95 protein-coding genes, 2 tRNA genes and 2 pseudogenes (1 of these 99 cut by a window edge) are annotated in these 115343 nt (G+C 57.8%); 42 read left to right on the plus strand and 57 right to left on the minus strand.

Features of this window, described 5'->3' with window-relative positions:
• The gene (locus tag A8B84_RS07185; RefSeq protein WP_064227512.1) at positions 1-1122 is read right to left on the minus strand and encodes a CaiB/BaiF CoA transferase family protein; all 1122 of its coding nucleotides are present in this window, start codon (positions 1120-1122) and stop codon (positions 1-3) included.
• Positions 1123-1317: 195 nt separating this feature from the next.
• Between A8B84_RS07185 and A8B84_RS07190 the strand changes: the two genes are divergently transcribed.
• A complete protein-coding gene (locus A8B84_RS07190; protein ID WP_064227386.1) occupies positions 1318-2337 on the plus strand; it encodes an AraC family transcriptional regulator in 1020 nt (339 codons plus the stop codon).
• Between the two features lies 1 nt (position 2338).
• Here the strand turns inward: A8B84_RS07190 and A8B84_RS07195 are convergent, their stop codons facing one another.
• Both A8B84_RS07195 and rmuC read right to left on the minus strand, forming a co-directional pair.
• Positions 2339-3193 (minus strand): hypothetical protein, encoded by an 855-nt coding sequence (locus A8B84_RS07195; protein ID WP_064227385.1) that lies wholly within the window; start codon positions 3191-3193, stop codon positions 2339-2341.
• A gap of 5 nt (positions 3194-3198) precedes the next feature.
• On the minus strand, positions 3199-4674 hold the full coding sequence (rmuC, locus tag A8B84_RS07200; protein ID WP_064227384.1) for a DNA recombination protein RmuC: 1476 nt from the start codon (positions 4672-4674) through the stop codon (positions 3199-3201).
• A gap of 288 nt (positions 4675-4962) precedes the next feature.
• Between rmuC and A8B84_RS07205 the strand changes: the two genes are divergently transcribed.
• The 4 genes from A8B84_RS07205 (at position 4963) to A8B84_RS07220 (ending at position 8759) form a co-directional block, all read left to right on the plus strand.
• Positions 4963-5352, plus strand: a complete 390-nt coding sequence (locus A8B84_RS07205) for a hypothetical protein (RefSeq protein ID WP_064227383.1) — start codon at positions 4963-4965, stop codon at positions 5350-5352.
• Between the two features lie 146 nt (positions 5353-5498).
• Positions 5499-6296 (plus strand): ATP-dependent zinc protease, encoded by a 798-nt coding sequence (locus A8B84_RS07210; protein WP_064227382.1) that lies wholly within the window; start codon positions 5499-5501, stop codon positions 6294-6296.
• Complete coding sequence (locus tag A8B84_RS07215; protein WP_064227381.1) at positions 6293-7810, plus strand: inactive transglutaminase family protein; 1518 nt, start codon at positions 6293-6295, stop codon at positions 7808-7810. Before A8B84_RS07210 ends, A8B84_RS07215 begins: the two co-directional genes overlap by 4 nt.
• A gap of 1 nt (position 7811) precedes the next feature.
• Positions 7812-8759, plus strand: coding sequence for an alpha-L-glutamate ligase-like protein (locus A8B84_RS07220; RefSeq protein WP_064227380.1), 948 nt, complete (start codon positions 7812-7814; stop codon positions 8757-8759).
• Positions 8760-8820: 61 nt separating this feature from the next.
• Here A8B84_RS07220 and A8B84_RS07225 read toward each other — a convergent pair whose 3' ends face one another.
• Positions 8821-10413: a BCCT family transporter gene (locus tag A8B84_RS07225; protein ID WP_064227379.1), complete on the minus strand. Its 1593-nt coding sequence runs from the start codon at positions 10411-10413 to the stop codon at positions 8821-8823.
• Between the two features lie 260 nt (positions 10414-10673).
• On the opposite strand from A8B84_RS07225, the gene A8B84_RS07230 reads away from it, so the two are divergent.
• Positions 10674-12317, plus strand: a complete 1644-nt coding sequence (locus tag A8B84_RS07230) for an FMN-binding glutamate synthase family protein (protein ID WP_064227378.1) — start codon at positions 10674-10676, stop codon at positions 12315-12317.
• Positions 12318-12434: 117 nt separating this feature from the next.
• Positions 12435-12511: transfer RNA gene (locus tag A8B84_RS07235), tRNA-Pro, on the plus strand.
• A 52-nt stretch (positions 12512-12563) separates the two neighbouring features.
• Here A8B84_RS07235 and A8B84_RS07240 read toward each other — a convergent pair.
• A complete protein-coding gene (locus tag A8B84_RS07240; RefSeq protein ID WP_064227377.1) occupies positions 12564-13187 on the minus strand; it encodes a Crp/Fnr family transcriptional regulator in 624 nt (207 codons plus the stop codon).
• Positions 13188-13315: 128 nt separating this feature from the next.
• Here A8B84_RS07240 and A8B84_RS07245 point away from each other — a divergent pair, with 128 nt between their 5' ends.
• Positions 13316-13504, plus strand: coding sequence for a DUF2892 domain-containing protein (locus A8B84_RS07245; RefSeq protein WP_064227376.1), 189 nt, complete (start codon positions 13316-13318; stop codon positions 13502-13504).
• Positions 13505-13572: 68 nt separating this feature from the next.
• Here the strand turns inward: A8B84_RS07245 and A8B84_RS07250 are convergent, their stop codons facing one another.
• From A8B84_RS07250 to A8B84_RS07350, 21 genes are all read right to left on the minus strand, one after another.
• Positions 13573-13938, minus strand: a complete 366-nt coding sequence (locus A8B84_RS07250) for a MerR family transcriptional regulator (RefSeq protein WP_064227375.1) — start codon at positions 13936-13938, stop codon at positions 13573-13575.
• Entirely contained in the window at positions 13919-14221 is a 303-nt protein-coding gene (ihfA, locus tag A8B84_RS07255) for an integration host factor subunit alpha (RefSeq protein WP_007151838.1), read from the minus strand. The genes A8B84_RS07250 and ihfA overlap by 20 nt, the downstream gene beginning before the upstream one ends.
• 3 nt (positions 14222-14224) lie before the next feature.
• Positions 14225-16597: a phenylalanine--tRNA ligase subunit beta gene (pheT, locus tag A8B84_RS07260; protein ID WP_064227374.1), complete on the minus strand. Its 2373-nt coding sequence runs from the start codon at positions 16595-16597 to the stop codon at positions 14225-14227.
• Positions 16598-16657: 60 nt separating this feature from the next.
• Positions 16658-17656, minus strand: coding sequence for a phenylalanine--tRNA ligase subunit alpha (gene pheS, locus A8B84_RS07265; RefSeq protein ID WP_064227373.1), 999 nt, complete (start codon positions 17654-17656; stop codon positions 16658-16660).
• 152 nt (positions 17657-17808) lie between these two features.
• A complete protein-coding gene (gene rplT, locus A8B84_RS07270; protein WP_008170485.1) occupies positions 17809-18162 on the minus strand; it encodes a 50S ribosomal protein L20 in 354 nt (117 codons plus the stop codon).
• Between the two features lie 50 nt (positions 18163-18212).
• On the minus strand, positions 18213-18404 hold the full coding sequence (rpmI, locus tag A8B84_RS07275) for a 50S ribosomal protein L35 (RefSeq protein ID WP_007151842.1): 192 nt from the start codon (positions 18402-18404) through the stop codon (positions 18213-18215).
• Positions 18405-18499: 95 nt separating this feature from the next.
• Positions 18500-19045, minus strand: a complete 546-nt coding sequence (infC, locus tag A8B84_RS07280) for a translation initiation factor IF-3 (protein ID WP_082905111.1) — start codon at positions 19043-19045, stop codon at positions 18500-18502.
• Positions 19042-20967, minus strand: coding sequence for a threonine--tRNA ligase (gene thrS, locus A8B84_RS07285; protein WP_064227372.1), 1926 nt, complete (start codon positions 20965-20967; stop codon positions 19042-19044). Before thrS ends, infC begins: the two co-directional genes overlap by 4 nt.
• 154 nt (positions 20968-21121) lie before the next feature.
• Positions 21122-23725: a TRAP transporter permease gene (locus A8B84_RS07290; protein WP_064227371.1), complete on the minus strand. Its 2604-nt coding sequence runs from the start codon at positions 23723-23725 to the stop codon at positions 21122-21124.
• 82 nt (positions 23726-23807) lie between these two features.
• Positions 23808-24791, minus strand: coding sequence for a TAXI family TRAP transporter solute-binding subunit (locus A8B84_RS07295; protein ID WP_064227370.1), 984 nt, complete (start codon positions 24789-24791; stop codon positions 23808-23810).
• Between the two features lie 185 nt (positions 24792-24976).
• Positions 24977-27361 (minus strand): efflux RND transporter permease subunit, encoded by a 2385-nt coding sequence (locus tag A8B84_RS07300; protein WP_064227369.1) that lies wholly within the window; start codon positions 27359-27361, stop codon positions 24977-24979.
• Positions 27362-27407: 46 nt separating this feature from the next.
• A complete protein-coding gene (locus A8B84_RS07305; RefSeq protein WP_227512647.1) occupies positions 27408-28556 on the minus strand; it encodes a WD40/YVTN/BNR-like repeat-containing protein in 1149 nt (382 codons plus the stop codon).
• Positions 28557-28702: 146 nt separating this feature from the next.
• Positions 28703-30091, minus strand: a complete 1389-nt coding sequence (locus A8B84_RS07310) for a DUF1329 domain-containing protein (protein WP_064227367.1) — start codon at positions 30089-30091, stop codon at positions 28703-28705.
• Between the two features lie 136 nt (positions 30092-30227).
• Positions 30228-32870 carry an aminopeptidase N gene (pepN, locus tag A8B84_RS07315; protein WP_064227366.1) on the minus strand — a complete coding sequence of 881 codons (2643 nt, stop codon included), beginning with the start codon at positions 32868-32870 and terminating at the stop codon, positions 30228-30230.
• 82 nt (positions 32871-32952) lie between these two features.
• Positions 32953-33792 (minus strand): DUF2797 domain-containing protein, encoded by an 840-nt coding sequence (locus A8B84_RS07320; RefSeq protein WP_064227365.1) that lies wholly within the window; start codon positions 33790-33792, stop codon positions 32953-32955.
• A complete protein-coding gene (locus tag A8B84_RS07325; RefSeq protein WP_064227364.1) occupies positions 33789-34079 on the minus strand; it encodes a YeaC family protein in 291 nt (96 codons plus the stop codon). The genes A8B84_RS07320 and A8B84_RS07325 overlap by 4 nt, the downstream gene beginning before the upstream one ends.
• Before the next feature lie 165 nt (positions 34080-34244).
• On the minus strand, positions 34245-35108 hold the full coding sequence (locus A8B84_RS07330; protein WP_064227363.1) for a rhomboid family intramembrane serine protease: 864 nt from the start codon (positions 35106-35108) through the stop codon (positions 34245-34247).
• Between the two features lie 43 nt (positions 35109-35151).
• Positions 35152-36165 (minus strand): metallophosphoesterase, encoded by a 1014-nt coding sequence (locus tag A8B84_RS07335; RefSeq protein WP_064227362.1) that lies wholly within the window; start codon positions 36163-36165, stop codon positions 35152-35154.
• Positions 36166-36167: 2 nt separating this feature from the next.
• Entirely contained in the window at positions 36168-37052 is an 885-nt protein-coding gene (locus tag A8B84_RS07340) for an NAD(+) kinase (RefSeq protein WP_064227361.1), read from the minus strand.
• 111 nt (positions 37053-37163) lie between these two features.
• A complete protein-coding gene (locus A8B84_RS07345) occupies positions 37164-38411 on the minus strand; it encodes a hypothetical protein (RefSeq protein ID WP_064227360.1) in 1248 nt (415 codons plus the stop codon).
• Between the two features lie 205 nt (positions 38412-38616).
• A complete protein-coding gene (locus tag A8B84_RS07350) occupies positions 38617-40686 on the minus strand; it encodes an NADPH-dependent 2,4-dienoyl-CoA reductase (protein WP_064227359.1) in 2070 nt (689 codons plus the stop codon).
• A gap of 154 nt (positions 40687-40840) precedes the next feature.
• Between A8B84_RS07350 and A8B84_RS07355 the strand changes: the two genes are divergently transcribed.
• Positions 40841-41890 (plus strand): AraC family transcriptional regulator, encoded by a 1050-nt coding sequence (locus tag A8B84_RS07355; protein WP_064227358.1) that lies wholly within the window; start codon positions 40841-40843, stop codon positions 41888-41890.
• A 2-nt stretch (positions 41891-41892) separates the two neighbouring features.
• On the opposite strand, the gene A8B84_RS21580 is transcribed toward A8B84_RS07355, so the two are convergent.
• The 3 genes from A8B84_RS21580 to A8B84_RS07365 all read right to left on the minus strand — a co-directional run bounded on the left by A8B84_RS21580 (position 41893) and on the right by A8B84_RS07365 (position 43369).
• Positions 41893-42045, minus strand: coding sequence for a hypothetical protein (locus A8B84_RS21580; RefSeq protein ID WP_161487078.1), 153 nt, complete (start codon positions 42043-42045; stop codon positions 41893-41895).
• A gap of 77 nt (positions 42046-42122) precedes the next feature.
• A tRNA-Asp gene (locus tag A8B84_RS07360) sits at positions 42123-42199 on the minus strand.
• A gap of 138 nt (positions 42200-42337) precedes the next feature.
• A complete protein-coding gene (locus A8B84_RS07365; RefSeq protein WP_064227357.1) occupies positions 42338-43369 on the minus strand; it encodes an AraC family transcriptional regulator in 1032 nt (343 codons plus the stop codon).
• Positions 43370-43651: 282 nt separating this feature from the next.
• On the opposite strand from A8B84_RS07365, the gene A8B84_RS07370 reads away from it, so the two are divergent.
• Positions 43652-44524, plus strand: coding sequence for a MaoC family dehydratase (locus A8B84_RS07370; protein ID WP_064227356.1), 873 nt, complete (start codon positions 43652-43654; stop codon positions 44522-44524).
• Here A8B84_RS07370 and A8B84_RS07375 read toward each other — a convergent pair.
• From A8B84_RS07375 to A8B84_RS07385, 3 genes are read right to left on the minus strand one after another with little or no spacing between them, the layout of a single operon-like run.
• The gene (locus A8B84_RS07375) at positions 44521-46104 is read right to left on the minus strand and encodes a response regulator (RefSeq protein ID WP_064227355.1); all 1584 of its coding nucleotides are present in this window, start codon (positions 46102-46104) and stop codon (positions 44521-44523) included. The genes A8B84_RS07370 and A8B84_RS07375 overlap by 4 nt on opposite strands.
• A gap of 45 nt (positions 46105-46149) precedes the next feature.
• Positions 46150-46776, minus strand: coding sequence for a response regulator FixJ (gene fixJ, locus A8B84_RS07380; RefSeq protein WP_008170525.1), 627 nt, complete (start codon positions 46774-46776; stop codon positions 46150-46152).
• 39 nt (positions 46777-46815) lie between these two features.
• Positions 46816-49224 (minus strand): ATP-binding protein, encoded by a 2409-nt coding sequence (locus tag A8B84_RS07385; RefSeq protein ID WP_064227354.1) that lies wholly within the window; start codon positions 49222-49224, stop codon positions 46816-46818.
• A gap of 217 nt (positions 49225-49441) precedes the next feature.
• Here A8B84_RS07385 and A8B84_RS07390 point away from each other — a divergent pair, with 217 nt between their 5' ends.
• Entirely contained in the window at positions 49442-49819 is a 378-nt protein-coding gene (locus tag A8B84_RS07390) for a PilZ domain-containing protein (protein ID WP_064227353.1), read from the plus strand.
• A gap of 7 nt (positions 49820-49826) precedes the next feature.
• Here A8B84_RS07390 and A8B84_RS07395 read toward each other — a convergent pair whose 3' ends face one another.
• Complete coding sequence (locus A8B84_RS07395) at positions 49827-50297, minus strand: flavodoxin family protein (protein ID WP_064227352.1); 471 nt, start codon at positions 50295-50297, stop codon at positions 49827-49829.
• Positions 50298-50531: 234 nt separating this feature from the next.
• Between A8B84_RS07395 and A8B84_RS07400 the strand changes: the two genes are divergently transcribed.
• Complete coding sequence (locus A8B84_RS07400; protein ID WP_064227351.1) at positions 50532-50789, plus strand: hypothetical protein; 258 nt, start codon at positions 50532-50534, stop codon at positions 50787-50789.
• On the opposite strand, the gene recA is transcribed toward A8B84_RS07400, so the two are convergent.
• Both recA and pncC read right to left on the minus strand, forming a co-directional pair.
• Positions 50786-51832, minus strand: a complete 1047-nt coding sequence (gene recA, locus A8B84_RS07405) for a recombinase RecA (RefSeq protein ID WP_064227350.1) — start codon at positions 51830-51832, stop codon at positions 50786-50788. The two genes, A8B84_RS07400 and recA, sit on opposite strands and share 4 nt — an antisense overlap.
• A 164-nt stretch (positions 51833-51996) precedes the next feature.
• Positions 51997-52497 carry a nicotinamide-nucleotide amidase gene (gene pncC / locus A8B84_RS07410; protein WP_064227349.1) on the minus strand — a complete coding sequence of 167 codons (501 nt, stop codon included), beginning with the start codon at positions 52495-52497 and terminating at the stop codon, positions 51997-51999.
• A gap of 82 nt (positions 52498-52579) precedes the next feature.
• Between pncC and mutS the strand changes: the two genes are divergently transcribed.
• Together mutS and fdxA are read left to right on the plus strand one after the other, a co-directional pair.
• Positions 52580-55210 (plus strand): DNA mismatch repair protein MutS, encoded by a 2631-nt coding sequence (gene mutS / locus A8B84_RS07415; protein ID WP_064227348.1) that lies wholly within the window; start codon positions 52580-52582, stop codon positions 55208-55210.
• Between the two features lie 149 nt (positions 55211-55359).
• On the plus strand, positions 55360-55683 hold the full coding sequence (gene fdxA, locus A8B84_RS07420) for a ferredoxin FdxA (protein ID WP_064227347.1): 324 nt from the start codon (positions 55360-55362) through the stop codon (positions 55681-55683).
• 71 nt (positions 55684-55754) lie between these two features.
• Here fdxA and A8B84_RS07425 read toward each other — a convergent pair whose 3' ends face one another.
• From A8B84_RS07425 to A8B84_RS07450, 6 genes are all read right to left on the minus strand, one after another.
• Positions 55755-56393: a LysE family translocator gene (locus A8B84_RS07425; RefSeq protein ID WP_064227346.1), complete on the minus strand. Its 639-nt coding sequence runs from the start codon at positions 56391-56393 to the stop codon at positions 55755-55757.
• 24 nt (positions 56394-56417) lie between these two features.
• Positions 56418-57452, minus strand: coding sequence for a hypothetical protein (locus A8B84_RS07430; RefSeq protein ID WP_064227345.1), 1035 nt, complete (start codon positions 57450-57452; stop codon positions 56418-56420).
• A 139-nt stretch (positions 57453-57591) separates the two neighbouring features.
• Positions 57592-58542: a DegV family protein gene (locus tag A8B84_RS07435; RefSeq protein WP_064227344.1), complete on the minus strand. Its 951-nt coding sequence runs from the start codon at positions 58540-58542 to the stop codon at positions 57592-57594.
• A gap of 110 nt (positions 58543-58652) precedes the next feature.
• Positions 58653-59486, minus strand: a complete 834-nt coding sequence (locus A8B84_RS07440) for a metal-dependent hydrolase (protein WP_064227343.1) — start codon at positions 59484-59486, stop codon at positions 58653-58655.
• 256 nt (positions 59487-59742) lie between these two features.
• Positions 59743-61119 carry a solute carrier family 23 protein gene (locus A8B84_RS07445; RefSeq protein ID WP_064227342.1) on the minus strand — a complete coding sequence of 459 codons (1377 nt, stop codon included), beginning with the start codon at positions 61117-61119 and terminating at the stop codon, positions 59743-59745.
• Positions 61120-61214: 95 nt separating this feature from the next.
• Entirely contained in the window at positions 61215-62843 is a 1629-nt protein-coding gene (locus A8B84_RS07450; protein WP_064227341.1) for an acyl-CoA synthetase, read from the minus strand.
• Between the two features lie 152 nt (positions 62844-62995).
• Here A8B84_RS07450 and A8B84_RS07455 point away from each other — a divergent pair, with 152 nt between their 5' ends.
• Positions 62996-64498, plus strand: coding sequence for a sensor histidine kinase (locus tag A8B84_RS07455; protein WP_064227340.1), 1503 nt, complete (start codon positions 62996-62998; stop codon positions 64496-64498).
• Complete coding sequence (locus A8B84_RS07460) at positions 64491-65147, plus strand: response regulator transcription factor (RefSeq protein ID WP_064227339.1); 657 nt, start codon at positions 64491-64493, stop codon at positions 65145-65147. Before A8B84_RS07455 ends, A8B84_RS07460 begins: the two co-directional genes overlap by 8 nt.
• A gap of 6 nt (positions 65148-65153) precedes the next feature.
• Here A8B84_RS07460 and A8B84_RS07465 read toward each other — a convergent pair whose 3' ends face one another.
• Positions 65154-66569: a PLP-dependent aminotransferase family protein gene (locus A8B84_RS07465; protein ID WP_064227338.1), complete on the minus strand. Its 1416-nt coding sequence runs from the start codon at positions 66567-66569 to the stop codon at positions 65154-65156.
• A 213-nt stretch (positions 66570-66782) separates the two neighbouring features.
• On the opposite strand from A8B84_RS07465, the gene A8B84_RS07470 reads away from it, so the two are divergent.
• From A8B84_RS07470 to A8B84_RS07480, 3 genes are read left to right on the plus strand one after another with little or no spacing between them, the layout of a single operon-like run.
• A complete protein-coding gene (locus tag A8B84_RS07470; RefSeq protein WP_064227337.1) occupies positions 66783-67067 on the plus strand; it encodes a hypothetical protein in 285 nt (94 codons plus the stop codon).
• Positions 67064-67870 (plus strand): PhzF family phenazine biosynthesis protein, encoded by an 807-nt coding sequence (locus A8B84_RS07475; RefSeq protein ID WP_064227336.1) that lies wholly within the window; start codon positions 67064-67066, stop codon positions 67868-67870. The genes A8B84_RS07470 and A8B84_RS07475 overlap by 4 nt, the downstream gene beginning before the upstream one ends.
• A 43-nt stretch (positions 67871-67913) precedes the next feature.
• Positions 67914-69107 (plus strand): NAD(P)/FAD-dependent oxidoreductase, encoded by a 1194-nt coding sequence (locus A8B84_RS07480; protein ID WP_064227335.1) that lies wholly within the window; start codon positions 67914-67916, stop codon positions 69105-69107.
• Positions 69108-69164: 57 nt separating this feature from the next.
• Here the strand turns inward: A8B84_RS07480 and A8B84_RS07485 are convergent, their stop codons facing one another.
• Together A8B84_RS07485 and A8B84_RS07490 are read right to left on the minus strand one after the other, a co-directional pair.
• The gene (locus A8B84_RS07485; protein WP_064227334.1) at positions 69165-70091 is read right to left on the minus strand and encodes a universal stress protein; all 927 of its coding nucleotides are present in this window, start codon (positions 70089-70091) and stop codon (positions 69165-69167) included.
• 1 nt (position 70092) lies between these two features.
• On the minus strand, positions 70093-71580 hold the full coding sequence (locus A8B84_RS07490; protein ID WP_064227333.1) for a SulP family inorganic anion transporter: 1488 nt from the start codon (positions 71578-71580) through the stop codon (positions 70093-70095).
• Between the two features lie 333 nt (positions 71581-71913).
• Here A8B84_RS07490 and A8B84_RS07495 point away from each other — a divergent pair, with 333 nt between their 5' ends.
• Positions 71914-73194 (plus strand): MgtC/SapB family protein, encoded by a 1281-nt coding sequence (locus tag A8B84_RS07495; protein ID WP_064227332.1) that lies wholly within the window; start codon positions 71914-71916, stop codon positions 73192-73194.
• A 4-nt stretch (positions 73195-73198) separates the two neighbouring features.
• On the opposite strand, the gene alkB is transcribed toward A8B84_RS07495, so the two are convergent.
• Complete coding sequence (alkB, locus tag A8B84_RS07500; RefSeq protein ID WP_064227331.1) at positions 73199-73849, minus strand: DNA oxidative demethylase AlkB; 651 nt, start codon at positions 73847-73849, stop codon at positions 73199-73201.
• A gap of 114 nt (positions 73850-73963) precedes the next feature.
• Here alkB and A8B84_RS07505 point away from each other — a divergent pair, with 114 nt between their 5' ends.
• Positions 73964-76789 carry an HD domain-containing phosphohydrolase gene (locus tag A8B84_RS07505; protein WP_064227330.1) on the plus strand — a complete coding sequence of 942 codons (2826 nt, stop codon included), beginning with the start codon at positions 73964-73966 and terminating at the stop codon, positions 76787-76789.
• 49 nt (positions 76790-76838) lie between these two features.
• Positions 76839-77618, plus strand: a complete 780-nt coding sequence (gene djlA / locus A8B84_RS07510; RefSeq protein WP_064227329.1) for a co-chaperone DjlA — start codon at positions 76839-76841, stop codon at positions 77616-77618.
• Between the two features lie 20 nt (positions 77619-77638).
• Here djlA and A8B84_RS07515 read toward each other — a convergent pair whose 3' ends face one another.
• Positions 77639-78247 carry a methyltransferase family protein gene (locus A8B84_RS07515; protein WP_064227328.1) on the minus strand — a complete coding sequence of 203 codons (609 nt, stop codon included), beginning with the start codon at positions 78245-78247 and terminating at the stop codon, positions 77639-77641.
• A gap of 161 nt (positions 78248-78408) precedes the next feature.
• On the opposite strand from A8B84_RS07515, the gene A8B84_RS07520 reads away from it, so the two are divergent.
• The gene (locus A8B84_RS07520; RefSeq protein ID WP_064227327.1) at positions 78409-79914 is read left to right on the plus strand and encodes an amidase; all 1506 of its coding nucleotides are present in this window, start codon (positions 78409-78411) and stop codon (positions 79912-79914) included.
• Positions 79915-80041: 127 nt separating this feature from the next.
• A complete protein-coding gene (locus tag A8B84_RS07525) occupies positions 80042-81898 on the plus strand; it encodes a GGDEF domain-containing protein (RefSeq protein WP_064227326.1) in 1857 nt (618 codons plus the stop codon).
• On the opposite strand, the gene A8B84_RS07530 is transcribed toward A8B84_RS07525, so the two are convergent.
• The 3 genes from A8B84_RS07530 to A8B84_RS07540 are packed head-to-tail and all read right to left on the minus strand — an operon-like array spanning position 81883 to position 86803.
• The gene (locus A8B84_RS07530; protein ID WP_064227510.1) at positions 81883-82626 is read right to left on the minus strand and encodes a pseudouridine synthase; all 744 of its coding nucleotides are present in this window, start codon (positions 82624-82626) and stop codon (positions 81883-81885) included. The two genes, A8B84_RS07525 and A8B84_RS07530, sit on opposite strands and share 16 nt — an antisense overlap.
• Positions 82627-82631: 5 nt before the next feature.
• A complete protein-coding gene (locus A8B84_RS07535; RefSeq protein WP_064227325.1) occupies positions 82632-85715 on the minus strand; it encodes an efflux RND transporter permease subunit in 3084 nt (1027 codons plus the stop codon).
• 5 nt (positions 85716-85720) lie between these two features.
• Positions 85721-86803: an efflux RND transporter periplasmic adaptor subunit gene (locus A8B84_RS07540; protein ID WP_064227324.1), complete on the minus strand. Its 1083-nt coding sequence runs from the start codon at positions 86801-86803 to the stop codon at positions 85721-85723.
• Between the two features lie 311 nt (positions 86804-87114).
• Here A8B84_RS07540 and ilvG point away from each other — a divergent pair, with 311 nt between their 5' ends.
• Both ilvG and A8B84_RS07550 read left to right on the plus strand, forming a co-directional pair.
• A complete protein-coding gene (gene ilvG / locus A8B84_RS07545; protein ID WP_064227323.1) occupies positions 87115-88815 on the plus strand; it encodes an acetolactate synthase 2 catalytic subunit in 1701 nt (566 codons plus the stop codon).
• Positions 88812-89090, plus strand: a complete 279-nt coding sequence (locus A8B84_RS07550) for an ACT domain-containing protein (protein ID WP_064227322.1) — start codon at positions 88812-88814, stop codon at positions 89088-89090. Before ilvG ends, A8B84_RS07550 begins: the two co-directional genes overlap by 4 nt.
• A gap of 492 nt (positions 89091-89582) precedes the next feature.
• Here A8B84_RS07550 and cynS read toward each other — a convergent pair whose 3' ends face one another.
• Genes cynS through A8B84_RS07570 form a run of 4 tightly spaced genes read right to left on the minus strand, consistent with a single transcriptional unit; the run spans position 89583 to position 93269 of the window.
• On the minus strand, positions 89583-90026 hold the full coding sequence (gene cynS, locus A8B84_RS07555) for a cyanase (RefSeq protein WP_064227321.1): 444 nt from the start codon (positions 90024-90026) through the stop codon (positions 89583-89585).
• 27 nt (positions 90027-90053) lie between these two features.
• Positions 90054-90962 carry an ABC transporter ATP-binding protein gene (locus A8B84_RS07560; RefSeq protein WP_062785271.1) on the minus strand — a complete coding sequence of 303 codons (909 nt, stop codon included), beginning with the start codon at positions 90960-90962 and terminating at the stop codon, positions 90054-90056.
• Between the two features lie 55 nt (positions 90963-91017).
• On the minus strand, positions 91018-91845 hold the full coding sequence (ntrB, locus tag A8B84_RS07565) for a nitrate ABC transporter permease (RefSeq protein WP_008170590.1): 828 nt from the start codon (positions 91843-91845) through the stop codon (positions 91018-91020).
• 2 nt (positions 91846-91847) lie between these two features.
• Entirely contained in the window at positions 91848-93269 is a 1422-nt protein-coding gene (locus A8B84_RS07570; protein ID WP_064227320.1) for an ABC transporter substrate-binding protein, read from the minus strand.
• A 313-nt stretch (positions 93270-93582) separates the two neighbouring features.
• Between A8B84_RS07570 and A8B84_RS07575 the strand changes: the two genes are divergently transcribed.
• Positions 93583-95499 (plus strand): sigma 54-interacting transcriptional regulator, encoded by a 1917-nt coding sequence (locus A8B84_RS07575; RefSeq protein WP_064227319.1) that lies wholly within the window; start codon positions 93583-93585, stop codon positions 95497-95499.
• Here A8B84_RS07575 and A8B84_RS07580 read toward each other — a convergent pair.
• The 4 genes from A8B84_RS07580 to A8B84_RS07595 all read right to left on the minus strand — a co-directional run bounded on the left by A8B84_RS07580 (position 95486) and on the right by A8B84_RS07595 (position 100376).
• Positions 95486-96823, minus strand: a complete 1338-nt coding sequence (locus tag A8B84_RS07580; protein ID WP_064227318.1) for a sodium-dependent transporter — start codon at positions 96821-96823, stop codon at positions 95486-95488. The two genes, A8B84_RS07575 and A8B84_RS07580, sit on opposite strands and share 14 nt — an antisense overlap.
• 417 nt (positions 96824-97240) lie before the next feature.
• Positions 97241-98422 carry a thiolase family protein gene (locus A8B84_RS07585; RefSeq protein WP_064227317.1) on the minus strand — a complete coding sequence of 394 codons (1182 nt, stop codon included), beginning with the start codon at positions 98420-98422 and terminating at the stop codon, positions 97241-97243.
• 16 nt (positions 98423-98438) lie between these two features.
• A complete protein-coding gene (locus tag A8B84_RS07590; RefSeq protein ID WP_064227316.1) occupies positions 98439-99590 on the minus strand; it encodes an acyl-CoA dehydrogenase family protein in 1152 nt (383 codons plus the stop codon).
• Between the two features lie 24 nt (positions 99591-99614).
• Positions 99615-100376 carry an SDR family NAD(P)-dependent oxidoreductase gene (locus tag A8B84_RS07595; protein ID WP_008170601.1) on the minus strand — a complete coding sequence of 254 codons (762 nt, stop codon included), beginning with the start codon at positions 100374-100376 and terminating at the stop codon, positions 99615-99617.
• A gap of 104 nt (positions 100377-100480) precedes the next feature.
• On the opposite strand from A8B84_RS07595, the gene A8B84_RS07600 reads away from it, so the two are divergent.
• From A8B84_RS07600 to A8B84_RS07665, 15 genes and pseudogenes are all read left to right on the plus strand, one after another.
• Complete coding sequence (locus tag A8B84_RS07600) at positions 100481-100924, plus strand: MerR family transcriptional regulator (RefSeq protein WP_064227315.1); 444 nt, start codon at positions 100481-100483, stop codon at positions 100922-100924.
• Between the two features lie 29 nt (positions 100925-100953).
• Positions 100954-102123 carry an isovaleryl-CoA dehydrogenase gene (locus A8B84_RS07605; RefSeq protein ID WP_064227314.1) on the plus strand — a complete coding sequence of 390 codons (1170 nt, stop codon included), beginning with the start codon at positions 100954-100956 and terminating at the stop codon, positions 102121-102123.
• 188 nt (positions 102124-102311) lie between these two features.
• A complete protein-coding gene (locus tag A8B84_RS07610) occupies positions 102312-103919 on the plus strand; it encodes a carboxyl transferase domain-containing protein (protein ID WP_064227313.1) in 1608 nt (535 codons plus the stop codon).
• Positions 103920-103933: 14 nt separating this feature from the next.
• Positions 103934-104740, plus strand: a complete 807-nt coding sequence (locus tag A8B84_RS07615) for an enoyl-CoA hydratase-related protein (RefSeq protein ID WP_064227312.1) — start codon at positions 103934-103936, stop codon at positions 104738-104740.
• A 2-nt stretch (positions 104741-104742) separates the two neighbouring features.
• A complete protein-coding gene (locus tag A8B84_RS07620; protein ID WP_064227311.1) occupies positions 104743-106752 on the plus strand; it encodes an acetyl/propionyl/methylcrotonyl-CoA carboxylase subunit alpha in 2010 nt (669 codons plus the stop codon).
• On the plus strand, positions 106752-107660 hold the full coding sequence (locus A8B84_RS07625) for a hydroxymethylglutaryl-CoA lyase (protein WP_064227310.1): 909 nt from the start codon (positions 106752-106754) through the stop codon (positions 107658-107660). The genes A8B84_RS07620 and A8B84_RS07625 overlap by 1 nt, the downstream gene beginning before the upstream one ends.
• Positions 107661-107803: 143 nt before the next feature.
• The gene (locus A8B84_RS07630) at positions 107804-108379 is read left to right on the plus strand and encodes a peroxidase-related enzyme (protein WP_064227309.1); all 576 of its coding nucleotides are present in this window, start codon (positions 107804-107806) and stop codon (positions 108377-108379) included.
• Positions 108380-108431: 52 nt separating this feature from the next.
• On the plus strand, positions 108432-110120 hold the full coding sequence (locus A8B84_RS07635) for an AMP-binding protein (protein ID WP_082905112.1): 1689 nt from the start codon (positions 108432-108434) through the stop codon (positions 110118-110120).
• 232 nt (positions 110121-110352) lie between these two features.
• Entirely contained in the window at positions 110353-110745 is a 393-nt protein-coding gene (locus tag A8B84_RS07640; RefSeq protein WP_064227308.1) for a YciI family protein, read from the plus strand.
• A 35-nt stretch (positions 110746-110780) separates the two neighbouring features.
• Positions 110781-111086 (plus strand): annotated as a pseudogene (locus tag A8B84_RS07645) (aldo/keto reductase); the annotation flags it as partial.
• A gap of 57 nt (positions 111087-111143) precedes the next feature.
• Positions 111144-111266: pseudogene (locus A8B84_RS22150) on the plus strand (DUF2959 family protein); the annotation flags it as partial.
• A gap of 234 nt (positions 111267-111500) precedes the next feature.
• The gene (locus A8B84_RS07650) at positions 111501-112061 is read left to right on the plus strand and encodes a LemA family protein (RefSeq protein ID WP_227512657.1); all 561 of its coding nucleotides are present in this window, start codon (positions 111501-111503) and stop codon (positions 112059-112061) included.
• A complete protein-coding gene (locus A8B84_RS07655; RefSeq protein WP_064227305.1) occupies positions 112061-112819 on the plus strand; it encodes a TPM domain-containing protein in 759 nt (252 codons plus the stop codon). The genes A8B84_RS07650 and A8B84_RS07655 overlap by 1 nt, the downstream gene beginning before the upstream one ends.
• 60 nt (positions 112820-112879) lie before the next feature.
• Positions 112880-113497, plus strand: coding sequence for a TPM domain-containing protein (locus A8B84_RS07660; protein WP_064227304.1), 618 nt, complete (start codon positions 112880-112882; stop codon positions 113495-113497).
• Positions 113498-113517: 20 nt separating this feature from the next.
• Positions 113518-115343, plus strand: the 5' portion of a protein-coding gene (locus tag A8B84_RS07665; RefSeq protein ID WP_064227303.1) for a hypothetical protein. It continues 160 nt past the right edge of the window; the window shows 1826 of its 1986 coding nt (coding positions 1-1826); the start codon lies at positions 113518-113520; its stop codon lies beyond the right edge, outside the window.

Raw genomic sequence — 115343 nt, forward strand, 5'->3', positions numbered from 1 at the left:
CTAAAGAAACTGATCGTTATCAGCCCCAAGCATTTTCCCGATCCGGGACGTTTCCGATGGCGTTTTCTCGAACTTGATCGGAAACCCGATCTGCGGCTGCTGCGTGCCGTCCCCCCTATCAACGCCAATCACCATGTCTCTGGCCTTCAGCTGGGGGTGCTCGGCGGCCTCCGAAATGGTCAGAACCGGCTCCACGCAGGCATCCTGATCGGCAAAAACCTCCTGCCAATCGGCCAGCGGCTTCGCGGCAATTTTTTCCTTTATCGCGGCTTTGAGTTGCTGCTGATGCTCGGGCTTCTGGCTCATGGCCAGGCTTTTCATGTCCGGAATCCCCAGGGTGTCGCAAAGACGAGCAGAGAACTGGGGTTCGAGGCTGCCCACCGAGAGCCAGCGGCCATCGCTGGTCTGGTAGTAGTCGTAAAAGGAGCCGCCATTGAGCAACGCGCTCTCTGGCTTCTGCTCCTGGCCACCGGCCAGGCAGGCTGCCCCGGCCATGGCGTTCAGCGCAAAGGCTGCGTCGGTCATGCTGATATCTACGAACTGCCCTTCGCCGGTCTGCTGCCGGTGGATCACCGCAGCCAGTATGCCCATAACGGCATGGTGCGAACCGCCAGCAACATCAGCAATCTGGATACCCATGGGTGGCGGGCCGCTGTCGGCTCGGCCACAGTGGCTGCTGACGCCCGCCAGTGAGAGGTAGTTGATATCGTGGCCTGCGCGGTCTTTGTAGGGGCCGGTCTGGCCATAACCAGTAATTGAGCAGTAGATGAGGCGAGGGTTTACGGCCTTCAGGGCCTCATAGCCAATACCAAGGCGGTCCATCACCCCAGGGCGAAACTGCTCAACAACAACATCGTAGTCCTTGACCAGTTCCAGAACTTTCTCCCGGCTCCCCTGCTCCTTGAGGTTGAGCCCGAGAGACTTCTTACCGCGGTTCAGAAAACCGTGGGCGGTGCTCACGCCGGCATCGTGGGGTGGCATAACCCGGGTCAGATCCACTCTGTCCGGTGCTTCCACACGCAATACATCTGCCCCCATGTCTGCCAGCAGCATGGTGGCGTAGGGGCCGGGCAACAAGGTACTGAAATCCAGAACTTTCAGCGAAGTCAGAGGACCCGCCATGATGATCTCCTTTTTATTGTCAGAGTTGTCCGAGTAGCGTTCGCTTCCTTCATGCTGCCCGGTTTTGCCAATGGGGCCAACTGCCGGTTCCGTCATTCCGATTGGCCGTTTCTACCAGTCCGACCGAACGGCTTCGGTTGCATTGTGCTGCCGGGGTTTTATGATGGGTTTCGTTTTTATGGAATGGCGAGCGTGATGTCCGATCTGACGGTTTCGAAGCACTTTGTTCAGGCCGCCCTTGTGGGTGCCGAGAGACTTGGTTTTGATACCCGCGAAATGCTCCGGGAGGCAGGAATCTCTCCCGATCTGTTACGTATCGAGATGGCCCGGGTCAGCAGCGACCAGTTCAGTCATCTGATGCAGGTGCTCTGGAACCGGATGGGGGATGAATTCATGGGGCTGGGGCCCAGAAAGGCCCGAACAGGGACTTTTGCCACCATGTGCGCGCTGGTGATTGACTGCCCCAATCTGGAATCGGTCTACCGGCAGGCCTTCCAGTTTTCCCGTCTATTTGAGCCCATGGTGTCGATGGAACTGGAGGTTGGCGAAGACAAGGCCCAGCTGGTGGCCCGAATGGAAGGCGAAATCAACGACCCGAGTTTTTTCCTGAGGGAGAGCATTCTGGTGATCTGGCACCGCTTGGGTAGTTGGCTGATCGGCCAACCCATCGAGCTGGAGAAGGCCGAATTCGATTACCCCCGGCCGGCCCACGGCGACGAATACCGGCACATTTTTCACTGCCCCCTGGCGTTCGAGTCCGACAAAATCGCCCTCACCTTCGATAAACGCTTCCTGTCTGCACCAGTGATTCGGGACAAGCCGGAGATGCGACAGTTCCTGAAGACCTCCCCGGCAGACCTGCTGTCCCGCCCAGACGAGAGCAATACATTCACGGGGCGCATCCGGGCCCTGATCGGAAGGGATTTATCAAAGCCGTTGCCGGATTTTGAATGGATTGCTGCGGAACTGCACACCAGCCCGCAAACACTGCGTCGCCGGCTGAAGCAGGAAAATACCTCGTTCCAGGAAATCAAGGATCTGTTGCGCCGGGATATGGCAATTTACTACCTGAGCCGACAGGAACTTCCCATTAACGACATCGCCGCCAAGGTCGGTTTCACCGAGCCATCAACCTTCCACCGGGCCTTCAAGAAGTGGACGGGCGTAACGCCCGGCGCATACCGGGAAGGCGAGCGTGGCGCCCCCTCCGACTGATTCAGGACCCCGACGGTACCTGGAGCGCACGGATCAGTTGCCCGAGCGTCTCGGCAATTTCCTGGGCCCGCTCCCGATTGGCGGCCAGCTGGAGCAAGCGGGAACCGTCCCTGGGATCGTAGACCCAGCAGGTTGAAACAGCCGCCTCGCAACGCCATTCAACCCTGGGGTTAATGCCAAACACCGACATCGGCTCCGTGCTTCGCAGTATCCGGCCGTCCTCGGCGCGATTGATTTCCTGAATCTGTATCTCGTCTCCCTGGGTTCCAATGCGATATTCCACATCCGCCGGTCGGTCGAGCCGCACTACCGCCTGATCACGGCGCCAGCCAGCCAATTCGAGCAGACTGTTGATATGAAGGGTCAACGCCTCACGATCTGAATCTGCCAGATATAGCTTTCGCAAGGACTCAACACGGCCTTCACCCGCAGGCTCAATGACCGCAACCTGTTCACTTTCACCGGCTGCCTGGGGCGCCAGGGCGTTCTGCTTTCTGGTCTTTTCAATAGAGGTGATGAGCTGCAACGATTCCTGATAATGGGCACCCTCAGCGCCGGCGCGGCTCACATAGGTTTCAAGAGCAGACTGGGCTTCGTTCAGGTGGGAAGACTGCAACATCACCCGGCCCCGGTAAAAGAAGTAATCCTCTGGTTTTTCCCCTTCCAGTTGCTGCAAGCGGTTCAGATACTCGGCAGCCTCGCCCCAGTTCTCGGCAACAACTGCCTCCTCGGTAGCCAACATCAATCTGCGGGTTTCGTGCTCGGGCGCCAGCGCCAACGCGGGTCCTGCCAGGAGCGCGGAAGCCAGTACGACCCCCAGGGCAAAACAGCGACCTGTTCCAAATAATACTGCCATGGCATCTACTCCTGCTCGTTATCTGCACCAATCGCCTGTTCCTCTGAATCAGGCCGGTCGTTGTCCCCGGGATGATGGAAATCCTCAGTGTCGTCTACTTCAGCCTGATCCATTATCCCCTTCGGCAATTCCTTTTTCACCCGAACACCCAACTCTACAAAACGATTCGCCTGGGAGATCAGGTTGCCGCGCCCACGGGTCAGAGTGTTCATGGCCGAATCATAGGTTCCCTGGGCGGTATGCAACTGTGTGCCCAGACGTTCCATTGCCTCCACAAACACCCTGAGTTTGTCATAGACGGCACCAGCCCGCTCAGCGATTTGCCGGGCGTTCTGGCTCTGGCGCTCGTACCGCCAGATGTTCTCAATGGTTCGCAGTGTTGCCAATAGCGTAGTTGGAGTTACCACAATAATCTTTCGCTCAAAGGCTTCTGCGAAAAGGTTCTCGTCCTGCTGAAATGCTGCCACAAAAGCAGGTTCAATCGGCATGAACAGTAGCACGAAATCCGGGGAATGGAGGCCGTGGAGCTGGCTGTAATCCTTTTCGCTGAGAGTGCGGATGTGATTTCTCACGGCTTCAACGTGTTGCTTGAGAGCCTCCTCTTTGACCCCGGAATCCTCGTCTTCCGTCACCCACTGCTGGTAGGCCACCAGTGAGACCTTGGAATCGATAATCAGGTTGCGGCTGTCCGGCAGATGGACAATGACATCCGGCCGATAGAGCTGGTTGTCGCTGTCGCGATAGCTGCCCTGGGTGCCGTATTCCACCCCCTTACGCAGACCGGACTTCTCCAGTACCCGCTCGAGTATCAGCTCGCCCCAGTTGCCCTGAATCTTCTTGTCGCCCTTCAGCGCCCGGGTCAGATTGGATGCTTCCTCGGTGATTTGACGGTTCAGGTCCTGCAGTGACTTGATCTCACTACGGAGCGCCTGGCGGTCACGGGTTTCGGTGGTATACACGTCCTCAACCCGTTTGCGGAAGTCCTGCAACTGGTCCCTGAATGGATTGAGCAGGGTATCAAGGCTGGTGCGGGTCTGCTGGCTGAAACGCTCGCTTTTCTGCTCGAAAATCTTATTGGCCAGATTCTCGAACTCCTGCTTCAAGGCATCACGGTTGCGCTCCAATAGCTCCAGCTTTTCATTGGCGGATCGGCGCTCCTTATCAATCGTCACTTCCTGCTCCCGGAGCGAAACACGGGCCTCGCCCAGCGCCCCGGAAAGCTCATCCGCCTTTGCCTGCAGGCTCTGACGCTCACTTTCCAGCTGCGCCAGGCGCTCCTTCCGGCTCTCCAGGTCCGAATCAAGCCCGGCCAGCCTGTTCTCGAGGCTTGCGGCGTGCTGACGCCAATGCTCGACGTCCTGCTCAAGCCGACTATTCCTGCCCCAAAGCCCTTTCAGAATTACCAGGAGTATTAATACAACCATCAATCCCGCCACCAGATCAGGTCGGGACAAGATCAGTTCTGTGATGGCTTCAGGCACCTGGTACTACTCCTGTTGAGGTTCTGTGTTTGATTAAACAGCCAGTATCTATCTGTTGCAGAACAGTCTACCCCACGAAAGGAACCTTTTGCCCGGTGCGCCGTCAATCTGATTGGCACCGCCGATAAGGACCTCGACTGTTTGGCAATATTTTAAAGCCCGGGCATCTGTCTCTGGACGGCAAACGTAATATCGTCTAAAAGGGTAAAATGTTCACTCGCCAAGTGGTTATTACCCTTTGTTAACCGCATGTCGGGTTCGAACCAGATCAGAAACGGATAACAGATCATGCTGAAAGAACTGTGGCGAAAACTGGAGGCGGAGTTTCTGCACAATGACTGCTCCGGCCAGGACAGCCAGGCAGGCTTGTTCGGCACCCGCTCGACCGGTAGCAAGGAAGGATTCAGAATCCTGCCACACATCACTCACACGGGCGAGTTTCACCTCGAGCGTCTTACCAATCTGCTAAAAGCCCGTTATGGCAAGAGTTTCGGGATGCCCTCCAGCAAATCTGAAAGTGACGAGGAAATCCGGGAACTGATCAGTTTTGCTGCTCGAATTCAGGACCAGGATGTACAGCGCGAGCTGCTGCTGTTCTACCTCAATTGCTCGCCGGTTATTCAGGAATACCTGCGCGCTGAGACCGTTCTTGGTGAAGGGAATTTTCTGTCACGGTAAACACTACCGCCCCTTAACCATCTGTAAATCAACCACACAGGTTGGATGTTGTATACTCCCGTTCCGTATTAATTCGGTTTCACACGCACAGACCGTCACGGTAGCCCGAAATCGGGCGTGACAGGCTGCCAGCTCAGGGGTTCTTCATGGGTTTTAAATGGTATCGGGCTGGACTGCCTAAGCTTACCGTCACCGCACTTGCAGGCATTCTTCTGCTGACGGGATGCTCGGCAGACCGCTATTTGATGGTTCCCAAAACTGATCTGAATGAACTCCAGGGTTCCATCAAGAGTCAGCGTGCGACGCTCGTTACCATGGAAAACAACGCAGCAGTCAGGCACGAGCAAGCCATCGCCCAGAACCGCTCATCTACTCAGACCATACTGGACGCGATTGCAACCCAGGTGGAAAAACCCGAGTGCCCGCCGGTGCAGGCCCAGAAGCAATGCCCCACGATAGACGATTCGAAAGGCCGTGCAGATCGACTCAAGGGCAAAGTCATTGTCGGCGAGGTCGAAAACTTCTACCTCGCAGGCCCCGGCCTGATTTACAAGGCTCGAATTGACAGCGGTGCCGAAACCTCCTCCATAGACGCACGTAACATTACTCGGTTTGAGCGGGACGGCAACAACTGGGTGCGGTTTGATGTACCTGTTCCCGGTGCCGACAAGTTCGTAACTCTTGAAAAAGAGATCTCCCGCCGGGTTCGCGTCATCCAGGCCAGCGCTGACGAAGCAGAGCGCCGTGTCGTCGTCGAGCTTCAGTTTTTTATTGGCGACCACCAACAGGTCGCGGAGTTTACACTTGCGGACAGAACCAACCTCACTTACGAAGTTCTTATCGGCCGCAATATTCTGCGTGACGTGATGCTGGTCGATGTCGGCAAGGAGTACGCAACCGAGTTGCCCGAATCCATCCGTAACAACAACGGGAACGAATCGTGACCACCCGCTCGCGCCTGCCCTTTTACATCGCCGTTTTTCTCCTGATCGCCGCAGGCATCTCCCTCGCCGTCTGGCGGCACGTTGAGCTTGGCATCCCCTGGCTGACGGGTGAGCAGCGACCTGTCTGGATGGTCGAGGCAAGGATTGATTTTGACGCAGGCGACGGATCGGTGCTTGCCAGCCTCAATATCCCCGAGCAGCCCCCGGGTTTCCGGATCCTGACCGAACAGGCGGCATCACCTGGCTACGGCTTTTCCATCATCGACAGCTCCGGCAGTCGGCGGGCGGAGTGGAGCAAGCGTGAAGTCTCCGGGCCACAAACCCTGTACTTCAAAGCTCAGTTTATTCCGGATCCCAACGCCCAGCCGGAGATCCCGGCCCGTGAACCCAGAACGCCGAGGACTTTTTGGGAAGAGCCCGAAGCAACCGCCGTTCAGGAAATTCTGGACCAGGCAAAGGCCCGCTCAAGCACCCCGGAAAGCATGACCCGCGAACTGATCCGGCTTATGCAGCCAGATACACGGACCCAGAACACAACCCTGCTGGTCTCGGAAGAGAACTATCTGGATCTGCTGGTCGACATGCTCAATCACAGCGGTATTGCCGCCAGAATAGCGGATGGACTGAGACTTGAGGATGCTCGTCGCCGGCAACAGCTGATGCCCTATCTGCAAATCTACAACGGCGAACGCTGGCTCACCTTCAACCCCAAAACGGCCGAACAGGGCGTGCCTGACGATCTCCTGCTTTGGCGCCAGGGCGCGGCCTCATTGCTTGATGTGGTGGGTGGCGAAAACTCAGAAGTGAGCTTCTCAATGCTCAGACAAACGGTTCCCGCCCTTCAGCTGGCAACCATGGAGTCCGCCTCCAACGGCCTCGGTTTCCTGAGTTTTTATGAGTTGCCCATAGAAGAACAAAGCATGTTCCGCATGCTGCTCTTGCTGCCATTGGGGGCACTGATGGTCGCTTTCATGCGAATTGTCATCGGTATTCGCACCTCTGGCACCTTCATGCCCGTGTTGATCGCGGTGGCGTTCGTCCAGACGACTCTGGTGCCGGGATTGATAGCCTTCCTCTCGGTCGTATCCATTGGTCTGCTTATGCGCGGCTACCTTTCCAGTCTCAACCTGTTGCTGGTATCACGAATTTCCGCTCTGATCATCCTGGTTATTTTTATTACTGCGGGCCTGAGCATCATCGGCTATCAGATGGGATTCAACACCGGTATGACGGTGACCTTCTTCCCGATGGTGATCATTGCCTGGACCATCGAGCGTATGTCCATCCTCTGGGAGGAAGAGGGTGCGCACGAGGTCATGGTCCAGGGCGCCGGGAGTCTGTTTGTGGCCATCTGCGCCTATTTGCTGATGAGCGCACCATTGGCCGGCCATCTCACCTTCAACTTCCCGGAGCTGCACCTTGTGATCCTCGGCTTGATCCTGTTGATGGGTCAGTACACCGGCTACAAGCTCAGCGAGCTGAGGCGCTTCACGCCAATGAAGGCGTACGACTGACATGGACTGGATATCGCCGCGATCACTCAAGAGACTGGGAATGCTGAATATGAACCGGCGCAATGTAGACTACATTGCCCGGTACAATGAGCGTTCATCCTACCCTCTGGTCGACAACAAACTGAAGACCAAACTGGTGGTTGCCGAGTACGGCGTAAACACCCCGAAACTGCTTCAGGTTGTTCGCCAGCAGCATGAAATATCGCACTTCCGGGAAATGGCAGAGGATCTGGCCGGTTTTGCCATCAAACCGGCGAAAGGCTCCGGCGGCAAGGGCATTACCGTCATAACCGGTCGGGATGGCGATGAATACATCAAAGCTTCCGGTTCGCGCGTCGATTCCCCATTCCTGGAACGTCATCTGACCAACATTCTGGCCGGGCTCTACTCACTCGCCGGCACGCCGGACGTGGCGATCGTGGAAAACCTGGTGGAGTCTGCGCCATCACTGGCGAAGTATTCCCATCAGGGTGTGCCCGACATCCGGATTATCGTCTTCCAGGGTTACCCCGTGATGGCCATGCTGAGACTGGCCACAACCGCATCTGACGGTAAGGCAAACCTCCATCAGGGCGCCGTGGGTGTTGGCCTGGATATTGGCTCTGGAAGAGGCCTGAATGCGGTTCAGTTCAACCGCCCTATTACGCTGCACCCCGACACTGGCCTGGCACTGGAGAACATCCAGATTGAAGCCTGGGACGAAATGCTGGAAATGGCCTCACGGTGCTACGAGGCGACCGGCCTTGGCTACATGGGAGTCGATCTGGTGGTGGATGCCAACGAAGGGCCACTGCTGCTGGAATTGAACGCCCGACCCGGGCTGGCAATCCAGATGGCAAATGGTCGCGGCCTGCTGCCCCGACTCCGGGCCATTGAAGCGCTTAAACGGCCACACTTTACGCCGTCGGAGCGCTCACGTTTCGCCATGGAAACGTTCGCCAGTTCCTGAGTTTTTACCAGGCACAAAAAAACCGGGGCCGAAGCCCCGGTTTTTTATTTTCAGATCACTGTTACGTGAGCTCGCCCCGTGCGATCAGTAGTTGACGCTCGTGACTGAGCCCCTTCAGCAGACCCCAGGTCATGACCAGGAGAACCACCGTAAACGGCAGACCAGCACTGATTGCGGTTGCTTGAATCGCGCCAAGTGCATCTTCACCGCCGCCAAAGATCAGGGCTGCAGCAATGGCACCCTCAGCAACAACCCAGAACACACGCTGAGCGGTCGGTGCGTCGGTCTTGCCACCGGCAGTAATGCTGTCGATTACCAGCGAGCCCGAATCCGAGGAAGTCACGAAGAACACCAGAACCAGAACGATACCGACGAATGACAGGATTCCAGTCAGCGGCAGGTTCGCAAACATCTGGAACGTCGCGAGGGAAACTTCAGTCAGACCGTTCTCAGCCAACTCACCAATGCCTTGCTGGATCTGTTCGATAGCGGCGCCACCGAAAGCACTCATCCACACGACCGTGATCACAGTCGGAACAATCAACACTGCGGTAACAAATTCTCGAACTGTGCGTCCCTTGGACACGCGCGCGATGAACATGCCAACGAACGGTGACCAGGAAATCCACCATGCCCAGTAGAACACAGTCCAGCCCTGGAACCAGGCTTCGTCTTCACGACCAAACGGATTACTGAGCTGCAAAGCATTGCCAACATAGTTGGAAGAAGTAACCCACAGGGTTTCAAGAATGGTCATGGTTGGACCAGCGAAAATAACGAATAACAGCAGAATGGCTGCAACGCCCATGTTGATGTTACTCAGGACTTTCACGCCGCCATCGAGGCCCCTGAGCACTGAGATCAACGCAAGCGCTGTAACGCCGACGATGATCGCCATCTGAATATTCGTTCCAGCGCCAACGTCAAACAGATAGTTCAGGCCGGAAGCCGCTTGCTGAGCGCCGAAACCGAGAGATGTGGCAAGGCCAAAAATGGTGGCTACGACCGCCAGAACATCAATAATGTGGCCAGGCCAGCCCCACACTTTATCTCGAAGCAAAGGGAAAAAGGCGGAGCGGATGGTTAGCGGCATGTTTTTATTGAAGGCAAAGAATGCCAGGGACAGCGCAACGATCGCATAGATGCCCCAGGGGTGCAGGCCCCAGTGGTACATCGTCGCGCCCATCGCAAGATTGCGGGCTTCATTCGTGCCCGCTTCTACGTTGAGTGGTGTCTCATACCATCCTGTGTAGTAGGCCACCGGCTCGGCCACGGCCCAGAACATGAGACCAATACCCATGCCCGCCGCGAACAGCATGCAGAACCAGGAAATCGTAGAGAATTCAGGTTTGCAGTCCTGGCCGCCAATACGGATCTTACCCATTGGCAGGAAGATCAAGGCCAAACAAACCACTACGAAGATGTTGGCACTGATCAGGAAAAACCAGTCAAAGGTCGCAATAATGTCCCATTTCGCTCCATCAAGCAGCTCTTTGGCCTGCCCGGGGAACATCAGGGTTCCTATCACGAACGCAACAACCAGTATCGCCGTAATCGGAAATACCGGTGCGTGAAGATCCAGCCCGAACGGTGTGATATTGTCCTGGCCAGCCACGTAGTCCGTCGAATATTCGTCTTTCACTACCTCGCCCACGTTATGGCGCCTCCTGGGTTGATAAGTCGTTTATTCAGAATCGGAGTTCAAACATTACAAGCGCGTTATCATAATGTTTTGAGCTCAAAACATCAAAACTACGATTATTTTAGCCGCCTTGATAATTATCATAGACCATGATCGACAACGGACCAGCCAAAGTCCGGACCAATCGAGGCGGAATCCCGCGTCGTACGACTAAACTCTTCTTTAATCACCTCGCCGGTCGAGCCGGTTTTGGGAGACAACCAGAGGATTCCATGGAAAAAACAAAGACCTTCCCGCTTCGCTATACTGCCTATGTGCTCAGCATTGTCGGCTTTCTTGTCTCGCTTGGACTGGCCCTGGCTCTGAATGCGGGTTATGTCTTTCCACTGATTTTCGGTGCTTTCGCGGCCCTGGGCACCTACGATCTGCTGCAGCGGAAGCACACGGTGAGTCGAAATTATCCCATCATGGCCAACTTCCGGTACCTGCTCGAATCCGTCGGGCCTGAAATCCGGCAATATTTCATCCAGTCAGACACTGAAGAGCGCCCCTTCTCACGGGAACAGCGCACGATAGTGTATCAGCGCGCGAAGAATGTCCTCGACAAGCGCCCTTTCGGCTCCCAACTTGGCATGTATGAGGAAGGATTCGAGTGGATGAACCACTCGCTCGCTCCCACTCGGCTGAGCGGCAGCGACTTCCGGATTCTGATCGGCAGAAATTGCGACCAGCCCTACAACGCAAGCGTGTTCAACATCTCCGCCATGAGTTTCGGCTCACTCTCGGCCAACGCCATTCTCAGCCTTAACACCGGAGCCAGGATGGGCGGCTTTTATCACGATACCGGCGAAGGCTCCATATCCCGTTATCACCGTCAGCCCGGGGGAGACCTGGTCTGGGAGATAGGCTCCGGGTATTTCGGCTGCCGCCACAAAGATGGTTCTTTCAACGAGGACATGTTTCGCCAGAATGCCACACTTGATCAGGTCAAAATGATAGAACTCAAACTATCCCAGGGCGCCAAACCCGGTCATGGCGGGATTTTGCCAGGAGCCAAGGTGACGCCTGAGATCGCCGAGGCACGAGGCGTTTCGGTTGGCGAGGATTGTGTCTCTCCTGCCAGCCATTCGGCGTTCTCAACACCAATAGGAATGCTGGAATTTATTGACCGGCTGCGTGAATTGTCTGGCGGCAAGCCTGTAGGCTTCAAGCTCGCCATTGGTCACCCCTGGGAATGGTTCGCGATCGTCAAAGCCATGCTGGAAACCGGGCGAAAACCTGATTTCATAGTCGTTGATGGAGGCGAAGGCGGCACTGGGGCTGCACCGCTGGAGTTTATCAACCGGCTGGGCATGCCGATGACGGAAGCGCTTTTACTGGTTCACAACACCCTAGTTGGCACAAACCTTCGGGAAGACATCGCCATTGGAGCCGCAGGCAAGATTACCTCGGCCTTCAATATTGCCCGAACCCTGGCCCTCGGCGCCGACTGGTGCAACGCCGCCCGGGGCTATATGTTTGCACTGGGCTGCATACAGGCGCTCAATTGCCATACCGGGCGATGCCCCAGCGGTGTGGCCACCCAGGACCCCCGGCGCGGCAACAAGCTCGATGTGGAGCACAAGAGCCAGAGGGTGTACAACTACCACAAGAATACCCTGGATGCCCTGCAGAACCTGCTTGAGGCCTCTGGCCTGAAACACCCATCCGAACTCGGCCCCGAGCACATCGTACGGCGGGTTTCGAAAACAGAGGTGCACTCCTACATGGACCTGTTCCCTTTCCTGGAACCGGGCGCCCTGCTTGAGGGGAAAACCGGACTGACGATCTTCGATAAATACTGGGAATTCGCCCGGTCAGACACCTTCGAACCACCCGAATTTATCCTTAAACTCCGGGAGACCAAGCTACGCTAAAAAACAGGCATCAAAATCGCCATCGGATGTTTATTTTTTCCATAGGCTCGTGTAGACTTCGCTCCCGCTAAGCCACTGAGAATACTCCCAAGTTTCTTCCGGTGGCAGAGAGCGAATCGGGGCGTAGCGCAGCTTGGTAGCGCACTTGCATGGGGTGCAAGGGGTCGTAGGTTCAAATCCTACCGTCCCGACCAGATTCCGACAAAAAGCCCGGCCCGAGAGGCCCGGGCTTTTTGTTTTCCGGGCTTACCGGGGAAACGAACCGGTGAATTCGATCTTTCCTCGGGCGAGCCGCAGCATGCCTTTGCGTTCAAACTCTTTCAGCAGCCGGCTAACCACTTCCCTGGCGGTTCCCAACTCCACGGCAAGTTCCTGATGGGTAATCGTGATTATTCCCTGCCTGACCCTGGCCTCGAGCCACTGAAACAGCCGCTCATCCATGCGCCTGAACGCGACCTCTTCCACCAGTAACATCAGGTCATTCAAGCGGCGTCCGTAGGATTCCATAATGCCAAGCCTGAAATCAGCAGACTGATCCATCAGCCGGTCAAACAGCCCCCTGGGCACCATAAACACCTCGGCATCATCCTCAACCACTGCTTCTGCGCGAAAGCCATCGCCTGTCATCAGACAGCCGATAGACAATGTGCAAATGTCATCAGCCCCCATCCGATATAGCACGATGCTGTGACCGGACAAGCCGGTCATCTGGACCTTAACGCTTCCATTCAGCACCAGAGGGAGTCCCTGACAGGGATCCCCGGCCCGGAAGAGAATCCTTCCATGCTCGAAGTGAAGAGGCTGCAGGCCGCTCAGGACTTCTCTGCGAAGAGGCTCAGGCAATGTTTCAAGAATGCTGTGTTGCAACATCGGCTTTTCCATAGGTCGTTAGATTAGCCTACCGGGCGGCCAGGCCTGTGTGACTTTATCACTGAACCGTCAGCGAACAGGGGCTAAAGTCCGTACTGTCATCGCATATCAAGCAAGGAGAAAGGATCATGAGCATCAATATGGGATCTGCAGACCGTATCATTCGCGCCATTGTCGGCATTGTACTGCTGGCACTCGTATTTGTGGGCCCGCAAACAGCCTGGGGCTGGATTGGCATAGTGCCTCTGGCAACTGCCTTGGTAGGCAACTGCCCTGCCTACTCTTTGCTGGGAATCAAGACATGCAAGAAGCAGTAACCGTGCAGGCATAAAAAAACCGGGGCAGCTTCTCGCTATCCCGGTTTTTCTTCAAAGCTTCGGAAGCACTATTTGACCGGCGCGTTGAGCACCTCGAGCACCTCTTCCAGCTCTGTAATCATCTGCCGGATCAGCTGCTTGTACTGGGAGGTATCGTCTTTCACCTCGTGGCTGCTCAGCTTCTGCTTCGCGCCACCGATAGTGTAGCCCTGGTCATACAGAAGGCTACGAATCTGGCGAATGGTAATAACGTCCGCCCGTTGATAATACCGACGGTTGCCCCGACGCTTTACCGGCGACAGCTGCGGAAACTCCTGTTCCCAATACCGCAGTACGTGTGCTTTCACATCACACAGTTCCGCTACCTCACCTATGGTGAAATAACGCTTCCCCGGAATTGTGGGAAGTTCGTTGTTATGACTGGGTTCCAGCATACGCTTCTACTTTTTGCTTTAGTTTTTGTCCCGGGCGAAACGTAACGACACGCCGTGCACTGATTGGAATCTCTTCACCGGTTTTCGGGTTCCGTCCCGGCCGCTGCTTCTTGTCCCGCAGATCGAAGTTACCGAAACCCGACAGCTTCACCTGCTCGTTATGGCTGAGAGCGCCTCTGATCTCATCGAAAAAAGCTTCCACCATTTCCTTGGCTTCGCGTTTGTTCAGACCCAACTCCTCGTACAACCGCTCCGCCATTTCCGCTTTCGTCAAAGCCGCCATCTCTCAACTCCTCAGTGTTGCCCCCAGCTCTTCTTTCAATGCGTCGATCACACCGTTGAAGAGCGAGTGCACTTCATCCTCGTTCAATGTACGTTCGGGGTGCTGCCAGAACAGACTCAGAGCCAGGCTTCGGTTACCCTCACCCAGACTCTCGCCCTCATAGACATCGAACGCACGCAACGCTGTCAGCTGCTCGCCGGCATGCTTTCTCGCTACACGCTCCACATCGGCGAACGCTACCTCGCTTCCGATAATAATAGCCAAATCCCGACGAACTTCCGGGAATTTTGAAATTTCTTTGAAATTAGGCACATATCCGGTAACGATTGAATTCAAGAATAGCTCAAACATCAGGATCGTGCCATTAAGTTCAAGATTTTTCTGAACTTGTGGGTGTAGAGTCCCCAACCAGCCCACGTGCTCGCCGTCACGCATCAGTTCCGCAGTCTGTCCTGGATGCAACGCAGGGTGCTTGTTGCCAATAAATTGAATCTCAATGCCCAGCAACCTGAACAGACTCTCCAGATCCCCTTTTACATCAAAGAAATCCGCGGTTCTGCGACCGTTTGCCCAGTTTTCTGGATACTGGCTGCCAACCACCACACCGGCCAGCATCGGTTGCTGATCAATCCGCTCGCCCTCCTGAAGGAAGCGCAGACCGGTTTCGAACAGTCGTATGCGGGGCTGCTGACGATTCTGGTTGTAGGCCACGGTTTTCAGCAGGCCGCTCCACAGGCTGGTACGCATCACCGACAGATCCGAGGAAATCGGATTGGCCAACGCGATGCCCTGACGATCGGGATCCACCAGTTGCTGAACCTTCGGATCAACAAAGCTGTAGGTCACCGCCTCCTGGTATCCATGATCCACAAAGAAGTTGCGGATGGCCGATACAGGGCGAACAGCCTCCTGCTCAGGTCGCAGACCGAGAGAGCCCGTGGGCTCGGTTACGGGCAGATTGTTGTAACCATAAATTCGACCGACTTCTTCGATCAGGTCTTCTTCAATAGAGATATCCGGGCGGAAGCTGGGCACACTGACCCGCCAGCCGTCTTTCAGGAGCTTTTCCACCCGCAGGCCAAGGCGGGTCAGGATTTCCTCGACGGTAGTGCGATCAATTTCCATGCCCAGAACATCGTTAAGTCGGCGGGCTCGCAGGTCAACAACCCGATCCTCGGGAATATCCTCATCGCTGGCAACTTCGACGATTTCGCCAGGTTCACCACCAACGATGTCCATCAGCAACCGGGTGGCCCGCTCCATGGCATCGCGCGCCAACTTGTAGTCAACGCCCCGCTCGAACCGGTGCGATGCGTCTGTATGCAGTCCATAGTGACGGGCCTTACCCGCCAGCGTAATCGGATCGAAGTAGGCCGATTCAAGCACCAGATCCCGTGTTTTCGGACTGACTCCGGAATGCTCACCGCCCATGACACCGGCGATGGCGATCGGCTTCTCATGATCCGCGATCACCAGCGTTCCCTGGGTGAGTTCGACCTTTTGACCATCCAGCAGAACCAGCTTTTCACCAATTCGAGCCATCCGGACAATGATCCCGCCCTGAATTTCATCACGATCGAAGGCGTGCATGGGCTGGCCAAGCTCCAGCATGACGTAATTGGTGACATCCACGGCGGCATCAATGGAACGAATACCTGAACGGCGAAGCTTTTCCTGCATCCACAGAGGCGACTCCGCCTGCAGGTTCACATTCCGGAGAATACGGCCAAGATACCTCGGGCACCCTGCCGGCGCTTCCACCCGGATATCAGGGACTTCAGAGTGCACCGATTCCACGGGCTCGATTACTGGGCTGTTGACCAGCATGCTGTTCAGGACGCCCACTTCACGGGCGATACCCTTGATAGACAGGCAGTCGGCGCGATTCGGAGTCAGATCCACATCAATAGTGACGTCGTTCAGCTTCAGGTAATCGGCCACGTCCTGCCCCACCGGTGCGTCCGCCGGGAGCTCCATCAGGCCATCGTGATTGTCCGAGAGCCCAAGCTCTGATTCGGAACAAAGCATCCCCTCGGAGGGCTGACCGCGAAGTTTGGCCTTCTTGATTTTGAAATCACCCGGCAGAACCGCACCCACCACGGCAAAAGGAACCTTCATACCTTCGCGAACATTGGGAGCGCCACAGACCACCTGAACCTCGGAGGCACCATCACTGACTTGGCAAACCCGCAGCTTGTCTGCGTCAGGATGTGGCCCTACTGACTGAACCTCTCCAACGACCACGCCGCTGAATTGACCGGCCACCGGCTCGAAACCGTCCACTTCCAGACCTGCCATGGTGATCTGGTCCATTAATTCCTGGGTATCGATTTGCGGGTTAACCCACTCGCGCAGCCACTGTTCACTGAATTTCATGGTTATTGCCTTGTCCTGATGCGGTTATGCCTGTTTGGTTGGATGCCTTGATCTTGCCTGTTAACGGAACTGTCGCAGGAAGCGCAGATCGTTCTCAAAGAACATGCGCAGATCGTTAACGCCATAACGAAGCATGGCCAGGCGCTCTACACCCAGACCGAATGCAAAGCCACGGTATTCCTCGGCATCGATTCCGCAGTATTCAAATACTTTCGGGTGCACCATTCCGCAACCCATAACCTCGAGCCACTTGATGCTGCCATCGGCTTCCCGCCCCCATTCAATGTCCACTTCTGCGGAGGGCTCGGTAAACGGGAAATAGGAGGGCCGAAAGCGGACCTGAAGGTCCCGCTCAAAGAAGACTCGCAGGAATTCTTCAACAGTACTTTTAAGATCCGCGAAGCTGACGTTTTTCTCGACCAGCAACCCCTCCACCTGGTGGAACATGGGGGTGTGCGTCATATCCGAATCACAGCGGTAAACCCGGCCTGGGCAGATCATCCGGAATGGCGGCTTGCCGGCTTCCATGGTCCGAATCTGTACCGGTGAAGTGTGAGTTCGCAGCAGTGTGCCCGGGTTGAAATAGAAAGTGTCGTGCATCGCTCGAGCCGGGTGATGACCAGGGATGTTGAGGGCCTCGAAGTTATGGTAATCGTCTTCGATCTCGGGCCCCTGCTCGACGGTATAACCGGCCCTGGCAAAGAAATGCTCGATTCGCTGCAGAGTGCGGGTAACCGGGTGCAATCCACCCAGGTCCTGGCCTCGGCCGGGCAAAGTCACATCAATGGATTCGCTGGCAAGTTTCTGCTCAATGGCGGCACGCTCGAGATCGCTTCTCCGGGCATTGATGGCTTGCTCTACCTGACCCTTGGCTTCATTGATTTTCTGGCCGGCGGCAGGGCGCTCCTCAGCAGAAAGCTTGCCCAGAGTTTTCGCTTGCTGGGTAATCACACCCTTCTTGCCAAGATACTCAACACGAATTTGATCAAGTGCCTGCAGGCTGTCGGCGCTATCAACTGCTGCCAGACCGTCCTGAACCAGTTGCTCCAGGTTTTCCATTGACCCTGCTCCAAACCAGAAATGGAAGTGCTTAAAAACGTAACTGCAAAAACAAAAATAGGGGAAGAGCGTGCCCTTCCCCTATCAGGAGGCGCCATCACGAAATCATGAGACGCCCGTATCGATCAGCAATCGATGAAAGAGCTAAGCAATCACAGGGACGCTTTGGCCTTCTCAACAACAGCGGCAAACGCCTGCTGCTCGTTCATAGCCAGATCGGCCAGAACCTTACGATCGATTTCAACGTTAGCCTTTTTCAGACCAGCGATCAGGCGGCTGTAAGACAGACCGTTAGCGCGGGCACCAGCATTGATACGGGCAATCCACAGAGCGCGGAAAGCACGCTTGCGGTTACGACGGTCACGGTAAGCGTACTGACCAGCCTTGATAACCGCTTGCTTGGCTACACGGAATACCCGGCTACGAGCGCCGTAGTAACCTTTGGCCTGATTGAGAATCTTTTTGTGACGACGGCGTGCGACCACACCACGTTTTACACGAGCCATACTTTAATCCTTCTACCTGTACTTTCTAAGGAATGATACTCGCGGCTGGATCAGCACGCGGTCATACGCTTGATAGATGCAACATCCGACTTGGCGATGAGCTTGGTGCCGCGCAGCTGACGCTTACGCTTCGGGCTCTTCTTGGTCAGGATGTGACTGGTGAAGGACTGCTTGTGCTTGAAGCCGGTGGCGGTTTTCTTGAACCGCTTGGTGGCTCCGCTTTTGGTTTTCATCTTAGGCATTTTTTAAAACTCCGCATTCTATTTTTAAATAAACAATGACGTGCCCCTGAACGACAAATCCCCCGCATGCGCGGGGGACAAGCACCCGATCAGGTTCACTTCTTCTTGCGGGGCGCCACTACCATGGTCATCTGCCGGCCTTCCATTTTCGGCCGCATCTCAACCTGGGCAAGCTCTTCCACGTCTGCTTCAATACGCTGCATGAGCTGCATACCAATTTCCTGGTGTGCCATCTCACGGCCACGGAAGCGGATCGTGATTTTGCCGCGGTCCCCGTTTTCAAGGAAACGTATCAGGTTGCGTAGTTTGACCTGATAATCCCCTTCTTCAGTTCCTGGACGGAACTTAAGCTCTTTGACCTGCGTCTGCTTCTGCTTTTTCTTGGCAGCCGCCTTCGCTTTCTTCTCTTCGAAGATCTTCTTGCCGTAGTCCATTATCTTACAGACGATCGGATCGGAATCCGTAACCTGCACCAGATCAAGGGTGGCCTCTTCGGCCTGCTTCAGAGCGTCCTCAATTGGCACAATTCCGACCTGGTTGCCTTCGGCATCGATCAGGCGGACTTCAGTTGCGTCAATATTCTCATTGATAGGCGCTTTAGGAGTACGCCCACCCCGATTCGTTCGCTGTTTAATAATCAGATCTCCGTCTTTGTTTTGCCCTTGCGTTCAACATCTTCACTTAAGAGTTGCTCAAACGCTTCAAGCGATAAAGTTCCCAAATCTTCGCCCTTGCGGGTTCTCACCGCAACGGCGTTGTTGTCGACTTCTTTGTCACCGACAACGACAAGGTAGGGAACCTTGTTAAGAGTATGCTCGCGGATTTTAAAGCCGATCTTCTCGTTTCTCAAGTCAGCATTAACCCTATAGCCCAAAGAATCCCACTTTTTCGCCAGATTCTGACAATAATCACGCTGATTATCGGTAATATTGAGGATCGCCACCTGAGTCGGCGCGAGCCAAGTCGGGAATGCACCTTCGTATTCCTCGATCAGAATACCAATAAAACGTTCGAAGGAACCCAATACCGCCCGGTGGAGCATAACCGGGGTCTTCCGCTCTGAATTGTCGGCAACATACTGCGCACCGAGACGACCCGGCATCGAGAAGTCCACCTGAATAGTGCCACACTGCCATACCCGTCCGATACAGTCTTTCAGCGAGAACTCGATCTTGGGCCCGTAGAAGGCGCCTTCGCCTGGCAGCAATTCCCAGTCTACACCCTCGCGATTCAGGGCCTCTTCCAGCGCGGCTTCCGCCTTGTCCCAGACCTCGTCGGAGCCAACCCGCTTTTCTGGACGGGTTGAGAGTTTGTACAGGATTTCGGTAAACCCGAAGTCTGTGTAGATTTCGTGCAGCATTCCGATAAAGGACGACACTTCCTGCTGAATGGAGTCTTCTTCACAGAAAATATGGGCGTCATCCTGGGTAAAGCCACGAACCCGCATCAGTCCATGCAGCGCCCCGGAAGCCTCATTCCGGTGGCAGGAACCGAATTCCGCCAGTCTCAGAGGCAGATCCTTGTAGCTTTTAAGCCCCTGATTGAAGACCTGCACGTGGCACGGACAGTTCATGGGCTTGATCGCGTAGTCGTGTTTCTCCGACTCGGTGGTGAACATGTCGTCCTTGAACTTATCCCAGTGTCCTGACTTCTCCCACAGGGTCCGTGACACCACCTGTGGTGTCTTGATCTCCTTGTAGCCATGCTCCTGCTGCTTGCGGCGCATGTATTGCTCAACTTCCTGATACAGCGACCAGCCATCCGGATGCCAGAAAACCATGCCCGGTGCTTCTTCCTGCATATGGAACAAGCCAAGCTTCTTGCCGACCTTGCGGTGATCCCGCTTCTCGGCCTCCTCCAGACGGTGCAAATAGGCCTTGAGATCCTTCTTGTTACCCCAGGCGGTTCCGTACACGCGCTGAAGCTGTTCATTGCTGGTGTCACCACGCCAGTAGGCTCCGGCTACTTTGGTCAGCTTGAAGGCTTTCAGTTTGCCGGTGCTCGGAACGTGGGGACCGCGGCACAGATCGATAAAATCGCCCTGGCTGTAAAACGAAAGGTCCTCATCGCCCGGAATGTCCTGAATGATACGGACCTTATATTCTTCGCCCATATCCTCGAAGAGTTTGATCGCCTCATCGCGAGACATGACAGAGCGAGAAACCGGCAAGTCCTGTTTGGAGAGCTCTTCCATCCGCTTCTCGATCCGCGCCAGATCCTCATTGGTGAACGGGCGGTCGTACTTGAAGTCGTAGTAAAAGCCATTGTCGATGACCGGGCCAATGGTGACCTGGGCCCCTGGAAACAGTTCCTGGACAGCCATGGCCATCAAGTGAGCCGTAGAATGGCGAATGATATCAACGCCCTCTTCATCACGCTCCGTGACGATTGCCAGCTCGGCATCGTTTTCGATGCGATAACTGGTGTCCACGAGCTGGCCATCCACCTTCCCGGCAAGGGCGGCTTTGGCAAGGCCAGCGCCGATATCGGCGGCAACATCATGAACGGTTACGGGTTCGGCAAAACTGCGATGGCTACCATCGGGCAGGGTTACGACGGGCATGAAAGGCTCCTGTTGGTTACTCAGCGGTGATCTATACCAGAGACCACATGGTGACGGCACGGCGCGATACAAACCGCGGGCCGTTTCGAGCGGAAGTCTAACAGAAAAAAACCCGGCAGGTTAATGCCGGGTTTTCACAGACACAGACTTGACATCAGGCTGGCTGGCCAGCGGCCTCCTCCCGGGCCCGTCGACGCAACTGACCAAACGCCAGAAGCCCGAGGAGAGCCAGCGCGGGAATGAACATCAGCTCCTTGGGCGGGCGTTCGAGGTCAACCTGCACCGCGTCGATGGTCCAGCCAAACTGGATACCGGCATCTTCTGCAGGGCTACCGAACCCGACGAAGTCGACGGCCATCTTTTCGCCATCCGGGCTGAGCTCCAGCCCCGCGTCCATAAGACGCTGCTCAGGCGAATCGCCAGCCGGAATCTCGAGCCTTACGTAAGTGGTCACCTCGTCGCCGTCGATTGTCATTCCGGATGCCTTCAACACAATGGGCTTGTCAGCGGGCACATCCTCGACGTACTCCATCATCTGCGCACCCGGCTGATCCTCTGTTGGCGGGTAGATCATGTCCCACCAAAAACCCGGCCGGAACATGGTGAAGGTAATCAACAGCAACAGCAGTGATTCCCACTTGTAGCTTTTGGTAAACCAGAAGCCCTGAGTGGCCGCGGAAAAGACCAACATGGCGGTTACCGCGCTGAAGATCGTTACCAGCAAATCGAACCAGCCCGTCAGACCAATCAACAACAACTGCGTGTTGAAGATGAACATGAACGGAAGGATCGCTGTCCGGATGTCGTAGGTAAAGCCCTGAATACCCGTTCGTATGGGATCGGCACCGGATATGGCGGCGGCGGCATAAGCCGCCAACCCCACGGGCGGCGTATCGTCCGCCAGAATGCCGAAGTAGAACACGAACAGGTGCACCGCAATCAGCGGCACGATCAACCCATTCTGGGCGCCCAGAGTTACGATTACCGGCGCCATCAGCGTGGACACAACGATGTAGTTGGCAGTGGTCGGCAAACCCATGCCGAGGATCAGGCTGATAATGGCCGTGAAGATCAGCATCAGCAGCAGGTTGCCGCCAGACAGGAACTCGACAAATTCGGTCATCACCAGGCCAATACCGGTCAGGGTAACCGTACCCACCACGATACCGGCGGTGGCAGTTGCCACGCCGATACCCACCATGTTCCGGGCACCGGTGGCGAGCGAATGCGCAAGATCAAACACGCCGTCCTTGAACGCAGTGAGGAAGTTGCCGTGCTTGTAGAAAAAGGCCTTCAACGGTCGCTGCGTAACCACAATGAAAATCATGAACAGCGTGGCCCAGAACGCCGACAGCTGGGGCGAGAAACGCTCAACAGTAAGGCACCACACGAGCACCACAACGGGCAGAAGAAAATACAACCCGGTCTTTACAGTTGGGCCAACCGGCGGCAATTCGCCCATGTCCTTTTCCGGATCGTCTTCCTCTAGTTCCGGGAATCGGGTGGCATAGCCAACCAGGCCGATATAGATCAGCACCAGCAAAGGTGCCAAAACCCACATCGCCGCTTCACCGAAAAGCGTTTTCGTCCAGCCAATCCCGTAATACACCACCAGGGTCAGCACACTCAGGCCAATGAGGATAACGACCCAGTTCAGCATCCGCTGGGCAAGAGTCGGCTTGTTGAGACGCTCAATGCCCTGCATGTTCAGCTTACAGGCCTCAAGGTGCACGATATAAATCAGTGCCACATAGGAAATCATCGCCGGCAGGATGGCGTGCTTGATGACCTCCAGGTAGGAGATACCCACATATTCGACCATCAGGAAAGCGGCCGCGCCCATGATTGGGGGTGTCAGCTGGCCGTTGGTGGATGCGGCCACTTCCACTGCGCCGGCCTTGGTGGCCGGAAAACCAACTCGCTTCATCAGTGGAATGGTAAACGTGCCGGTAGTGACGACGTTGGCAATAGACGAACCGGAAATGACGCCGCTCAAACCACTGGAAACCACTGCAGCTTTGGCGGGACCACCACGCATATGCCCCAGCATTGCATAGGCGACTTTAATAAAGTAATTCCCGGCGCCTGCTCGCTCAAGCAGCGCACCAAACAACACGAACAGGAAAACAAAGCTCGTGGAAACCCCGAGTGCAACACCAAACACACCCTCGGTACCCAGCCACTGGTGCGACGCCAGTTTGCTCAGACTCACGCCTTTATGGGCAATCACATCCGGCATGTAGGGGCCGGCAATCGAGTATGTGATAAAGACAGCGGCGACGATGGTCAGTGGCAAACCCAGTGAGCGACGGGTCGCTTCAAGCAACAGCACGAGCCCGATAAGCGCAACCCACAGATCCTGGGTGATGGGAGCGCCGGGGCGAGTCGACAACTCTTCGTAAAAAACATAAAGGTATGAGGCGCAAAAAGCCGCAACGAGCGCCAGAATCCAGTCGTAGATGGGCACGACATTCACGTGCCGCCCCTTGATCATGGGGAAGGCGGAAAACGCCAGGAAAACCGCAAACGCGAGATGGATAGAACGCGCTTCCGTGGAATTGAAGATGGCAAAGTTGAAAATGTAAGGGAGCGGTGACGCAATCCAGAGCTGAAACAGCGACCACACCAAGGGAATGACAAACAGAATGACCGCGGCATACCCGCTGGTCGCCCTGCCCCCGGTTTCAGTCTGCAGGATCTGGTCTACATTACTGCTACCACCAGCACCAGCTCCGTTTGCCGGATCGCTCGTCGCCATAAATTAGTCCCGTACTTAAAAGATGGTTCTCTGAAAGGACGACACAGCGGACCGGGGCCCGCTGTGTCGGAGTGCAGACAGATCAGTCGATCAGACCGGCTTCCTTGTAGTACTTGGCAGCACCCGGGTGCAACGGCGCACTCAGGGCATCGGAGACCATTTCTTCCTTGTTCAGGTTGGCAAACGCCGGATGCAGACGCTTGAAGCTGTCAAAGTTCTCGAAAACAGCCTTCACAACGGCGTAGACAACATCATCGGGGACATCGGTGGATGACACGAAGGTCGCCGCAACACCAAAGGTGGTTACGTCTTCGTCACTGCCACGATACATACCGCCAGGAATCACCGCTTTACGATAGTACGGGTTATCGTCAATCAGCTTCTGGGTGGCGGCGTTATCCACGTTGACCAGGGCACTGTCACAGGAAGTTGTCGCTTCCTTGATCGCACCGGACGGGTGGCCAACGGTGTAGAAGAAGGCATCAATATTGCCATCACAAAGAGCCTGGGACTGTTCTGCAGCCTTGATTTCGGCAGCCAGAGAGAATTTGTCCAGTGTCCAGCCCATCTCATCCATCAGGACTTCAGCAGTGGCGCGCTGCCCTGAACCAGGGTTGCCGACAGATACCCGCTTGCCTTCCAGGTCTTCAAAGGTTTTGATGCCTGAGCCCTTGCTGGCAACAACGGTGAACGGTTCCGGATGCAGCGAAAAGACAGCGCGGAGATCTTTGTTAGCGCCATCATCCTTGAACTGGCTGGTGCCATTGTAGGCATGGTACTGCCAGTCTGACTGGGCAACTGCCAGATCGAGCTCGCCCTGGCGAATGGCATTCAGGTTGTAGACGGAACCACCGGTACTCTCGACAGAGCACCGAATTCCGTGCTCTTTACGGTCCATGTTCACCAGACGACAGATAGCACCGCCAGCCGGATAATAAACGCCGGTTACACCGCCGGTGCCGATGGTCACAAAGCGCTGCTCCTGAGCGGAAACGGAGGTTGAAGCAGCACCCAGGCTGACTGCGGCGGCGACAGCGAATGCGGAGGCTTTGAGTTTCAGTGTCATGTGAGTTCTTCCTTTTTTCTGTTCATTGTAATTCGGCGCCCGCTTCAAGAGCGGGCAAGACGTACGATCACCATAAAACATAGACCACTTCACACCATAAATAAAGTATGGATTAGCTCGCTAACCGGTTGACCAGACAACAAAAAAGCCCGCAATGCGGGCTTTTTTGCAGGTCGGCGCTAATGTTATTTCGCAGCTCGGGCCTTGGCAAGCATCTGATCCGGCCGCAGCAGGAACCGGGCCAGAGCCGGCAACAGCCAGATGGCTCCCACCATGTTCCAGAGGAACATGAAAAACAGCAGGAAGCCCATGTCGGCCTGGAACTTGATGGGCGAGAATATCCAGGTGACAACACCCAAGCCCAGAGTCACGCCGGTAAACATGACCGCCTTACCAGTCGAACGCAGAGTCTCGTAGTAAGCCTCCTGAAGCGTTTTTCCTTCAAGCAGGTATTTCTCCAGCTTGCTGTAGATATAAATGCCGTAGTCGACACCGATACCGACACCCAAGGCAATAACCGGCAAAGTCGCCACTTTGATACCAATGCCGGATACCGCCATGATCGCCTCACATAGGACTGAAGTCAGACCCAGTGGTATCACGATACACAGCACCGCACGGATCGAACGGAAGGTCGCGAAGCACAGCAAACTCACGACACTGTAAACGAGGATCAGCATCTTATCCTTGGCGCCGGAGATAACCTCGTTAGTAGCGGCCTCGACACCGGCGTTACCCGCCGCCAGCAGGAACCTGTGCTCATCACTGCTGTTGTTCCCGGCAAACTGTTCGACGCGCTCAACGACGGTTTCCAGGGTTTCTGCCTTGTGATCCTCAAGGAACACCAAAACCGGAGTCAGGCTGCAGTCTGTATTAATCAACCCGGCAGGCGCCTCACGAATGGACGCATTGATAATGGTCTGGTTGCGGGAGATCTCATACCACTTCCAGTTGCCCTCGTTCAGCGCCTTGGTCACCATCTTGGAAACATCTGCAAGTGATACCGAAGACTGAACGCCCGGCGTGTTCTGAAGCTCCCACTGCAGAGTATCCATGGCCCGCAGCACATTATACTGCGTGCACTGCTCTTCCGGCGTTTTGACCATCACCACCAATACATCAGCACTGGTCGAGTAATTATTGATGATGTAGGCATTGTCCTTGTTGTAGCGGGAATCCGCACGAAGCTCAGGCGCACCCTGATCCAGGTCGCCAATCTTCAGGTCCTGCTTGTAATAAAGACCAAGCCCAAGCCCGATTACAGCAATCAACAACGAGATGGGCGCTACGCCCGGATGAGAGAAGTAGGACAAAACGCGCCACTTCCGATCCTGTTTTTCTCCGTGATTCTGCACGTGACGGATCCCCCCCTTGGAGATACCGACATAAGACATAATCAGTACATGCAACACCAGGTTGGTGAAGATCACGAACGCCACACCAATACCTGCGGCAACGGCCAGGTCCCGGATAACGTCGATCTCGATAAAGAACAGGGTCAGGAAACCAAAGGCATCCGAAATCAGAGCCAACATGCCCGGTATGTATAGTGCACGGAAAGCCAGGCGCGCAGCGGTCACGGCATCAAAGCCCTTGGCAGCCTCAACGGCCATGGCATTCACAATCTGAACGCCATGACTGATACCAATCGCAAACACCAGGAATGGCACCAGCACCGAATAAGGGTCCAGCCCGTAGCCCAGCAACCGAAGAGTTCCCAGCTGCAGGAACACCGCAATGATTGAGGTAAAGACAGGAACCAGGGTGCCGGCAATAGCCCGCGAGTACCAGAACAGCAACAGCGTGGTCAGCAGGATGGTAATACCTGCGAACCAGGCGATAGAACCAATCCCCTCAATCAGATCGCCGACCTTCTTGGCGAAACCGACAATATGAATCTTGATGTTCGGGTTCTGTTCTTCGTACTTTTCACGAATCTTTTCTTCAAGCTGACGGGAAAATTCGCCGTAGTCCAGAGCCTCACCGGTCTCCGGATTCTTCTCGTAGAGCGGCGCGTAAACGATCGTTGATTGGAAGTTATCAGAGATCAGGCGCCCGACTTCGTTAGAACGAAGAACGTTCTGGCGAAGCTTCTCCAGACTGTCCCGGGAGCCGTCATAGCCGTCCGGTATGACAGTGCCACCCTGAAAACCCTGTTCGGTAACCTCAACCCAGCGGACATTCGACGTCCAGAGGGATTTGAGACCCGAGCGATCCACGCCGTTGAGATAGAAAACCTCGTCGGTGATCTGCTTCAGAGTTTCCATGTACTCCTGGGTGAAAATATCGCCCTCTTCGACCTCGACGGCGATACGAACGAAGTTACCGAGGTTTTCAAGATCATCCCGGTGATCAAGCATATTTACAATGTAGGGATGCTCAAGCGGAATCATCCGCTCGAAGCTGGCATCCGGTTGGATCTTGACGGCGTTATATCCCAGGAACAGCGTCAACACGGCGAAGACGACAAGAATGATTGGCCGATTATTGAAGATCAGCCTTTCGAGAAAGGGTTCGGCCTTGGGCGTGGTCAGATAGTGCTCGCCCTTGTCATGCTTAGGGTTGGACATTCAAAAGCCCCTCTATTGTTCGTTCGGTTGTTGCCACATCAGGGCGTTATTGAAGGTTTCTTCCACGGGCGTCTGTGATCTTTACCCCACCTTCGCCGACAATCAGCAGGTCTGTTCCTGAAATAGGCACCGCGCTCATGACACCTTCACGATCACTTCGGAAATACTCGCGGAAGGTTTCGGCGCCATTGGTGCTCATCAGTACCGCACCACTATTGCCTACCAGGGTGATACGACCATCCTCCGAAACGACGCCGTCGTTGAGCGTAGCCCCGGCCGAATTGGGAACCATCCGCCAGCTTTTGCCGAGGTCTGAAGAGAACAGCATATTGCCACGAAGGCCAAAGGCGAGAATCTCGTTAACCTGGCCTGTGCCGATAACACCGAACAGGGAGCCTTCATAAGGCGCCTCACGGCGCTCAAAGGTCTCACCACCGTCTACGGAGACATGTATCTGACCGGCTTCACCAACGACCACCAGGGCACCACCCGTGATCCGGGTAATGCCATTGAGGTGGAAGTTCTGCCGGTTATCAATTCTTGGCGCCCAGTCTTTCCAGGTCTCACCGCCGTCCATGGTGCGCAGGAACATACCGTAGGCGCCCACCACAAAACCGCGGTTCTCGTTTTCAAACCAGACATCCAGCAGCGGGTTAACTGGGCCGATATCCATATCCGCCTGAATGTTCTCGAGGGCGAAGTAGAGGTCATCGAGCGCCCACTCGAGATCTTCTTTCTCTTCTTCGGGCGCTTCTTCGATTCGCTCCTCCATGGCGGCAATCTGCTCTTCCCGGCTCTCAATGGCCAGTTCCATGGCGCGGATACCGTCAATCTGAAGGCTCCAGGTGGCCCCGGCATCGCTGGTATGGAGGACAACGCCGCTGTGGCCCACTGCCCAGCCATGGCTGTCGGAGCCAAAATCGATCCCTGTCAGGGTCACAGAAACAGGTACCTCACCCTGAACCCAGGTTTTCCCCTCATCATCCGAGTAAATGATATGGCCACGTTCTCCCACGGCCACAATGCGATCCCCAACCCGGGTCGCATCGGTGAGAAGATTTTCCGGGGCCAGATCCGTCGGCCGGGCCGGGGTTTCGATGATATCTGCAAGCGCAAACGCTGCAGGGGCAGACCAGACCATGGAAAGTCCAAGGCAGGCAGCGCCCAGAGTCTTGCACATCAACCTTTTAGCCATTCAGATTGCCTATTATGTTGTATTGAACTGTGTCTCTGACCGGCAAAGCCGGGAATAACTGTAAACATACCGGCAACCTTACGGTTGCCGGTATGTCGGGTCGCCACTTCCTGTGGGCGGGGACGCATCCCTCGGCCAACAGTGCGTTAGCGAACACTCCTGCGGCGCAGGGAAGCCGGCGAGAAGTAACGCCTGTTCGGGACCTCGTCGGTGAACACGCGGGTATTGGCCTCTTCTGTGTCCAGACCGAGTACATGATAACGACGGGCCTGAAGGTCATGATAGACGTCAAGAACCGTCCACACACCCGGAAGTTCATAATAATTTTTCGGCAGCCCCATCGTTACACGCCAGAGTTCGCCGCGACCGTCGTACTGATCCAGCAGAACCGTGTTCCAGCTGTCCTCGTCGATATAGAAGCGGCGCTTGCCATAGATATGGCGCTCACCGTCCTTCAGTGTGGCTTCAACCACGTGCACACGGTGAAGCTCCCAACGGGTGAGGTCCGGATTCAGATGGGAGATACCGAGGATTTCCTCGTAAGGAAGACCTTTTTCCCCAATTCGGTAGTTGTTGTAGGGGATGTAGATTTCCCGCTTGCCTTCGTAATTCCAGTTATAGCGATCCAAGGCCCCGTTGAAGATATCGGTATCATCTGCAGTCCGGAGGTTGTCAGCCGCTGCAATCGGGGAGTCGTACCCCAGGTTTGGCGCCCGACGTACCCGACGCTGGCCGGCATTGTAGCCCCAACCATTCCGGGGATTGATGATCTGGTTCAGGGTCTCATGAATCAGAATGGCGCCACCGGCAAGGCGGGGTGGTGACTGGGTAAACGACAGGTAGTAGAAGATCACGTTATCCAGATCTTCTTCACCACCTTCCGGATTGTAAAAATTGAAGAAGGCTTCCTGCTGGGAAGTAACCAGCGAATAGTCGCCGTTGGTCTGGACCGCCACCTCACTGGAGCGCCGTGTTACAGACACACCGCGCCAGCGGGTCAGATGGTTCCAGACCGCCTGCCAGGCCTTCTGCTCGTCATTGCCGTGCAGGATCGGGAATGGGTATCCACCAAAGGCTCCATCCAGCCCTTCGCCCTGACCAACAATCTCCGCGCTTACCGCGTTTTCACGGGTATTCTCTGCCACCCAATCTGGGACCGCATGGGTACGACGAGACTGGTAAACGGGCACCCGGAATGTGGTCGGGTAGGTTTCGAGCATCGCCTTCACACCGTCAGTGAGGTACTCCTCATACTGATCCATATTGGCGGGCGTAATGGTAAAAAGGACTTCATCATCCGGGAACGGATTAATGTGGTGCTGTCCGCTGCCCTCATAGCCGGGAGGCGGTTCTGTCAGCCCTCCGGTCCAGGCCGGGATGGTACCGGCACTGTTACCGGCCTTGGGCGAGCCAAAGGGTGTCAACTCCTGGCCCAGACGGGCCGCTTCACTGGCGGAGACCGCCGCCCACGCAGGCGCTGATGCCACGGAGAGAGCCAGCAGGCCGCCGAGAATCGCATTTTTGTTATACATCATTGTGAAACCTTAAGTGCGTCTGGAAGCCTCTGCGGAGGCTTTTTTATTGTCGTCTGATGGAATTACAGACCTTACTCCAGATTACCCGATCCCAGACTAAAGTCTATCGACCGAAAGTGCGATTTTGTATCTGACTTCACTCCGCAAGGCTCTTGTGCACCACCTCATAAACGTCCCGGGACAGTCCGGATTTGTCGCGAATCCGCTCCAGAGCGGATTTCATCTGAGCGCTGTACGCGGGCGCAAACTTTCTCCATCGGGTGAGCGGCGTCACCAGGCGCGCAGCAATCTGCGGGTTGCTGTCGTCCAGGCGGCAGACCTGATCCGCCAGGAATTCGTAACCGGAACCGTCAGGCTTGTGGAACGCAGCCAGATTCTGACCCGCAAACGCACCCACCACAGAGCGAATCTTGTTGGGGTTTTTCCAGTCAAAGGCCGGATGCTCCAGAAGTTTATGGATGTCCGGGAGCTGGCCGGCCTGATCACTGGCTGCCTGCACAGAGAACCATTGCTCAACAACCTGTGGGTCGCTTTGGAACCGGTCATAGAAGTCATCCAGCGCGTGCTGGCGATCAGCCTCAAAGCCCGAATTGACGAGCGCACGCAAGGCACCCATGCGATCGGTCATATTGTCAGCCGAGTTCAACTGGCTCACAGCCAGGCCCCGGCCTTCCTCGTCATCAATCATCAGCAACCAGGCCAAAGAGGTATTGCGCAGGCTACGACGAGCAATGGCCTCCGGCCTCACCTCGTAGGGGCCACTGTCCTGCTGGCGCTGGTAGCAATCAATGAGCTCGCCTTTCAGGGCACCGGCCAGATGCCGGAGTACCGCGTCACGGGCCTGATGGATGGCCGGCACATCGGCGTTATCAGCCAGCTCAATCAGATAGGCCTCAGAGGGAAGCTGTAGCATTTTGGCCACCAGGGCCTGGTCGAGATTGGTGTCGGAAATCAGTTTGCGATAAGCCTCCACCAGTCTCGGTTCGATTTCCGCATCGTCCGGCGCACCGAACAGCGATTGAATAACATCGACCGCCAGTCTCTGACCCGCATCCCAACGATTGAACCCGTCCGGATCATGGCTCATCAGGAAGAGCAGCTGCTCGCGGGTCCAGTTGTAGCGAACCCGAACCGGCGCGGAGAAATGCCGCAAAAGTGATGGCACGGGTCTGGACTCGACGCCATGGAATTCGAAAGTGTGGACGGCTTCGGTTAGCTCAAGCACCCGCTCCGTCGGCGCACCCGAATCTCCGGATTCAAGCTGCAACGGCAGCGCCTGTCCATCCGGTCCAAGCAGACCAAGCGCAAACGGTATGTGCTGCGGTTTTTTGTTGGTCTGTCCCGGGGTATCCGGAATGCTCTGCTCAATAGTAAGGCGATACACACCTTTCCCGGCGTCATAGTCATCCGAAACATTCAGCACTGGCGTGCCTGCCTGCTCATACCAGAGACGGAACTGACCCAGATCACGACCGGAAGCATCCTCCATGGCTTTTACAAAGTCATCAGTTGTTACCGCCTGACCATCGTGGCGCTCAAAATACAGATCGCTGCCCTTACGGAACATGTCCGGCCCCAGCAGGGTGTGGATCATGCGCACGACTTCTGCACCTTTTTCGTAAATGGTCAGGGTGTAGAAGTTGGAGATTTCCATGTAGGAAGCCGGCCGCACCGGATGCGCCATGGGGCCTCCGTCCTCAGCAAACTGGGCCGTACGCAGCAGCGTTACATCCTCAATCCGCTTGACTGTCGGAGATCCCATATCCGCAGAGAACTGGGAATCCCGGAATACCGTGAAGCCTTCTTTCAGGCTGAGCTGGAACCAGTCGCGGCAGGTAACCCGGTTGCCGGACCAGTTGTGGAAATATTCGTGGGCAACGATGGCCTCGATTCGCTGGAACGCCATGTCCGTGGCGGTTTCCTGGCTGGCCAGCACACAGGAGGAGTTGAAGATGTTAAGCCCCTTGTTCTCCATGGCGCCCATGTTGAAGTCATCCACCGCCACAATCATGAAGATATCGAGGTCGTACTCACGACCATAGACTTCCTCATCCCAGCGCATGGAACGCTTCAGGGAATCCATGGCGTGGTCGCACTTCTCGGCATTTCGAGGCTCCACGTACATGCGCAGATCAATGTCACGGCCCGAGCACGTGGAAAAGGTATCCCGTTTCTCTACCAGGTCTCCGGCCACCAGGGCGAACAGGTAGCAGGGCTTGGGGAACGGGTCTTCCCAGGTGACAAAATGCCGGCCGTTTTCCAACTCGCCTTTTTCCACATCGTTGCCGTTAGAGAGAAGGACAGGATAGGCGTCCTTGTTGGCTTCGATGCGGGTTCGGAAACGTGCCATCACGTCCGGACGGTCCGGGAAGAAAGTAATGCACCGGAAGCCTTCTGCCTCACACTGGGTACAGAACATGCCGGAGGATTTGTACAGACCTTCCAGACGGGTATTATTCTGTGGCTCAATCCAGGTCACCACGGTCAACGTGAACTGCTCCGGTACGGAGCGGACCACAAGCTGATCGCCCCGGTCCTCATAGTCACCCTCTGCCAGCTCGGCGCCATCCAGGGCGACGGATTCCAGCGTCAGACTGTCGCCATCAAGCTCCAGGGGTGCAGACACTTCACCAGATTCCGGGTTGCGGCGAACCTCAAGCGTGCTGTGCACACGTGCCCCGTCTTCAAAAAGCTCGAACCTCAGGTCTACGGTGTCGACCAGATACGCCGGTACCTTGTAATCGCTCAGATAAATGCTCTGTGGCTGGCTGGTACGCATTGGTTTTCTCCAGAGTTCGCGGCCAGCGGGCGCTGGAATTCAGGGCCCGCTGGCGTGAAAAGATGGGCCGGGCAAGGCGCTGTCAGCCTTCCATGACCCGGAAACGGACTTCATAACCGGTGAATTTCCGAATATTGATCACACCGGTATCCAGGATAAGGTACTGCCCCTTTATGCCCTCGAGCACGCCCTCCACTTCCGGCGTTTTGTCGAGGTTATGGGTTTTGATCTTTTCTGGCCAGACCTTGACGGGATAGCTCAGGCCAAGGCCCTGCTCGTCAACTTCCCGGATCGAATCCTGACCGTGGGTCTGCCGAAGCGCCTCAAGATCGTCAGCGATCAGCCCAAGCATGCGCTGACGCTCCCGTGCCAGATCGAGCTCAGGAACATCGCCCTTGAGCATCGCCCGCCAGTTGGTCCGGTCAGCGACATGGGCCTTGCAGGCGACTTCCACCAGGCCGGCAATATACCTCGTTGCAACACGGACCATCGGTATGGCGTCTACTGCCCCCTGATCAATCCAGCGTGTTGGCACCTGGGATCCGCGGGTAATGCCCACCTTCAAACCCGATGAATTGGCCAGATACACCATGTGTTCGACCATGCAATGGGTTTCTCCCCATTCCGGCTCCCGACAGGTACCAAGGTGATAGTGGCACTTCTCCGGACTCATGATGCAACTGTCACAGGCCGCCAGCTTACGAAAACAGGGAAAACAGAAGCCCTGATTGAAGCTCTTGTTGGTTTTCCGGTCGCAGTGGATGCACCGGATCACACCATCGAAATCCAGACGCAACGGCCTACCGATCAAGTCGTTCAGAGGAATGCGGGTGTCGCCCACAGCAATGGAGTACGCCACCGGGCCACCCACCTCCGCAGGCATTTTGCGCAGCCGGCCGGTGACATCAATCAGCTCGCTCAAGACTTGACCTCAACATACTGGTCTGGATCGACGTCACCGTTACCCTGCGTGCGCTGAACCGACGGATCACAGGCGGTCCCCGCCTTGCTGCCCCGGTCGAGGTAGCCTGTGCGCTCCTCTTCCGGAATGTTGTGCAGATTCTCGTAGTAGATCACCGCCTCCAGGCTTATTTCACGCTGTTCGGGCGTCAGTTTACGGCCATCGGGCCATTTACCGAGTTCAATTGACTGCCGGAGACTCCGGTAGACATTCGGATCCAGCCGCTCGATCAGTTCTTCGTAGGTCATCCCGCTCTCCTGAAAAAACGTTCATTAAAAATGTGGCAGAACCGTTTGACAGCATCAAACGATAATGATTATCATTGCCTCACCAAATGACGACGGTCGTATCATTTGGTCTCTCTCATCAGGAGCTAAAAGCTCTTTTAACGCCCCGCCTCTGGCGGGGCTTTTTTATGCCCCATGCCTGCGTCTTACGGGCAAAACCACCGCAAGGGCCAATCCGGCAACAAACCCACCCAGGTGCGCTTCATTGGCCATACGCCCGAGCCCGATCATTTCGGGAAGTGGCGTAAACCCGATCACCATCCATGCAACTGCAAAGGTAACCAGTGCCGGCGGAAACTGGAACCTCGGTGCAGATCGCTGGCTAAGCCAGCAATAGCCCAGAATCCCATAAACCACTCCGGATAGGCCACCGAACAGGGGCCCGGAAACAAAATATTGCAAGCCGTTCGAGACCAGACTGGTAATCACAAACAGAGTGATCAATCGGGCCCGACCATCGAACCATTCGATCTGGCTGCCCAGAAACCAGAGCATGACGGAATTGAATATGATGTGGGTCCAACTGAAGTGCAGAAAATCGGGTGTCAGCAGCCGCCAAATCTGGCCACTGGCCAGGGTGGCGGTCAAGGCGTCAACGCGACCGGCCATGGTGCCCCAGTCATAATCACGTGGATCAATCACCATCAGGCTGGCCGCCAGTTCATTCTGGCCCATGGCCGTAAGCCAGACCATGGCTACAGCAAACACAATGATCCCAAGTACCAGCGGCGCATGCCGAGGTGAGGGCTGCCAGCGCCCACCAACAAATACCGGCGACCGATTCTGGCGATCCACAGCCTCCCTGATTTCGGGTTCCGCCATGAAACGGTCCAGAGCGGAAAGCACAGGTTCAGCGTGGGCCGGGTCCTCCAGCCAGAGCACCTGGAATCCCCCTTCTTCCGTAATCCGGTGGGTCACACCCTGGCCGTTCAGCCAGCGACTGAAGCCGGCCAGGTTCACCGTGGTATCCAACTGCTTGACTCGGTACACCGCTTACTCCGCCTGTGGAAATGGTTCAGCTGCAATGCACGGTTTACCGCGCAACGCTGTCCTCGCTGGTGGGATAGTCCGGTTGCTCCGGCCTTTCCACATCTACCCAGACAAATTTGTCACGGGAAAGTGCCCGCTCACCATCCATCCTGTAGGCCACCAGCCGCCCGTACTTCACGGCACTGTAGTCAATGCAGGCGACATTAGGTTTGAGCGGCGCAGGCTCGCCCTCCATCCAGTAATGGCCCACGAAAACCGGCGGCGCATCCAGGGGGTAGCTGATCAGTTGTTTGCGCTCGCCATCGGTCAGTACCCGGCTTGCCACTTCGGGCGGCAGCGGGTCTGGCTGGAACACAACATCGGCATAGGTATGGGGATCGTCCGCCCAGAATTTGGTTCGGAAAAACTCACGCACGTAGCCATCCCGGCCCGTGATAGCCATTCCCTCGGGGAGCCGGAGATCTGTGCCACGCAGAAGGGTATCCATGACCTGCCCGGCAAAGGACTCGATGGCGGCAGAAGCGTGCAGGAAATCCTCATCGATGCAGGCGCCGCCCTGCGACTGCTTGAATTTTTCGATCAGATCGCCGTCCCAGCAGGCGTGAACAACGCGGAAGTCCTCGTCGTCGATGAACAGCGGTATGGTGTAGAACCACTCGAGAAACTCATTCCACTCGTACGGATGCGCCTCGAACTGTTCCAGGGTCTCCCGGATCAGACGGTCATGACGGGCGTTGTGCTCACGCAAAAAGGTTTTGCCGCTGCCAGGACGTGCCCGCGTGCAGTAACCCAGCGCATTGTACTCATGATTGCCCATGACAATACGGGCCGAACCATGTTCCACCATGTCCCGCACCAGATGCAGCGCCTCACGGATGCGGGGTCCACGATCAATGATATCGCCAATGAAAATCGCCTGACGACGCGGGTGCTGGTATACCCCGTTGATCTTGCGGTACCCCATCTGGTCCAGCAATCTGGCCAGGGTATTGGCGCAGCCGTGTATATCGCCAATAATGTCGTAACCGCGACTCGCGGTCGGTCTTGTTGCAGCCATGATCAACTCGCTGATATTTCACTAGCCCAGCCAAGCTTGTCACGGCAGGTGGCGTAGAAGTTGTGGTCGGTGGGGTGAATCAACCGGATCTTGAACGGCTTCTTGGTGATGCGAATGATGTCGCCTGGCGCACAGGCAATGTTCATCTGGCCGTCAAAGCTGATTTGCGGATAGGTTTCATTGGTCTCCCCGATCACCAGTTTGATCTCACTCTTGCCATCGACAACGATCGGCCGGCTACTGAGAGTGTGGGGAAACATCGGCACCAGAACAATGGCATCCAGCTTGGGATGCATGATCGGACCACCAGCGGAAAGCGAGTAGGCCGTAGACCCGGTCGGAGTGGAGACGATCAGGCCATCCGAGCGCTGGCTGTAGACAAAATGGCCGTCAATGAACAGATCGAAGCCGATCATCCTGGTGGATTTACCCGGATGCAGCACAACATCGTTCAGGGCGGTACCAAACCCCAGGGGCTGACCATTACGCTCGACGTTGCCATCCAGCAGAAACCGGGTTTCCTCCATGTATTCGCCCTCCAGAACCTTGCCCAGTCGTTCCTCAAGGTCGGAAGGGGATATGTCGGTCAGAAAGCCCAGACGGCCACGGTTTACCCCAAGCAGGGGAATCTTGGACTTGGCCAGCTCACGGGCGGCTCCCAGGAGGCTGCCATCACCGCCGACCACAATAACCAGGTCACAGATCTCGCCCAGCAGTTTTTTGCTCGCCACCTGCAGGCCATGCCCGGGCAACATGCTGGCTGTGTCTTCCTCAAGAATGACGTGGTAGTTGTTGGCGATCAGGTACTGTTTGAGCTGGCGCAGTGATTCAACCACTTTCACGCTGCCCATACGGCCAATCACACCAATGTTCCTGAACTGATCCATGAAGTTTCCTGTGGTGTCGGGATGCGGCGGGGACAAACGAAACCGTTACCCCGGTGACAATCTGGCGTACAGTTTAACGAAAGTCACCCCGATACTGAAAAAGTTCCGGCCTCAGGCTTGGTGTTTCTCGCACCGGTCATCAATGCCCGGACGGAATTCTGCTGGCTGACTTACCCGCAGAATCGGCTCACCACAAGAATTGCCATCGTTGCCTTCGTGGGTGCAGACGGGGTTTTCGTAATGCTCCAGCCATTCCCGATAAGCGGGCTCATTCATACCGCAGCGTTCTGCTGCATAGGCGGTGGGGTTACTGAAGTAGGTTTCAATGTCTTTGAAAGGCAGCGTCACATGACCGACGCCCGGCTGGTAGGCCACTAGAAACACCGTCTGGCGCTTCAGATGGTCCATGATGGAGTCCTCCGGCGGTTCACGATGGCTCAGCTCGTGGTTTTCCTCCTCAAGGGCAACGATTTTCTCGTCCCTTAACTCCAGCTCCCGTTGGCGCCGTTCCAGCTGTTCCCTGAGCAGCAATAGCTCGGCACCCGCGTTTGAATCCTCACGCTGTTTTTCCTCACCAACAGCGGCCATCTGCTCCTGCATGGTGAGGTACTGCTCATTTCGCTCCGCCAGTCGCTTTTTGAGCTGCTCATTACTCAGGCGCTGGCGCTCGTATTTCTGCTCGAGATCTGCAAAATCACTGCGCAACGCCTGAATTTCCAGGCGATGTTCCCGCTGGATGTCCGAAAGGGCATCCCGGTGAACACTTTGCAGGGTCTTGATCCGTAGGCGCTGCTCCCGGATCAGCTGCGCCAGACGAGAACGATCTGCCGCTGCCGCAGACTCTTCACGCTCAGCAGAATCCTCGGCCTGCTCGCTCAGAACCGGAATGTTCTCTTCCTGGACCGGCTCCATTTTCCGGAATTTGAGACTGTTGGCCTCAACCGCTTTGCGAATCGCCTGAAAATGGTTGTTCCCGGGTGTCATGTCCGGGTCCCACAGATCCTCCTTGAACTTGGGGTCGGGGCATTGGCTCCGACAAACCAGCCGGATCGCACCGCCACCCATGTCAGGCCCTTTGGCACCCATTCTTGCCAGCTCTTCAATTGGCACATTCCAGTGACTGTCGGCTCGACCTTCCTCATCAAACCAGATCCGGAAGAAAACCAGTGCCTGAACCCGGAGATCGCCACTCAGCTCAACCAGAACAGCCCTGACATCGGTTTCGGCGAGATCGGACAACCCTACATAGCCATCCAGGAAGGCTCCGAATTCATTGGCCCGCATCTCACGGGCCACCTGATTCCCTTCCACAAAAAATACCGCCGAATAACCATCGGTTGCCTGGTCGGCAGACACCATTGCACGTTCTCCACAGTTCAACGACTCGACATCACACGACAGAACCCAGAAAGATGTTCCATCAGATAGCGATGCCGGCCTCTTCAACCCCGGCTTCCCCGTATCAGGGTGAAGAGGCAAGCTGACAGACTCAAAGCTATTAGTCTAGCCAGACAATCGTTTCTGCACAGGGAAAAACTGCAACGATTTGTGATCGTGTTTGCGCTTAAAGCTCTGCCGCCAGTCGACTTCCCTGATCGATGGCCCGCTTGGCATCCAGTTCCGCGGCTACATCCGAACCGCCAATCAGGTGCACCGGCAGGCCAGCCGCTTCGAGATCGCTCTGCAGTTCACGCAGCGGCTCCTGACCGGCACATACGATAATGGTGTCTACCGGCAGCACTCGGTCTTCGCCCTGCTCCGCGCCTTTCGGCGTGACCGTTACGTGCAGTCCCTCATCATCAATTTTGCGGTAGGTTACACCGGGAACCATCTGAACCTGACGGTTCTTGAGGGAGGTTCGGTGAATCCATCCCGTGGTCTTGCCCAGATTCTTGCCCACTTTCGATGCCTTACGCTGAAGCAGGTAGACCTCACGGGCAGGCTCCGGGACTTCCGGCTCAACGCCCTGAATGCCACCCCGGTGTTCGACGCTCAGATCCACGCCCCACTCTCGCATGAAGTGGTCGGTGTCTACCGCGGCCGAGGTGCCCTTGTGGACAATAAACTCGGAAACGTCGAAGCCAATACCGCCGGCGCCGATCACTGCCACTCTTTGCCCGACCGGCTTGCGCTCAAGCAGGGCATCGAGATAACCGATCACTTTCGGATGATCGATTCCTTCGATTTCCGGAGTACGCGGTTTGACGCCGGTTGCCAGAATCACCTCATCAAAGCCGCCCGCTTTGAGATCGTCAGCGCTGACCCTGGTGTTCAGGCGCACGTCCACCTGGTGCTTTTCGAGCATCACCCGGAAATAACGCAGGGTTTCGTAGAACTCTTCCTTACCCGGAATCAGCTTGGCAACATTGAACTGACCACCAATCTCACTGCCGGCATCAAACAGCGTTACCTTGTGGCCACGCTCTGCAGCCACCGAGGCAAACGCCAGACCGGCGGGCCCGGCACCAACCACCGCAATGGATTTCGGGGCAGCAGTTTTCACGTATGTCAGCTCGGTCTCGTGACAGGCGCGGGGATTCACCAGACAGGACGTCAGTTTGCCGCTGAAGGTGTGATCAAGACACGCCTGGTTACAACCGATGCAGGTGTTGATCTCGTCGGCGCGATCTTCTGCCGCCTTCAGAACCAGATCAGCGTCTGCCAGGAACGGACGGGCCATGGACACCATATCGGCATCGCCCTCAGCCAGTATCTTCTCGGCCACGTCCGGCATGTTAATCCGGTTGGTGGTAACCAGCGGAATGCTTACCTCACCTTTCAGGCGTGCCGTCACCTTGGTAAAGGCGCCGCGGGGAACCGAGGTAGCGATGGTGGGTACCCGGGCCTCGTGCCAGCCGATGCCAGTGTTGATGATGGTTGCTCCCGCCTTCTCGATTTCCTTGGCCAGATGCACAACCTCTTCCCAGGTGCTGCCGTCCTCAATCAGATCCAGCATGGAGAGGCGGTAGATCAGGATAAACTTCTCCCCCACCCGCTCACGAACCCGGCGAACGATTTCGATGGGCAGGCGAATACGGTTTTCGTAACTGCCACCCCAGCGGTCGGTCCGGTGGTTAGTGTGAGAAACGATGAACTGGTTGATGAAATAACCTTCCGAGCCCATGACTTCAACGCCATCATAACCGGCACGCTGCGCCAATGCGGCGCAATCCGCGTAGTCCTGGATCTGCTTTTCGATGCCGGCCTCATCCAGCTCCTTTGGCTTGAAAGGATTGATCGGCGCCTGAATCGCTGAAGGTGCCACCAGCTCCGGAGAGTATGCATAACGGCCAGCATGAAGAATCTGCATGCAGATCTTGCCATCCGCTTCATGCACGGCGTCAGTGATAATCCGATGCTTGTCGGATTCCTCTTCGGTGGTCATCTTGGCGGCGTGTTGGAACACACCCCCTTCCACATTCGGAGCAATACCGCCGGTAACGATCAGGCCTGCACCGCCGCGGGCACGCTCTGCATAAAATGCCGCCAGCCGCTCAAATCCGTTCTTGGCTTCCTCCAGCCCCGTGTGCATGGAGCCCATCAGGGTACGGTTACGCAATTTGGTAAAGCCAAGATCCAGCGGCTCAAGCAGGTTCGGGTATTTGGCTACGCCCGGAGTGGTGCTCGCAGTCATGTTCGGTCTCCTCATCGTGATCTTCGGCGGGACTCCCAAAACGGCCAGGGCCCCATTCATTGTTGAGCCTTAAACTACTCGCGGTCCTTGCCATCGACAATATCCAGGCATAACATTTTATTGTCCCTGCATAACATGTCAGACAAAGACTGCAATGAGCGATCGCCGATCTACCCCAGCCAAAAGCCGGAACTCACTGGGAGACATCAGTGTTCTCTATGTATCTGCGCTAATGCGGGCAGCCGAAGCCGAAGGTGCGAACAGTGCAGAACTGGCATCCCGTTTCCAGCTTGACCATCAGACACTGACATCGCCAGAAGCACGCATCAGCATTCCAAGATTCATGCGCCTCGGGCACGCGGCGATCAACGAGACCGGCAACCCGGCCCTGGGTTTGAGGATGGGAGCATTATCCCGGCCTGTCGACGCCGGTATTGCCGGGCTTGCCGGAGAGACCGCCAGCACGGCCGGAGCGTCGATCAGCGCACTGATTCGCTACGCTCTGCTGACCAGCCGCAACAGCCGGGGAACACCAACGGTCTGGCCGGAAATTCGGCAGGCCCAGTTCTATTCCATTCGCCCTTACAACGGCTTCAACTATTTTGTGGTGGATTCTGTTCTGGCGGCCTGGACCCAGTTCCTGCGAACCGTGACCGGTCGCTATGACGTTCTTGAAAGAGTCACCATCGAGTACCGGTCCATTGGCCAGGATGACTTATTCGAAAGCTGGTTCCGCTGTCCGGTGCAATTCGGAGCGACGAAGAACAGCCTCACAGTACGACAGGATATCTGGGAAAGCGCGAGCCAACAGGCCCAACCGGCCATGCATGAAAAGCTCACGGAGCTGTGCGAACGGGAACTGCAGCAGATCCGACGGGGATGGACAACGGGCGACCGGGTAAAAAACCTCCTCACACCGCTGTTCCGGGGCGAGACACCGAGCCTGGAAACCATTGCCATGAAACTGGGGGTTGCGCCATGGACGCTCCAGCGACAACTGGCTGCAGAGGGAACCGGGTTCAGGGAACTGATGGATGAAACGAGGAAACAGTTGGCGCGGGATTATATTCGCGAGACGGAGACATCACTGGCGGAAATCGCCTGGCTTCTGGGTTTTGCCAATCCTGCCGCCTTTCACAAGGCTTATCGGCGATGGTTCAGCCTGAGCCCGGGGGAACACCGAAAGCGAATCCGGCATTCCTGAGATCAGAGCTCCATAGCATCGTCCCAGCCAGCATCGTCTTCGTATTCTTCAAACTGGTTTTCAATCAACTCTTCTTCGTAATCCCGCATGGCGGCTGTCCTGTTCTTGAACTTTCCGGAACAGACTAGACCGTCTCGGTGACAGAACGATGACACAGAATTGAATTCGCGCAGACAGGAAAGGCCGTCAGAAATACTGGGGCCGTTACGGATTAAAACAAGAAGAGCAAAAATGGCGGAGCGGACGGGACTCGAACCCGCGACCCCCGGCGTGACAGGCCGGTATTCTAACCAACTGAACTACCGCTCCGTGCGGGTCACCACAGCTAGCCTCGAAAAGGCTTGGCAATCAAGGGTGTGATTGCTCTGTGACAACGAGGGCGCATTATAAAGAGGCGCCCTGTTATGTCAACGCTTTTTCTTAAATTTTTTCAGAAAAAGCGTTCTGTTACATGGCATCGACCATGGCGTCCTTGCCCTGGGCGGTTTTGCGATATTCGATAGGTGTCATTCCGGACCAGCGCTTGAATGCGCGATAAAAAGTGCTGGGCTCAGAGAAGCCGGTGAGATAGACAATTTCATCGATGGATTCGTCAGTAGTTGCCAGAAGCTGACGGGCCAGACGATAACGAAAATCCGCGAGCACCTGATTGAAGCTGGTCTCGGCCTCTGTCAGGCGCGTACGCAGGGTTCTCGGCTTGATACCAAGACGCTCGGCCACGGCATCCAGGGTAACCTCCCCGCTATCGAGGAGTTCGGCCACAATCCGCTCCACCTGGCCAACGATATCCTTTTTCTCCAGCCGGGCGACCTGTTCGCTGGCAAACCGCTCGTGCAGATCCAGCAGCTCCGGCTCCGCATGAGGTGAGGCGTGGGACAACAGTTTTGCAGGAAAGTACAGCCGGTTCTGCTGCGCACCAAAGGTGACGTCACATCCGAGCACCTCGCGCACATGGTCCTGGCCCTCGGCCCGTTCATGCTCGAACTCAATGCGTGAGGGATAGAAGTTGCCATCGGTGATCGAGCGGAAAAAGGTAATCAATCCCAGCACGAAACATTCGTTGAAATGCCTCAGGCGGCGGACATCATCAGACGCTGCATCCAGCACCATGCAGGCGTCATCACCTTCAATGAAGAAATCGGTATTCGCCGCGTCACTCAGCAGGCGCTGGTAGTTCTGGGCCCGCCGCAGGCCTTCGCCGAAGGTTGGGCTGCTCAGAAAGAGATATTCCAGCACCTGTCCTTTGTACGCAGGGAGTAATTGCCCAAGGTGCAAGCCAACATCGGGATCCCCGGAAACATCCTCAACAGCCTGCCAGAAATACATCTGGGCACTGTGGGGGGTTCGAAGCTGCTCGGTATAGACGTAATTCTCATCCACACCCAGTCGAGTGAAGATGGCATCGGTATCGATTCCCTTCTTTTTCATCGCCTCATAGATCAGGCGCAACATCACTCCCGCGTCACGAAGTTCCTGCATAAGATTCCGCTTTTTATTGGTTTACTACTGTGACCTTCCCGACAGCCGCCATGGCACGCCAGGTCAATGCCTGATCTGGCGGGGTTTGCCAGACTCCAGGGGTTTGCCAGACTCAAGGGGCCTATGAAATGCACCCTGTTAGACAATCGTCTTATATTAGAGCATATCAGGCCACAGACGCCGAGTTGTACCAAATTGTAAAAAAAAGCATACCCTTTGCTTCAAAGCTTTCTAATCAGGCAATGCCGGGATTCATTGTCCGGGCTGTGAAGGAGAACACCAATGTCAGAGACTCTCGTTTACCACAACACGCCGCCCGCCTTGTTACCGATGTATGGCAGAACACTGTTGCCGAAGCAGAAGCAAACCGGCGGTGATATCAGCATCCCGAATCTCTCGGCGAGTCTGCTCGGTATCAGTACCGCAGGCAAGAACCTGAAACGCTACCAGCAGGTATGCGGCTTCAAGGCTCACAGTCATCTGCCTGTCACCTGGCCGCACGTGCTGGCTTTTCCCCTGCACCTGAAACTGCTTACCGAGAAAAGCTTTCCCCTGCCGCTGCTTGGTCTGGTGCATCTGCGAAATACGATCACCCAGCACCGACCAATCGGCACCGGGGAAAACCTGGATATGCAGGTAAGGCTCGGCAACACCGTTAACAGCGCCCGGGGCGTGGAATTCGACCTGATTACGGAGGCACGCTCGGCAGGAAGGCTGGTCTGGGAAGAAGCAAGCACAACGCTGTTCCGGCAATCGGATGGTGAGGGCAAATCCGGCAAAAAAGCGCCACCAGAGCTGGAGCGTTATCCGAACACAGAAAACATGAAAGCACCCGAGTCCATTGGCCGGCAGTACGCACGTGTATCCGGCGACAGCAATCCGATCCACATGCATGCCCTGAGCGCCAAAGCCTTCGGCTTTCCACGGGCAATCGCCCATGGCATGTGGACCAAAGCCCATGCACTCGCCCTACTGGAGCAACAGGAAGACTGGCAAAATGGCGCTCTGAGCGTCAGCTGCCAGTTCAAGAAACCGTTGTTTCTGCCCGGCACAGCCCAGCTCAACTGGCAAACGGGAGAGAAAGGCTGGGACTACCAGGTCTTGAACGCCAAAGGCGATGCGCCCCATTTAACCGGGCGCATCAACTGGCTCTAGTTCTGGGAAGGCTCACCATCCGGTGCGCAGGGGGAACCCTGGGCGCCGGCGACAGGCAAAGTAAAATAGAAACAGGCGCCGCCATCTTCCGGTCGCTCGAAACCTATGTCGCCACCCTGCGCCTGTATCAACGAGCGGCAGGTTGAGAGACCAATCCCCATGCCCTCGTCCTTGGTTGTGAAGAACGGCAGGAACAGTTTCTCTTCGGCGTCTTCCGACAAGCCAACGCCATGGTCGCGCACCTGGATTCGCACACAGGTGTCACCCTGCACACTGGCACTCACCTCGACCGGCGCACTGGAATCAATGCTGCTGGTGGCCTCCAGGGCATTACGAATCAGGTTGAGCGCTACCTGCTGCACCTGAACCGGGTCTGCCAGAACCTCCGGCATGTTCTCCGGAACCGACAGTTCAATGGCACCCTTGTTGTTGCGCATATCCACTTCTGCAAACTGCCGGGTGTCTTCCAGCAACGCAGGCACGGACAGTACTTCCTTGCCCGTGGCCGGCTTTTTCATGAATCGACGTATGCGACGTATGATTTCACTGGCCCGGTGGGACTGGGCCTCAATTTTGTCCAGGGTCTCCTGAAGCAGACCCATGTCCGCGTTTTCCTTCGCCATCATCCGCTTGGCAACGCGGGCATAATTGGTGATGGCTGTCAGCGGCTGGTTAACCTCATGGGCAACACCGGCGGCCATCTCACCCATGGTAGTCAGGCGGGAGGTATGGGCCAGCTGATCACGCTGTTCCTGAACCAGCTGCCTGGCATCCTCCAGCGCCTTTTCGTTGTCCAGTTCGGCAGTGATATCCCGGAACACGACAACCGCACCATGAAGCTCGTCAGAGTCCAGTTTCGGGGTGGAACGATATTCCGCCGGAAAGCCGGTGCCATCGGCCCGCAGCATTCGGATATCCCGCTGGCTCTCCGCCACACCCTGCTGGCAGGTGGCCTTTACCGGCAAGCCGTCCGGATTGTCCCCGGCGGTCGCGAAGTGGGTCTGGAAAAAATCGCGACCAATCAGCTCTTCCACCGGGCAGCCAACAATCGAGGCCGCCGCAGGGTTGGCAAATTCGATGATGCCGTTCTCATCAAGACCGTAGATGCCTTCGCTGATGGAATTGAGAATCCGGGCCTGGTCACTCTGCAGCTCGCGATTGCGGGCCTGCAGCTCCCGCTCGAGGCGAATCACACTGGCGTGGGTTTTAACCCGGGCGATCACTTCCTGGGACTGGAAGGGTTTGGAAATGTAGTCGGCGCCACCGAGGGAAAAGCCTTTCACCTTCGCCTGCAGGTCATCCAGCGCAGACAGGAACACAACGGCGCAGTCGGCCGTCTGAGGGTCCGCCTTCAGGCGCTCACAGACTTCATAGCCATCCATCTCCGGCATCATGATATCCAGCAGAATCACTTCAGGCTGATGGCGGTGGGCAAGGTCGAGGGCCTTTTCGCCTTCGTTGGCAATGAGTAGCCGGTAACCTTTGTCTTTCAGGGTCTCATAGAGGACTTTGAGGTTCTGCGGATTATCATCCACGAGCAGAACCGTTACCTCCGAGTTCTCGCTGACAGCTTCAGTCATAAATGTCGGGCCGGTTAAAAAAGTAACCGTATGATGCCGCCGGGATCACCCTGCGTCGATAAGGTCCTTTACGGACAGGACCATACGAACGAGATGTGCCAGGGAATGGGTACCCATCTTGTGCATAACGCGGGAACGGTGGATCTCCACTGTGCGCTGGCTTATCTCCAGCTCAATGGCAATCACCTTGTTCGCCTGACCAGCAATCATCCTGTCCATGATCTCGTGCTCGCGGGGGGTGAGGCTCTTGATGCGGCGGATGATCTCCTGCTTCTCATCCAGAGACTTCCGCTGCTCCAGATCCTGCTTGAGTGCCGCCTCGATTTTCTCCAGCAGCGCTTCTTCCCGGTATGGCTTCTGAATGAAGTCCACAGCGCCCTCTTTCATGGCATCAACGGCCATGGGCACATCACCGTGGCCGGTCACAAAGATGATGGGCAGGATGGAGTGTTTTTCATTGAGTTTTTTCTGGAGTTCCATACCGTCCATGCCGGGCATGCGGATATCCAGCACAATGCAGCCTGCCATCTTGTCGGAATAATCCTTCAGGAAAGCGGTTGCACTCTCATAGGTCTTGACCGGCTTGCCGTCGGATTTCAGCAGCAGCTCCAGGGAATCGCGGACTGCTTCATCGTCCTCTACAACGTACACGGTTTGCTGGATATCAGTCATGGGTGTGTTCTCTCCTGTCCGTTTTCTTATGATCGCCGGTCAGTGAATTGACGGGTCTTTATGGTCGTCACGAGCATGTTCCTGGCGCTCGTGTTCCCGCATTTTCTCAAGTCGTTGCTGGATAATGCCAAAAACGCTCTGCTTCGGGTACCTGCCTTTGTCATCGGCCTTGCCCGCAGGCTTGCCAAGCAGCAGAGTTATGGCCTCTTCAACACGGGCAACCGCGTACACCGAGAATTGCCCCCCGCGCACTGCCTGCACCACTTCGCTGTCTAGCATCAGGTTCTGCACATTGGTGGCTGGCACAATGACACCCTGGGTGCCTGACAGTCCGCCCTTGAGCTGGCAGGTGGTGAAAAAGCCTTCCACTTTCTCATTCACGCCTCCGATGGGCTGAACTTCGCCAAACTGGTTGACCGACCCTGTGATCGCCAGATCCTGTCGCACCGGAATTCCGGAGAGTGACGAGATCAGCGCGCACAGCTCTGCCAGCGATGCACTGTCACCGTCCACTTCGCCGTAGTTCTGCTCGAAAGTCAGACTGGCCGACAGATGCATCGGATCGTTGACCGCAAAATGGGAGGCGAGCCAGGAGCTGAGAATCATCACGCCCTTGGAGTGAAGATTGCCACCGAGCTTCACATCACGCTCAATATCCATCACCGCGCCATCTCCATAATAGCAGGTAGCAGTGACACGGTTGGAAAGGCCAAATTCAAAGCCACCCGTGGACAGCACTGACAGTGCATTGACCTGGCCAACGCACTTCCCAGTGGTAGTTACGAGCGTCGTGCCGTCACGGATGGAATCGTAGAACTGATCCCGGATCCGGCTGCTGCGATATTTCGCACTTTCCAGCGCGCGCTCAACATGCAGGTCCTGGATCAGCTTGGCACCGGCCTGTCGGGCCCAGAAATCCGATTCCCGCAGCAGATTGGCAATATCCGCGGCGTGCAGGGAGAGTCTGTCCTGATGTTCTGCCATCCGGGCACTGTGCTCGATTACCCGGGCAACGGCCTTGTTCGAACAATGCAGCAGTTTCTTCTCACTCACAAGGCTGGCAATGAATTTTGCATAAAGCAACTGACTGTCATCGGAGCGGTACATCTCGTTCTCGAAATCCGCCGTCACCCGGAACAGTTCGGCAAACTCGGAATCGTATTCCTGCAGCAACATCCAGGTTTCACGATCACCGAACAGAACGATCTTGACGTCCAGGGGAACCGATTCTGGTTCAATTGAGATAGTGCCGGACAGCGTCAGTTCCCGTTCCAGGGAATTTATCTGTATGGACTTCGAGCGCAAGGCACGCTTGAGGCCGTCCCATACAAACGGCTGTTCCAGAACCTTGATGGCATCCATCAGCAGATAGCCCCCGTTGGCCCTGTGCAGGCTGCCCGGTCGAATCAGGGAAAAATCCGTGAACACCGTGCCCTTGTAGGTAACGTTCTCCACATAGCCAAACAGGTTATGGTAGGTGGGGTTATCCTCCACCACCATAGGCACCTCGTTGGTTTTCTGGTGCACCAGCACATTGACGAGATACCTGCGGGGCATCTTCTTGTCCAGGGAAGCGTAGGCAATTGCCGCCTGTTCTTCATTGTCGTCGAGAAATATCTCCAGATTCTCCACCAGGTCCGCCCGAACCGCTTCAAAATAGGCGACCACATCAGGCAGATCCTTGTATTTTTCGATCAGCTCATCAATCTGGTGGCCAGAGATACCTTCGAGCGTTTCCTGGTTCAGGGCCTGCTGTTTATCAGCATACTCCTGCTCCCAGTCCGCCAGTTTGCGCAGGGCCTGGCGCAGCTTTTTCTCGAGCCTGTTGATGGTATCTTCAAACTTGTCACGCTGCTCTTCGCTCAGGGCCTGGAAGGATTCTGCGGTATGAGGCTCATCCCCGTTCATGGCAACCAGGCGGTAGCCACCCGGCGTGGTCACAGTGAGGCTCACCTTTTTGCGGCGGGCCTGGGCCGCCACTTTCTCCAGCTCATCTTCCTGCTTCTTGCCGTACTCGTTCTTCAACTGCTCCGAGCGCTCCAGGAAACTGTCACTGTCAAAGGTCTGGGGAATCACCTTGACCAGTCGACTCATCAGCTTTTCCATATCCTGCTTGAGCTGGGTGCCTTTTCCTGCCGGCAACTGCAACAGCTTCGGAATACGCGGCTCCTCGAAGTTGGCCACGTAGCACCAGTCATGGCTCTGTTGATCCGTATCCACATGGTGCTCCAGGTAGCGCAACATCATGGTGCGCTTACCCAGGCCATTTCGGCCAACGGCATACACGTTGTAACCGCCATGGGGCATTGCCAGGGCAAAACGCACAGCTTCCTGGGCGCGGTTCTGCCCGACGATTTCAGCCAGGGGCTCCAGTTGCTTGGTGGTTTTGAACGGCAGATCTTTCAGAACACAGGCTTTGTAAAGCTGGTGCAGAGACAGTGACTTCAAGGTTTGGTCCTGTAACGGTTAACACATTGGCCGGTCATTGTAGATTCTGCAGTCGGCTCTGTCGCGTTCAGCAGGAAGATTTCTGGAGTTGCGCACACTGCACAGGATTTTGTTAGACAGTTCACAATTCCGCAGCCGGTTATTTTTCAGCCAGCCCTTCCGGAACTACACTTCATCTCCCAACCATAAATACAATGAATGCAAGGGACGCCAGTGTATGACCAGTGATTCCGCCGAACGCAGAATCAAGGATCGTTACCCCGCCTCCTGCCTGAAGGTTCAGCTCCGGGAGCGTGGTTTCTTTGGTCGGGGCAAGCAGCCCACGCCGGTTACCTGCCTGGACCTAAACCGCTACGGTATGGCCGTGCTCTGCCCCAGGCCGGTGGAGCCCGGGGCCCGCCTGTTCATGGATTTTGACGGCAAATACATCAGCGAATCGCGGGTTTGCGCCCGGGTGGTGGACTGCCAACCTTACCAGGCCGGCTATCGCGTCAGCGTGCAGTTCAGCTATTGCCTGGACAAAAAAGGCTATTCACGAACTGTCGACAATGCCCTGTCGCGGATTGAAGGCTTCTACAACCGGTTTGCCAGCTGAGCCAGCCTCACACCAGCCCGGCATCAAGGCTGGCCGCGACATACATCCCCAACTCCCGGCACTGGTCTTCGAACTCATCCCGATACTCACCCCGGCAGATCAGAGGCTCCTGGATCAGCTTCCAGCGCAACCCGGTGGTAATGCTTTCAATTGCCCGATTGGTGCCCGTGCCGTCATGGCCGGCCCGAATGTAGTAGGCAAAGGGCAAACCCTGGGTTTTCTCAAGGCAGGGATAGTAGCTGCGATCGAAGAAGTCTTTCAGGGCACCACTCATATACCCGAGATTCTCAGTGGTGCCCAGAATGATGGCGTCACAGGCCAGAACGTCTTCAGGGCCCGCATCCAAAGGCGCCATCACCTTTACCTCAACGCTTTCGATGTCTTCATGGCGGGCGCCTTGCTCAGCTGCCTGCCTGAGCTTGAGCGTATTGGGGGAAGGGACGTGAGCGACTATCAATAATCTCTTTTTTGCTTCCATACCGCCTCTGATTTGTATCTGAAGAGCAAGAAACCTGAGCACCTATCGAGTATGAATTCATTGTGACTCCACCTCAAACCGAAGGAAGAGGCAGCAAACACAGATGTCTATTTTTTGAGCAGCACAGAGGTGAAAATGAATGATCTGTTACGAGAATTTTTGAACATTCTGAACCGATACCCTGCAACGACTTCTGCTTAGTATGAACCAGACAGTTAAGAGGAGGAGAAGTCGATGCGTTTTCTCAACAGCAAAAATCTACAGGATCTCTATCGTCGAATGAAATACCGGAGGTGGATCAAAAGCCAGCTACAACAAGCTGGTGGCGAGGACTACCTCAGGCGCCTGGAAATCGACATCGGCGCTGAACCAGGCCACTTCAGGAGAGAACTGGAAGAAAGACTAATACCTGAAAAGAAAGTCGAGGATGGGGATGGCGCGGAAGGTTTACATTGCCACCTGCCGCGCCTGGTATTGCTCAGGAAGGGTTAGAGCAGCTCGCCGTTAGCTTCGGCGGGCGCTTCTTCAGCCTCTTTCTTGGAGACCGGCTTGGGCATCAGCTTATCGCGAACCTTGGCCTCAATCTCATTGGCAATGTCCATGTTTTCTTCAAGGAACTTGCATGCGTTCGCCTTGCCCTGGCCGATCTTGTCGCCGTTGTAGGCGTACCAGGCACCAGACTTGTCAACAAAGCCTTCCTTGACGCCCATATCCAGAACTTCTGCCATGTGGTAGATGCCCTTGCCGTACATGATCTGGAACTCGGCCTGTTTGAACGGCGGTGAAACCTTGTTCTTGACCACTTTAACGCGGGTCTCGTTACCAACCACCTCATCGCCATCTTTCACGGCGCCGATGCGGCGGATATCAAGACGAACGGAAGAATAGAATTTCAGGGCGTTACCACCGGTCGTGGTTTCGGGCGAGCCGAACATCACCCCGATTTTCATACGGATCTGGTTAATGAAGATCATCAGGCAGTTGGCGTGTTTGACGTTACCCGTCAGCTTTCGCAGCGCCTGGGACATCAGTCGCGCCTGCAGACCAACGTGGCTGTCGCCCATTTCACCCTCAATCTCCGCTTTCGGGGTCAAGGCCGCCACGGAGTCCACGATGATCACGTCTACCGCGTTGGAGCGCACCAGCATATCGGCGATTTCCAGGGCCTGCTCACCGGTATCCGGCTGGGAAACCAGCAGCTCATCCACGTTGACGCCCAGCTTCTCGGCATACACCGGATCGAGGGCGTGCTCGGCATCCACAAACGCACAGGTTTTGCCGGCTTTCTGGGCCTCTGCAATCACCTGCAGAGTGAGCGTGGTCTTACCGGAACTCTCCGGACCGTAGATTTCGCAGATCCGACCGTAGGGAAGACCGCCGATACCCAGGGCTACGTCCAGCCCCAGGGAACCGGTGGAGACCGCAGGAATGGCTTCACGGGGCTGATCGCCCATTTTCATGACAGCGCCTTTGCCAAACTGGCGCTCGATCTGCCCAAGTGCTGCGCTCAATGCTTTCTTGCGGTTGTCTTCCATCAGTGCAAACCCTCTGTCGCCTGGGCCGCCGACCTCAGATAAAGGGCGGCAGCAATATAGTGGATCGGGAATCTGTACAGCCTAAACAGTCAATTCCCTGTATATTTGAACAGTATTAAAACATAACCCGCAGAGGAGACCAACCCCCTCGGATGTGAAAGCCGTCAGAGTTCGCCCACAAAATCGTTAACCCCTTGAAGGGCAAAGAGAACGGCTTGCCGGCGGACCTGATCACGATCGCCCTCAAAGTGCTTTACCACCGCCACGGTGGAGGCCGGATTGCTACCCCATGCAAACCAGACTGTGCCCACAGGCTTGTCCTCGCTGCCACCTCCGGGCCCGGCTACACCGCTGATGGCCACAGCAACGTCCGCGTCTGTCGCCACCAGGGCACCGGCCACCATTTCCCGCACCACCGGTTCGCTGACCGCCCCGTGTTCATCCAGCGATTTCCGGGTCACGCCCAGCAACCCCTGCTTGGCCTCATTGCTGTAGGTTACCAGCCCGCCAAGCACGTAAGCCGAGGACCCGGCCCTGTCGGTCAGTACCTTGGCAACCCAGCCGCCGGTGCAACTTTCCGCCGTAGCGACAGTACGGCCGGTTCGCAGCAGTCGTTCACCAAGGCGATTGCCTGCCTCTTCCAATTCCTGATCGCTGGCCAGCATAATGACCTCCTTCATTTCATCGCGGCGGTTATTTTCTTACAATTCACGCCTTCATCCAAAGCAAGGCTACCCGGACCCGTTCATGTCAGCAGCTCAGACCGATCTTTCCAAGCACACGCCCATGATGCAGCAGTACCTGAAGATCAAGGGCCAGCACCCCAACGAACTGGTGTTCTACCGCATGGGGGATTTCTACGAGCTGTTCTACGAAGACGCCAAGAAGGCGGCAGAGCTGATGGACATCACCCTCACCGCCCGGGGCCAGTCCGGAGGCAACCCGATCCCCATGGCGGGCATCCCCTATCATTCTTCTGAGGGCTACATTGCCCGGCTGGTTCGGGCAGGTCAATCCATCGCCATCTGCGAACAGATTGGAGACCCGGCTACCAGCAAGGGACCGGTTGACCGTCAGGTGGTAAGGATCGTTACACCGGGCACCCTGAGCGACGACGCCTACCTGGAGGATCGCCGCGACAACCTGCTGGTTGCCATCTATAACCACCGGGAACAGTTCGGTTTTGCCTCGCTGGACATCTCCAGCGGTCGTTTCGCGGTCTCGGAGCTGGAAAACCTGGAAGCCCTGCAGGGCGAACTCCAACGGCTGCGTCCGGCGGAAATTCTGATCAGCGAGGATTTTCCCTACGAGGAAATTCTGGAGGGCTTCACTGGAATTCGCCGTCAGGGCCCATGGCTGTTTGAATCCGATACCGCCCGGCGGGTGATTACCCAACAGCTGCAGGTGCGAGACCTGACCGGATTCGGCTGCGAAGACCTGAACCTGGCGGTCTGTGCCGCCGGTTGTCTGCTGCAGTACGCCAAGGAAACCCAGCGCACCGCCCTGCCCCATATCCGCAAGCTGACCCGCGAGCGTCGGGATGAAGCGGTGATTCTGGATGCCGCTAGCCGCCGAAACCTGGAAATCGACACCAACCTGATGGGCGGCCACCAGTACACCCTGGCCTGGGTGATGGACCGCACCGCCACCGCCATGGGTGGCCGGGAGCTTCGGCGCTGGCTGAACCGCCCGCTGCGGGATGTGGAGATCGTCCGTCAGCGCCAGCAAGCGGTTTCAGCGCTGCTTGACGGGTTTCACTACGAGCCTGTACACGACCTTCTGAAAACCGTTGGCGACATTGAGCGGGTACTGGCCCGTGTCGCACTTCGGTCAGCGCGCCCTCGAGACCTGGCACGGCTTCGCGACGCCTTTCAGGCCTTGCCGGACCTGCAGGAAACCCTGAAACCGGTTAACTCCCACCATGTCGTCAAGCTGGCGACCACCATTGGAGAATACCCGGAACTGGCCGACCTTTTGGAGCGCTCCATCATCGACAATCCTCCGGTGGTGATTCGCGAAGGCGGGGTTATCCGGGAAGGCTTCGACGAGGAGCTGGACGAGCTGCGCAACATCAGCGAGAACGCCGGCCAGTATCTGCTGGACGTGGAAACCAGGGAGCGGGACCGCACCGGCATCAGCACCCTGAAGGTGGGTTACAACCGGGTCCACGGCTATTACATCGAAATCAGCCGGGCCCAGTCGGACCAGGCGCCGGTGGATTACATTCGCCGACAGACCCTGAAGAATGCCGAGCGGTTCATTACACCTGAACTGAAAGAATTTGAAGACAAGGCCCTCAGCGCCAAGAGCCGGGCGCTGGCCCGTGAGAAAGGCCTGTACGATGAGGTACTAGAAACCGTGGCCGGGCAATTGGCACCATTGCAGGATGCCGCCCAGGCGCTGGCGGAGCTGGACGTACTGAGCAATTTCGCCGAGCGCGCCACCTCCCTGCGTTTTTCGGCGCCGGAATTCAGCGAATCCCCCGGTTTCGACATCGAGGAAGGCCGCCACCCGGTGGTTGAACAATTGCTGGATGAGCCTTTCGTACCCAACGATCTGTTGATGGATACCCAGCGCCGCATGCTGGTGATCACCGGCCCGAACATGGGCGGTAAATCCACCTACATGCGCCAGGCAGCGCTGATCGCCCTGCTGGCCTACACCGGCAGTTTTGTGCCAGCCAACCGGGCGGTGATCGGCCCCGTGGACCGGATTTTTACCCGGATGGGCTCCTCCGACGACATCGCCGGCGGCCGCTCCACCTTCATGGTGGAAATGACCGAAACCGCCAACATCCTGCACAACGCCACCGAGCACAGCCTGGTGCTGATGGACGAGGTGGGCCGGGGCACCAGCACCTTTGATGGCCTGTCACTGGCCTGGGCCACCGCCGAACACCTGGCCCGGGAAATCCGTTGCTACACCCTGTTTGCCACCCACTATTTCGAGCTCACCCAGCTGGCCGATGAGTTGCAGCATGCCGTCAACGTGCATCTGACAGCCACCGAACACGATGACAGCATCGTATTCCTGCACAACGTGCACGATGGCCCGGCGAGCCAGAGCTATGGGCTCCAGGTAGCCAAGCTGGCCGGCGTGCCCCAGGATGTGATCCGTAACGCCAAGACCCAGCTGTCCCATCTGGAAGGCAGTGCCTCGCCAGCGGCACCGGCAGCTCCGACTGGTGAACAGAGCATCGATACGCCCCGGGCCAAACCGGCCACCCAGGTTAACGAACCCGTCTACCAGGGCGACATGTTCGCAAGCCTTGAACCCAGCGCCGTGGAAGAAGCCCTTAAAGAGATGGATCTGGATGGACTATCCCCCCGGGATGCCATGAACCAGCTTTACGAACTGAAGGCGCTGATGAAGAAATAGCGGAAAATTGATCTGTGTAATAAGGTTATAGCAGCCCAACGCTTGCGGCTGTGCGGGTCGCTCCCTACAATATCGCGCACTAAAATATAACGGCGGCGCCCGACGGCGCTCCTGATGAGACTGACCACCACTGGACCAGGGATCTGACTATGGCGTTTATCGTTACTGATAACTGCATCAAGTGTAAATACACAGACTGCGTGGAAGTCTGTCCGGTAGACTGCTTCTACGAAGGACCGAACTTTCTGGTAATCGACCCGGACGAATGCATCGACTGCGCCCTGTGCGAGCCAGAGTGCCCGGCCGAAGCCATTTTCTCGGAAGACGAGCTGCCAGCCAATCAGGTCCAGTTTGTAGAACTGAATGCTGATCTGGCCGCAAAATGGCCGAATATCACCGAAAAGAAAGACCCGCTGCCCGACGCCGAAGAGTGGGATGGCAAGCCGAACAAGCTGCAGTATCTGGAAAAGTAAGATTTCAGAGCTGAAACGGAAAAAGGGAAGCTGCGGCTTCCCTTTTTTTGTGCGAAGAGCATCAGAAACGATCAGGTACTGGCCAGCTTGGCGCCCATGGCCACGAAAAACCCACCGGTCAGGCCGTTCAGCATCCGCTTCATCCGCGCATTCACGCCCAGACTCCGGAAAGTGACCACTACCCAGGCCAGACCGCACTGCCAGAGCATGGCCAGCAGAAAATGCACGCCTGCCAACATCAGAGACTGCTGAAAGGCGTTACCGGCTGGATCTACAAACTGTGGCAGCAGCGCCATATAGAACAGCGCGGTTTTCGGATTCAAAACATTGGATAACAGCCCCTCACGGAACGACGCCACCATGGCGACCTTCCGGCGAGCAACCTTTTCCTCTTTTACCTCGGGGGCGTCGCCCCGGCGAAGGGCCTGTCGCAATGAACCGATGCCCAACCACACCAGATAGCAGGCACCGGCCCATTTCAGGGCTGAAAAGGCCCAGGCGGTTTCCACAAGCAGAAGGGAAATGCCCAGAGCCGAGAGCGTGGCATGAATGAACAGGCCGCTGCAGATGCCAACGCTGGTGACACAACCATCCCGCAAACCACCCCGGCCGGTATTGCGCATCACCAGAAGGGTATCAACACCCGGTGTAATGGTGAGCAGGGTAATTGCGACGAGATAGGCCCAGAACAGATCCGAGATCAAAACCATTCCCTCATAAACACTTGAACGAAATCAGGCCTCCTGCTGGAGAATCTTGCGCGCAGCGGCAGACTTATAAAACGGTGCAAGCCGCCGGCGAATCAGGGCCTCAACATAGCCCTCTTCACGCAATACGTCTATAACCGGAATTGCGTAGGCATCAATCTCCGCCATGACGACTTCACGGCTTACCCCCATATCGCCGAGCAAGTCTGTGAGCGGGCGCTCGCCATATTTTACGAACAGGTGGGAAACCACCGCCCGGGCACAGTTCTCGAAGTATCCGGTCTTGCGGAACTGCAGCCAGAACTCATAGCCCAACACCACAAACTCCTGCAGTTCCACGTCGCCAAGACCTTCATGCAGCTCGGCAATGGTACGGTCTTCCAGCGACACCCAGGCCGCCATTACGCTATCGCGCAGCTCGTCGTCAGACAGGGCACTATGCAGGAACTGCTCACTGCGGCTGATTAGCCCCGGCAGGCTGTCCGACAGCCAGGCCTTCAGGCGCCGCTCAAAGGTTTCATCCAGCCCCGGCACGGCCCTGTTCGCCATGCGCTTTCCGAACTTCATCATCGAACCCACGCCCGGTACAGACTTGGTAATCAGGTTATCCTCGTACAGGTAGTTCACCAGGCCGTGGTAAACCACATTAGACACCAGTTCCTGATAAACCGGGTGTGCCATAATTTCGCTGATCACTCGCTCTCGCTGCTGCCGGAGCTCCAGGGCCTCCTCCAGAAAGCCGGTAGCCTGTTCGCGGGTGATAATCTCACCCAGGGTGGTCTGCGACTGCACATCGGCATTGAGCACTTCGGTCGCCATTTCCGCGGCCAGCTCCGGAATGCCTGCATCCAGCTCCATATCCATAACAATGCGCTGGATGACGCCCATCACCTGCTCTTCCGAAGTGATCCGGTTCAGGGTTATCTCACCGGCATAACTCCACAGCTCATCCAGCTCCTGCTCCAGAAACTTGCGCAGCTTTGCGCCTTTCAGCGAGGCCAGTTCATGCTTCACATGCTGTTCCAGCAGTTGGGTGGCGAGATCCGTTTTGCCTTTGGTCATGGCGTCAGTTGTCCTGTTGTTGAAATGAAACACACTGACCAGAGGCTAACATGAAGTTCAGGCTGGCAGGTTTGCCAAAACTACAGGTCAAGGGATGCGGCCGGGCCAGTCCGGTTCAGCCGCGAACTCTATGCAGGAATTACTGAAAATCGTTGAAGCTGTGGGGTTCCGCGGCCAGGGCCAGGCAGAGACTGCCAGGGCCGACATAGATACTGCTGGTGATGCCCATCTGGGAAAGCAGCAGCTCCACACCGTTACGCTCGCAGGCATCCCGAAGCCGATTGAGCCCGGGCAAATCCTCGATTTCGGTCCAGGTCAGGCCACAGGAAAGACTGACATAAGGGGTCAGGAGTCCGGCTTCCACGCGTGCAGTGGCATAGTTCATCACCTTTTCCACCGCCACATCGAAACTGCGGGTTTTGGCCGCCGGCTGGCCTTCAGCACCCTGGCCAAAGATCACCGGGGTGATGTTCAGCGCTTTACCAAGGAAGGCCACCAACGCCGACACGCTCTTGTCACCACGACGCCTTGCCCGCTCACGGATATAATGCAGGTCCCTCGGAATCACGCAGGTGTAGATCTTGTCGCTGAAGGTTTCCACCTCATGGCGCAGGGCATTCTTGGACACATTCTGGTCAATCAGCTTGAGCGTGTGGGCTGCCAGCAGGCCCTGGCCGGCAAAGATCTGCTTGCTGTCGATCACCCGCATGAAAAATCGGCCATCGCGCCCGGCCGCTTCCCGTGCGCCCTCGTAATTCGCCAGGACCGTATTCATTGCCTCGGTGGCATTCTGGAAAATCAGACTTCGGGTTTTCGTGACCGTCTCGCAGATAGCGACATCAAACTGGGTGACGATTTTCTCCATGAACAGGTCGTGGATCTGTTCGGCAGTGAAGGCGCGGGTCTCAGCCTGATGCCCTTTTTGTAACAGGCCGCTCTGGTAAAACTCCTGGGTCCGAACGGGATCATGCTTGTCTATATAGGTCTGGCCATCGATTACAGCGGTTACCGGCAGGACGAACAGGTCGTGCTTGCGGCTGAAATCATAAGGTAAGTCGCACGCAGAATCGACGATCAAACCAACTCGCATGGTGGGCCTCCAGCTCCGGGCAGCTTCTCGACCGGAAGCCCCCTTTATTGTCGTTATTCTTTATGCCGCACAGTTTTACACACCGCGATCAGAATTTCAGCAAACCGGCCCTATCCTGCACTGGATGTCATATCCAGCTCACGGAGATTCTGCTTGAGCAGCTCGCGGTTGTCCTGCTGCCAGGGGTGAAAGCCTTTGCGGAAATAGGCCAGGAATTCCGGCAGACACTTGCGAAGCACTCCGGGCCTGCCCCAGAGAAAATTAAACCCGCCAACCCAGGTGCGAAGGCTCCAAAGCTTACCATCGGCCTTCAGCAGGCTACAGGTATTGAGAAAGGTGTACTTGAAGAAATTCCAGGTCACGAACAGGAAGACAATCCGGCGCAGCCGTTCATTGCCAACACATTCCCGGTAGACATCGAAGGCAACGGATTTGTGTTCGGTTTCTTCGATCGCATGCCAGCGCCAGAGCTTTGCCATGGCCGGAGTAGCACCCTCCATCCACTCGGGATGACTCAGGATGGCATTGGCGAGAACGGCGGTGTAATGCTCTGCTCCGCAGGTACCTGCAAGTTGGCGGCTTGGCGGCAGGTTGCCCACCCACTCCATATGCTTCCGGAACCGTTGGTCAAGGGCATCAATGTCGTAACCTCTGGCCTTCAGGGCTTCGTTGTAGTCCTTGTGCTCCCGGCTGTGCAAGGCTTCCTGGCCAATAAAGCCGCGAATCTCCGCTTTCAGCTTTGGATCCTCAATTTTGTCCCGATAGAGTCGAACGGCATTGATGAATTGCTGTTCGCCGTCAGGGAACTGCAGGGAAAGGGCATTGAAAAACGCAGTCCGGAAGGCGTCGTTACCGTGCCAGAGCGTTTTCAGATCTTCACTGACATCGAACCGGAGATGCCTCGGTTCAACGGACACGCCCTCGGGCGTGGAGCTGATGGTCATGACTGCCTCCTGTTTTTGTAGTGTTGTTATCAGTAATGAACAGCGGACAAAAATTCATCAGTCAAAGCAGTTTAAACCCGGAAACCAAGCGGAAGGAATACTTCGGTAGAAAAAATTGGACAAATTGTCACGAAATGACATTCTGTCAACGACCGGATTTCAAGAGAAAATGCAGGCATAAAAAAGGGAGGCACGAGGCCTCCCAAGGACACACAGGGGGTCAACGCCTTCCGGTGCAGAGCCGGAAGACGCAGGTTTAGTGCTCTTCTGCGGCTTTCACGCCCGGCGCTTCCGGGTCGGCGGTGAAGCCAAGCAATTTGGTACGTTCAATCAGGAAATAGAGCACGGCACCGGTGGCCAAGCCCCAGCCGGCACCGTACACCGCCAGAACCACGCCCATGGTGCCGGCAATGCCACGCTCGGTGTTATTCTCCAGCTGCTCCAGACCTACCATCAGACAGATATAGCCGGTCAGAAGCAGGGTCAGCGAGAGGGCAATTGGCAACACCGGCTGGAAGAAGCTCACCAGCGGCAGGACGAACAGGGCAATGAAACCGGTAATCCAGAAGGTACCACCGCCACTGTAAATGGAGTCCATAGCGTTACGGCCGTACTTGTAACGCTCGGCCATGGTGGCAGTGACGGCCGTCCAGATCGGACCCGCCAGCCCCGGGTACGGCGCGAAGAACGCGTGGCCACCGTTGCGAATCGCGGTTACCAGGTGCACCCGGTCGATGCTGTTATCGATGTCTTCGTCTTTGCGCAGATGATCCACGCGGTTCATCAGGGACTGACCCACCACGATGTCACCAAAGGCAATAACGTAAGCGATCACGGCCGTGGGAATGGCGTACAGGAAGACGTTGGCATCCGGGAAGCCGACGGCGAACGGCAGGTAGTTCCACAGCTCGTCAAAAGCTGGCTTGGTAATACCCCACTCCACATTGGGCACCTCGTATTCGCCAGTGACAAAGCCAACCAGAATGGCAACCACCATACCCGGAACCATGCCGTAATTAGCGATCTTGCGGGCGATGGAATTGCTTTCCACAAAGCCTTTGAACGATACCGAGAACATCAGGTAGAGGCACACCAGACCGCCAATGATCAGGGAGATTGGCGTGTTCGCCAGGCGGCCGCCCGCTTCGATCTCACCCATCAGGGCCGCGATACCGGCGCCGATGATAATCCCGCCTTTCATGGAACGGGGAATCAGCTCCACCAGCTTGCTGCCCAGGCGGGTAATACCCAGAACCAGGAAGATAATGAACACAAGAAACTGCAGGGCGAACAGAGCCTGAATCGCCTCCGGGCCGGGCTCGTAGTCACTCAGGAACAGCAGGACAACCGGAATACCCGGGGTAATCCACCCGGGCACCAGGGGCACGCCCAGCAGTGCCGGCAGCATGAAACCGATACCGCAGATCACCACATAGGCCAGAGCCACGTCGTAGGGCACACCCAGGTATTTCTCAAGTAGGGGAATCATGGCCAGGCTGACCACGAACATGATCAGGGCCTGCACCATCTCCGCGAATTCCCAGCGGTAATGAACAAACGGCAGACGAACCTTGAAGGGTCCAGCCGGCCAATACGGCTGCTCTTCCCCGTTCTTTCGGTGAAACATTTGCATAAAAAGGTCTCCGGGCCCACGCGGCGCGTGTGCCTGACAGCGTTGTTTTTCTGGTTAAAGTCGGCTGCGCCGGAGCGGCGCAGCCGATCGGGAGATCAGTCCAGTTCTTTGGCCTGGTCCCTCAGCACGAACTTCTGGATCTTGCCCGTGGAAGTTTTGGGCAGCTCCGAGAAGACGATGGTCTTGGGTACCTTGAACCGGGCCAGGTGCTCGCGACAGAAGTTGATAATGTCTTCCTCGCTGACCTGCCCTGCTTCCGGCTTGAGGGTCACGAACGCGCAGGGGGTTTCGCCCCACTTCTCATCTGGCCGGGCAACCACTGCCGCCTCGAGCACAGCGGGATGGCGGTACAGGGTATCCTCAACCTCAATGGTTGAGATGTTTTCACCACCGGAGATGATGATGTCCTTCAGCCGGTCCTTGATCTCCATGTAGCCGTCTTCGTGCCACACGGCCAGGTCCCCGGTGTGGAACCAGCCACCCCGGAAGGCCTCTTCGGTGGCCTTGGGGTTCTTCAGGTAGCCCTTCATCACGGTGTTGCCGCGCAGGAAGATTTCACCGATCGTCTTGCCGTCTTTGGGTACCGGCTCCATGGTGTTCGGGTCGCCAACCATGGTGCCAGCCAGGGTGTGATAGCGAACGCCCTGGCGAGCCTTCTTGCGGGCGCGATTGTGCAGTGGCAGCGAATCCCACTCGGTCTTCCACGCGCAAACCGTCACCGGACCATAGACTTCGGTCAGGCCGTAAACGTGAGTCACCTGGATACCCATCTCTTCGATGGCACCGATAACCTGGGCGGGGGGCGCCGCGCCGGCTGTCATGGATTTCACTTCGTGATCGATACCCGCCTTGGCGGATTCCGGCACGTTCAGCAGCGCGTTGAGAACAATCGGGGCGCCGCACATGTGGGTAACCTGATGGTCGCGGATCAGCTGCAGGATCTTTTCCGGGTCAACCCGGCGCAGGCATACATGGGTGCCCGCCATGGCGGTGATGGTCCAGGGGAAACACCAGCCGTTGCAGTGGAACATCGGCAAGGTCCACAGGTACACCGGGTGCATGTCCATGGACCAGACTGCCTGGTTGCCGATGGCATTGATGTAGGCGCCACGATGGTGGTAAACCACGCCCTTCGGGTTCCCGGTCGTGCCGGATGTGTAGTTCAGGGAGATGGCATCCCACTCGTTGTCGGGGAAGCTCCACTGGAACGCCGGATCCCCCTCCTGCAGGAAGGCATCGTAATCCAGATCGCTGACCTGGACGCCCTCGCCGTACTCGGGATCGTCCACATCAATCACCAGTGGCTTGGTGTCCAGCCGGCTGACGGCGTCTTTGATCACCTCACCGAATTCCCGGTCGGCAATTACAACCTTGGCCTCACCGTGTTCCAGCATGAAAGCAATGGCTTCGGCATCCAGGCGAACGTTCAGGGTATTGAGCACCGCACCGATCATGGGAACCCCGAAGTGGGCCTCTACCATGGCAGGAATATTTGGCAGCATAACGGCGACGGTGTCACCACGTCCGATGCCGCGCCCCTTGAGGGCAGAGGCCAGACGGCGACAACGCTCGTAGGTCTGCGCCCAGGTGTAGCGGATCGCCCCGTGAATAACCGCGGGGTACTCGGGGTAAACAGTAGCGGTACGTTCGATAAAATCGACGGGAGATTGAACGGCGTAGTTGGCGTCAACGGGCGCCAGGCCCTGATCAAATATCGAGGTCATTGCGTGGTCCTCTTCAGTGCTGTTGTTCTTATGGCGCATTCAGGAATATCGCTAAACTAGCTATACTTCGGACTGGCCAGAATAGTATTGAATAGAATAAATACTAGAAATTATACCAACGTATTATAGTTAACCTACTATATCAAAAAGACATGAACGACATTCCCCCTTCAAGTGTATTTAGTTTGCACGACGCCGACCCGCAACCCGGATTGATCCTGGATGCTGGTGGCACCGTTCTTGAGGGCAACCGCGCAAGCCGGAATCTGTATCAGACGGCGAACCTGGCCTCCCGGTCCGGGCTGCTGCCGGTAAATGTTCTGGCACTCGTGAAGTCTGCACTGGAACAGGACCGGGCAATCGAGAATGTCGAAGCCCGTATTCCGGGAACCATCCTGATGTGGACGTTCGTCCCTGATGCCCAGAGCGGCAGGGTTCTGGCACGAGCAAGAGACGCCACAGATGAGGTTCTGACCCAGGAAGAGGCAACCCGCTCCAACCGGCTGTACCGGCTGATCACCGAAAACACCACTGACCTGATCTCCCGCCACGCTCCGGACGGACGCTTTATCGATGCCACACCCGCGTCATGGCGGCTGCTGGGCTACTGGCCGGAAGAATTACGGGGCAAACCGCTCGAAGAGGTCTTTCGCGGCAACCATGTAGCCCAGAAACTGGCGGAAACCCGCAACCTTCTGCGGGATGATGGCTACGCCACCATGACCCTGGAGATCATCCACCGGGACGGATCCCGCCGCTGGTTCGAGATTGCCAGCCGGGCCATCCGGGAGACCTACACCGGTGCCGTGATTGAGGTCATCAGCGTATCCCGGGATATCACCGCCCGGGTGGAATCCGAGGAGAACAACCGCAGGCTGGCCGACGAACTGGCCCATACCGCCAGGCTCGCCACTCTCGGGGAACTTGCCTCCAGCATTGCCCACGAAATGAACCAGCCACTGGCCACCATCGTGAACTTCGCCAGCGCCAGCCAGCGCTACCTGAAAAGTGCCCGAACCAACCCTGAATGCCTTGACCGCGTGGACGATGGCCTCCAGAAGATTGTTCACCATGCCAACCGGGCCTCGGAGGTCATCAAACGCTTGCGGGCCTTTTTACGCAAAGGCCAGAAGCGTACCGCGCCAATCGCCCTTAACGATGTCGTGAGCAACGTTGCCCGCCTGTGTCAGTGGGAGGCGGAGAAGAACAATGTGCAGATCCGCGAGAGACTGGCCTGCTGCGCGCCGGTTATCACCGCCGATCCGGTGCTGCTGGAACAGGTATTGATCAATCTGATCCGAAATGGCATTGAAGCCACGATCGAAGCCCGCGACGAAGAAACCCGGAGCGCACCCGCGCAGATCATCATAACCACCTGCATCAACGATCAGAACGAAACCCTGATTGAAGTCACTGATGAAGGCCCGGGCCTGGATGAGCAGGGCATCCGCCAGATGTTCCAGCCGTTTTACACCAGCAAGCCCCAGGGACTGGGCCTTGGCCTATCCATGAGCCGATCGATCATTGAAGGCTTTGGCGGCTTTCTGGATGCCCGCCCCGCTAAAACGGGGGGACTGTCCCTGATCTGTCGATTCCCGGCCAGCCAGAACCAGAAGCACAAAACCGCAACCACGGAGAACCAGCCCGATGACTGACCACTCTGCCCCGGAAGCCACCACCGTCTATGTTGTTGACGACGACGCAGGCATGCTGGAATCCACCCAATGGTTGCTGGAATCAGTGGGCCTGAACGTCCAGGCCTACAGCGATGGCCGGAAATTTCTGGACGCCGTTGGCAACGGCAAAGCCGGCTGCGTGGTTCTGGATGTGAGGATGCCGGGGCTCGGCGGCCTGAACGTTCAGGAGGAGCTTCAGAAGCGAGGGCTGGACCTGCCCATCATCTTTGTCTCTGGCCATGCCGATGTGCCCATCGTGGTCAGGGCGTTCAAATCCGGCGCTTTTGACTTCATCGAAAAGCCTTTCAACGAGCAGTTGCTGCTGGACAGCGTTCAACAGGCCCTTCAGGAACACCAGCAATCTGGCACACAGCTGCAGGGCGATGAGGCAACCGAAGCTCTGCTGACCACCCTCACCCGGCGCGAACGGGATGTGTTTCTCCCACTCGCCCAGGGCTACACCAGCCGGGAAATCGCCGAGCAACTGGATGTCAGCGTGAAGACGATTGATCTGTACCGAGCCCGGGTGATGAAGCGCCTGGGCGCCGGTCGCCTGCCGGATGTTACCGGCACAGCCATTGCCGCCGGGCTGCTCGACCCGCTGGACCTGCGCAGGGAAAAGAGCTGAATGGCCCTAACCCGCCGCAGCCTGGACATCGTGAGCCAACACCCCCAGCCTGGCCACGGCCTGCTCTATACGTTCACTCCAGGGGTTGGCGCTGTTCAGCCTCAGGCAATTTTCGTATTTGTCGGCGGTGGAGAACATCAGCCCCGGCGCCACGTTGATATCCTCCGCCCTGGCCCTGTGGTAAACCTCCGTGCCGGAAACGCCGTCCGGCAACTGCACCCAGAGTACAAACCCGCCCTGGGGTCGACTCACAGCGGTACCTTCCGGAAATGCACGGGCCACGGCTGTACGCATACGCTCTGTGGACTCGCGATAGTGCTGACGCGCTGAGCGCAGATAGCGATCGTAACCGCCCTGCTCCAGAAAGTGGGCCACCGCCATCTGGGGAATCGAAGAGGTCGCCAAGTTGACGAAATACTTGTGCTGCCGGGCGCTGGCCATATGCCGCCCGGGAACCATCCAGCCCAGCCGCAGGCCCGGCGAGATAGTCTTCGAAAAGGAACTGCAGTAAATCACGTTATCGGCCCGGTCAAAGGCCTTGGCCGGGCGCGGCCGGTCACCGGAGTGGTGCAGATCCCCGTAAATATCGTCCTCAATCAGGGGAACAGCAGCCGCCGCCAGCATGGAGACCAGCTGCTTCTTGCGCTCGTCGGACATTTGCGCACCCATGGGATTGCTGTGATTGGTCACCACCACACAGGCTTTCAGGGGCCACTGTTCCAGGGCCAGTTGCAAGCCTTCGAGGCTCAAACCCTCGGAAGGATGGGTAGGAATTTCAATGACCTTCAGCCCGACCACTTCCAGAGCCTGAAGAATGCCGGGGAAAGACGGAGATTCCACCGCCACAATGTCACCGGGCTGGGTCACCGCCCGCAGCGCCAGGATGATGGCCTCCTGGGCACCGTTGGTGGCGAGCACGTCATCCGGCGTTACCGGAACCCCGAGGGTCGCCATCCGCTGGGCAATCTGCCGCCGGAACGATTCTTTTCCGGGAAAGGCGTAGTCCAGTGTTTCCAGGCCCCGACGTGCAGCCCAGAGCGTGCTGTGCTGGATCTGTCGGAGCGGAAGGTAATCCGGATGGGGAATCGCCGTGGCCAGAGGCACCATACGCTTCTGCTCGTCGGCGCACAGGTCCAGGGTCATTTCCCGGGCGCTGACCGGTACCGGACGACTTCGATGCCGGCGCATCACCGGCTCAGGTGCATCCACGGTCGGCAGCCTTACGAAGTAGCCACTGCGCTCCCGGGCCTGCAGAAAGCCCCGTGCTTCCAGGGTCTGGTGCGCTTGCAGGATGGTCGAAATACTCACGCCAAACTGCCGGCTCAGCATTCGCACGCCCGGCAATCGATCACCGTCGCGGTAGACACCGTCCCGGATCAACTCCTGGAGCTGATCCGCCACCTGATTGTAAAGAATGCCCATTGCCCGTCCCTCGTCACTGGTACCTCCGGAGTCACCACTCTATTGCACCAGACACGGCACTTCTCCATGCAGTACAGATACAGTCGAATCTGACCGGCACAGATTCAAAAAACCACATTCTGTACCGGTTCAAAATAAGATTATCTGAATCTGTTATGACTGTCAGCGGGAGCCGACAATAAACGGACTGAATACTGAAGAAGGAGTTTCACCATGGGCATCGCCAACACGCATCTGTCGGCACCACCAGCAACCAGTAAAGACCTGTTCGGTTTGCAGGCCTGCGCGACACCGCTCTTCAAAGGCATGGACGTCACCCGTCGATGGCTCGAAGACCTGGGGTTTTCGATCAACGAACCGGCTCAGGAGCACTGGGTACTGACGCATTCGGCCCCATTGCCGGAACTGCACTTTTACAGTGCTTCGGAGCTGGAGATGTTTGCCAGGCACCGGGCGCATCATTACGCTAGACGATCTTTCAAGGAGAACAGACCATGACACAGCCCCTCTACCAGGTTGATGCTTTTACCAGCAGGATTTTCGGCGGCAACCCGGCCGCGGTCATGCCTCTGGAGCAATGGCTGCCGGACAATGTCATGCTCTCGCTTGCCATGGAGAACAACCTCTCGGAAACGGCCTTTTTCGTGCCGCTTCCAGACGACGAGGATGCCGATTTCCATATCCGCTGGTTTACTCCGGGCACAGAGGTGCCACTGTGTGGCCACGCCACCCTGGCCAGTGCCTGGGTTATTTTCAACAAGCTTGGCTGGGACAAGGAGCAAATCCGTTTACTTTCCAAAAGCGGCCCGCTCTCCGTCCGGCAGGCGGATGATGGCTGGCTGGTACTGGATTTTCCGAATTTGGGCTTCGAGGAACGGCCAACACCGGACTTGATCCGCGAGGCGCTGGCAGAGGCACCTGACACCGCGTTCTTCGTTCCCAATGACACCAACTACATGGTGGTTCTGAAGGACGAGGACGCTGTGCGATCTGCTCAACCGGATCTGCGCAAACTCAAGCAACTCGGCAATCAGGGGCTGATCATCACCGCACCTGGCGAAGACTGCGATTTCGTCAGCCGCTATTTCGCTCCGGGCGCCGGTATTGATGAAGACCCGGTTACCGGCTCCATTCACAGCGTGCTCGTGCCCTACTGGTCAGAAAAACTGGGCAAGACACGGCTCGACGCCCGGCAAATTTCGGCAAGAGGCGGTGTGCTGCGCTGCGAACTGAAAGGCGACCGGGTCGACATCGCCGGCCAGGCCGCATTCTTCATGGAAGGCTCCGTCTACCTGCCCTGAGACTGGTATACTGCCCGCCGTTTTCTTTCCAACGGCGGGCAGTATGGCGGCAGGTTCAGCATCACAGTACGACGTAATCATTCTCGGCGCCGGCGCTGCGGGTCTGATGTGTGCAGCAACCGCCGGCTATCGCGGCCGAAGGGTGCTGGTGCTGGACCACGCCAACAAGCCCGGCAAGAAAATCCTCATGTCCGGCGGCGGCCGCTGCAACTTCACCAACCTGAACAGCACGCCCGCCAACTTCCTGTCGGACAACCCGCACTACTGCATTTCTGCGCTCAAGCGTTATACCCCCCAGGATTTTCTGGAACTGGTAGACCGCCACGGCATTGAGCATGAGGAAAAAGCCCCTGGCCAGTTGTTCTGCAAGGACAGCGCCAAGGATATCCTCAACATGCTGCTGACCGAATGCGAGTGGGCAGGGGCGGAAGTGAGAATGAAAACAGCGGTCGACCGCATTACCGAAACCGACTCGGGCTACCGCCTGCGCGTTGGCTCCGGCGATCTCACCTGTGAATCCCTGGTGATCGCCACCGGTGGCCTGTCGATTCCCACCATGGGCGCCACCGCGTTTGGTTACCGGGTAGCCGAGCAGTTCGGGCTGGACATACTTCCCACGCGAGCAGGCCTGGTGCCCTTTACCCTGCAGCCGGAATTGAAAGAACAGCTCGCGCCTTTGTCCGGTGTCAGTTGTCCCGTTGACGTGCAGTGCCATGACCAGCACTTCCGGGAACCGATGCTGGTCACCCATCGCGGGCTGAGTGGCCCGGCGATGCTCCAGATTTCCAGTTTCTGGGAGCCGGGCGACAGCCTGGCCATCAATCTGCTGCCGGCCTGCCGCATCAAGGATGACCTGCTGAACCTCCGGAAAACCCGTCCGCAATCGACCATTGCACACTACCTGACCCAGCACCTGCCGAAACGGTTTGCCCAGGCCTTCAACGAACTGCAGGGCTGGACCGGTCCTTTGCAGGGCTACAAGAACAGCGATATCGAGCAGGTTGCCGATGTTCTGGGCCAATGGTCGATCAAGCCGGCGGGAACCGAGGGCTACCGCACGGCAGAGGTTACCCTGGGGGGTGTGGATACGCGCCAGCTCTCCTCCAAGACCATGGCGGTGCTGGAGAAGCCAAACCTGTATTTCATCGGTGAGGTGGTGGATGTGACTGGCCACCTTGGCGGCCATAATTTCCAGTGGGCATGGGCCTCGGGTGTGGCAGCCGGCAACAGCGCCTGAAACCGGCCACCGCGCGGCGGTGGCCTATCTGGCCGAAGTGGCCGCCCAGGAAGTAGCCTAGCGAAGCACCACCAGGGGCTTTTTGGCGGTTTTTAGCATCGTGGTGGTTGTACTGCCCACCAGGAACTGACGGATGCGGGAGTGACCGTAGGCGCCCATCACCAGGATGTCGATGTCCTTCTCTTCCTGATAGGCGTGCAATGCAGGCTCCACATCGCCGGCCCGAATGGCCAGAGTGATCTCGGATTCCAGCCCCGCCAGCATTTTCTCGGCTTTCCGGAGCTGCTCCCAGCGATCGTTGGTATCCGGCCCAACCATCACCAGATGCAGTGGCATGCCTTTCAGGACCGGGCTGCCAGCCAGCAATTCCACGCCCTTGAACGCCGTGGCGCTGCCATCAAAGGCCAGCATGGCGCTGCGGGGCTGGGTGTACTCGTCCGGCACCAGGAGAATCGGGCGATGCATGCTTCGAATTACTGTCTCCAGCTGGCTGCCAATGTGGGTGTCGCGCTCGGAGCTACTCTCGCCGTGCAGACCCATGACCAGCAGGCGGGTCTGGTTTTCGAGGGCCAGCAGGGACTCGGTCAGGTCACCGTGGCGCTGACGCTGCACCACGTCTGTGATACCGGCCTCGCTGACCCGCTTTTGGGCTTCATCCAGCATGTGGTGGCCGTGTTCAAGGGCCAGCTTGGCACGTTTGCGGTCCAGCTCTGCCAGATCTTCGAGCAGCTGCTCACGACTGCCCAGGCCGATGCTTCCGGCCAGATCCGGCTCTGCCGGATAACGTTCCTCGTCCAGCACGTGCAGCAGCATCATGGGTGTTTCCATGTGCTTGCTGGCCCAGGCAGCATAATCGCAAACGGCCGGCGCCGCCTGGGAGCCATCAATACAGGCAACTACTCGTAACATCTCAACCTCGCCTTCATGATCCTTGTGATTGTTATTCTGACTGCGATCGCTGTTGGATTCCCTGGTCTGCGTCATGTCAGTGCCCCATCAGCTGGTCAACGGCGTCCGGCTTGTCGTGTACGCCAAAGCGGTCAACAATCGTGGCACTGGCTTCATTCAGCCCGATAACCTCAACTTCCGAGCCTTCCCGGCGGAACTTGATCACCGCCTTGTCCAGGGCACCCACTGCGGTGATATCCCAGAAATGCGCGCGACTCAGGTCGATCACCACATTATCGACTGCTTCCTTGAAATCAAAGGATTCCATGAATTTTTCCGAGGAGCTGAAGAACACCTGGCCCACAACCCGGTATGTGCGGGTATCGGTGGTTTCATCCAGCTCGGAGGTCACCAGCATGTAGTGGCCCACTTTGTTGGCAAAGAACAAAGCCGCCAGCAGAACGCCGGCCAGTACGCCAAAGGCAAGGTTATGGGTGGCAACCACCACAATAACGGTTACCAACATAACGATGTTTGTGGAAAGAGGATGTTCGCGCAGATTGCGAATGGAATCCCAGGAGAACGTACCAATCGACACCATGATCATGACTGCAACCAGGGCCGCCATGGGTATCTGGACCAGCACACTGTCCAACAGCAGCACCATGATCAGCAGGAAGACACCGGCTGTTAGCGTGGATAGCCGGGTCCGGCCGCCGGACTTCACGTTGATAATTGACTGACCGATCATGGCACAACCGGCCATCCCGCCGATCAGGCCGGAGCCGATGTTGGCAATGCCCTGGCCTTTGCACTCACGGTTGCGATCACTGGTAGTGTCCGTCAGGTCGTCCACGATGGTCGCCGTCATCATGGACTCCAGCAGCCCCACAATGGCCAGCGGAATCGAGTACGGCAGGATGATCATCAAGGTTTCCAGGTTAAGAGGCACGTCCGGCCACAGGAATACAGGCAGCGTATCCGGCAGATCGCCCATATCGCCAACCGTGCGGATATCCATTCCGGTAACTACGGCAACTACCGTAAGAACGACGATGCACACCAGGGGCGACGGTAAAACTTTGCCAACAACGGGCAGCAAGGGAAACAGGTAGATGATACCCAGACCCGCGGCAGTCATCGCATAAACATGCCAGGTCACATTGGTCAGTTCGGGCAATTGGGCCATGAAGATGAGGATGGCGAGAGCGTTTACAAAACCGGTCACCACCGAGCGTGACACAAAGCGCATCAGACTGCCGAGCTTGAGATAGCCAGCAATCAGTTGCAGCACACCGGTAAGCAGGGTCGCCGCCAGCAGATACTGCAGGCCATGCTCTTTAACAAGGGTTACCATCAGTACCGCCATGGCCGCGGTCGCGGCGGAAATCATCCCGGGACGGCCGCCCACAAAAGCGATAATCACTGCAATACAGAAAGAGGCGTAAAGACCCACTTTGGGATCGACACCGGCAATGATCGAGAAGGCAATGGCCTCCGGGATCAGTGCCAGCGCCACGACGATACCGGCGAGCAAGTCGCCACGAATGTTCGAAAGCCAGTTGGCTTTTAGGGAATTCACCATAATGTCGGGTTTCCGGATTGCTGTGCAAATAAAAAACTGAGATAAAACCGTCGATTGCACCCAACATGACAGGCGTTGGCTACAGGCATATTTCTCAGGGGATTAACCAGAGGAAGAGGAAACTGAGCGCTAGGGCGGAAGGATCGTCACGGTTTTGGTTTGCTGCACGGTTGATGAAAATCAGGTAACTGCGAATTTCAGGGTCGCGAAGCTTACCAGACCACTTGCAGGAAAGTAAGGTCGTTAGGGGAATCTTCTTAGAGGTGTAACGACCGGTTGCACCTGCTGCTATCATCAGCATATTCAATTATTAACAGGAGCCTACGCCCTGCCATGGATGATGTTGCTTCCCAGTTTCTGGCTGGAAACCAGACCACCCTGAATCTCGCAGTTGCGCTTCTACTTGGCGCCATCATAGGGCTGGAAAGGGGATGGGACGCCCGGGAACAGAAATCCGGTGAACGCATTGCCGGCATACGCACTTTTGCCCTGGTAGGTCTGCTTGGCGGTATCTCGGCAGTATTGGCGCAGGAGATCACCGAATGGGCATTTCCCGTAATGTTGGTCAGCGTGGTGGCCATGGCGATCGTGGCCTACAGCGAGCGGCTTGAGCACATCCGCAATTTCAGCATCACGGGCATAGTCGGCATGGTGCTGACCTTCTGCTTCGGCGCTGTGGCGGTGGCAGTGGATCCGGTCATCGCAACAGCAGCCGCTGTTGTGACCGCAATCATCCTGGACAACAAGGAGGAGATCCACGGCTGGGTCAACAAGCTGAAGGAACATGAACTGGATGCGGCACTCAAGCTGCTGCTGATTTCCGTGGTCATGCTGCCGTTGCTGCCAAATGAAAAGATGGGCCCTGGTGGCGTTCTGAACCCCCGGGAAATCTGGTGGATGGTGGTGATGATCGCCTCCATTTCCTTTGTCGGCTATTTCGCCATACGCGTCGCCGGAACTCGCAAGGGAATCTTGTTTACCAGCCTGTTCGCGGGGCTGAGTTCCTCCACCGCCCTCACCCTGCACTTCGCCCGTCAGGCCTCGAAAAATCCGCAGCTTAACGCCCAGTTCGCCACCGGCATTCTGATTGCCTGCGGTACCATGTTTCCCCGCATTCTGGTGTACTGCCTTGTGATCAACCCTGATCTGCTACCAAGCCTTGTCTGGCCGGTGGTGGTCATGACTGTTTTGCTCTACGGCCCTGCGCTTTTTATCTGGCGGAAAAACGACCGGGAACTCCATGTCAGTCAGCCAACACTTAACCAGAACCCGCTTGATCTGACCTCGGCCCTGGTTTTTGGCGCGCTACTGACGGGCATCCTCCTGCTGGGCGAGTTTCTGGGCAACTGGCTGGGTGATGCCGGTATCTATTTTCTGGCGGCCACCTCCGGTATCGCCGACGTGGACGCCATCACCCTCTCCCTGACCCGCATGTCCAATAACAGTCTGGCAATGAGCACGGCCGTGATCGGTATCGTTATCGCTGCCGCCACCAACAATCTGGTGAAGTCGGCTCTGGCGGGGTTTGTCGGCAATCGCCAGACCGGGCTCCTGGTCGGCATCCCCATGGTGCTCTCTCTGGCGGCCGGGCTGTTGGTCGCCGGGCTGCAATAAACCCTTACCTGGCCCGCCGGAATGTCAGATTGTAACGGTACCCGCCCGTCAGTGGGTGCTCTCCGGCCTTCAGGGTCAACACACCGTGATAACGCATCCGGGCAGGACCTCCCCAGACCACGACATCACCATGGCCGAGTGGCACCCGGACGGGGCGTTCGCTGCGTTTGAGGCCACCGAACTGAAAGACAATGGGCAAGCCCAGAGAAACCGACACTATGGGCTGGCTGAAATCTTCCTCATCCTTATCCTGATGCAGCCCCATTTTCGCCCCGGGCTGATAGCGGTTGATCAGGCAGGCATCCGGGTCGAATCCATCAAAACCCGCGGTTTCGGCGGCGCTTCTGGCAAGCTCACGGAAAACTTCAGGCATGAAAGGCCAGGCCCGTCCGGATTCCGGGTCTTCTTCCTGATACCGGTAACCCCGGCTGTCGGTGACCCAGCCCAGCTTCCCGCAACAGCTCATGGCGGCAGACATGGCATGACCGCCAGGGGTCCTCATATGCCTGAAAGGCGCTTCTGATGTGACCGTGCCAATGGCCTCCAGTAGCGGTTCGGCTTCGGCGAGCGCAAACTGACGCAGCACTACAGCGCCATCCATCAGATGCTCAACGGTCTGCTCTGGTGGCTGCTCGCCAAACAGGTCCTGAGTCATAACTACCGATTCCTCCTGAAAAAACGGAAAAAATGCCGGGCAGCGTCTAGTCTTTCACTAGGCAGGGCCATCACCCTGCTGTCTTACGCCAAACTACACCGGTAAGGATCATCCATGCATGGAAAACGCCAGTCTGCCCAGATTTCGCTGGCCCTCCTGATTGCATCGGCCATAACACTCGGCATGCTGGTTCTGACCATTGTGTTGATCGGCCAGAGTTTCCGGGGCATGGAGACAGCGAAGGTATCGGCGGCAGGTAGCACCGCCCGCCAACTGGCGATCAGTGTTGACGACCGGATACAGGCCATCACGGCGCCACCGTCCACCGCCCTTGCAGTGCTCAGCCACGACAGCGTCGCAGGTGCACAGACGCTGGCGCAACGTCTTGACCGGCTTCCGGTGCTGGCCGACATACTGAACAGCAGTGACATTGTCAGCGCCGTCTATGCCGGTTACCAGAACGGAGACTTTATTCTCCTGCGCAAGGTTCGCAGTTCCGGAACCCTCCAGTTTCCGGATGCCCCGGATGAAACCCGGTTTCTGCTCCAGACGATCACCCACGGAGGTGATGAAACACCGGGCCAATGGCGTTTCTTCAATGCCGACATGCAACTGATTGAACAAAGGCCGGTACCTGAATACAACTACGATCCGCGTACCCGACCCTGGTTCAATGCCGCCAAGACGTCAGATTCAACAGAGCTTTCCGCTCCCTACGCGTTCTTCACCACCCAGGAAACCGGGATCACGCTTTCCCGTCGCGCTTCGGAAGAGACCGGCGGGCCGGGAACGATTTTCGGTATTGACGTGACCGTGACCGACCTGAGCATCCAGCTGGCAGAGCTTCGCCAGACACCGAACACCCGGATTGCCATTGTGAACCAGGATCGGGAAGTTCTCGCGGATTCGGGGAACGCCAAAGAGCCCGGGCCTGCGATTTCCGGGGCCCTGGACCGGTTGGGCGACCACATGGAGGGCAGCTCTGTCACCCGATTCAGTGCCGACGGCAAAGACTGGTATGGAATGACCGAGCCCCTCGGCGCCCTGCAACAGGAAGGGCTCAGCATTGCCGTTGCGATTCCGTCGGACGAACTGCTGGCTGACGTCTGGGCGGCCCTTGCCAGGCAAACAGTGATCGCGGGACTCATTGCCCTGCTGCTTCTGGTGATCGGCTGGTTCCTGGGCCGTCGGGTGGGCCGTCCACTGGAGCACCTGACCGATCAGGTCAGCCGGCTGTCCCGTTTCCGATTTGATACACCGGTCAGATCCAACTCCAACATCCGTGAAGCGCGCCAACTCAGTGTGGCACTGGACGACATGGCGAAAACCATACGCAGCTTCCAGAGCATCGCCACAGTACTGAACCGGGGTCAGGACCTGAATCATCTGCTCCGGGACATTCTTGAGCAGATTATCCACATTGTTGGTCAGGAGCGTGGCGGCATCTACCTGTTCACGCGCCAGAAGAACCAACTCTCATTGGCCGTTAAGCAGAATCTTCAACTGCCAGACACCATCTCGAATGTGCAAGCGGAGTCCGACGATAACGACATCATTCGTTTGCTGCGACAGCATATCTCGGGGCACCCGGTATTTGCCGTTCTGCGCAACCGACGCAAACAGCTGATCGGCGTCCTGGCGATCGAGATGGAGGTGGGCGACCACACCCAGTTGAGTGACGACCTGATCGTCTTCGTGGACGAAATTGCCGGCTCTGCCGCCGTTGCCATCGAAACCCGGGAGCTCATCGAAAGCCAGCAGGCACTGCTCGAGGGCATCATCCGGCTGGTGGCCAATGCCATTGATGCCAAATCACCATATACCGGCGGCCACTGCGAGCGGGTGCCAAAGCTCGCCCAGATGCTGGTTGATGAAGCCATTGCCAGCAATGACCGGGCCTTTGACTCGTTCACCATGACCGAAGAACAGCTCCAGGAATTCCATCTGGCGGCCTGGCTCCACGACTGCGGCAAGATCACCAGCCCGGAGTACGTAGTGGACAAGGCGGTCAAGCTGGAAACCATCCACAACCGCATCCACGAGATCCGCACCCGGTTCGAGGTACTGCACCGGGATGCCGACATCCGGTACCTGAACCGCGTTCTGTCAGGCGAAGAGGAGGCACCCGCCGACCTGGAACGCCAGGCTACCCGGGCCCGCCTGCAGGAGGAATTCCGTTTGATTGCGACGGCCAACCAGGGCGGTGAGTTCATGGCGGAAGAAAGTATCGAGAAGATCCGCAGCATCGGCCAGCAAACCTGGTTACGACATTTCAGTGACCGTCTCGGCCTGTCGCCGGACGAGAAAAATGCCCTGCAGGATAGACCGGAGCCGCCACTACCGGTTACAGAACAGCTGCTTGCCGACAAACCGGAACATCTGAGGCCCTGGGGCGACCACATTCCCCCGGTCCGAAAAGACGACCCCCGGAATCGCTGGGGCTTCGATATGGAGCTCCCGAAGTACGCCTACAACCGGGGCGAACTCCACAACCTCACGGTGGCCAAAGGTACGCTGACGGATGAGGAGCGCTTCAAGATCAACGAACACATAGTGCAGACAATCTGTATGCTGGACGCCCTGCCCTTGCCCGACCGGCTGGCCAATGTCCCGAAACTGGCGGGCACCCATCACGAGCGCATGGACGGCCACGGCTATCCCTGTGGCCTGACGGCAGCGGAAATGGGCATACCCGAACGCATCATGGCGGTTGCTGATGTGTTCGAGGCACTGACCGCCGTAGACCGCCCTTATAAAGAGGGCAAAACCCTCACCGAATCCCTCACCATCATGGCCCGCATGGTTGAAGACGGGCACATCGACCGGGCAGTATTCGAACTGTTCATTCGCTCAGGCACCTACAAGCGGTATGCCAACCAGCACCTGCAGCCCGGTCAGATTGACGAGGTCGATGAAAGCCTGTTCATGAAGCCGGACTGAAAAACACGTATATTCTATGGGCTGATTCATTCCTGTTAAGGACTCATTAATGCTGTTTGCAATCATAATTGGCGGCCTGATTGGCTACGCCTTTGGCAAATTCCCGGGCTTTCTGATAGGTGCGGCTATTGGCGCCTTTTTGTTGAACCTTCTCAAGCGCCGCCTGATTGGCAAGCTCCAGAGCATCCAGTCCGGCTTTATTGAGTCGGTCTTTGCGGTAATGGGCGCCCTGTGCAAGGCAGACGGCGTCATTTCCAGGGATGAAATTCAGATGGCCGAAGCCATGTTCGTGCGCTTCCGCCTGAATGAAGACCAGAAAGCCAAGGCCAAAGCCGCCTTCAACCGAGGGAAAGAACCGGAGTTCGACCTGGATGCCGAGCTTAACCGGTTCCTCCAGGCCAGCGGACGCCAACCCGCGTTTCTCCAGATGTTCCTGCAGGTTCAGGTATCGGCCGTGGCTGCGGATGGCAAAGTTCATCCGGCCGAACACGAAATGTTGGTGCGGATAGCCCGTGGGCTGGGACTGCCCGAGAGCCAGGTCGATCAGCTTGAAGCCATGCTTCGGGGCGCCCACACCCATCGGGCCGGCGCTGGCCAGCCATCGTCAGCGGATCAGATCAGCGATGCCTACAAGGTTCTCGGTGTGTCGCCGTCTGTCAGCGATGAGGAGCTCAAGAAGACCTATCGCAAGCTGATGAGCGAGAACCACCCGGATAAACTCGCCGGCCGGGGATTACCCGAAAGCATGCGGGAAATGGCGGAAGAGCGTACTCGCGAGATCAGTCATGCCTACGATGTGATCAAGGAAGCGCGAAAAAAATCCGCGTGACCTGGTTTTCTGCAATCGAGTCAGAACCAGCGGGGCACCCGCACCCGATAACGCTCGTAGTCCTCGCCAAATTTATCCGCCAGCGCCTTTTCCTCCTCCCGGGCCTGGCGGGTAATTACCAGCACACCGGCCACCAGGCACACCAGGGAGAACACGCTGGGCAGCGCCAGGAAAAAGCCGAGCTGTCCCGCCATCACAGCCAGGAACAATGGGTTCCGGGAGCGTCCAAAAGGGCCACTGGTCAGTAACTTGCGCTGGTCCTTGCGTGGGTCAATACCGGAGCGCCAGTCTTCGTGCATATAAGCCTGCAAATAGTTCACGGTTGTGAAAGATGCGATCAACAGCAGCATACCGGCCAGCAAAACCGGCCAGGCATATAGGGGACCGAACACGCCCAGCCAGGGATCTATATCCGCGAAAATCCGCACCACGCAGACGCCCAGAATGAGCGCGCGGAAGACATTAAAAATATGTCTATGCCACCAGGGCGCACTCCCCCGCTCACCATAATTGATGTGCGAAAAATGCATACGCTGATACAAGCCAAGGCTTCGGCCAGCAAACTGCAGACCGATCATCAGAAAGAAGATGCCGAGAAAGTGGCGCACGAGGGGTTCAATAAATTCCATCAGGTTCGCTTACAACGGGTTAAGGCCGACAGCTTATTATCTGAAAACGTCTGTGAAAAGAGCTCGCACCGGCGGCCGAACGCTCACCCTACCTAAAATGACATGTCATCACGTTTTCGAATGCATTAGAGTTATTGGGTCATTTTAAGGAGAATTCTGTTATGAGCGCCCCGGAAATCCCGCAGTCTTGCCATGTATTCTGCAACGACGCGCTCGGGCGTGATGACGCAACAACACTGTCCGAAAAAATCCGCAGACGGGAACTATCGATAACCGAACTCACCCGCGCCGCCATTGTCCGGGCACAGGCTGCCCAGCCGCTGATCCATGGCGTGGCCTCGGCGAACTACGACCAGGCCATCCAAACTGCCTCAAAGCTCGATGCAGCGACACAGGCGGGCTCCCAGCCGCTGTTCCAGGGCGTGCCGACTTTTATCAAAGACAACACCAACGTGGCAGGACTGGCCACGCGCCAGGGCTCTCTGGCAGTACCTGAAGCACCTGCTTCCGATACCAGTCCATTTGCCCGACAACTGCTTGCCCAGGGTTTCCTGTGCCTTGGTAAAAGCACCCTTCCGGAATTCGGTTTCAACGCCACTACCGAGCCCGCCCATGGGCCGGCTACACGGAACCCCTGGAACCTGGCCTATTCCTCCGGTGCCTCTTCGGGCGGTTCAGCGGCCCTGGTGGCAGCCGGCGTGGTGCCCATCGCCCATGCCAATGACGGCGGCGGCTCCATCCGAATTCCGGCCGCTTGCTGCGGTTTGGTAGGCCTGAAACCCACACGAGGACGGTTGATAGACAACGAAGCTGCCGCTTCCCTGCCCATCAACATTATCAGCGAAGGCGTGGTGACCCGCTCGGTACGAGATACCGCCAACTTTCTCGATCAGGCCGAGGCCTATTACCGGAATCCAAAGCTGCCGCCGGTCGGCAAGATCGAGGGCCCATCGGGGCGCGCCCTGAAAATCGGGCTGGTGCTGGACTCCATCAATGGCCACAAAACCGATGACATCACTCGCCAGACTGTCGAAGAAACCGCTCTCAGACTGGAAAAACTGGGGCACTACATTGAGCCTGTTCCCGTTCCGGTGCACAGCGCTTTCCCCGATGATTTCGCCCTCTACTGGGCACTGCTTGCCTTCGGTATCAGGGCCAACGGCAAGAAACTGCTCCACCCGGATTTCGACAAGCAAAACACCGACGGCCTGACCAACGGCCTGGACAAGATGTTCCGGCGGCAGTTCTGGCGCCTGCCTGCCGCGCTCTGGCGGCTCAAACGCTCATGGCACGACTACGCCCACGCTATGGCCGGCTTCGATGCGGTGCTCACACCGGTACTTGGCCATACCACACCTACCCTTGGCCACCTCAGTCCCGACGTACCCTTCGAGACCCTGTTCGAGCGGCTGCGCCACTATGTCAGTTTCACCCCACTGGCCAACGCCACTGGCGCACCGGCAATCTCCTTACCCATGGGGCACACGCCTGATCAACTGCCAGTGTCCGTTCAGTTCATGGGGCGTCACGGGGGCGAACGCACGCTGTTGGATATCGCCTTCACCCTGGAAGCCGATCATCCCTGGCCCCTGCTTTGCGATTTCAGCAGAAACAGTCTCAGTAGTGGAGAGTCGAAGACCAGGGACTCACTGGCCAATACCGTTTGAAGTTGGACACTTATAAAAACAGATGCCATATTCTTTAGGAAGCTCAGGGATCGCCTGAACTTTCCACCGAACCGAGACCCAGGGCCGTTCGTATTTCAAGTAAAGGGACAACACATTGAGCCCGGCCATGCGTGACAGTGAAGTCCTTGTGACCCATCACAAGGCACTGATGGAGCTGAGCCACAATATCAGCTTTATCGAGATGCCCCGCCCCCGGAAGCTGGCAGCTCTCATGGAGCTGTGCACCCGGCTATTGGGCTTAAAACGTGCGAGTGTCTGGCTGTTCCCCCCGGAACGGGATCGGATTACTTGCGAATGGCTGCACGACAAAGAACAGCCCGACCGCAACAGTTGCGTGTCGCCGAGTGGCGCAGAATTCAATCTGTTTCGCTCGGACCACCCCGAATACTTCCGGGCCATCACGGAAGAACGGGTTATTGCCGTGGACGATGCCCGCAATGATATCCGAACCCGTTCATTCGACGTTGGCTACCTGTCTGTTCAGAACATCTACTCCATGCTGGATGCGCCGATTTTTGACGGCGAACAACTCAGCGGTGTTGTCTGCCTGGAGTCAGATGTCCGCCGGGACTGGTCGGTCCCGGATATCTCACTGGCAGCTGCCATCGCTGATACCATAAGCCTGATGAACACCCATGAGGCGTGGCTGAGATCCAAGCGGGCCCTGGAATACGTCAGCCGTTACGATTCCCTCACTGGCCTCGCCAACATCGATTCCCTTCGTGACCGGCTGGGTCATCTGGTACGCAAGATCAAACAGCGGGGCACGGGCAGCCTGGCGCTGCTCTGGATTGATGTTGACCGCCTGAAAACCATCAATGACGGCCTCGGCCCCCAAGCCGGCGATCAGGTCATTGCCGACATCGGCCAGCGGCTTAAAGAGATACAGTTGGCAGGCAAGGACTTTCTGGCCCGGATTGGAGGGGACGAATTTGCTCTGGTTATCCGAAACTACACCCTGCCCGGCTTCCTTGATGAAGTAACCCGGGAAATCCAGAACCGGATCCGCCAGCCGATCCGGGTATCCGACCAGGACCTGAATGTCAGTGCCAGTATGGGCATCTGCCACTTCCCCGGTGACTGTCATGAACCCGAGGAACTTCTTCGGGGTGCCGAAGCCGCCATGTACCATGCCAAAAGGCAGGGCCGGGACCGTTCTACCCTGTTCGACTCGGAAATCCAGATGACAGCGCGCTCCCGATTTGCGCTGGAAAACGAACTGCGGGAAACCCTCAAAACCAATGGTCTGGATGTCTTCTACCAGCCGATCATGGACCGCACGGCAACACAGCTGGAAAGCGCAGAGGCGCTGGTTCGCTGGCACCACCCGCAGCGTGGCTGGCTATCACCGATTGAATTTCTGGACGTGGCGCGCAGCGCGGGGCTCATGTATGAGCTGGGCGCCTGCGTACTCAAAAACGTCTGCGCTCACTGGCGCGACGCAAGAGACCGCAACATTCCATTACCCACCATATCCGTCAATCTCTCAGCCGAGCAGGTATTGGTTCCCGAATTACCGGAGCTGGTCAAGGAGATCTGCAACAACCAGGATATGCCGGTCAGTGCCCTGCAGTTCGAAGTGACGGAAGACTCGATCCAGGGGGATTTCAGTGTGATCGGTCGGGTTCTGGAGCAACTGGTGGAGGCTGGCGCCGAGCTTGCCATTGATGATTTCGGCACCGGGTACTCATCGCTGTCGCGGCTAAAGAGCCTGCCTTTCTCCCGGATCAAGATCGACCGCTCGTTTATCAACAACCTGCCAGACGACGAAAACGATTGCGCCATTACCCTGTCGATCATTGGTCTCGCAAGGGGGCTTGGCTTGTCGGTGGTCGCCGAAGGTGTTGAAAGCGAAGCCCATGAAGCCTGGCTGTTTGAAAAAGGCTGTGACTACCTTCAGGGCTACCGCTATAGCAAACCACTCCCCTACTCAGAGTTGATCAGCCGCTATTTTTCGGGCTGATTCTGAACGTCAAAATCGGAAAATATCGATAACACTTCAAGGAAGCTTTCCTCCGGTGGGGCACTAATCGTAAGTGGCTCACCGGAAGCGGGATGACGAAAAGCCATACCTGTCGCCGCCAGCATCAAACGGCCCTGGCCGAAACGTTCGGCAAAATAACGGTTGTGTCGACCCCGGCCGTGATTGGCATCGCCAATAATCGGGTGGTTGATATGCTTCATGTGCCTCCGTAACTGATGCTTCCGCCCCGTTTTCGGGCACAATTCGACAATCGCATAGCGACTGGTCGGATATTTCTCGATCTCTACCGGTATCTCGGTGGTCGCCAGCGTGCGGTAATGAGTGAGGGCGTCACGCACTGGCTGCTCCACCCCTTTCAACCGTCGATCCTCTGGCTCTTCCCTCAGGGCATAATCAATCTCTCCCTGCTCCGGCGGCCAGCCACGCACCATGGCCAGGTAGGTTTTTGCTACCTCGCCGGCCATCATCGCCATACCCAGCGTGCGGGCCGTGTCGCTGTCCCTGGCAAACACCAGGATGCCGGACGTGGGTCGGTCCAGACGATGTACCGGGTAGACATGCCGGCCGTCATTGAGCCCCCGGGCATATTGCAGGGCAAATTCGGTTTCATGCCTGTCGATGGGACTTCGATGCACCAGCAGCCCGGCTGGTTTGTGGACAATCAGAAGGTGGTCATCCCGGTAAAGAACACTCAGTGGATTCTTCATGAAATTCACGCGCTTCTGAACCTCGCGGCCAGCCTCCCGAAGGCCTGGCCGGCTCGGTTGCCCAGAACCAGCAGTGACGGCGTAAGCAACAGCGTCAGTACAGTAGCAAACGCCAGCCCGCCTGCAATGGCACTGGAAAGCTGGGTCCACCATTGGGTTGAGGGAGCGCCCAGGCCCAGCGACGGCGTCAACAGGTCAACATTGACGCCGAGAACCATGGGCATCAAACCCAGCACGGTGGTGATGGCCGTCAGCAGCACCGGCCGCAGACGAAGGCAACCGGTTTCCAGGGCGGCCTCGTAGGCCTCCATGCCGTCCTTGCGCATCTGGTTGTAGGTATCGATCAGAATGATGTTGTTGTTCACCACAATGCCCGCCAGGGCAATCGTGCCCATTCCCACCATCACAATGCCAAAGGACTGACCGTTTACCAGCAGGCCCAGCAGGACCCCGGCAGTGGAGAGCACAATCGCCGAGAGAATCAGGAAGGTCTGGTACAGCGAATTGAACTGGGTCACCAGTATCAGCAGCATCAGCCCGATAGCCACCAGAAAGGCCGTGGCAAGGAAGTTGGAGGCCTGCTGCTGATCCTCGTTCTCGCCGGCAAACTTCACCGAAATACCCTCCGGTGGTTCTGGCATCTCCGCCTGAAGGGCCCGCAGCAGCTCATCCACACGGCGCCCCTGGGCCAGATCGGATTTGATGGTCACCGTACGCTGGCCATCCACCCGAACAATGCTGTTGGTCTTGTCACCAGGCCGCAGATCAACAAACTCCGAGAGCGGCACCTGGCCCCGGGAGGTATGAATGGTCTGGCGCTGAAGATGATCCAGTTCCCGCCATTTGTTGGGCACCCGCACCACAATGTCCACTTCATCCCGCACGTCTTCCGGGCGATAGGTCGCCAGTTTCAAACCGTTGGTCACCAGACGAACGGCACTGCCGATGCCAAGCACATCGGTACCAAAGCGGGCGGCGGCTTCCCGGTCAACCTGCAGTCGCCACTCGATACCGGGCAGGCTGCGGTCGTCTTCGATGTCCACGAAGCCACCGAGCTCCCGCATGCGATCTTTGATTTCGTCCACGTAGCCATTGAGACTGTTCGCCTCCCGGCTGCTCACCTGCAGCTCGATTGGCTTGCCTTCTGCGGGCCCACCCTCCTGCTTGCGGAATTCCAGTTCAATGCCAGGAATATCAGAGGTCATTCCTCGGAAGTCCTCCAGAATCGCGCTGGCCGGACGCCGGGTGAACCAGTCGGTAAACTGGAACTGCAGAACGCCGATCACATCCGGCGCCAGCTGCGAGCTGGTCTGGACCATCGAGCGGGCGTAAAGGGCCTTCACCTCGGGCATGCCGCGCAGGCGCTGCTCAACTTCTCGCACGATGGCATCTCGCTCCCACACCGATAGATCACCACGCGCTCTCACCTGCACCTGGGCGGAATCCGGCTCCACACTGGGGAAGAACTCCACCCCGTGATTAAAGCGGGCATAGGCCGCATAGATCACTGCGATCACACAGAGTACGCCGATCAACGTCAGCCCCGGTGACCTGAGCAGCATTGCCAGTACCCGCCGATAGCCCTTCATCAGGCGTCCCTGCAAGTGGCCCTGCCGCGCCCGGCGGCCGCCGCTGGTGCTTCCCAGCACCGGCAGGAACACCAGCGCCATCGCCAGGGAAGCAATCAGGCAGATGATGACCGTCAGCGGCAGGAATTTCATGAATTCCCCGACCACGCCTGGCCAGAACAACAACGGCACGAACACGGCCAAGGTGGTCGCGGTCGAAGCAATAATAGGCCAGGCCATGCGGCTGGCCGCCTCAGCCCAGGCATGCTTTACAGTCTGCCCTTCCGACAGGTTCCGGTCCGCCAGTTCCGACACCACAATGGCGCCATCCACCAGCATGCCGGCCACCAGGATCAGGCTGAACAGCACCACGATATTGAGCGTGAGCCCCATGCTCCAGATCACCAGGATCCCGGTCAGAAACGCGCCCGGAATGGTCAGCCCTACCATCACCGCAGAACGAGGTCCCATGGCGGCGATCACCACAATCAGAACGAGCACGATGGCAGTAAGCACATTGTTCAGCAGATCACTGAGGATATCGCGCACTTCCTCGGACTGATCCATGATGTAGCGGATTTCCAGAGAGTCCGGCAGCTCCGGTCTGGCCTGATCGATCAACTCACGAACCTGGGCAATGGTCTCGATGATGTTGGCACCCGAACGCTTGGACACTTCCAGCACCAGCGCCGGCTCGCCGTTGATACGGGCAAACCCGGCGGGGTCCTTGAAGGTGCGCTGGAGCATGGCCACATCGCCGAAGGTGACCACTGTGTCGCCGTCCACCTTGATCGGCATGGACATCACATCTTCGATAGTCTCGATCACGCCGGGCACTTTCAGGGCCATGCGGCCGTTGCCGGTATCCAGCGAGCCTGCAGCCACCAGCTGATTGTTGCGGGTTACCAGCGAAGCCAGCTGATCAAAATCAACGCCGTAGCTCTCCAGAACCTGGGGATCCACCACGATTTCCAGCAGGTCTTCCCGATCGCCGCCAATCTCCACCTCAAGGACTTCCGGAATGGACTCGATGGCATCCTGGAACCGGCGGGCGATGGTGATCAGCTCCCGCTCCGACAGTGGCCCGGACAGACCCACGGACAGCACCGGGAACAGGGACACGTTGATTTCGTTCACCCTGGGTTCATCCGCTTCCTGGGGCAGCTTGGTGCGGGCGGTATCCACTTTCTCCCGCACGTCCTGAAGCGCCTTGTCTGGATCAAACCCGGCATCGAACTCCAGCATCACCGAGGCATGCCCTTCTGAGGCCGTACCGCGCATTTCCTTGATACCCTCAAGCGAACGCAGCTCCTGCTCCATGGGCCGCACCAGCAGACGCTCGGCGTCCTCCGGGCTGATTCCGTCCAGGGTCATGGAGACATAGATCATCGGAATGGTGACGTCGGGGTTGGCTTCCTTGGGGATGGTCTGAAACGCGGCAATACCCCCGAGAATCAGGAACAGCAGGGTAAGCAAGGTAGTCCGGCTGCGGTCGATGGCGGCAAAGATCAGTGCGCGCATGCGGTCTAGCCCCTGTCTTCAGCGGCGTCGACCGGTACGACCTGCTCACCGGTGCTCACGAAACCACCGCCCCGGGTAATCAGGCGGATCTCATCCGGCAAGCCGGTCACCCAGGCGCCCTCAGTTGACACACTCAACAGCTTCACTTCCCCGAACTCGACGCGGTTTTCACCGTTCACGTATTTCACACCCGGGCGACCGTCATCACCGAGGGACAGGTAGGCGGGTGAGATAAACATCGCCTTTACCTCCGGCAATGCCACCCTGAGGCTGGCGCTGCCACCGGCCACCCGCATGCGATCCGGATTCTCCACCGCAATCTCCACCGCAAAACTCCGGGTTTCGGGCGATGCAGCGCTGGCCACAAAGGTCACCACGCCAGAAAGACGGCTACCATCCAGCAAATCCACACGAACGGCCTGGCCGGGCGCCACATCGCCCACCGATTGCTGGGGAATCTGCGCGGTAGCCTTCAGGCGATCCACCCTCACCAGCTGAAACAGAGGGGAACCCACCTGCACCAGATCGCCGGTATCCACCGATTTGCTGTTGATAATGCCGTCAAAAGGCGCCTCGGGAGTAAGGTGGCTGATGGCCTGTCGGGCACCGGTCAGCTCCGCTTCAGCGGCAGCAAGCTCGCTTTCCAGGCTCAAAATCTGGGATTCCGAGGCGAGGTTATTGGCGCGGAGCCGACGCGCAGCCACCAGGTCCGCTTCCAGTTTCCGAACCCGGGACTGCCAGCGCAACACCTCAGCACTCCGACCTTCATCGGATATCGTAAGCAGCTTCTGTCCCTGCCGGACTTGCTCACCCAGGCTCACAGCCAGAGATTCCACCCGACCGGACACCTGGGCACTCAGCATCACCGAACTCCAGGGCTCCAACTGGCCCTGCAGCATCAGACCCGGCTCATGCAGCCGTGCCGTCAGGGTTTCCACCTGCACAGTTGTAGGCTGGCCATCGCCGCTGTCCTGACGTTCCGGAGCCTCGTCACTGGCCACCTTCACCTCGCCAGTCGCCATCCAGATCACCAGCGCGATCACGATCAAAAGTGACAGCCCAAGAGAACCCCATTTTGCTTTCGTCATTGAATGCTCACTGTTCCTGAATCGGAGGTTGGCAGAGAAACCGGCAATTAACGGTTGCATCCGTATAAAAACGTGGGGTAGATTCTACACAGAATCTTTTTACGAATTCAGAGCAGACTGTCGATTTTATGAATCTCAACGCAGTGATTGTCCTTGTGAAGCTTGTCCTGGTGGTCGTGGTACCGTCCGGGGGCTTCTGCGTGGACAAGCGGGTGAGATAGCGACAAACCTGACAAGACACCAGAAACCCCCGGCACCGAAAGGTCCCGGGGGTTTCTTTTTTTACGGCAAAAGAAAAGGGAAAAACGACCATGAACGGCGCACAGCACATTCTTGAAGCGTTCCACCGCCACAACATCAGCACGGTTTTCGGGTATCCGGGTGGCTGCATCATGCCGCTATACGACGCGCTGGTGGACGATGTCGGCGTGGAGCATGTGCTGTGCCGCCATGAACAGGGCTGCGCCCTCGCGGCAGACGGCTACGCCCGGGCCAGTGGCGAGCTGGGCGTGTGCATTGCAACGTCCGGCCCCGGCGCTACTAACCTGATCACCGGCGTGGCCAATGCCCACCGGGACTCCATTCCCATGCTGGTCATCACCGGCCAGGTGCCGTCTGGCCTGATCGGCACCGACGCCTTCCAGGAAACCGACGTACTGGGCATGACCCTGGGCATCGTAAAACACAGCTACCTGATCGATGATGCCAACAGCCTGCCGACCATCATGGAAGAAGCGATCGAACTGGCCCAGAGCGGTCGCCCCGGGCCGGTCTGGATTGATATTCCCAAAGACCTGTTGCTGAGCGAAGCGGCCGATGCGCCCTTCCCCCGGCCAGAACCCCGTGAAACAGCTTCAACCGACCTGACGGACGCCCTGGCAATGCTGCGCGCAGCCCGCAAGCCCCTGCTCTACAGTGGCGGTGGCATCAGCCTGGCCCACGCCGAGGACAGCTTCCGGGCCTTTGCCGAATCCTCCGCCCTGCCCGCGGTTGTAACTCTGAAAGGCATCGGCAACCCCGGGAAACACAATCCCTACAACCTCGGCATGCTGGGCATGCACGGGTCCCGGGCTGCCAACAAGGCCGTCGACGAGTGCGACCTGCTGCTGGTCATCGGCGCCCGCCTGGATGATCGCGCCACCGGCAAACTGGATGGCTTTGCGCCCAACGCCAGGATGATTCACATCGATGCCGACGCAGCCGAAATCAACAAACTGCGCGACGCCGACCTGGCCATCCGCGGCGACCTGAACGACATATTGAAATCTCTGGCGGACGCGTTGCACGCCGAGCCGCTGGCCATCAAGGATTGGCAGAAACAGTGCCGCACCTGGTACACCACCGGTGGCTTCCATGCGGCCGACAACGATGACCCGATGGCCCCGATCACCGGCCCGGCCTTCATCCGCCAACTCTCCCGGATTGCCCCGGACGACACCGTGATCGCCTGCGACGTTGGTCAGCACCAGATGTGGGTAGCCCAGCACTACGACTTCGATCACCCGCGCCATCACCTGACCAGCGGCGGCCTCGGCACCATGGGCTTCGGCCTGCCAGCTGCCATCGGCGCCCAGTTTGCGGATCGCAACAGCACCGTCATCAACGTCACCGGCGATGGCTCTTTCATGATGAACGCTCAGGAACTGGCCACCATCCGCCGTTACAACCTGCCCGTAAAACTGATCGTCATGGACAACCAGTGCCTGGGCATGGTCCGCCAGCAGCAGGAGCTGTTCTACAACAACCGGGAAAGCCAGATAAACCTGGACGACAACCCCGACTTCGTTGCCATGGCCCGGGCCTTCGACATCCCGGCCCTGCACATCGAACGCACCGACCAGATCCGCCGCGGCATCGAAACCATCCTGGCCTATAACGGCCCGATGCTGCTGCACGTTGCCATCAGCCGTGAAGAGAACGTCTGGCCCATCGTAAAACCCGGCGCCAGCAACACAGACATGATCGACGAAACTTCCCGCACCGCCAAAGCCAGCAAGGAGCAAGTTGCATGAACCCGCAAAGCCAGCCATCAACGCCAAGCTACACCATCAACTGCCGCATGACCCACGAAGCCGCCGCCCTGGAGCGCTTGTGCCAGGTGGTCCGCATCCGCGGGTTCCGGATTGCCACCATGGCGGTGGAAACCGCCGGTGAGCATCTGGATATCGCGCTGACTCTGGAGGGCACACGGCCGATAGCCATGTTGCAGTCGCAGCTGGAGAAGCTTCATACGGTTGCCGAGGTTGCCCTTGGTTCGACCTCTGTGGCTCGGTCTCGTTCGGCCTAAACCTTGGAGATTGTCTTCGGTAGCCTGAGGTTTGGGAGTTAGGTCGCTCTGCAGCCTGAGGTTTGGCGGGCAGGTACGGGGGTGGGGGTATCTTTTCTTCGGGGAAAACAACTCGCTTCGCTCAGACATCTTTTCCCTGTCAGAAAAGATACCCCCACCCCCTACCGACGGGCAGAAAGGATATTTCTGGGAGGGAAAGGACCAAAAGGATGCGAATCCGGGAGTTTGTAGGTCGGATTAGCGAAGCGTAATCCGACAAAACCCGTTGGATTACGCCTGCGGCTAATCCAACCTACAAAAGCACAAAAATCTTTAAACCTGTGAACCCGCGTTGCACGTCGGCGCGGGGTGGTAGGTGGATTTTTCGCCGGAAAAAGATGTCTGAGCGAAGCGAGTTGCTTTTTCCAAGAAAAACTCCACCTGCCACCCCGCAGGCCCGCCCCTCAACCAACAGGCTACAAGGCCGGAAACTCCGAAGTTAAAGCCCTGAGATTACCAGGCTTTGTAAGGCAGAAACTTCCCGTTCATAGTCACGACCACACGGTCGCCCTTCGGATTCTCTTCCTTCTCGATGTCCATGGTGAAATCAATGGCACTCATGATGCCGTCACCAAACTTCTCATGGATGAGCTCTTTCATGGTATCGCCGTAGACACCCACCACTTCGTACAAACGGTAAATTAGCGGATCCTGCGGAACAGCACCGTCCCAGGCTTTTTTCGGGCAGACCTGCAGGGCTTCGGCTATCGGCTTGTCGAGGTCGAGGACTTCGCACAGGGCAAAGGCCTTGTCCTCTGTGAGGCTGTTCATCCCCAGGGCCGCTGAGGTGGTGAATACCGGGGACATGCCGATGGTTTCGGCGATGGATTCCCAGGTCATACCCTTGGAAACTTTGGCTTCCAGGATTTTTGCGGTCATCAGTTCTTTGTTCATCATGGCTGTTTCCTCTCTTCGGTTTTGACGTCAGGCATTCACCGCACGGGCGGCAGTTTCGGATTCGGTTTCAGATTCGTCAGACGCCGGCCCTGACTGGGCAACGCCTTTGGCGGGTTCCACGATTTTCGGGGTACCGTCTTTTTCCGGCAGGGCCGAGCCGCTGCGGTTGACCAGGAAGTCCACCAGGTAGTCCCGGGTCTTGTGATAGGCCGGGTTCTGGAAGATGGTGGCCCGGGCCCGCGGGTGCGGAATGTCCACTTTCACACTTTCGGCGATGCGGGCATTGGGGCCGTTGGACATCAGGAAAATGCGGTCGGACAACAGGATCGCTTCGTCGACATCGTGGGTGATCATGAACACGGTCTGGCGGGTTTCTTCCCAGATTTTCACCAGTTCGTCCTGAATCACGCCCCGGGTGAGCGCATCCAGAGCACCGAACGGTTCATCCAGCAGCAGGAGTTCCGGCTGGGTGGCGAAGGCACGGGCGATACTTACCCGCTGGCGCATACCGCCGGACAGCTGGGACGGCTTGCGGTTCAGGGCGTGGTCCAGGCCCACCATCTTCAGGTAGCGTTCGCTGTGCTCTTTCACCTTTTCCTTGGACCACTCCGGCCAGCGGGCGCGCACGGCGAAGACGATGTTATTCAGGGTGGTTTTCCAGGGCAGCAGGCTGTAGTTCTGGAACACCACGCCCCGCTCAAGGCCGGGACCTTTGATTTCCTTGCCATTCATCACCACGTTGCCGGCGCTGGCTTCGTCCAGGCCTGCCAACACGTTCAGGATGGTGGATTTGCCGCAACCGGAGTGGCCGATGATGCAGACAAACTCACCTTTCTCCAGGGCAAAGCGGATATCCTCGAAGACGGTCAGCTCGCCGCCCTGGCCGTCCGGATAGACTTTGGACAGGCCATCTACTTCCAGGAATGATTTACTCATAACAGGTCTCCATTCGGAGGGTTGAGGCCGGCACCGGAAACCGGTGCCGGACCGCTCATTCTTTGTATTCCACCAGTTTCTGGGCCTTGCCCAGGGCCAGGTCGAGCAGCATGCCCACTACCCCGATCATCAGGATGGAGAAGATCACGCTGGCCAGATCCAGGTTGTTCCACTCGTTCCACACGTAGTAGCCAATGCCGGTGCCGCCCACGAGCATCTCTGCGGCCACGATGACCAGCCAGGCAATGCCGATGGAAATGCGCATACCGGTCAGGATGGTGGGTGCGGCGGCCGGCAGGATCACCGTAATGGCGGTGCGCAGTGGGCCGAGTTCGTGGGTGCGGGCCACGTTTACCCAATCCTGCCTCACGTTTGCCACGCCAAAGGCGGTGTTCAGCAACATGGGCCAGATCGAGCAGATGAAGATCACGAAGATCGCCGACGCATCAGAGTCCTGGATGATGAACAGGGCCAGAGGCATCCAGGCCAGCGGCGAGATCGGCCGCAACACCTGGATGTACGGGTTCAGGGCCTTGTACATCAGCGGCGACATGCCGATCAGGAAGCCGACGGGCAGCGCAATGGCCATGGCCGCCAGGTAGCCGGTCAATACCCGATACACCGAATAGGCCAGCTGGATGCCGATACCCTTGTCGTTGGCGCCGGCGTCATAGAACGGATCGGACAACTCCGCCCAGGCCAGCTTGATCACCGCCGAGGGTGGCGGCACCCGGGATTCCTGCTCTACCCCACCCATCAGCATTTCGTATTCGGTCAGTCCTGTCTGGGCCTCCGGGGGCTGGGTTGCCATTTCCCAGAGCCCCAGGGCCAGAATCAGGAACGACACCGACAGCAGTGCTGCCCGGACGTTCAGGGAAGCCATGGTTACACCCTCCCGATGTCGAAGCTGCGTGCGTATTCTTCGGCACGATCAGAATCGAACGTCTTGCCCATGATGGTATGGGTCTTGTAAGTCTTGTCCGGAGCGGTGTAACCCAGTTCTTCCATGATCTTGCCGGTCTCGCTCGCCAGGTAGACCTGCTCGGCAATGCCTTTGTAGTCCACATCACCCTCGATATAACCCCAGCGCTTCATCTGGGTGAGGATCCACACGCCCATGGAGTGCCACGGGAACGGGTCGAAGTCGATGCGGTCCGGCACGTCTTTTACCTCTCCAAGGCCATCGGCGTAGTAGCCGGTCAGCACCTGCTGAATCACCGGTACCGGCTGGTTCAGGTAGTTCTTCGGTGCGATAGCTTCGGAGATTTCCTTACGGTTATCCGGATTGTTGGAGTACTGCGTCGCGTCGATGATGGCGCGCAACAGGGCGCCGTAGGTGTTCGGGTTCTGGGTCGCGAACTGCTTGCTGCAGGCAAAGGCGCAGCACGGGTGGCCTTCCCAGATGTCCTTGGTCAGCATGTGGATGAAGCCCACCTTCTCCCAAACAGCACGCTGGTTGAACGGATCCGGTGACAGGTAGCCATCCAGGTTACCGGCTCGGAGGTTGGCAACCATCTCGGGTGGCGGGACCACTCGGATCTGCACGTCCTTGTCCGGGTCGATACCGTTCTCGGCCAGGTAGTAGCGCAACAGGAAGTTGTGCATGGAGTACTCGAACGGCACACCAAACTTGAAGCCTTTCCACTGTTTAGGATCGCGCTTGTCCTTGTGGTCGACGTGCAGCACGATCGCCTGGCCGTTGATGTTCTCTACCGCCGGCATGATGAACGGTTCCGGTGTGGAGCCGGCGCCCATGGTCATGGCCAGGGGCATGGGGGTGAGCATGTGGGATGCGTCGTACTCGCCCGCCAGGGATTTGTCCCGGGCCACCGCCCAACCGGCGGTTTTGGTGACAGTCACATCCAGGCCATAACGCTCATAGAACCCCATGGGGTGAGCCATGATGATCGGCGTGGCACAGGTGATCGGTACAAAGCCAACGTTCAGCTTGGTCTTCTCAAGCTTGCCCAGGGATTCCTTTACCGCGGCCTTCGCTTTCTCCATCGGGAACACGCTGCCCAGAACGGCCGCTGCGGTTCCAGCGCCCATCATTTTCATGAATGCGCGCCGGCTGTGTTCGTTGTGACCAAACACCGAGCGCACTAACGCGCCTTCGATGGCGCGATCCATCATCGCTTCAGAATCCATATGCTCATCGGCTACGGCCTGCTGACCGGCAGAGGGTTTGAGATCGAGGGAAATGGACGGGGCGCTGTCGCCGGGTTTGCACTCCGGGCAGCCGCAGGTCTTGGCGTGAATCAGGGACTTGTCACCGTCAAACGGGTTTCCAAGGCTTTTCGTGGTCATGGCGCACTCTCCTGGGTTTGGGACCTAAATAACGGGTTATTTCTGCACTCTCACGGTGCAATAAAGGTGCGGCTCGGGCCCGAGGCTGAAAATGGTCGGGTCGGATCCGCGTTCTGGGAGAGGTATCGCAGGGTTTGTGCCAAGTCCGATTAATTTTTTAACCCATTGTTTTTAAAGCATTAGGCATGAGGAATCTGAAAACAGGAGGGCTACGACATTTCGTAATTCACGATTTTTCGTAGCCAAGACTGCGATTTTTCGTAGTTGGCACAGGGTTTGTTTCTTCCTTCGGGGACTGACTCAGGAAATCGCCATGAACAGCGAAGCCATCATTCACCCTGAAATCACCGGCAACTGGATTGACCACCTGCCAGAAGCGGCCCTGCTGGTAGACGCAGGCCGGGATCTGATTCTTTCGGCCAACAGTGCCATGGGCCGGATGATCGGCACCGACCGGCAATCCCTCGTCGGAACACCCTGCACCCATCTGTTCACGGACCAGCGGCCGCAACTGATTGCTTTCACCGAGGAAACTCTGTTTCGCAGCCATGGCTGGAGCCGGGATTTCTTCCTGCAGCACCGGGACGGTCATACCGTGGAACTGGAAATCTCCTCTTCCCGGGTCGGCGAAGCGGAATCCCAGAATGTGCTGTTGTTGCTCCGCGACCGGCGCCAGCTTCGCACCCTTCGGGAACGCCACGATGCCAACCACTACCATCGTGGCGGCCTGCTTGAATGGCGGCGGGTGGAAGAGCTGTTCAAGGACATGGAGCGGGAAAACCAGCTGATCCTGCATGCTGTCGGGGAAGGCATCTACGGGGTGGATGCCGAGGGGCGCGGCACCTTCGCAAACCCCGCCGCCGAGCGCATGCTGGGATGGCGAATTGACGAGCTTATGGGTCGGGTTCTGCACCGCGTGGTGCACCACTCCCATGCCGATGGCAGCCTGTACCCCCTGAAGGACTGCCCGATATACGCCGCCTTCCGCGATGCCAGCGTAAAGCGCGTGGGCGAAGATTGGTTCTGGCGCAAGGACGGCAGCGGCTTCCCTGTGGAATACACCAGCACACCGATCCTGGACAACGGGCATCCGGTGGGTGCGGTGGTAGTGTTCCGGGATATCTCCGCCCGCCAGGAAGCCCAGAAAGAGCTGCAGAAAGCGCTGGAGGAAGTGGAGACCCTCAAACACCGGTTGGAGATGGAAAACGCCTATCTGCAGGAAGAACTCAGCGCCGAGTACCACTTCCACGAAATTTTCGGCCAGAGCGAGGCCATCAAAGCCATCGTGCGCCGGATCGGTATGGTGGCGCCCACGGATGCCAACGTGCTGATCACCGGTGAATCCGGCACAGGCAAGGAGCTGATTGCCCGTGCCATCCACCAGTCCAGCAGCCGACGGGACCGGCCCCTGATTCGGGTGAACTGTGCGGCCATCCCCAAGGATCTGTTCGAGAGCGAGTTCTTCGGCCACATCAAGGGTGCCTTCACCGGCGCCGTCAGCGACCGCGTGGGCCGGTTTGAACTGGCCGACGGCGGCACCCTGTTCCTGGACGAAGTGGGCGAAATCCCACTAGAACTTCAGGGCAAACTACTCCGGGTGCTGCAGGACCAACAATTCGAGCGTGTGGGCGAGAACAACACCAGGGCGGTGGATGTTCGGGTAATCGCGGCCACCAACCGCGACCTGAAAGCGGAAGTTCAGGAAAAAACCTTCCGGGAGGACCTCTACTTCCGCCTGAACGTCTTCCCCATCGAATCCGTGCCCTTGCGCCGGCGGTTGGAAGACATCCCCATACTCGCCCAGGAATTTCTGAACCGGGCCTGCCAGAAGTTCAACCGGCCCCTGCTGGCCCTGAAAGAACGCGACGTCGAAACCCTGAAAGCCTATCACTGGCCCGGCAACGTGCGGGAGCTGGAGAACGTGATCGAGCGACAGGTAATCACGTCAGACGGCCGGCTGGATCTGGACCTGCCGGGGCCGGAATCCGCAGCCCGGACCAACACGGCAGAAGCTCCGCCTGCGAGACACTACAGCGGCGAATTGATGACGGAGCAGGAGTTGCGGGAACTGGAGAAACAGAACCTGGCCCGGGCCCTCACCATGAGCAGTGGCCGGGTCTTCGGCGATGACGGCGCGGCGGCCATGCTGGGCATCAAACCGACCACCCTGACCTCCCGCCTGAAGAAGCTGAAGATCGACGCCAGGGAGTTCCAGGTCAGGCCGGAGTAATGCCCACCTGGTTCAGGGCATAGGTCACCACAATCCAGATCAGCATCACCAACGGCAGGTAGCGACCAACCAGGTACATACGCCACTCCCACCAGCGGCTCTGGGTGCCCAGCACCGTCCGTATCTTCTCGGGCGGAATAAACCAGCAGAACATGGCGGCCCCCAACACCCCGGAGAAGATGATCACATTACCGCCGGCCACCCGGTCGATCACATCCAGCACCGGCTCCCCGGCAATGTTCCACTCCAGCGGCGTGAAACTCAGTGCCGATGCCGTGCCCAGCACCAGCATCACCAGGGTAACAAGACTGACGGCCTTGCCATTGCTCAGCCGGAACTCCTCCGCTACCGCCGCAATCATCACCTTCAGTCCAGCCAGGCTGGAACTGAACGCCGCCATGAAAAACAGGCTGAAAAACAGCGTACCCACCCAATAGCCGCCAGCCATATCCTCAAACACCCGCGGCATGGTTACAAACGCCAGCTGACTGCCCTCCGTCGGCTCCATACCCAGGCTGAACACAAACGGAAAGATCATCCAGCCCGCCAGCAGCGCCACACTGGTCTCGGTACCTGCAACAATCAAACAGGCCCGGGGCACGTGGGTCTGCCGGGGAATAAAGCTGCCGTAGGTCACCAGGTAGCCCTGGCCAATCGCCAGAGAATAGAACGCCTGGCCGAAGGCAAACGCCCAAAGCTTGCCGTCCGTGAGGCGACTCCAGTCCACCTGGAAAAAGAAATCCTTGGTCTGCTCCCAGCCGGATGTGCGACTGGCCAGAATCACCAGCCCGATCATCACAACGATCAACACCGGCATCAGAATCTTCGACATCAGCTCGATGGCCGTCACATCCTTGGCGAGAATGATCGCCCCCAGCACAGTCACGGCGAAGAAATACCAGAGCGAGTCATACCCGGCGGTAAAATCCCCGAATACCCGGAGGTTGTCTGTTGCGGCATCCACCGCATAACCCAGGGTCCAGCCGGTAATCACCAGGTAATAGCTGGTAATGGCCATGGTGATGAGCACCACAAACCACCCGTAAACCACCCCGAAGCGGTTCACCTGCCGGTAGGTCTGAACCGTACTGCCCTTGGAAAGACGCCCGGCCGACACTTCCAGAATCATGATGGGCAAAACCACCACAATCAGCGCCAGCAGATAAGCCACCACAAAAGCGCCACCACCGTTCTCCCCCACCATGTACGGAAACCGCCACAGGTTCCCGAGCCCCACAGCCGCTGCGGCCATCGAAGCAACAAATGCAGGCTCGGAACTCCACTGCTTGCGGGATTCCTCAATAAACTCGTGGCGCTTTCGCACGGGGGTTCTTTCTCCAATGCCGGGGAATTTCAATGCATTGAAGGCTAGCAAATCATCGAGTTGGTCGCATGACTGATATCAAGTCAGGCTTTCTGGGATGGTGACACTTCTGACTTGGGGGATGGCCGGCAGTGGGGGTACCTTTTCTTCTGGGAAAAACAACTCGCTTCGCTCAGACATTTTTTCCCGCCAGAAAAGGTACCCCCACCACCGTCCTTCGGACTAAGGGATTGGGTTCTCTGAAGAGAGAAAAGCGAATTTGTATTTCGCGATACCTCATGGGTATCTCGGCGCGGGGTGGCCGGTGGATTTTTCGCCGGAAAAAGGTGTCTGAGCGAAGCGAGTTCTTTTTCCAAGAAAAATTCACCGGCCACCCCGCAGCCCGCCCCCAAACAGGCAGGCTACGTAGAGAAGCTATCAGATCAATTCAATAGCAACCGCAGTCCCCTCGCCACCACCAATACACAGCGAAGCCACACCACGCTTCAGGCCACGCTGCTTCAGGGCATTGATCAGGGTAACGATGATCCGCGAACCGGAAGAGCCGATCGGATGCCCCAGGGCACAGGCACCACCGTGGACGTTGACCTTCTCCGCCGGAAGCTTGAGCTCATTGATGGCCGCCAGAGTAACCACCGCGAAGGCTTCGTTGATCTCGAAGAGATCCACGTCGTCCACGCTCCAGCCGGCTTTCTTCAGCACCTTCTCGATGGCACCGATGGGGGCCAGGGTGAACTCCGCCGGCAGGCGTGCGTGGGTGGCGTGGGCCACGATGCGGGCCTGGGGTGTCAGGCCACGGGCGTCGGCTTCGGCGGCGGAGGCCAGCACCAGGGCAGAGGCGCCGTCGCTGATGGAGCTGGAGTTGGCCGCAGTCACAGAACCGTCTTTGGCGAAAGCCGGCTTCAGGTGCGGGATTTTCTCCGGTTTTGCGTTGCCCGGCTGCTCGTCGGTGTCGACTTCAGTGTCGCCGCCACGGCCGGAAACAGTAACCGGAACAATCTCGTCACGGAACCAGCCGTTTTCGATGGCGGCCAGGGATTTCTGCAGGGACCCGATGGCGAATTCGTCCATGGCCTGGCGGCTGATGTCGTATTTGTCAGCGGTACGCTGGGCGAAGACGCCCATCAGGCCGCCTTCGTAGGCGTCTTCCAGACCGTCCAGGAACATGCTGTCCATTACCTGTCCGTGACCCATGCGCATGCCGGCGCGGGCCTTGGGCAGCAGGTACGGCGCCTGGCTCATGTTTTCCATGCCGCCGGCGATCATGATGTTGTTGGTGCCTGCCTTGATCTGGTCGTGGGCCATGATCACGGCCTGCATGCCGGAGCCGCACATCTTGTTGATGGTGGTGCAGCCGGAGCTGTCGGGAATGCCGGAAGCACGGGAGGCCTGGCGCGCCGGGGCCTGGCCCAGGCCCGCCGGCAGTACGCAGCCCATGATTACTTCCTGCACATCCGCCGGCTGAAGGCCGGAGCGTTTAATAGCGGCCTTGATGGAGATGGCGCCCAGGTCTGGAGAGCGCACGGAGCTGAGAGAGCCCATCATGCCGCCCATGGGGGTTCTTGCTGAGCCTGCTAGTACTACGTCGTTGTTGCTCATGGTTTTCCTCACTTAATCAGGCTTTGCCCAGCACAGAGCGGGCAATAATTTCTTTCATGACTTCCGAGGTGCCGCCGTAAATGCGCTGCACCCGCGCGTCGATAAAGGCCCGGGATATCGGGTACTCGGTGGTGTATCCATAACCGCCAAACAGCTGCAGGCAGCCATCGGCCACCCGGCACTGCATTTCAGTGGCGCTGTACTTGGCCATGGAGGCGGTCGGTGCATCCAGTTCACCCAGGTCGTACTGGTCAATGCACTGGTCCACGAATGCCTTGTTCACCCGGTAGTCGGTTTCCATGCGCGCGATTTCAAAACGGGTGTTCTGCAGTTGGGCCAGCTTCTGGCCAAACAGTTCCCGTTCCTGGGCGTAGGCGATGGTCAGGTCCAGGGAGCCGCGGGCGGCAGCTACGCCGAGGGCGCCGATTACCAGGCGTTCCCGGGGCAGTTCCTTCATCAGGTAAACAAAACCCTGCCCCTCTTCACCGAGGAGTGCGGAAGCCGGGATGCGCATGTCGGAGAAGAACAGCTCGGAGGTATCCCCGGAATGCTGGCCGATCTTGTCCAGGTTGCGGCCTTTGCTGTAGCCGGGCAACGAGGTGTCCACCAGGAAAAGGCTGATGCCGCGGGCGCCGGCTTTCGGGTCGGTTTTGGCGGCGACGATGACCATGTCGGCGTGCTGACCGTTGGTGATGAAGGTTTTGGAACCGTTCAGGATGTACTCATCGCCATCTTTCACCGCGCTGGTGCGAATCGCCTGCAGGTCACTACCGGCGCCGGGCTCGGTCATGGCGATGGCGCCAACGGCTTCGCCGGAAACCAGCTTGGGCAGCCACTGCTGCCGTTGCTCTTCATTACCCATGTGGCTCAGGTAGGGAGCCACGATGTCCGAGTGCACCATCACGTTGGTGGACAGCGCGCCGAATCCCATACGGGCGAGTTCTTCACCCACCACCACGGAGAACTGGAAGGGGGCACCAATGCCGCCCCACTCTTCGGGCACATCCACACACAGCATCCCTGCGTCGCCCAGGGTGTTCCAGAGCTCGCGGGGCACCAGCCCGGACTTCTCCCAGGCTTCGTAGTGAGGCGTCACTTCTTTCTCGAGGACCTTGATAACGGAATCCCGGAACATCCCCAGTTCTTCTTTATCAACAGACACGGTCATGTATGTCTCCTGCAACTGAATGCTTTACTTGGGCGCCATGCGAAGCGCGCAGTCCAGACGAATCACTTCGCCGTTGAGAATCGGGTTGCGCACCATCTGATCCACCATCATGCCGAATTCCTCCGGCTTGCCGAGGCGCTTCGGGAACGGCAGCGTGGCTGCCAGGCTTTCCTGAACTTCCTCGGGCATACCCGCCATCATGGGCGTCATGAACAGGCCCGGTGCAATCGTATTTACACGGATGCCTTCGCGAGCCAGCTCACGGGCCGACTGAAGGGTTAGCGATACCACACCGCCCTTGGAGGCGCTGTAGGCCGCCTGGCCAATCTGGCCCTCGTAGGCGGCCACCGAAGCGGTATTGATGATCACACCCCGTTCACCGTCAGCGTTGGGTTCGCGCTGGGCCATGTCCGCTGCCGCCAGGCGCAGGATGTTAAAGGTACCAATCAGGTTGACCTGGATAACCTTGCTGAAGTTCTCCAGGGGCATCACGCCCTCGCGGCCCAGAATCTTCGAGGCTGTGGCAATACCGGCACAGTTCACGGCAATACCACAGGGGCCATGGGCTTCCCGGGCGGCATTAATGGCCGCTTCGGCGCTGTCCGGGGAACTGACATCGCATTTCAGGAAAATGCCGCCGATATCCGCGGCCACCTTTTCACCCTGTTCCTGCTGAAGGTCAAGAACCGCGACCTTGCAGCCGGCGGCGGCCAGTGCGCGAGCCGCACCCTCGCCCAGTCCGGAAGCACCGCCTGTTACAATGGCTGCCACATTTTTGAATTCCATCGTTCACTCCCCTTTTCAGGATTCTGTTTGTTAAAAATCGGACCCTAAAACTACTTTACGTTTACGTAAACTTTATCTAACCTAAGTCTAAAAAGGAAATCCCAATGGACATTAAAAAGACATACAGCATCAGTGAGCTCGCAAAAGAGTTCGACGTGACAACCCGGAGCATTCGTTTCTACGAAGACCAGGAGCTGCTCAGGCCCACACGGCGCGGGCAGACACGGATCTTCAGTTCAAAGGATCGAGTGCGTCTGAAGCTTATTCTCCGCGGCAAGCGAATGGGATTCTCCCTGGCGGAAACCAAAGAACTGTTCGACCTGTGGGACGAAACCCTCAGTGGCAATGAAAAACAGCTGTTGAAGATGCTGACCATCCTGGAGAACAAACGGGCTCAGCTGGAACAGCAGAAAAACGACATTGCCCAGGCCGAGATGGAAATGGATACAGCCGAAGCCCGGTGCCGAGAAGCCCTGGCCGAGCTGCAGAAGAAAAAGAAACAGCAGGCCCCGGTAAAAGAAGAAGCCAGGCAGACCGCTGAAAACTAATGAATGACAGAAATCAAAGGTAGCCAACGATGAAATCACAGTACTCAGAGCTCAACTTCGGCCTCGGCGAAACCCTCGATATGCTCCGCGAGCAGATCAACGGCTTTGCTGCTTCCGAAATCGCACCGCGCGCCGAGGAAATTGACCGCAACAACGAGTTCCCCATGGATCTGTGGCGGAAAATGGGCGACATGGGCCTGCTGGGTATCACCGTGAGCGAAGAATACGGCGGCTCCGATATGGGCTACCTGGCGCACGTCATCGCCATGGAAGAAATCAGCCGTGCTTCCGCCTCCGTTGGCCTCTCCTACGGTGCCCACTCCAACCTGTGTGTGAACCAGATTCACCGCAACGGCACCGAAGAGCAGAAACAGAAATACCTACCGAAACTCGTCAGCGGCGAGCACGTTGGCGCCCTGGCCATGTCCGAGCCCAACGCCGGCTCCGACGTCATCTCCATGAAACTCAGCGCCAAAGACGCCGGTGACCACTACGTCCTCAACGGCAACAAAATGTGGATCACCAACGGCCCGGATGCGAACACCTACGTTATCTACGCCAAAACCGACACCCAGGCCGGCTCCAAGGGTGTAACCGCCTTCATCGTAGAACGCGACGCCCCAGGCTTTAGCCGCCACCAGAAACTCGACAAACTCGGCATGCGCGGCTCCAACACCTGTGAGCTGGTGTTCGAAGACTGCAAAGTACCCAAGGAAAACGTCCTGGGTGGTGTTGGCAACGGCGCCAAAGTCCTCATGAGCGGCCTCGACTACGAGCGCCTGGTTCTCTCCGGCGGCCCGTTGGGCATCATGCAAGCCGCAATGGACGTGGTCGTACCTTACATCCGCGAGCGCAAGCAGTTCGGCCAGGCCATCGGTGAATTCGAACTGGTCCAGGGCAAAGTCGCCGACATGTACACCTGGATGAACACCGCCAAGTCCTACGTCTACATGGTTGCCATGTCCGCCGACCGCGGCGCGGAAACCACCCGTAAAGACGCCGCCGGCGCGATCCTCTACTCCGCCGAAATGGCCACAAAAATCGCCCTGGACGCCATCCAGCTGCTCGGCGGTAACGGTTACATCAACGAATACCCGACAGGCCGCCTGCTGCGGGACGCCAAGCTGTATGAGATCGGTGCCGGAACATCCGAGATTCGTCGGATGCTGATCGGCCGTGAGCTGTACCTGAACAAGTAAACAGCCGCTGATCACATCGATTTACGGAAGATAACTCCCTCGGTACGCCGAGGGCGTGGCGGGTGTTCCTCCCGGGAATGTCTGCGGCCATGGATGGCCGCAGTCAAGCGCACATGGATGTGCTCGTAGCGTTTCCCGGGAGGAACACCCGTCACGCCCGGATGCCCCCGAATAAGAAGGCAGGGAAAATGACCATACTCCAAAGCAAAATCAATCCGCGGTCCGAAGAGTTCCAGGCCAACCAGGAATCCATGGCCCAGGCCGTAGCCGACCTGCGCGACAAAGTTTCAACCATCCAGCAAGGCGGCGGCCCCTCCTACCAGGAGCGCCACATCGCCCGTGGCAAGCTGCTCCCCAGAGAGCGCATCAACCGCCTCCTGGACGACGGCTCCCCGTTCCTGGAAATCGGCCAGTTCGCCGCCTACAACGTTTACGATGAAGAAGTCCCCGCTGCAGGCGTCATCGCCGGCGTGGGCCGCGTCTCCGGCACCGAATGCATGATCATCGCCAACGACGCCACTGTAAAAGGCGGCAGCTACTACCCGCTGACCGTGAAAAAACACCTGCGCGCCCAGGAAATCGCTCTGCAGAACCGCCTGCCGTGCATCTACCTGGTCGACTCCGGCGGCGCCAACCTGCCCCGCCAGGACGAAGTCTTCCCGGATCGCGACCACTTCGGCCGCATCTTCTATAACCAGGCCCGCATGTCCGCCGACGACATTCCCCAGATCGCCGTCGTTATGGGCCTGTGCACCGCCGGTGGCGCCTACGTGCCCGCCATGGCGGACGAATCCATCATCGTCCGCAACCAGGGCACCATCTTCCTGGCTGGCCCGCCGCTGGTAAAAGCCGCCACCGGTGAAGTAGTGACCGCAGAAGACCTCGGTGGCGCCGACGTACACTGTAAAATCTCCGGTGTTGCCGACCACTACGCCGAGAACGACGCCCACGCCCTGGAAATCGCCCGGCGCAGCGTCTCCAACCTGAACCGTCGCAAGCCGACGGATGTGGAAATCCGCAAGCCCAAGGCACCGCTGTACGACGCCGAAGAAATCTACGGCATCGTCGGCACCGACCTGCGCAAGCAGTTCGACGTGCGTGACGTCATCGCCCGCACCGTCGACGGTTCCGAGTTTGACGAATTCAAACGCTACTACGGCCAGACCCTGGTGACCGGCTTTGCCCACATTCACGGCTACCCGGTGGGCATCATCGCCAACAACGGCATCCTGTTCAGCGAAGCCGCCCAGAAAGGCGCCCACTTCGTTGAGCTTTGCTGCCAGCGCAACATTCCGCTGCTGTTCCTGCAGAACATCACCGGCTTCATGGTCGGCCAGAAATACGAATCCGAAGGCATCGCCAAGCACGGCGCCAAGATGGTTATGGCCGTGGCCTGTGCCAACGTACCGAAGATCACCGTACTGATCGGTGGGTCTTTCGGGGCGGGCAACTACGGCATGTGCGGCCGGGCCTACAGCCCCGATTTCCTGTGGATGTGGCCAAACGCCCGTATCTCCGTCATGGGCGGCGAGCAGGCCGCCGGCGTTATGGCCACCGTTCGCCGCGAAGGTATGGAACGCAAGGGCCAGGAATGGAGCGCCGAGGAAGAGGCTGAATTCAAGCAGCCGATCATCGACACCTACGAACACCAGGGCCACCCCTACTACGCCAGTGCGCGTCTCTGGGACGACGGCGTCATCGACCCGGCCCAGACCCGTGAAGTGGTTGCCCTGAGCCTGTCTGCCACCCTTAACCGACCCGCCAAGCCAACGCGCTTCGGCGTGTTCCGGATGTAATCGGGGAGACTGACATGACAGACAACGAATCCGCAGTTCTGCTCAGACACCGGTCCGAAGGCATTGCCGAGGTGGTTCTCAACCGCCCCGACAAGCGCAACGCCTTCGACGACGTGATCATCCAGCAGCTGATCAGCACCCTCACCGAAGTGAATGCCGACAACAGCGTGAAGGTCGTTATCCTGCGCTCCGAAGGCAAGCACTTCTCCGCAGGGGCCGACCTTGGCTGGATGCGCCGTATGGCCGAGAACAGCCGCCAGGAAAACCTGGACGATTCCCGGGAACTGGCGCGGCTGATGAACGTACTCAACCATCTGGCCAAGCCGGTGATCGGACTGGTACAGGGCGCTGCCTTCGGCGGCGCGGTGGGCCTTGCCGCCTGCTGCGACATCGTCATTGCCACCGAAAAATCCAGCTTCTGCCTCAGCGAAGTGAAGCTCGGCCTGATTCCGGCGGTGATCAGCCCCTACGTGGTGCGCGCTATTGGCGAGCGCCAGGCCCGGCGGTACTTCATCTCTGCCGAAGTGTTCACCGCAAAGCAGGCTCAGGAATACGGCCTTGTACACATCGTCTGTGACGATGTCGACGCCATGGAAGCCCGCTGCAACGAAATGCTCCAGCAACTGGCCATGAACGGGCCCGAGGCCATGAAAGCCGCCAAGGACCTGGTATTCGCCGTCAGCCACAAGCCCATCAACGACGACGTGATTGACGACACGGCACACCGCATAGCGGATATCCGGGTGGGTGAAGAAGGACAGGAAGGGCTCAGCGCCTTCCTGAACAAGCGCAAGGCCAACTGGGTTCCGGAGGAAGAATAACAATGTTCAGCAAGATACTGATCGCCAACCGGGGCGAAATCGCCTGCCGGATCATACAAACCGCCCACCGCATGGGCATTCGCGTTGTCGCCGTCTATTCAGAGGCCGACGCCAATGCACGGCACGTGGCCATGGCCGACGAAGCCTTCCACATCGGCCCCGCACCCAGCTCCGAGAGCTACCTGCGGGCCGAAAAGATCATCGAGATTGCCAAAAAGAGCGGTGCCCAGGCCATCCACCCGGGTTACGGTTTCCTTTCGGAAAACACCGGGTTTGCCGAATCCTGTGAAGCCAACAACATTGTCTTCATCGGCCCGCCCTCCTCGGCCATCGCTGCCATGGGCTCCAAGTCCGCGGCCAAGGCCATCATGGAAAAGGCTGGCGTGCCGCTGGTGCCCGGTTACCACGGCGACGACCAGTCTGTTGAAACCCTGCGGGCCGAAGCCGAGAAATGCGGCTTCCCCTTGCTGCTCAAGGCTGTTGCCGGCGGCGGTGGCAAAGGCATGCGCGTGGTGAATAACATGGGCGAGTTCGACGATGCCCTGGCGGCCGCCAAGCGCGAAGCCCAGAACGCCTTCGGCAACCCGGACATGCTGATCGAACGCTACCTGACCCAGCCACGGCACGTGGAGATTCAGGTGTTCTGCGACAAGGATGGCAAGGGCGTGTACCTGGCCGAGCGTGACTGCTCCGTGCAGCGCCGCCACCAGAAAGTCCTGGAAGAAGCCCCGGCCCCCGGCCTGAGCGAAGACACCCGCAAGGCCATGGGTGAGGCCGCCGTGCGCGCCGCCCAGGCCATCAACTATGTGGGTGCCGGCACCGTTGAATTCCTGTACGACGTGGATGGTTCCTTCTTCTTCATGGAGATGAACACCCGACTGCAGGTCGAGCACCCGGTGACCGAGATGGTTACCGGCCAGGATCTGGTGGAGTGGCAGCTGAAAGTGGCCTGGGGTGATGCCCTGCCACTGGAACAGTCCCAGGTGAAAACCCGGGGCCACGCCCTGGAAGCGCGGATCTACGCCGAGGACCCGGACCAGGACTTCCTGCCGGCCACCGGCAACCTGCGCTACCTGAGCACTCCGGATGAAAGCGCCCACGTGCGGGTCGACACCGGTGTGACCGAAGGCGACGACATCAGCATCCACTACGACCCCATGATCGCCAAGCTGATCGTGTGGGACGAAACCCGCGACCAGGCCATCAACCGCATGGTCCAGGCCCTTGAGCATTACCGCATTGCCGGCGTGAAGACCAACATCCGGTTCCTGCACGCCCTGGCCGACGCCCAGCCGTTCCGGGAGGCAGACCTGACTACCGGTTTCATCGAGGATCACCGGGAGTTGCTGTTCCCGAAATCCAAGCTGGATACCCACAAGGCCCTGGTACTGGCCGCCGGTTTTGTACTGGAGCAGCGCAAATCCCGGGAAGTCGTAAGCACCGACCCCTGGTCACCGTTCGGCCGCCAGAACAGCTGGCGCATGAACTCCGAATACGCCCAGCCACTGCAACTGCAGGTTGGTGAAGAGATTCACGACCTCAAGGTACTGGAGCGCGATGACCGTTATCAGGTGTATGTGGGCGACAGCGTCTACAACCTCACCGCCCGCCTGGACGACGATTATCTGCAGGCGGTCATCAACGGCCACCGCATCAGCATCCACGGCAACCTGCACAACGACCAACTGGTGCTGTTCTACGAAGGCGATACCTTCAACTGCAACGTGTACAAGGAAAGCTACGGCTTCGAGGAAATGGCCGGCGACGGCAGCCTGGCCGCGCCCATGAACGGCGCCATCGTCGCCGTGCAGGCCAAGGTCGGCGACAAGGTCACCGCTGGCCAGAGCCTGGTAATCATGGAAGCCATGAAGATGGAACACGCCATCAAGGCCCCGGCCGACGGCGTGGTCACCGAGATCTTCTTCGCCGAGGGCGACCAGGTTTCCGAAGGTGCTGAGCTAATTGCCATTGAGGTGAACGACCCTGAAGCGAAACAAGAGGAGGCAGGCTGATGGCCTTTCCCAAACAGGTTCGCCTGGTTGAGATGAGCCCCCGGGACGGACTCCAGAACGAGCCCGGCCCGGTGATCGCCACCGCCATCAAAACCGGGCTGATCGATCGCCTGGCAGACAGCGGCCTGAGCCACATCGAGGCCGCCAGCTTCGTGTCCCCGAAATGGGTGCCACAAATGGGCGACGCCGCCGAAGTTATGGCCGGCATCAACCGCAAGGCTGGCGTTTGCTACTCCGCCCTCACCCCGAACCTGAAAGGGTTTGAAGGGGCACTGGCAGCGAAGGCCGACGAAGTGGCCGTGTTCGGCGCCGCGTCCGAATCCTTCACCAAAAAGAACATCAACTGCACCATCGCCGAAAGCCTCGAACGCTTCGCCCCGGTGGTGGAAGAAGCCCGCAAACACGGCATGCCCGTGCGCGGCTACGTCTCCACCGTGATGGGTTGCCCCTACGAAGGCGACATCGCCCCGGAACAGGTGGCCACCGTGGCCAAAGCCCTGTACGACATGGGCTGCCACGAAATCTCCCTGGGCGACACCATTGGCGTAGGCACACCGATCAAAGCCAAACGCATGCTCGAAGCCGTCGCTGCGCACGTGCCCATGGATAAACTGGCTGCGCACTTCCACGACACCTACGGCCAGGCACTGGCCAACCTGTATGCGGTACTGGAAGAAGGCGTCAGCGTCATCGATGCCTCCGTCGCCGGCCTCGGCGGCTGCCCCTACGCCAAGGGTGCCTCGGGCAACGTAGCCACCGAAGACGTGCTATACCTGCTTAACGGCCTTGGCATCAAAACCGGCGTCGATCTTGAAAAGCTTGTCGCCACAGGCGACTGGATCTGTGGCCAGCTGAACCGCCACAACGGTTCCAAAGTCGGCCAGGCACTAGGCGGCAACTGCCAATGATCAAATTGGCGGGCGGGAACAGCTTCCCAGGACTGTCTGCAGCATGGATGCTGCAGTCAAGCTTACAGGGACGTATTTACAGCGTGTCCTGGGAAGCTGTTCCCGCCCGCCAAAGCACCGAACAAGAAGGCTAGGAGCCAAGAATGAGCAAGAAAAACGTAGTCGCCCTGGATCTCCCCATCCCGGAGATCAGCGAGATGCCAGAGGACACCCAGAAGTACTTCCAGATCTGCCAGGAAAAGCTGGGCATGATCCCGAACGTACTCACCGCCTACAGCCAGAACCTCAAACAACTGGAAGGTTTCACCCGCCTGTACAACGAGCTGATGCTTGGCGAGGGTGAACTCTCCAAACTGGAGCGGGAAATGGTCGCCGTGGTGGTCTCCTCCGAGAACAAATGCTTCTACTGCCTGGTTGCTCACGGCGCCGCCGTGCGGGTCCTGAGCGGCGATCCCCAGCTGGGTGAGCATATGGTGATGAACTACCGCAGCGCCAAGCTCGACAAGCGCCAGCGGGCCATGCTGGATTTTGCATCCCACCTTACCCGCTCACCGGCCACCGTCACCGAAGACCACATCCAGGCCCTGCGGGATGCCGGTCTCAGCGACCGCGGCATCTGGGATCTCAGCAACCTGATCGGTTTCTACAACATGTCCAACCGCGTGGCGATTGCCAGCGATATGCAACCCAACCCCGAATATCACAGTCAGAGTCGCTAGCAGGTAAACCACCCTGCTCGCCCTCGAATACAAAAACAATGGAGGCAGAGATATGAGCAAGACTCTACCAAGTTATACAAGCGGAACCGCGGAAAAGCCCCTGCTGGGCATGACCATCGGCGAAATGCTAGACCGCACCGCCGAGAAGTACCCGGACAACGAAGCCCTCGTGTGCCTGCACCAGGACATTCGCTGGACCTACAAAGAATTTGTTGAAAAGGTCGACGAAGCCGCCCGAGCCTTCATGGCCATTGGCGTGAAACGCGGCGATCGCGTCGGCATCTGGTCGCCCAACCGGTACGAGTGGACCGTTACCCAGTTTGCCACCGCCAAAGTCGGCGCCATCCTGGTGAACATCAACCCGGCCTACGGCGTGCACGAACTGCAATACGCCCTGAACCTGGCCGGCATCACCACCCTGGTAACGGCAGACACCTTCAAAGCCTCAAACTACCGCGAGATGATCTACGAGCTGGCTCCGGAGCTGAAGCGCAGCACCCCCGGCAAGCTCAAGGCCGACCACGTACCCGAGCTGCGTGCCGTGATCAACGTGCATGAAGACAAACACGACGGCATGTGGACCTGGAAGGAATTCCTCGGCTTTGCCAGCGACATTTCTGAAGACGATCTGAACAAGCGCCAGGGCGAACTGCAGTTCGATGATCCCATCAACATCCAGTTCACCTCCGGCACCACCGGTAACCCGAAAGGCGCCACCCTCACCCACCACAACATCCTCAACAACGGGTACTTTGTGGGCGAGAGCCAGCTCCTGACAGAAAAAGACCGCCTGGTGATTCCGGTGCCCCTGTACCACTGCTTCGGCATGGTCATGGGCAACCTGGGCTGCATCACCCACGGATCCACCATGATCTACCCCGGCGAAGGTTTCGAGCCCAAGTCCGTCTTGCAGGCCGTGCACCAGGAGAAGGCCACCGCCCTGTACGGCGTGCCTACTATGTTCATCGCCGAACTGGCCGAGCCGGAGTTCGAGACCTACGACCTCTCCACCCTGCGCACCGGCATCATGGCTGGCTCCATCTGCCCGGCCGAGGTGATGAAGAAGGTTAACGGCAAGATGAACATGAAAGAGGTTCAGATTGCCTACGGCATGACCGAAACCAGCCCGGTTTCCACCCAGACCAGCTCACTGGACCCGTTCGAGAAGCAGGTGACCACCGTGGGCCGCACCCAGCCGCACCTGGAAACCAAGATTGTCGATCCAGGCACCGGCAACGTGGTTCCGCGCGGGGAGATCGGTGAACTTTGCACCCGTGGCTACAGCGTGATGCTGAAGTATTGGAACAACGAAGAGAAAACCCGCGAAGCCATCGACGATGCTGGCTGGATGCACACCGGTGACCTGGCCACCATGGACGAAGAGGGCTACATCCAGATCGTTGGCCGCATCAAGGACATGGTCATCCGCGGTGGTGAGAACATCTACCCGAAAGAAATCGAAGAGTTCCTCTACACCCACCCGGCCATCGAAGAAGTACAGGTAACCGGCATTCCCGATGACAAATACGGCGAAGAGCTGATTGCCTGGGTGAAGCTGGCTCCCGACGCGGCGCCGGTAACGGCCGAGGACCTGCAGGCCTTCTGCAAGGGCAAGATCGCTCACTTCAAGATCCCGAAGAACTACAAGTTCGTGGATGAATTCCCGATGACCGTCACCGGGAAGATCCAGAAGTTCAAGATGCGGGAGATTTCAATCGAGGAGATGGGGTTGAAGAAGTAAGGCTCCCGCCCTTTCACTCCCTCCAACTACAGACCCCGGCTTATGTCGGGGTTTGTGCTTTGTGTAGTCCGCGTATGGGCTCCCAGAGAAAGTGGAATCACGGAGCGGGGGTACGGCATTTAAGCTTCCTTGCCGCAAAAAAACCGCACGATTGTCGAAAACCGCAGTGCCCAACCGACTACCCGATGAGCCTGTCAAAGGTTTTAATGAAACAGCGATCGGGAGAAACGCCATGAAATATATGCTGTTGGCCTACGGAAACGAAGAAAAGTTCAACCAGATGAGCAAAGAAGAGCTGGCCGAGATTGGGGAGAAGTGCAAGGGCTTCGACGCCGAGATGCAGGCGGCGGGCGAGGTCACCTGGGGCGGCAGCCTGAGCTGGGAATCGAAGTCTATGCGTCTCAAGGACGGCCAACTGTTAGTCACCGACGGGCCGTTCACGGAAACCAAAGAGGTCGTTGGCGGCGTGGTGATCATCGAAGCGCCGGACTTCGACGCAGCGGTGAAGCTCGCCTCACTGCATCCGGCAGCGCGTATGGGCGAGGAGCTGGGCTGGGGCATCGAACTCCGCCCGATGGACTACTGCCCCGCGATCCGTGAGGCGGAGGCTGCGCGCGGCGAGTAGGGATGACCGGGCGGGCAATCCCCCTCAAACACCACTCTCGGGAGCGCGGCAGTGCTGTCATCGCCGTGATGCGGGAGATTGCCACCGGCAAGAAGGTCGATGGCCAGCCCGTCAGCGTGGCTCAGATTGCGCTTGCCTGGCTGTTGCACCAGGACGCCGTGACCAGCGTTATTGTCGGAGCCAAGCGGATAGACCAGTTGCGGGACAATCTCCTGGCGGCACAGATCCGGTTCTCAACTGACGAACTGGCGGCCCTGGATGAAGTCAGCCGCCTGCCGGCGGAGTATCCGGGCTGGATGCTGGAGCGACAGGGGGAGTATCGGGCACATATGAAGGCATGATATTCGACCTGGAAGAGCCTTAGAAAGCAGAACGCGGAGCATCAGGAGGATCAGGCGTTTTATCTCAAGCACGATCTGAGCGACCAGGCGATCTGTTCGCTAGCGACTTGGCTGGTGAGTATCCGCCGGGAGGTAGACAGCCTGATTCGCAACATCGAGAAGTGGCTTGAGGAGTCTGACGCTTTCATCCATTGTGTTCGCGACGGCGGGTATTCGCTGCCAAGGTTACAGCCGATCGATAGCGTTTTCGCCTTGAAAACAAGGGGTTTGTCCCAATATTGGGACTTGAACGCTTGCCTTCGCCCGCTGGCCGGGCGGACGCCCTTCTTTATGCAACCACATCAGGGAAAGATTATGACCGGAACCCTCCACACTCCGTTTCAACAACGGAACTTCTGGCGGCTGACCTCGCTGATGGCGTTGGTTCTTTTTCTTAGCGGCTGTGGGATCAATAACATCCCCACCTACGATGAGCGAGTGACCGCAGCCTGGGCTCAGGTGGAAAACCAGTACCAGCGCCGGGCAGACCTGATTCCCAATCTTGTGGAAACCGTAAAGGGTTTCGCCGCGCAGGAGCAGGAAACTCTCACTGCGGTGATTGAGGCGCGCTCGAAAGCGACATCAATCCAGGTAGACGAGAGCATTCTCAACAATCCCGAGAAGCTCAAGCAGTTCCAGCAGGCCCAGGGTGAGCTCAGCAGTGCCCTGAGCCGACTGATGGCGGTTTCAGAACGCTACCCGGACCTGAAATCGAATCAGAACTTCCTGGCGCTTCAGTCCCAGCTTGAGGGCACAGAAAACCGTATTGCCGTCGCGCGGCGGGACTTCATCCAAGCGGTGGAGCGGTACAACACCGAACTGCGAACCTTCCCGGGCAAGATCTGGCACAGCCTGCTGTACAGCGATCTCGAGCCCCGCGCCAACTTCGAAGCCACCACAGAAAACGCGGATGAAGCACCCGCGGTGGAATTCTGATGGTTGTCCAGCTCAACAAGAGTCTGTTACTGGCATTGCTGGTGTTGCTGCCAGCTACCGTCTGGGCTCAGTCCACGCCGGAATTTCCCGAACTGACTGGCCGGGTGGTAGACCGGGCGGAGATGCTGTCTCCCGAGGTGGAATCGCGCCTGAGCCAGATGCTCCAGGCCCATGAACAGGCAAGCACCGAACAGGTAGTGGTGGTTACCCTGCCGAACTTGCAAGGTTATCCGATTGAGGATTTCGGCTACCAGCTGGGCCGGCACTGGGGTATCGGCCAGAAGGGCGAGGACAACGGCGCGCTGCTGATCGTGGCGGAGGAAGAACGCAAAATCCGCATCGAGGTGGGCTATGGTCTTGAAGGCCGGCTTACTGATGCCGACTCCTCGGTCATCATCAATCGCATTATTACCCCGGCGTTCCGTCAGGGGGATTTTCAGGCCGGTATCGTTAACGGCGCCGCCGCCATGATCCAGGTACTCGGCGGCGAGCCCATGGCAGCTCCGCAGAGTCAGCAACCCGTTGCACTGCAGGAGAAGCCCAAAGCCGGTATGGTCGCGCTGTTCTTCATCATCATGATGGCGGTGGTGTTCTTTATCGGCAGCCGCGGTGGCCGTGGTGGCCGCGGAGGTGCTGCGCTGTTAGGGGCAGCATTGCTGGGTGGCGCCATGGGCGGCCGGGGCGGAGGCTTCGGCGGTGGCGGCTTTGGTGGCGGCGGAGGCGGCTTTGGCGGCGGCGGTGCCTCCGGTGGCTGGTAGCGCCACATGGGCATGCTCGCGCGCTGAATCCCCTCACCTGACAATGAGAATGGCACAATCATGACATTACTAAGCAAAAGCGATCAGGAAGCCGTTACCGCCGCCATCAATAAGGTGGAACGGGAAACCGACGCCGAACTGGTAACCGTGCTGACGGCCCAATCGGATAACTACAGCTATATTCCACTGGTCTGGGCCGGCATTCTGGCGCTGCTGGTGCCGGGTATCGGCAACTATTTCGGGAACTGGTTCGGAGCCGACATGCTCATGCTGGTGCAGTGGGGCACGTTCGTCGTGCTCAGCCTGCTGTTCCGGATGCCGGGCATAAACACCCGCCTGATTCCCCGGCAGGTGCGTTACTGGCGGGCCTCCAACCTCGCCCGGCGGCAATTCCTTGAGCAGAACCTGCACCACACGGAAGGCGGCACCGGCATGCTGATCTTCGTCTCCGAAGCGGAACGCTATGTAGAGATTCTGGTGGATCAGGGCATTGCCGATGTGCTGGACAACTCGGTATGGGAGAGTATTGTCGCGGACTTCACCGAAAAAGTTCGCCAGGGACAGACCCGGCAGGGGTTTCTTGACTGCATTGCCGCCTGTGGCAAACTGCTCAAAGAACACGTGCCCTCCACCCACGAGCGCAATGAACTACCCAACCATCTCGTGATTCTGCCCTGACGGAAAAGGGAGTCAACGCTATGGAGCGCCAAGACCCGGATCCTGCGCTCAAGCCGGCATTGATGCAGTTCGATATGGCGCTGGCCGAGTTTGCCCGGGCCCGGAAATCGGACCCAAAGGCCTCCAGCCTCAGCCTTCTGGAGCGCGCAAGGATGCTGATGACCCTGTCGGGTGGCTTCGACGCCCTCTACCGTAGGGTCCGTTCGATGGAATCCGCTGGTATTTTCGGCACCAGCGACTGGGCCCAACCGGCCATCCTGCAACCGGCGCTTGCCAAGCACTCCCTGAGAGAGGCCGGTGCTGTCACCACCATTGTGGAAGCGATCAGCGAGCTGCGCATGTTGGCCGTGACCCGGGGTGATTATTTCCATCCGGGCATTTCCGCCGAGCAGGCTCGCCATTTTCTCACCCAGGTAATGGCGCTGAACCTGGACCTGCTGTCTGGCCAGCTAACAGAAGCCGACCGGGAACGACCGAAGCAGCTCGGAACCATTGTTCAGGACCTTTACCGATATTTGATTTCCCACCTGGGATACGAAAGCCTGCTGGACAGCCTGGTGGCAGAGGTTTGGCGCTTGCTAGACCAGGGCCCAGTCCAGGTGGACAGCATCTGCGAGATGATCGGTCAGATCGCCAAATGCCTCTATGACCCCAGCATCAAAACCCGACGCAATGCCGACGCCACCCGACTGGTGAAGGCGCTCTTTGCCCCCACACCTGCCAGCGCAGAGGATCCTGGCCTTGCCGTTTACGAGCAGCGTCTGAAAGACATGGACGATGTGGCACTCTCCTCCGAAGCCACCTACTTTGCCCGCAGCATGTTCGATACCGGCCTGGCCTCCCCCTACCATGCGGTGATGCTAAGGTTCCTGCGCGCGACTGGTCAGGATGATCTGATACCCAACACACTGGGCCTGACCATGACCGGCCTGGACGATCTCTACTGTTACACCGAACTGGTGCATGCCCTGATTGACGAGGCCATCTATCCAGAGACCTGCCAGGCGGTGTATGGCCTGACGATGATGCTGGAACGGGGGTCACTCTTTACCCCCTCGGTTGCACAGGCCCTGTGGCGTCAGATCAAACTTCGCCCCTCTCCAGAAACCGAACAGACCCTCAGAGAGGCATTCGGCGATGCACGCCCGCCGAGGGTGTTCCTGCTTGCCGGGGTTATCAATCTGCTGGGACAGCCATTGGGTGTCGGCCAGGGCAACAATCCCACCTGCCAGTCTGCCATTGGCCTTTCAATGTGGGCATCCAACGAGGCAGATTACTTGCTCCAGGTTCTGGCCTGGGCAGCCCGGGACAACGAGGTGCTGAGCCGCTTCGAAGGCCAGGAAGTTTCTTCCAGAGATCTGGAGCCCGGCCTGGTGAAAGGCACACCGGTGGACGTGGACCCGGTGTCGCTGGTGCTTATCCCCCACCTGGATCGCATCTACGGGGAAATGTGGCGCCGCTGTGAAAACCGCGATGACGACGCCCACCGCTGGATCAACCCGGAATTCTACGGCTGGTGGGTCAGCCACGGCTTCCGCGCGGTAACCGATGTGAAAACCGGTGAGGTAAAGGACTATGAAGGCTTTATCCGGCATTTCTACGCGAGCTACCATCCCTTCTTCAACGGCAACATCCCGGTCATTCACGCCCAGCCAGCAGGCATAGCCGTCACTGACAGCGCCGCGCGCTTCGTTGGCCGACACGCCATCAACATTCTGCGGGTCGCCCTCAGCCCAAAGAACGAGATGCGGGTTTATTTCTTCAACCCCAACAACGACAGCGGCCAGAACTGGGGCCAGGGCATCACCTGCTCAACCCACGGCAATGGCGAAATGCGCGGCGAAGC

The sequence above is a fragment of the Marinobacter sp. EhC06 genome, assembly GCF_001650915.1.
In the GTDB taxonomy this organism is placed as follows: Bacteria; Pseudomonadota; Gammaproteobacteria; order Pseudomonadales; family Oleiphilaceae; genus Marinobacter.

Excerpts from the sequence above, each read along its gene's own strand:
- A8B84_RS07185 (WP_064227512.1), bottom strand. The coding sequence starts at position 1,122 with ATGGCGGGTCCTCTGACTTCGCTGAAAGTTCTGGATTTCAGTACCTTG.
- A8B84_RS07190 (WP_064227386.1), top strand. The coding sequence starts at position 1,318 with ATGTCCGATCTGACGGTTTCGAAGCACTTTGTTCAGGCCGCCCTTGTG.
- A8B84_RS07195 (WP_064227385.1), bottom strand. The coding sequence starts at position 3,193 with ATGGCAGTATTATTTGGAACAGGTCGCTGTTTTGCCCTGGGGGTCGTA.
- A8B84_RS07205 (WP_064227383.1), top strand. The coding sequence starts at position 4,963 with ATGCTGAAAGAACTGTGGCGAAAACTGGAGGCGGAGTTTCTGCACAAT.
- A8B84_RS07210 (WP_064227382.1), top strand. The coding sequence starts at position 5,499 with ATGGGTTTTAAATGGTATCGGGCTGGACTGCCTAAGCTTACCGTCACC.
- A8B84_RS07220 (WP_064227380.1), top strand. The coding sequence starts at position 7,812 with ATGGACTGGATATCGCCGCGATCACTCAAGAGACTGGGAATGCTGAAT.
- A8B84_RS07230 (WP_064227378.1), top strand. The coding sequence starts at position 10,674 with ATGGAAAAAACAAAGACCTTCCCGCTTCGCTATACTGCCTATGTGCTC.
- A8B84_RS07240 (WP_064227377.1), bottom strand. The coding sequence starts at position 13,187 with ATGTTGCAACACAGCATTCTTGAAACATTGCCTGAGCCTCTTCGCAGA.
- A8B84_RS07245 (WP_064227376.1), top strand. The coding sequence starts at position 13,316 with ATGAGCATCAATATGGGATCTGCAGACCGTATCATTCGCGCCATTGTC.
- A8B84_RS07250 (WP_064227375.1), bottom strand. The coding sequence starts at position 13,938 with ATGCTGGAACCCAGTCATAACAACGAACTTCCCACAATTCCGGGGAAG.
- ihfA (WP_007151838.1), bottom strand. The coding sequence starts at position 14,221 with ATGGCGGCTTTGACGAAAGCGGAAATGGCGGAGCGGTTGTACGAGGAG.
- pheT (WP_064227374.1), bottom strand. The coding sequence starts at position 16,597 with ATGAAATTCAGTGAACAGTGGCTGCGCGAGTGGGTTAACCCGCAAATC.
- pheS (WP_064227373.1), bottom strand. The coding sequence starts at position 17,656 with ATGGAAAACCTGGAGCAACTGGTTCAGGACGGTCTGGCAGCAGTTGAT.
- rplT (WP_008170485.1), bottom strand. The coding sequence starts at position 18,162 with ATGGCTCGTGTAAAACGTGGTGTGGTCGCACGCCGTCGTCACAAAAAG.
- rpmI (WP_007151842.1), bottom strand. The coding sequence starts at position 18,404 with ATGCCTAAGATGAAAACCAAAAGCGGAGCCACCAAGCGGTTCAAGAAA.
- thrS (WP_064227372.1), bottom strand. The coding sequence starts at position 20,967 with ATGCCCGTCGTAACCCTGCCCGATGGTAGCCATCGCAGTTTTGCCGAA.
- A8B84_RS07290 (WP_064227371.1), bottom strand. The coding sequence starts at position 23,725 with ATGGCGACGAGCGATCCGGCAAACGGAGCTGGTGCTGGTGGTAGCAGT.
- A8B84_RS07295 (WP_064227370.1), bottom strand. The coding sequence starts at position 24,791 with ATGACACTGAAACTCAAAGCCTCCGCATTCGCTGTCGCCGCCGCAGTC.
- A8B84_RS07300 (WP_064227369.1), bottom strand. The coding sequence starts at position 27,361 with ATGTCCAACCCTAAGCATGACAAGGGCGAGCACTATCTGACCACGCCC.
- A8B84_RS07305 (WP_227512647.1), bottom strand. The coding sequence starts at position 28,556 with ATGGCTAAAAGGTTGATGTGCAAGACTCTGGGCGCTGCCTGCCTTGGA.
- A8B84_RS07310 (WP_064227367.1), bottom strand. The coding sequence starts at position 30,091 with ATGATGTATAACAAAAATGCGATTCTCGGCGGCCTGCTGGCTCTCTCC.
- pepN (WP_064227366.1), bottom strand. The coding sequence starts at position 32,870 with ATGCGTACCAGCCAGCCACAGAGCATTTATCTGAGCGATTACAAGGTA.
- A8B84_RS07325 (WP_064227364.1), bottom strand. The coding sequence starts at position 34,079 with ATGACCTACGAAGAACTGATCGAGCGGCTGGATCCGAATGTCTACCGG.
- A8B84_RS07335 (WP_064227362.1), bottom strand. The coding sequence starts at position 36,165 with ATGGCTGCAACAAGACCGACCGCGAGTCGCGGTTACGACATTATTGGC.
- A8B84_RS07340 (WP_064227361.1), bottom strand. The coding sequence starts at position 37,052 with ATGGATCAGTTCAGGAACATTGGTGTGATTGGCCGTATGGGCAGCGTG.
- A8B84_RS07345 (WP_064227360.1), bottom strand. The coding sequence starts at position 38,411 with ATGGTGTCTGCCGACCAGGCAACCGATGGTTATTCGGCGGTATTTTTT.
- A8B84_RS07350 (WP_064227359.1), bottom strand. The coding sequence starts at position 40,686 with ATGACTGCGAGCACCACTCCGGGCGTAGCCAAATACCCGAACCTGCTT.
- A8B84_RS07355 (WP_064227358.1), top strand. The coding sequence starts at position 40,841 with ATGAGCGATCGCCGATCTACCCCAGCCAAAAGCCGGAACTCACTGGGA.
- A8B84_RS07365 (WP_064227357.1), bottom strand. The coding sequence starts at position 43,369 with ATGCAGGAACTTCGTGACGCGGGAGTGATGTTGCGCCTGATCTATGAG.
- A8B84_RS07370 (WP_064227356.1), top strand. The coding sequence starts at position 43,652 with ATGTCAGAGACTCTCGTTTACCACAACACGCCGCCCGCCTTGTTACCG.
- A8B84_RS07375 (WP_064227355.1), bottom strand. The coding sequence starts at position 46,104 with ATGACTGAAGCTGTCAGCGAGAACTCGGAGGTAACGGTTCTGCTCGTG.
- fixJ (WP_008170525.1), bottom strand. The coding sequence starts at position 46,776 with ATGACTGATATCCAGCAAACCGTGTACGTTGTAGAGGACGATGAAGCA.
- A8B84_RS07390 (WP_064227353.1), top strand. The coding sequence starts at position 49,442 with ATGACCAGTGATTCCGCCGAACGCAGAATCAAGGATCGTTACCCCGCC.
- A8B84_RS07395 (WP_064227352.1), bottom strand. The coding sequence starts at position 50,297 with ATGGAAGCAAAAAAGAGATTATTGATAGTCGCTCACGTCCCTTCCCCC.
- A8B84_RS07400 (WP_064227351.1), top strand. The coding sequence starts at position 50,532 with ATGCGTTTTCTCAACAGCAAAAATCTACAGGATCTCTATCGTCGAATG.
- recA (WP_064227350.1), bottom strand. The coding sequence starts at position 51,832 with ATGGAAGACAACCGCAAGAAAGCATTGAGCGCAGCACTTGGGCAGATC.
- pncC (WP_064227349.1), bottom strand. The coding sequence starts at position 52,497 with ATGCTGGCCAGCGATCAGGAATTGGAAGAGGCAGGCAATCGCCTTGGT.
- mutS (WP_064227348.1), top strand. The coding sequence starts at position 52,580 with ATGTCAGCAGCTCAGACCGATCTTTCCAAGCACACGCCCATGATGCAG.
- fdxA (WP_064227347.1), top strand. The coding sequence starts at position 55,360 with ATGGCGTTTATCGTTACTGATAACTGCATCAAGTGTAAATACACAGAC.
- A8B84_RS07425 (WP_064227346.1), bottom strand. The coding sequence starts at position 56,393 with ATGGTTTTGATCTCGGATCTGTTCTGGGCCTATCTCGTCGCAATTACC.
- A8B84_RS07430 (WP_064227345.1), bottom strand. The coding sequence starts at position 57,452 with ATGACCAAAGGCAAAACGGATCTCGCCACCCAACTGCTGGAACAGCAT.
- A8B84_RS07435 (WP_064227344.1), bottom strand. The coding sequence starts at position 58,542 with ATGCGAGTTGGTTTGATCGTCGATTCTGCGTGCGACTTACCTTATGAT.
- A8B84_RS07440 (WP_064227343.1), bottom strand. The coding sequence starts at position 59,486 with ATGACCATCAGCTCCACGCCCGAGGGCGTGTCCGTTGAACCGAGGCAT.
- A8B84_RS07445 (WP_064227342.1), bottom strand. The coding sequence starts at position 61,119 with ATGCAAATGTTTCACCGAAAGAACGGGGAAGAGCAGCCGTATTGGCCG.
- A8B84_RS07450 (WP_064227341.1), bottom strand. The coding sequence starts at position 62,843 with ATGACCTCGATATTTGATCAGGGCCTGGCGCCCGTTGACGCCAACTAC.
- A8B84_RS07455 (WP_064227340.1), top strand. The coding sequence starts at position 62,996 with ATGAACGACATTCCCCCTTCAAGTGTATTTAGTTTGCACGACGCCGAC.
- A8B84_RS07460 (WP_064227339.1), top strand. The coding sequence starts at position 64,491 with ATGACTGACCACTCTGCCCCGGAAGCCACCACCGTCTATGTTGTTGAC.
- A8B84_RS07465 (WP_064227338.1), bottom strand. The coding sequence starts at position 66,569 with ATGGGCATTCTTTACAATCAGGTGGCGGATCAGCTCCAGGAGTTGATC.
- A8B84_RS07470 (WP_064227337.1), top strand. The coding sequence starts at position 66,783 with ATGGGCATCGCCAACACGCATCTGTCGGCACCACCAGCAACCAGTAAA.
- A8B84_RS07475 (WP_064227336.1), top strand. The coding sequence starts at position 67,064 with ATGACACAGCCCCTCTACCAGGTTGATGCTTTTACCAGCAGGATTTTC.
- A8B84_RS07480 (WP_064227335.1), top strand. The coding sequence starts at position 67,914 with ATGGCGGCAGGTTCAGCATCACAGTACGACGTAATCATTCTCGGCGCC.
- A8B84_RS07485 (WP_064227334.1), bottom strand. The coding sequence starts at position 70,091 with ATGACGCAGACCAGGGAATCCAACAGCGATCGCAGTCAGAATAACAAT.
- A8B84_RS07490 (WP_064227333.1), bottom strand. The coding sequence starts at position 71,580 with ATGGTGAATTCCCTAAAAGCCAACTGGCTTTCGAACATTCGTGGCGAC.
- A8B84_RS07495 (WP_064227332.1), top strand. The coding sequence starts at position 71,914 with ATGGATGATGTTGCTTCCCAGTTTCTGGCTGGAAACCAGACCACCCTG.
- alkB (WP_064227331.1), bottom strand. The coding sequence starts at position 73,849 with ATGACTCAGGACCTGTTTGGCGAGCAGCCACCAGAGCAGACCGTTGAG.
- A8B84_RS07505 (WP_064227330.1), top strand. The coding sequence starts at position 73,964 with ATGCATGGAAAACGCCAGTCTGCCCAGATTTCGCTGGCCCTCCTGATT.
- djlA (WP_064227329.1), top strand. The coding sequence starts at position 76,839 with ATGCTGTTTGCAATCATAATTGGCGGCCTGATTGGCTACGCCTTTGGC.
- A8B84_RS07515 (WP_064227328.1), bottom strand. The coding sequence starts at position 78,247 with ATGGAATTTATTGAACCCCTCGTGCGCCACTTTCTCGGCATCTTCTTT.
- A8B84_RS07520 (WP_064227327.1), top strand. The coding sequence starts at position 78,409 with ATGAGCGCCCCGGAAATCCCGCAGTCTTGCCATGTATTCTGCAACGAC.
- A8B84_RS07525 (WP_064227326.1), top strand. The coding sequence starts at position 80,042 with ATGCGTGACAGTGAAGTCCTTGTGACCCATCACAAGGCACTGATGGAG.
- A8B84_RS07530 (WP_064227510.1), bottom strand. The coding sequence starts at position 82,626 with ATGAAGAATCCACTGAGTGTTCTTTACCGGGATGACCACCTTCTGATT.
- A8B84_RS07535 (WP_064227325.1), bottom strand. The coding sequence starts at position 85,715 with ATGCGCGCACTGATCTTTGCCGCCATCGACCGCAGCCGGACTACCTTG.
- A8B84_RS07540 (WP_064227324.1), bottom strand. The coding sequence starts at position 86,803 with ATGACGAAAGCAAAATGGGGTTCTCTTGGGCTGTCACTTTTGATCGTG.
- ilvG (WP_064227323.1), top strand. The coding sequence starts at position 87,115 with ATGAACGGCGCACAGCACATTCTTGAAGCGTTCCACCGCCACAACATC.
- A8B84_RS07550 (WP_064227322.1), top strand. The coding sequence starts at position 88,812 with ATGAACCCGCAAAGCCAGCCATCAACGCCAAGCTACACCATCAACTGC.
- cynS (WP_064227321.1), bottom strand. The coding sequence starts at position 90,026 with ATGATGAACAAAGAACTGATGACCGCAAAAATCCTGGAAGCCAAAGTT.
- A8B84_RS07560 (WP_062785271.1), bottom strand. The coding sequence starts at position 90,962 with ATGAGTAAATCATTCCTGGAAGTAGATGGCCTGTCCAAAGTCTATCCG.
- ntrB (WP_008170590.1), bottom strand. The coding sequence starts at position 91,845 with ATGGCTTCCCTGAACGTCCGGGCAGCACTGCTGTCGGTGTCGTTCCTG.
- A8B84_RS07570 (WP_064227320.1), bottom strand. The coding sequence starts at position 93,269 with ATGACCACGAAAAGCCTTGGAAACCCGTTTGACGGTGACAAGTCCCTG.
- A8B84_RS07575 (WP_064227319.1), top strand. The coding sequence starts at position 93,583 with ATGAACAGCGAAGCCATCATTCACCCTGAAATCACCGGCAACTGGATT.
- A8B84_RS07585 (WP_064227317.1), bottom strand. The coding sequence starts at position 98,422 with ATGAGCAACAACGACGTAGTACTAGCAGGCTCAGCAAGAACCCCCATG.
- A8B84_RS07590 (WP_064227316.1), bottom strand. The coding sequence starts at position 99,590 with ATGACCGTGTCTGTTGATAAAGAAGAACTGGGGATGTTCCGGGATTCC.
- A8B84_RS07595 (WP_008170601.1), bottom strand. The coding sequence starts at position 100,376 with ATGGAATTCAAAAATGTGGCAGCCATTGTAACAGGCGGTGCTTCCGGA.
- A8B84_RS07600 (WP_064227315.1), top strand. The coding sequence starts at position 100,481 with ATGGACATTAAAAAGACATACAGCATCAGTGAGCTCGCAAAAGAGTTC.
- A8B84_RS07605 (WP_064227314.1), top strand. The coding sequence starts at position 100,954 with ATGAAATCACAGTACTCAGAGCTCAACTTCGGCCTCGGCGAAACCCTC.
- A8B84_RS07610 (WP_064227313.1), top strand. The coding sequence starts at position 102,312 with ATGACCATACTCCAAAGCAAAATCAATCCGCGGTCCGAAGAGTTCCAG.
- A8B84_RS07615 (WP_064227312.1), top strand. The coding sequence starts at position 103,934 with ATGACAGACAACGAATCCGCAGTTCTGCTCAGACACCGGTCCGAAGGC.
- A8B84_RS07620 (WP_064227311.1), top strand. The coding sequence starts at position 104,743 with ATGTTCAGCAAGATACTGATCGCCAACCGGGGCGAAATCGCCTGCCGG.
- A8B84_RS07625 (WP_064227310.1), top strand. The coding sequence starts at position 106,752 with ATGGCCTTTCCCAAACAGGTTCGCCTGGTTGAGATGAGCCCCCGGGAC.
- A8B84_RS07630 (WP_064227309.1), top strand. The coding sequence starts at position 107,804 with ATGAGCAAGAAAAACGTAGTCGCCCTGGATCTCCCCATCCCGGAGATC.
- A8B84_RS07635 (WP_082905112.1), top strand. The coding sequence starts at position 108,432 with ATGAGCAAGACTCTACCAAGTTATACAAGCGGAACCGCGGAAAAGCCC.
- A8B84_RS07640 (WP_064227308.1), top strand. The coding sequence starts at position 110,353 with ATGAAATATATGCTGTTGGCCTACGGAAACGAAGAAAAGTTCAACCAG.
- A8B84_RS07650 (WP_227512657.1), top strand. The coding sequence starts at position 111,501 with ATGGCGTTGGTTCTTTTTCTTAGCGGCTGTGGGATCAATAACATCCCC.
- A8B84_RS07655 (WP_064227305.1), top strand. The coding sequence starts at position 112,061 with ATGGTTGTCCAGCTCAACAAGAGTCTGTTACTGGCATTGCTGGTGTTG.
- A8B84_RS07660 (WP_064227304.1), top strand. The coding sequence starts at position 112,880 with ATGACATTACTAAGCAAAAGCGATCAGGAAGCCGTTACCGCCGCCATC.